This is a genomic window from Brachybacterium halotolerans subsp. kimchii (genome assembly GCF_020792675.1).
GTDB lineage: Bacteria > Actinomycetota > Actinomycetes > Actinomycetales > Dermabacteraceae > Brachybacterium > Brachybacterium halotolerans.
Window position 1 is genome coordinate 3,683,975 of sequence record NZ_CP086254.1, and the last position, 114,725, is coordinate 3,798,699.

Below are 114,725 nucleotides of genomic sequence, written 5' to 3' on the forward strand. Positions count from 1 at the left end.
CGAGCTCGGATCACCCGCGCGTGAGCAGGCGCTCGAGCGGGATGGAGTCGTCCTGCCAGGGCAGCAGCAGCCAGGCGACGACGTACGCCGCGAAGCCGACGAACGGCAGCAGGAACGCGATGAGCAGCAGCAGGCGCACCAGCCACACGTTCAGACCGGTCCTCGCGGCGATGCCGCCCGCGATGCCTGCGAGCAGGCGGCGCGGACCGCGACGGAAGCCGAGGGAGCGCACGGTGTCGAAGAGGGGGCTCATGCCCCGAACGCTACGCACCGCGTCTCCGCGGGTCACGGGGGATAGCCCCCGCGCGTAGAATCCGCGCACCCTCGGCTGCACGCGCCGAGGGGCGATCGAAGACGATTCGCATCACGGGCGGCGCCGACGGCGCACCGTGGAGAGGCGCTCATCATGGGGACACTCACCTACACCGCCACGATGTCGCTCGACGGCTATGCGGCCGACGCCGACGGGGACTTCCAGTGGTCAGCGCCCGGCGACGATGTGTTCGCCGTCCACGTCGAGCGCCTGGCCGAGGTCAGCACCGAGGTCATGGGCCGGCGCACCTTCGAGCTCATGGAGTACTGGGAGGCGGATCCGGAGACCGGGCCCGAGGGCGAGGAGTGGGACGAGGCCGAGCGCGAGTTCGCCCGCCGCTGGCAGCGCATCGAGCGCATCGTCGCCTCCTCGACGCTCGACGAGAGCCGCGTCGATCCGGCGCGCGCCCGACTGATCCGGCACCTGGACCTCGCCGGTCTGCAGCGGATCGTCGACGAGGCTCCCGGGCAGGTCGAGATCTTCGGGCCGACGACGGCGGCCGACGCGATCCGCGCCGGAATGGTCACGGACTTCCACCTGTTCGTGGTCCCGATGATCGTGGGCGGGGGCCTGCGAGCTCTGCCCGACGGGGTACGTCTCGATCTCGAGCGCGTCCACGAGCGGGCGTTCGCCAGCGGTGCGGTGCACCTGCACTATCGCGCCCGCGGCGCAGGTGGGACCCACGGGATGGGCGCGCCGGGCGGGCAGGCGGTCGCGGAGCCGCAGGAGCGCGCCTAGAGACCCCGCCGGAGCACGAGGACGTTGTCGGTGACCTCGGCGGTGCTCGCGCCGTCGGGAGCGGTCGCGGTGCGACGTCGGGGCTCGACGACCAGGCGGTCCCAGTCCCCGGTGAGCGCGAAGGCCTCGAGCGTCTGCTCGGGCGAGGGGAACTCCATGTCCTGGTCCCAGGACCAGGGTGCGACCGAGGCGTGGTCGATGACGAGTAGCAGCCCGCCCGGGGCGACCTGTCGGGAGGCCCGGGCGATGATCGCGTCCCGGTCGATCTCCACCGGCGACTGGAAGTGGCAGGCGAAGACCAGATCGAAGGACCCTTCGGGGATGTCCCGGGCGAGATCCGCCTGAACGGCGCTCACGCGATCCGTCAGGCCCTCGGCGCGGGCGGTCTCCTCGATCCGTCGTGCCGCCGTGGTCGAGGCGTCGGCGGCGGTGACGGTCCATCCGCCTCGGGCGAGCCAGAGGGCGTCACCGCCCTGACCGGCCCCGAGCTCGAGCGCCGCGCCGGGCTGCCGCGCGAACTCGCCGATCAGGTCGACCAGCATGGGGCGGGGGGATGGAGCGTTCGTGGGAACACCGCGCTCGGCGTAGTGCGCCTCCCAGAATCGCTCGCTCTCGGTGGAGTGGTCCGCGTCCATGCGGACCTCATGGGCGAGCAGGGCGCGGCGGGCCAAAACGGCACCGCGGGCGGCCTTGCTGTGGGCACGGCGGTCCACCATCATCACGGGATGGGGAGCGACGACGCGAGCGGGCACGATGGCACGACGAGCACCTGGGAGGACTGGTCCGATCCGTCCCGCGAGAGCGGCCTGGCGGTGATGCTCCCGGGTGGCGGGTACACCTGCGAGATGCCGCTGCTGAGCTTCGCCGGACGCGTCGCCGCCCACCACGGGTGGCGCGTGCGCGCCGTCAGCTGGCATCCCACCGCCGAGTGGGGTGAAGAGCGCGTCGGAGATGAGCTCGAGGCGGCCATCGGTGGATTTCCGGGTCCTGTGCGCGTGATCGCGAAGTCCCTCGGGACCCACGCGGCGCCCTTCGCCGCCGAACGCGGGATCGACGCCGTCTGGCTCACCCCTCTCCTGCATCGACGCGAGGTCGTCGACGCCATGGCACGTCACCGGGGCAGGCAGCTGCTGATCGGCGGGACCTCCGACGAGGGCAGGTGGGATTCCTCGGTCGCCGCCTCGCTCGCGGCAGGCGACGGCGGCGCCGAGCTCCTCGAGATCGCCGGGGCGGACCATTCGCTGGGTGTCGAGGATCCGCTGCGGACGGCCGAGATCCATGTGGAGGTCGTCCGCGTGATCGATCGTTGGTTCTCCGGCGCCTGATCGACCACTGGGGCTTGGTCCGGCGCCCCTGCCGTCCCCGACGTTGACGCTCCGTCCGCGATGGCTGGAGGGATTACTCCCGATCCGGCCGGCGGCGCGTCGCCTTGGTCTGCGACCGCTGCCTCTTCGCCTCGAGCCGGCGACGCTGGGAGCCGCGGGTGCGGCGCGTCGGCCGACGGGGGACGGGAGGGGCGACGGCCTCGCGCAGCAGCTGGGAGAGGCGCTCCCGCGCGGCGACGCGGTTGCGCCGCTGCGCACGGTGCTCCGCGGCGACGACCGTGAGCACCGTGCCGGTGAGCCGGGGCGCGAGGTGCTCCAGTGCGCGCTCGCGCTGCGCCCCGTCGAGCGCGGAGGTCGTGGCGAGGTCGATGCTCAGCTGCACACGGGAGTCGGCGGTGTTCACGCCCTGCCCGCCCGGGCCGGAGGCATGGGAGAACAGCTCGACCAGATCGGAGGCGGGCACCACGAGCCCTCGCGGGGCGCCGGGCCCCGGCGGGACCCGCAGATCATCCACGGGGCGCGTCCCCGTCGAGTCCCTCGCTCTCCTCCGCGAGCCGCGGCTCGACGCGGCGCTCGGGCCGGACTCCCGACTTGTCGGCGTAGAACGTCCTGATCACGTCCATGTCCGCGGCGACATCGCCCGTGAGGTCGATCGTCGGCCCGAGTCCCGCCGTCATCGTCGTGCGATCCACGAAGCCGAGCGTGACCGGCATCCCGGTGCGCCGGGCGATCCGGTAGAAGCCCGACTTCCAGTGCGTGTTCCCTCCGCGGGTGCCGTCGGGCGTGATGACCAGGCCGAACACGGAGCCGCCGTGGACCCGCTCGACGACCTCGGCGACCACGCTCCGAGGGTCGGAGCGGTCCACGGGGATCCCGCCGAGCGCGCGCATGAGCGGTCCCCGCCAGGAGCGGAACAGCGTGTGCTTGCCCAGCCAGTGCACCTCGATGCCCAGGCGCCAGGCGATCGCGAGCATGAGCACGAAGTCCCAGTTGGAGGTGTGCGGGGCGCCGAGCAGCACCGTCGGTCGCGTCGGCGCCGGCCGGGCCACGAGGCGCCAGCGGCTGATCGCCCAGAAGGCGCGGGCGAGGAGTCGGCGGATCATGCGCTCACCGTAGAGGATCCGCATCCGCGTTCCTGTGCCTCCCACGACACCGAGGCGCCGGGGGAGTGCGCTCGGGTCGACGAGACCCCTACTCTGAGCGGCAATGGTCTCCGACGCACGCCCCACTCCCGAGGATCCTCTGGCATCACGCCTCGGGACGTCCGGGACGGCGCGCGCGACGACCCCCCGCACGGGTCGCGGGCTGCGGCTGTGGCGCCGCCTGACCTCGGTGCCCGTGCTCGCACTCGCCCTCCTCGCGACGACGATCGCCGCGGCCGGCCCGATCCAGGGGCTCGACGGCATGCTCGACCGTCACTGGCTCTACCACCTCGCGCCCCAGCTGCTGCCGTTCGTCCAGGGCGTGCTGGACCGGATCGCGGGGCAGGCCGTGTGCCTCCCCGTCCTCGCCGCGGTCGCGATCGTCCTCGCGGTGCGACGCCGCACCTGGCGACCGCTGCTGGTCGCCCTCGCGGCCGAGCTCGCCTTCCTCGTGGGCATCGGCGGCCTCAAGCTGCTCATCGCCCGCCCCTCGCCGACCCTCGACGACGCGGACCTGCTGGCCGGCGGCATCCAGGAGTTCGGCGAGAAGGGCATCAGCTTCCCCTCGGGGCACGCCTCCGAGGCCGTGCTCATCTACGGCGTCGTCGCGTACCTCATCGCCCGCTACGCGCACGTCGCGCCGCGCACGCTGCGCCTCGTGCGCATCGGCGTCGTCCTCCTCGTGCTGAACTCCGTGGTCACCTCGCTGCTGCTGGGCTGGCACTGGGCGAGCGACCTGCTGGGCGGCGTGCTCGCCGGGGCGCTGTGCCTGCGGCTCGTGATCCTCGGTGATCAGCGCTGGGGACGACGGGACGACGCCGGCGACGCCGACGCGCCGGATGCGCCGCAGGGCGCGCAGGAGTAGGTTCTCAGCACACGCGCGCCCCACGCCGGCGGTCTGAAGTCGGTGGCCTGACACCGGCTGCCTCACGCCGGCTGCCTGACGCCGACAGCCCCACGTCGACACCCTCGCGCGCCGAATCGAGGAGGCCGCGATGAACGGTCCCGACACGCAGCCCACCCGCACCGAGCAGTCCCTCACCGTGGACCTGATCCTCTCCCTCGACGGCTGCGCCGCGGGGAAGGGCTGGCCCGGATGGTGGGGCCTCGAGAGCCCCGAGTACCTCGACTGGCTCGCCCAGCAGCCCGACTCCCTCACCCTCATGGGCGCGAACACGTACCGGGTGATGGAGGAGATGTCCGAGCAGGCCCAGCAGATCGACGTCTCCGAGGACGAGAAGGCGAGCTTCGCCCAGCTCGCCGACGCCGACCAGATCGTCTTCTCCGCGACCCTCAGCGCGCCCCTCGCCTGGCCTGGCACGCGACTGATCAGCACCGACGCCGTCGAAGCGGTGCGGGACCTCAAGCGCACGTCCGCCAAGCCCCTGGTCACCATGGGCAGCATCGACCTGGGCTGCTCCCTGCTGCGCGCCGGAGTCGTGGACCGCTTCCGGGTGGTCCTGTTCCCGGTCATCACCGGACGCACGGGGCTCGAGCGGATCTGGGAGCGGTACCAGGACGTGGCGCTCAACCTCGTCGAGGCGCGCACCTTCGAGGGCGGTCTGCAGCTCCTCGAATACGTGCCCACGCCGCTGGACGCGCCGCCCGGCACCGCCTGGGAGCGCTGAGCCGGTCTCTGTCCCCGGGCCGCGCGGATCATCACCGTCGGCCGCGCCACGATGACCGCCGCAGGATCGGACATTCCCCCGCGCGGGCGTCGGCGTAGCGTCTGGCGCATATCCGGCCCCGCGACGAGGGGCCGGAGACCTCGCGGGCTGTCGGCGACCGGCACACGGCGCCCCGGTCCGCGAGGTCCTGCGAAGGAGGCTCGAGGATGAGCAGCACAGCGGAGAGCAGCAGCACGGCGACGGGGCGCGCACTGCCGCCTGTCGTCGACATGGACACCTGGCAGGCCCGGCGCGACGAGCTGCTGGTGCGGGAGAAGGCGCACACCCACGAGGGCGACGCGATCGCCGCGGCGCGTCGGCGCCTGCCGATGGTCGAGGTCGACGGGACCACGCCGGTGGTCGGGGCCGACGGTCCGGTGCCCTTCCTCGACCTCTTCGAGGGCCGCGACCGGCTCGTCGTGTACCAGCACATGTGGCACGACGGCGCCCCGCACCAGGGGCAGTGCGAGGGCTGCACGGTCTCCGCCTGGCACTTGCAGGACGCGACCTACCTGCACCAGAACGGCGTCTCGCTAGCGATCCTCACCGTGGGCGCATAGGACGAGGTCGCCCCGTTCACCGAGTTCATGGGCTACGACACCGTGCCCTGGTACTCGGTGCGCGAGGCGCCCGCGCCGATCGGCGGCGACATGGGGTACGTCGCGAGCTTCGTGCGCGAGGGCGACCGCGTGTTCCTCACCTATCGGACGACGGGCCGCGGCGTCGAACGGGCGAACCCCACCATGGGGCTGCTGGACATGACGGTCTGGGGACGGCGCGAGGACTGGGAGGACAGCCCCGAGGGCTGGCCCGGGCAGAACCCCGCGTGCTGGAGCTGGCGCAGCGACGAGAACGGCACCCCCACCTGGGGAGAGGACAGCCGTCCCACGCCGCAGTGGACCCGCCCCGGCGCCGGGCCGGTCACGACCCTCGGGCGCCGCGGCGGGCACTGAGCACAGGGCTCGATCAGTCGACCTGCAGCTCGCCCATCGGGCCCCAGTCCTCCACGTCGACCTGCTGGGAGACGATCTGCGGGGTCGCGCTGAGGTACTGCGGGAAATCGCCCTGCATCTTCTTGAAGTGCGGGGAGGTCACGTGCGGTCCCGCGCCCTCATCGGTGAAGGCCTCGATGAGCACGTAGGTGTTCGGATCCTTCACGCTGCGGGACCACTCGAACCACTTGTTGCCCTCTTCGGCGAGAGTGGCCTCGGTGAACTCGCTCGCGATCTCGGGCCACTGATCGGCGAACTCGGGCTTCACCGGGAACTTGACGTTGATGAGGATCATGACGGTCCTTCCGCTCGATCGGGTGCGGGCCGGGGACGGTCCGCTCGCGTCCCAGCATGATGCCCGATCGGCCGACGGGGAACCGCGCTTCTTGCAGGGCGAGAAGCGCGGTTCCGCGTCGGGAGGCTGAGGGCGGGGCCCTGCCGAGCAGCGGTCTGCTCCGACGGGTCCGACGCCGCCGACCGCTCAGCGCTTGACGGTGCCTGAGGTCGCCCCGGTGCGGGTGGCCGTTTTGGGGTAGGTGAAGCGGTACTGCTTCTTGGCGCTCGAGGTGACCTTCACGGTCGCCTTCCCCTTCGAGAGCTTGACCCTCTTCACCGTCTTCCAGGTCTTACCGGACTTCACCTGCAGCTTCGCGCTCGCGGGGTTGTAGGCGCGGTACTCGTCCCAGTCGAGGTTGAGGCTCGTGGCCTTGGCCGAGAGGGTCACGGTGCGGCCCTTGCGGCTGGAGCTGAGCGAGGCCTTCGACTTCGCCCGCACGTAGAAGGACTTCTTGGTGTGGTCGGTGTAGTACCTGTAGTCGGTGTACGTGCCCCACGTGTCGCGCTTGGTGTATCCCGCGTCGACGTCGGCCGGGCCCACCGTGTACTTGCCCAGGCCATCGAGCCACGGGCAGATCTGCGGACGACTGAGGGTCTTGCCGTTGGAGGACGACGCCCAACTGACGAGGTCGCGCCCGCGCGTGATGTCGACGTCGATCCGGGACTCCTTGTAGTCCTTCTGCTTCTTGGTGGTCATCGTGACGGTCACCTTGCGGCAGTAGCTCGACATGATCACCTGGTCGGAGACCTTGTAGCTGGTGATGTCGATCGGGTGCGTGCTCGCGCTCGCCGCGGGGGCGAGGGCGACGGACGCGAGAAGTGCGATCAGGACGGCGACCACCGGCGCCATCAGTCGCTGGATTCTGGACACAGGACCTCCAAGGGAAAAGGGCAGCAGGATAAGGGGGGTGATGCAGGTGGGGCAGGAAAAACTGCGAAGGAGGATGTCGTGCGGCGCCCGCCAGCGGACGCGGCATCCAGGGCTCCCTCCGACCCTCGATGGCAGGAAGATAACCCGAGACGGCGACATTCGAGAAGAGTCCGACCGATGTGACGTGACGCGACCCGTCGTGACCGCACGGGTCGCCCGTCGTGAGCATCGTGGATCCGGCGCGTTCACGCTCTCCCGGCCCCTGCGGGGCGAGCTCCGGCGAGCGCTCAGGACGCAGCTCCCGGGAGGCACCGCCCGCGGGTGCGGTCGACGCTCCCGGTATGACAGTGGCGAGCGGACCTGAGAGGATGGGCTCGTGACGACGGTGTTCAACCAGAAGCGGGGCGATGAAGCCCCGGAAGGTCGGAGCGAAGCTCCGGACCGACTGGGCGAGGACGCCTCGCTGGACCCCCACGAGGACGCTCCCGCAGGTCAGATCCCCCGCGCGTTCGCCGTGCTCGAGGCCGTGGCGGCCGGCGGCAGCAGCACGGCACGCGCGATCGCGGATGCCACGGGCATCCCCCTGCCCACCGTGTACCGCCTCGCCCAGGAGCTCATCCGCGCCGGCTACCTGGTGCACCTGAAGGACGAGAAGCGCTTCGCGCTCGGGTACCAGCTGCACCGCCTCGCCGTCGGCCTCCACGAGGACCTCGGGATCCCGCGCGCCGTGCGCAACGAGGTGTGCGCGATGCACCGCGACCTCGGCATGGCCTCCTACCTCGCGATCCACCGCGGCACAGACTTCGTGGTGGTGTTCGTGGCCGATTCCCCGCAGGCCCCGCGCCTGAGCCCCATGGGCTTCGGATTCCACGAGAGCCCCCACGCGACGGCCTTCGGCAAGGTGGGGCTCGCGGCCCTCAGCATCGAGGAGCGCGACGACTACCTCGCCGGCCGCACCCTCCTCGCGCACACCGATCGCACCCTCACCGATCCCGTGGTCCTGCGCCGACAGCTCGACGAGATCTCCGAACGCGGCGTGGCCTGGGAGCACCAGGAGTTCCAGAGCGGCACCGATTGCCTGGCCGCGTCCTTCAAGGCCGACGACGGCATGCTCATCGGCACCGTCGCCGTCTCCGCGCCGGTCCGCGCCTACGAGGGCCGCACGCGCCACATCGAGGACCGCGTGCGCGCCTGCGCCTCGCGTGCGGGCCGCGCCTACCGCCTGGGCGGTCACCAGGGCTGAGGGCGGGTCCCCGCCGTCCGCACTCGAGGATCTGGGCCCGACGCACTCGCCCGTCGGCCACCGTTCTCGCCCGACGAGAACGCCCGTGGCCCGGGGTCATGCCGTCTTCCTAGTGTGTGTCTCGGATCACCGACGATCACCGGCGACGACGCCGGAGGAAGGACACGTCATGAGCACATCGGACTGCGGCGAAGCGGTCAACGACGTCGAGGGGACCGCGGAGGCCCATCGCACGCTCGTGGCCCTCATCAAGGCCGCCTTCCCCCACCAGAAGACGGTGCCCGACTCGGCGTACGAACGGGTCGCCGACACGGTCCTCTCCCAGGCCGAGGAGAGCGCGTGGCTGCGAGCGAAGGTCGCCCAGGGCCTGGACTCCCTGCAGGGCCTCGCCGACGGGCGCTTCCACGAGCTGCCCCAGGAGCAGGCATACCTGATCCTGCTGCGCATCCAGCACACGACGTTCTTCGGCTTCATCCGCCAGACGGTCGTCGTGAACCTCTACGAGGACGAGGAGCTCTGGGAGGCCGTCGGCTACGAGGGGCCCTCGTTCGAGAAGGGCGGGTACATCGACCGCGGCTTCGACGATCTCGACTGGCTGCCCGACCCGCGCATCGAGGAGTACGACGGCGAGCCCCTGCAGGAGGTCGTCTCCGACCTGCCGACGGCGGCGTCCACCCGCAGCACGCGCGGTGCGGCCGTCCCCGCAGGACAGAGCAAGGCGCGCTCGACGCGCGTGGGATCCGGGAGGAAGAACTGATGACCAGCATCGACCACGACGCGAAGCCCGTCGTCATCGTCGGCTCCGGCGCCGGCGGCGGCACCCTCGCCTACGAGCTCACCAAGCAGGGCATCGAGTGCGTGCTCCTGGAGGCCGGCCCCTACCTGCGCAACGAGGACTACATGAACCTCGAGTGGGAGGCCTTCAACCAGATGGCCTGGACCGACACCCGGACCACCTCGGGCTCCTGGCGGGTGGCGACGGACTTCCCGAACCTCCCCGCCTGGATCGTCAAGGCCGTCGGCGGCACCACCACCCACTGGTCGGGCGCGACCCCTCGCTTCAAGGCGCACGAGTTCTCACCCCGCAGCACCTACGGCCGCATCGATGGCGCGAACCTGCTGGACTGGCCGATCACCCTCGAGGAGCTCGAGCCGTACTACACACGGGCCGAGGACGCGATCGGCTCCACCCACCGCGGCGGACGCAAGGCCCTGCCCGCGAACAACAACTACAAAGTGCTCGCGGCCGGAGCCGAGAAGCTCGGCATGAGGCACTACGCGACCGGCCCCTACGGCACCAACGCCGAGCCCTACGACGGCCGTCCCGCCTCCATCCAGGACGGCTTCAACTTCCAGGGCGACAAGAACCGCTCGAAGTGGTCGACGATGGTGCGGGAGATCCCACGGGCCCTGGAGACCGGGAAGCTCGACCTGCGGCCCGACTCGCACGTCGCGCAGATCCTCCACGACCGCAGCGGACGCGTGGACGCGGTGCTCTACCTCGACTCCGAGGGCAAGCTGCATCGCCAGTGCGCCTCCGTGGTGTGCGTGGCGGGCAATTCGATCGAGACCCCGCGCCTGCTGCACATGAGCTCGTCCTCGATGTTCCCCGACGGGCTCGCGAACTCCTCCGGGCAGGTGGGGCGCAACTACATGCGCCACCTCACCGGCAGCGTGTACGCGCAGTTCGACAAGCCCGTGCACATGTACCGCGGGGAGACCATGGCCGGGCTCATCGCCGACCAGTCGGTGCACAACCCGGCCCGCGGCTTCGCGGGCGGCTACTACATCGAGACCATCTCCCTGGGGCCCGCCTTCATGGCGAGCTTCGTGGAGCCGGGGGCCTGGGGCCCGGAGTTCACCTCTCTGCTGGACGGGTACGAGAACACGGCCGGCTGCTGGATCGTGGGGGAGGACATGCCCCAGGAGTCCAACGCGATCACGCTGAACTCGACGGTCACCGATCAGCACGGCCTGCCGGTCGCGGACGTCCACTACGACGACCACGCCAACGACCTGGCCATGCGCGAGCACGCGTACTCCACGTCGCAGAAGCTCTACGACGCGGTGGGCGCGGTCTCCAGCCACCGCACCCCGCCCTATCCCTCGACGCACAACCTGGGCACCTGCCGCATGAGCGAGCGCCCCGAGGACGGCGTCGTGGACGAGTGGGGCAGGGCGCACGACGTGCCGAACCTGTTCATCTCCGACGGCTCGCAGTTCACGAGCGGCGCGGCGGCGAACCCGACGCTCACGATCGTCGCGCTCGCGATCCGACAGGCCGAGTACCTCGCCGACGCCCTGAAGAAGGGCGAGGTCTGAGGGTGAGGCCGCGTGGCCACCTGGCCGCGTGGGCACGTGGCCACCGGGCCGCGTGGCCGACGAGAACGGTCGACGTGAGCCTCTGACCAGAGCGAGCGACGGGCCCGCGCCCCGGGAGGAATCCCGGGGCGCGGGCCCGTCGCTCGCTCTCCGTTCCCCGTGGCCGCTCGTCCGCGCCGAGGTCACCGGCCCAGCATCAGCGGGACCAGGTAGGCGAGCGAGAACGCCTCGTAGAGGGCGCCGATCACGAGCAGGACGAGCGCCGGGAGCAGGAGCATGCCGAGGGTGCGCAGCCCGCGCAGGTAGCCGTCGCGCCGGCGCTCGGCCCCGACGCTCGCGGGGCGCAGCCATGCCCTGCCCAGCACGAAGGCGCCCAGCATGACCAGCACGTAGGCCTGCACCTCGAGGAGCAGTGTCAGCGAGTGCGGTACGAGAGTCGTGCGCACGGTGGGGTCGACAGGAGCGAGGGAGGTGCCGATGGTCAGCGCGCGCACGGCGAAGATCGCGATGCCCGCGAAGGGCACGATGAGGGAGGGCACGGAGATCGAGGCGACGACCACCGTCCCCACGTTGATCGCGAAGATGACCAGGGCGAACAGCAGGGGAGTGGCCATCAGCGAGCTCGCGAGGGCCGTCGATCCGTTGGAGTCCATGTCGGCCAGGCTCGCGGCGTTCAGCCCGGGGAAGAGCGCGCCGGCCGCCATGCCGGCGAGCACGAGGCCGTAGGCCAGGAGATTCAGCAGCAGGTAGGCGCGCCGGTTCTCGCGGATGATGCCGAGGACGGGTACGAGGGGGCTGTGCAGGGACCGCATGGTGCTTCCTCCTGGGGTGAGGGGGCCGGCTTCCGGCTCGGTCCCCTCACCCCAGACCGTGTGGTCACCACATGGTCAAGGGGGTGCGCCCCAGACGTCGGACGTGCTCAGCTGAACTGGATGCCGCCGTCGACCAGGATCGTCTGACCGGTGACGTAGTCCGAGTCCTCGCCGGAGAGGTAGGAGACCAGGCGCGCGATGTCGTCGGGCTCCGAGACGCGACCCAGATGGATGGTCTTCGCGTTCTCCGCGAGCGCCTCGCCGCGCTGCTGTCCGTTCTTCGCCGCGAGCTTCTCGTCGATGAGGTCCCACATGGCGGTGCCCACGATGCCGGGGCCGTAGGCGTTCACGGTGATGCCGTGCTCGGCCCACTCCATGGCCGCCGCCTGGGTGAGGCCGCGCACGGCCCACTTGGTGAGCGAGTAGGGGCCGAGGAACGCGAACGGGCGGAAGGCCACGATCGAGGCGGCGCCGATGATCTTGCCGCCGTGGCCCTGGGCGACCATCTGCTTCGCGGCCTGGCGGTAGGAGTTGAAGACGCCCGTGATGTTCACGTCGAGGATCTTCTGGAAGTCCGCGGCATCGTAGTCCAGGAGCTCCTTGACCTGCGCGATGCCGGCGTTGGCGACGAACACGTCGAGGTGTCCGCCGGCGGAGACCGCGGTCTGCACGAGCGCGGCCACCGAGTCCTCGTCGGAGACGTCCACGGTGGCGCCGGTCGCGGTGCCGCCGGCCTCGGTGATCGCGGCGACGGTCGCGTCGATGCCCTCCTGCATGCTCGGCAGGTCGGCGACGACGACGTGCAGGCCGTCGCGCCCGAGGCGCTTCGCGATGCCCTCGCCGATGCCGCGGGCCGAGCCGGTCACGACGGCCACCTTCTGCCCGTCCGGGGCCTTCGCACGGGCCTTCTCCACGGTCGAGAGTTCCTGGGATCCGGTGCTGCTCATGGCGTCTCCTCATCGAGTCGTTCTGGGGGTCGGAGTCCGGGAGTCGGGTGCGGCGCGATCGGCCGGTCGACGGGGGCTCCTCGTGGCCTGCGACTCAGGTCACGCTCACAGCACACCAAGCGCGCGGACCGACCGGCAACGCGGGTTCTCGCGCCGCGAGAAGCGGGCGCGAGGCGGTGGGAGAGGCAGGGAGAGAGGCGGGCGAGAAGCAGGCGAGACGCCGTCTCCGACCGGCCGACGGGTCGACGGGCCGAGGGGAGTGTCAGGGCAGCAGCGGCACGACCCCGGGCCCCGCCATCGCGGGAACGCTCGCGAGCACCATCTCGTGCATCGCCGCGGCCGCCGCGCTCGCCTGCGCGTCACGACGCAGCGCGAGGTTGACCGTCCGCTCGAGTGCCGGGCGGACCAGCCGGGCCGAGCGCAGGCCCGCGCGCCCGCGCACCACCATCGCGGGCACGACGGCGACACCGATCCCGCGCTCGACGAAGCGCAGCACGGCGTCCATCTCCGCGCCCTCGACGGCGATCCGCGGGGTCAGGCCGTGGGCGGCGAAGGCCGCGTCGGTCGAGGCCCGCAGCTCGTAGGAGCGGTTGAAGGCGACCTGAGGGAGCGCGGCGAGCTCGGCGAGGGTGACCTCGTCCGGCAGCGTCGTCCCGTCGTGCGGGCGCTGTGCGCTCGCGACCACCACGAGCTCCTCGCGCAGCAGCGGGACCAGCCGCGCCTCGTCGGCCACGAGCCGGGCTCCGTCGGCCCCCGGGCGGTCCTCGCGGGTCACGGTGAGGGCGAGGTCGAGGTCGCCCGCCTCGAGGGCCTCGGCGAGGGTGTGCGCGCCGGCCTCGAGCACGTGCAGCTCGATCTCGGGATGGCGCGCGTGGAAGGCGGCGAGCACGTCCGCCACGAGCGAGACGCACAGCGTGGGCGGGGCGCCGATCCGCACGAGCCCGCGGCGCAGGCCGGCGAGCTCGTCGAGGGTCCGACGGGCGGAGCGCTCGTCGGCCAGGATCCGGCGGGCGATCGGCAGCAGCGCCTCGCCCGCCGCCGTGAGCGCGGCCCCGCCGCGGCCGCGGTCGAAGAGCGCCGCCCCGAGCTCCGCCTCGAGACCCGCGATCTTCCGGGAGAACGAGGGCTGGGTGAGGAAGAGCTCCTCGGCAGCGCGCGTGAAGGTGCCCTGCCGCGCGGCGGCATCGAAGGCCTGCAGGTGATCGATCCTCATGGTGCCCACGGTATATGCGACTCACGTATCGAAGACAGGCCAGAGTTGCATTAGCGCTATGGAATCTGCGTCCGTAGCGTCGGCCGCATGAGCGATGACGCGACCACCCCGAAGACCAGGCGCAGAGCGCGAACCCCACGGCACCTCCCACCCGACTGCTCTCGACCTCGGTCCTCGTGATCGGCACCGGCGGCGCCGGACTGCGCGCCTCCATCGAGCTCGCCGAGCGCGGGGTCGAGGTCCTCGCCGTCGGCAAGCGGCGCACCCACGACGCGCACACGACGCTCGCCGCCGGCGGCATCAACGCGGCACTGGGCACCATGGACCCCGAGGACTCCTGGCGCCAGCACGCCGCCGACACCCTGCGCGAGTCCTACTTCCTCGCCGACCCCGAGATCGTCGAGACCGTCACCCGCAGCGCCGCCCGCGGCATCGAGGACCTCGAGCGCTGGGGCATGCCCTTCGCCCGCGAGGCCGACGGCCGGCTCTCCCAGCGCTTCTTCGGCGCCCACACCTATCGCCGCACCTGCTACGCCGGCGACTACACGGGCCTCGAGATCCAGCGCACCCTCATGCGCCGCGCACGCGAGCTCGACGTGCCGATCATCGACACCGTCTACATCACCCGCCTGCTGGTCGCGGACGGCGCCGTGTTCGGCGCCTACGGCTTCGACATCGTCACCGGCCAGGAGGTGCAGATCGACGCCGACGCCGTGATCCTCGCGGCCGGCGGCCACACCCGCATCTGGCGGTACACCTCCTCGCGCCGCGACGAGAACACGGGCGACTCCTTCCGCCTCGCCGCGCTCGCCGGCGCCCGCATCCGCGACGCCGAGCTGGTCCAGTTCCATCCCTCCGGGCTGCTGTCCCCCGAGGACGCCGCGGGCACCCTCGTCTCCGAGGCGGCGCGCGGCGAGGGCGGTGTGCTGCGCAACGTGCGCGGCGAGCGCTTCATGGAGCGCTACGACCCGGCGCGGAAGGAGCTCTCCACCCGCGACCGGGTCGCGCTCGCGAACTTCACCGAGATCGCCGAGGGCCGGGGCACGGAGAACGGCGGCGTGCTCCTGGACGTCTCGCACCTGCCGCGCGAGCAGATCCTCGAGCGGCTCCCGCGCGTCTACCGGACCCTCATCGACCTGCAGATGCTCGACATCACCACCACACCCATCGAGGTCGCGCCCACCGCCCACTACTCGATGGGTGGGGTCTGGGTGCGCCCCGAGGACCACGGCACCGGGGTCGACGGGCTGTACGCGATCGGGGAGGCCTCCTCGGGGCTGCACGGCGCGAACCGCCTGGGCGGGAACTCGCTCATCGAGCTGCTCGTCTACGGGAGGATCACCGGTGCCGAGGCCGCCCGGTACGCCCGGGCGCGCACGCGCATCGAGCGCGATCCGCGGGCCGTCGAGATCGCCCACGAGGAGATCCGCGCCTTCCTCACCGGAGACGGCATCGAGGTCCCGCGGCGCCTGCAGCGCGAGGTGCGCGACGTGATGAGCGCCCACGCGGGCGTGGTGCGCACCGAGGACGGGCTGCGCGAGGGCCTCGAGCGGATCCAGGAGCTCGAGACGCGGGCCCTCGGGGTCACCGCCCACCCCGACATCGCCGGCTTCGACGACCTCGCCCACGCCTTCGACCTGCTCGGCTCCCTGCTCGCCGCCCGCGCGACGCTCGAGTCCGCGATCGAGAGGCGCGAGACCCGCGGCTGCCACAACCGTGCGGACTTCCCGGAGCAGGATCCGCAGTTGCGCGGGAACATGGTGTGGAGCCCCGACAGCGGGGTGGTGTTCGAGCCGCTGCCCGAGGTGTCCGAGGATCTGCGCGATCTGGTCGAGGCTCCGGCCGACGACTCCTCGGAGGGCAGGCTCGTCGAGTGAGGTCGGGCTGCGGTGTGGTCCCGTGGACCCTCGGGCCCGCACCGCTGCTCAGGCGCCCCGCAGGTTCCGGCGCAGGATCTTGCCGCTCGAGGACTTCGGGATCGCATCGATCATCACGACCTGCCGGACCTTCTTGTAGGGCGCGACGCGGCCCGCGACGAAGTCCATGACGTCCTGCTCCGTGAGCTCGGCGCCCTCCTGGAGGACGACGAAGGCCTTGGGGATCTCCTCGCCGGCCTCGTCCCGGCCGCCGACGACGGCGGCGTCGGCGATCTGCGGGTGGGCGAGCAGGGTCGGCTCGAGCTCGGCCGGCGCGACCTGGTAGCCCTTGTACTTGATGAGCTCCTTGAGGCGGTCGATGAGGGAGACGACGCCCTCCGCGCTCACGGTCGCGATGTCGCCGGTGTGCAGCCAGCCGTCCTCGTCGATCGTCAGCGACGTTGCCTGCTCGTTGTTGAGGTAGCCGACCATGACGTTGGGCCCCTTGCAGCACAGCTCCCCGGGCTCGCTCACGCCCGTGGCGGGCACCGGGATCTCCTCGCGCGTGGCCGGGTCCTGCAGCACGCACTCCATGTTCGGGACGGTGATCCCGACGCTGCTGAGCGGCAGGTCGTCCCGCCCGGCGGGGATCAGCTGCGAGACGGGGCTCATCTCGGTCATCCCGTAGCCCTGGCGCACCGAGCAGCCCAGGCGGCGGGCGACGGCGCCGCCGACCTCCCCGTCCAGCGGCGCGGCGCCGGAGAACACCGTGGTGACGGCCGAGAGGTCGAACTCGTCGACGAGCGGATGCTTGGCCAGGGCCACCGCGATCGGCGGGGCGATGAACACGAACGTGCAGCGCTGGTCCTGCACGATCCGCAGGAACTCCGGCAGGTCGAACCGCGGCATCGTCACCAGGGTCGCGCGCTGCAGAAGGGCGAGGTCCAGGAGCACCGTCATCCCGTAGATGTGGAAGAAGGGCAGCACGGCCAGGACGCGGTCCTCGGGCCCGACCCCCACGAGGTCGGCCGACTGCGCGACGTTGGCGACGAGGTTGCGGTGGGTGAGCATCACGCCCTTGGGACGTCCCGTCGTGCCCGAGGAATAGGGGAGCACCGCGAGATGCGTCGACGGGTCCACGGACACCTCGGGGGCGGGGGCGCCCGAGGCGAGAAGGTCGGCGAGAGCCTCATGGCCCTCGGCGCCGTCGAGCACGATCACCCGCTCGGAGGCGATGCCCGCCGCGGCGGCGCCCTCCGTCGCGGCGGACAGCAGCGGGGAGACGGTCAGCAGCGTCCTCGCCCCCGAGTCCTCGAGCTGGGCGGCGACCTCATGGCCCGTGGCCAGGGCGTTCACCGTGGTCGCCGTGGCGCCGGCGCGCAGGATCCCGTGGAAGACGGCGACGAAGGCGGGGGAGTTCGGCGAGTGCAGGGCCACCACGTCCCCGACGCCGACGCCGCGCGCCGCGAGCGCGCCGGCGATCGCATCGACCTGGTCCCGCAGGGCGGCGTAGGTGGTCTCGGCCCCCGAGGCGCCGTCGACGACGGCGACCTTCTCGAGGTCCTCCGGGGAGAGGGAGGTGAACAGCAGGTCGTACAGCGTCAGATCGGGGATCTCGACGTCGGGGCGGGGGCTGCGGAACGGCATGGTGTCTCCTTCGACGACTCATCGCACGGACGGTGCGAGGAGTCTATGGGCGCACCTCCGCGCCCGGTGGGAGATCCCGGGGACGAGCCGCCGTCACGACCACTCGGAGGTGCGCCCCTTGAGATCCCGGTAGGCGTCCATGACCTGGGGCGTGGGCTCCGCCGTGAGAGTGCGGCCGCCGGCGATCTCCCAGGCCGGCGGCTCCTCGTCGCCCGTGAGCGCCCATGCCGCCTGCCGGGCCGCGCCCAGCGCCACGTACTCGCCCTCCGGGGCGATCGTCACCTCGCGGCCGAAGACCGCCGGCGCGAGGCGGCGCACCGCCTCGTTCTGCGCGGCGCCGCCGATCAGCACGATCCTGCGGGCCCGGCCGCCCGGCAGCGAATCGCCCAGGAGGTCCTCGAGCGCCGAGATCCCGTCGGCCAGGGAGCACAGCAGTCCCTCGACCGCGGCGCGGGCGATGTCCGCGCGCGTGGTCGCGGTCGACATGCCCTGGAGGGTGGCGCGGGCCGTCGGGCGGTTGGGCGTGCGCTCGCCGTCGAAGTACGGCAGCAGGGTGACGCCGCCCGCTCCGGGCTCCGAGGCCAGCGCCAGATCCGCGAGCCCCGCGAAGTCGACCTGCAGCAGCTCGCGGGCGAAGTCGAGGATGCGGGCCGCATTGATCGTCGTGGCCATCGGCAGGAAGCGGCCCGTGGCATCGGCGAAGCCCGTGACGGTGCCCGAGGCGTCCGCGGGTCGAGCGTCGCTCACCATCGCGCACACCCCGGAGGTGCCGATCGAGACCGAGACGTCGCCGGGGCCGAGCGAGAGCCCGAGGGCCGCGGCCATGTTGTCGCCGGTGCCCGCGGCGATCGCCGCGCCGGAGGCGGTGCGGGCCATGACCTGCTGGGGCGCGGCCGGCAGCTCGGGGAGCGCGAGGTCGCGCCCGCCGGTCGCCAGGCGCAGGAGCTCATGGTCCCAGCCCTCCTCGCGGGTCGAGTAGTAGCCGGTCCCGGAGGCGTCCCCGCGGTCGGTGAAGAAGGCGTCGCCTCCCGCGGAGAGACGGCGGGAGACGAAGTCGTGAGGCAGGAGCACGCGCTCGGCCCGGTCCAGGGACGCAGGCTCGTTCTCGGCGATCCAGCGCAGCTTGGTCGCGGTGAGGGAGGCGACGGGCAGGGACCCGATGCGGTCGACGGTCGCGGCGGCGCTCCCGATGTCCTCGATCAGGGCGGCGGCCTGCGGGGCGGAGCGGGTGTCGTTCCACAGCAGCGCCGGGCGCACCACCTCGCCGGCCTCGTCGAGGAGCACCATGCCGTGCTGCTGGCCGCCCACGGAGACGGCGTCGGCCCGTTCGAGGAGGCCCTTGCAGGCCGTCCCGAGGGCGTCGATCCACGCGCGAGGATCGACCTCGGTGCCGCCGGGATGGGGCGCGCGCTGCTCGGCGAGGACCTCGCCGTTCTCCGCGTCGACGAGGACGGCCTTGGTCGCCTGGGTCGAGGAATCGATGCCGAGCACGGCGGTGGGCATGGGGCCTCCAGGAGCACTGGTCGGGGAGCGGCATGGGGTCGAGCCACAGCTTACGGGGCGTGATGTCGCCCGCATCACGGCGCGGACGGGGAACGCAGGGCCAGTGTGGAGCGTTGCTCCAGCAGACCCCCGCCGTGCCTCCGGGGGACGCACATAGTGTGGCGGGACCGGACAGCACCTCAGCACCGCACCTGAGCACAGCGCCTCAGCCCAGCACACCTCTCGAGGCCGACGAAGGAGAAGCCGTGGGACGCAGCGTCATGAACATCGTGAAGACAGCACTGCTGTTCGGCGTACTCTGGGGCGTCCTGCTCGCCGTCGGCTACATGCTCGGCGGGAACTTCATCTGGATCTTCGCGCTGATCGGTCTGGTCGGCACGTTCATCAGCTTCTGGAACTCCGACACCATCGCGATCCGCTCGATGCGCGCCCGCGAGGTCTCGCCGCAGGAGGCGCCCGGGCTGCACCGCATCGTGCAGGACCTCGCGGACCAGGCCGGGCAGCCCATGCCGCGCCTGTACATCTCGCCCACGCAGCAGCCCAACGCCTTCGCGACCGGGCGCAGCCCGAAGCGCGCGGCCGTGTGCTGCACCGAGGGCATCCTGCAGCTGCTCGACGAGCGCGAGCTGCGCGGCGTGCTCGGCCACGAGCTCATGCACGTGTACAACCGCGACATCCTCACCAGCTCCGTCGCCGCGGGCGTCGCGGGTGTGATCACCTCGCTCGCGCAGATGGCGCTGTGGTTCGGCGGCGGGCGCGACCGCCAGGGCGGCGGCGGGATCATCGGCGCCCTGCTCGCGATGATCCTCGCGCCTCTCGCCGCGACCCTCATCCAGCTCGCGATCTCCCGCACGCGCGAGTACTCGGCGGACCACGACGGCGCCGAGCTCACCGGCGATCCGCTCGCCCTCGCCTCCGCGCTGCAGAAGATCTCCGGCGGCGTCGCCGCGCACCCGCTCCCACAGGAGCAGGAGCTGCAGGACGCTGCGCACATGATGATCGCGAATCCCTTCCGCGGCGGAGGCATGGGCCAGCTGTTCTCGACCCACCCGCCCACGGAGCAGCGCATCGCCCGCCTCCAGCGCCTCGCCCAGGAGATGGGCCGGGCCTGACGTGGAGTGCGGGCGTGCGGCACGCCCCGCCCTCACCCCTCGGGGACGGCCTCGCTCATCGCGCTGATCTGGAAGGTCGCGCCGTCCGGGTCGGCCACGGTCGCGATGCGGCCGAAGGGGGAGTCGACGGGGCCGTCGAGCAGGCTCCCGCCGAGCTCCTGCACCCGGGCGACCGCGGCGTCGGCCGCTTCGACGCCGAGGTAGATCCGCCAGCCGGTCGCCTCCTTCGGCATCACGCCCGTGGCGTCGCAGATGCCCCACCCGTTCTTCCCCTCCGGGCCGTTGGTGACGTACCGGAAGGCATCGTCGTCCATCGACTCGCTCATCGGGACGAGGTCCGCGTCGACCACGCTGCGGTAGAACGCGCAGGCGCCGTCGAAGTCGTGCGTCATCAGCTCGAACCAGACGGGCGAGCCCGGCGAGCCGGTGAAGTCGAAGCCCTCGAGCGTGCCCGCCTGCCAGAGGCCGACGCCCGCCTGCGTCGAGTCGAGGACCACGGCCATGCTGCCCTGGTCGCCCACGGGGTGGGGGCCGGAGACGATGATCCCGCCGTTCTCGGTGACGCGGCGGGCGCGGGCGTCGATGTCGTCGACGAGGAGGTACACGCTCCATGCCGCGGGCAGCGGGTCGCCCGCCGGGCAGGTCATGCCCGTGACGTCCATGAGCCCGCCGACGAGAGCGCCGTCGTTGCGGATCAGGTGGTAGTGGTTGAAGTCCTCGCCCATGTCCTCGAACTCCCAGCCGAACAGGCCGGAGTAGAACGCGATGGCGGCCGGGACGTCGTGGACGCTGACGTCGAGCCAGGTGGTGCTTCCGATGCTGCGTGTCATGGTCTGCTCCTTCGTCCGAGTGGCAGGGGACGGGGCCGTTCCCTGCGCGAGCGCCCTGCCAGGGCGATCGGTGCGCTCACCACGCTAGATGCCCGCGCGCGGCGCGGTATGTCCGTTCCTGCGCGGTGCCGGTATCGTCCTGGCCATGGCCGACTGGTTCCGCAGCACCACATGGACGCCCGAGGATGCCGAGCATTTCGAGCTGCGACTGGGCAGGGCCAGGCCCCACAACCGCGCCCAGTACCTGCGGATCCAAGGGGTGCATCTCGAGCGGGAGGGCCTGCGGACGCCCGCTCGCGAGCTCTGGCGGCGGGCCCTCGCGCAGGGTGAGCCGGGCTCGCAGCGATCGACGGCGATGGAGCACCTCGCAGGCTCCCTGCACGAGGACGATCCCGAGGAGGCCGAGCGCCTGCTGCGCGCGCTCCTCGAGGAGAATCCGCCTCTGCAGGGCACCCGCCAGCTCGCGCACGTGGAGCTCGCGGACCTGCTCGCCCAGCGCGGCACGCGCGCGGCGCTGCGTGAGGCGCGCTCCCTTCTGCGCGCCTCCGAGAGCATGGGGTCCAGCGTGCCGATCCAGGACTTCCGACGCGAGCTCGTGCGCGCCCGGGTCCATCACGCCGGGGGTCAGCGGCGCCGCGCCGCGCAGGCGGCTCGCAGCGCGCTCGCGGCCGCCGGGCGGGAGACTCCTGCGGCGTCCGCGCCGGGCCTGGCGGTCCAGGACCTCGCTCCGGAGCTCGAGGCGTGGCTGCGGTCGGTCGCGGAGACCGGCCGCTCTGCCGGGCCTGCGGCCGACGAGCGAGCGCGCGGTGTCCGGTGGCGCCGGGGCTGACCGACCCCGCGCTCATGCGCGGCGGAGCGAGGGCAGCGCCGAGAGCAGAGGCACGGGGCTCGACCCGTCCTGCGGGCCGAACCGCAGCGTGACGGCGCCCGCCGCCAGGAGCGGCGCGGGGTGCACGGCGACGACGGGGGCCGCGGGCACCAGCTGCTCCTCGACGCTCGCGTGCGCCGGCACCGCGAAGCCGAGCAGGAACGGTGCGCCCGCGCAGAGGGGCAGGCGCGCATCGAGTCGTCCGCGCAGCAGCATCCCGGCGCGCGGGAGCCCGATCGGCGCGGGATGCGGATACCAGCCCACCCACACCGAGGGATCCCCGCGCGGGCTGAAGCCCACCGGCAGGTCGAGCCCGACCTCGATCGCGCCCGCGCCGCCGCCCGTGATCGCGAAGGGACGCACGGGGCGGCCGGCGACCTGGTCCGCGAGGCGCCGCAGCGATGCCGGCGGCAGGCCGACGCCCGCCCGGAAGCGCCGGGAGAAGCTCGAGAGGGAGTCGAAGCCGACCTCCGTGGCGACGTCGACCACGGGGAGCGTCTCATCGGCCAGGAGCATGCGCTTGGCGGCGTCGATCCGCAGCGCGGTGAGGTAGCGGCCGGGGGAGACGCGGTAGCGCGTCGTGAACAGCCGGGAGAAGTGGAAGGGGCTGTAGCCGGCCTGCTCGGCGAGGTCCTCGACGCCGAGCTCCGCCGAGCGGCCGCGCGCCAGGTCGAGCACGGAGGCCCAGCGGGCCGCCGTGCGCGCATCGTCGGCCGGAGCCGAAGCCGGAGTCTGGGCAGAGGCCGCCGGAGCCGGGGCGGAGCCGGCACTCGGGGGCGTGATCGCGGTCACGCCGGAGAGTATACGAAGGGGCCCCGACATCGACCCGTGGGTCAATACCGGGGCCCCGAGGGGAGCGCCGCGTCAGTAGCCGATCGAGCGCAGGTACTCGCGGGAGTCGCGGATCGCGTCGATCGGGTCGCGGCCGTAGGTGTCGTCCTGCTCGATGAGGAAGTACTCGGCACCGGCCTTCTCGGCGGCGGGCAGCAGATCGGGCCAGTTCATGTTGCCCTGGCCCACCTCCGCGAACTGGGCGAGGTTCAGGAAGTGCTCCTGGAACTCCTTCATCGAGATCTTGTCCGTGGAGAACTGCTCGTACAGCTCCTTGCTCAGCGGCGCGATGCGGAAGTCCTTGACGTGGATCAGCTTGCAGGCGCCGGCGTAGGCCTCGAGCATGTCCAGCGGGGCCATGCCGCCGCGCTGGACCCAGTGCAGATCCACCTCGAACAGCAGGGACGGCGCGACCCGGCGCACGATGTCGAAGATGCGCTCGCCGTCGAACTGGATGAGGTCCACGTGGTGGTTGTGGTAGCACAGCGTGACGCCCTGCTCCGCGAGGCGGGCCGCGTAGGGCTCGACCTCGGCCGCCCACGCCTCGCAGGCCTCCTTCGAGACCATCGCGGAGAACGGCATCATGCCGATGCGCATGAAGCGCGAGCCCGTGCGCCTGCACGCCTCCACGGCGCGGTCGAACTCGGTCTCCAGGGCGAAGCCGTTGCCGCCGGGGGCGATCGAGGCGCTCATGGCGGCGGTCTCGACGCCGAAGTCCTCCTTGCCGCGCACGAGGTCGTCGATGAGCTGGTCGGTCATCTCGACCTGGGACACCTCGACGGCGTCGATGTCGAGGTCGCGCACGCTGCGCAGCACCTCGTACATCCCCTTCTCGTTGATCTGGTCCTTGAGCATCATCAGCTGCAGTCCGAGGACGGGCATGGTGGTCTTCTCCTTCGAAATCCGGTGGTGGTGGGCGCGGGACGCCGGAGGCGCCGCGGGGGAGGGACCCGGACACCGCGACCAGCGCGGGCGCCCGGGTCCAGGGCTCAGGAGCGCGTGGGGAACTGGCCCTCGGCCTCGATGCGCTTGTTGAGCTCGGTGAGGTACTCGTCGGCCGGGTACTCCACGAGGTCGATCTCGCGGCCGGTCCAGGCCGAGAGCTGCATGCCGGAGGCGAGGCGGACGCCGTTGATGCCCTCGGCCCCGTCGGCGATCAGCGGGGTGCCGTCGTTGATGTGGGCCGCGAAGTTGGTCAGGACGCTGATGTGCTGCTGGCCCCAGGCCGACTCGTACTCCTTGACCTCGGTCTCGTAGAGGTCGGCGGTGTCGATCTTGCCCATGAACAGCTTGCCCACGTCCTCGGCGGACATGCCGTCGGACAGCGAGCGCTCGTCCTGCTTCAGGCGGGTGATCGTCACCTTCTTGGAGGCGTCCACGACGATCTTCCCCTTGTCGAACAGCATCTCGAGGCGGTCGGTGCCGATGATGTCGTTCGTCGAGGTGATGAAGCTGCCGGTGGCCCCGTCGCCGAAGTCGACGACGGCGTTCACCTCGTCCTCGGTGGCGATGTCGCGCTGGAAGCCGAAGGCGAGCTTCGCGAACACCTTCTGCGGGACGCCGCACAGCCACTGCCAGAGGTCCAGCTGGTGGGGGGCCTGGTTCACGAGGACGCCGCCGCCCTCGCCGCCCCAGGTGGCGCGCCATGCGGACTGGTCGTAGTAGGCCTGGGGGCGCCACCAGGTGGTGATGATCCACGAGGTGTGGCGCAGCCGCCCGAGCTCCCCGGAGCCGATGAGGGCCTTGAGGTCGGTGTACACGGGGTTGGTGCGCTGGTTGAACATGATCGCGAAGGTGGTCTCGGGGTGCGCGGCCGCGAAGGCGTTCATCTCCTCGACCTGCTTCGTGTACACGCCGGCCGGCTTCTCCGTGAGCGTGTGGATGCCCTTGCCGATCGCGGTGATCGTCATCTCGGGGTGCAGGTAGTGGGGGACCGTGGTGACCACCGCGTCGACATCGCCCGAGTCGAGCATCGCGACGTAGTCGTCGTAGAACGGCACTCCCGCGTGCTTCTGCGCGGCGAGGTCCTTCTTGGCCGGGTCCGTGTCGGCGATCGCGCCGAGGGTCATGCCCTCGATCTTCCCGTCGGCCAGGAGCCCGGCGTACATGCCGCCCTGGGCCCCGAGTCCGATGATGCCGAGCCGTACGTTCTTTTCCGACATGGTGTCTCCTGTCTGCGGTGGGTGACTGTCTGCGGTGGGTGACGGGTGGCCCGCGATGCGGGCCGGATGGGGCGGGCCGGCTCCTCGAGCTCCCCGCGTCGATGGAGTCGGCGGCCCCCGCGAGGAGCCGCCGACGGTCGGATCAGGCCTGCGTCCCCTCGGCCTCGTGCTTGGCCTCCAGGGCGGCGACGTTCTCGTGCACGCGCTTCTTCGACAGCGGGTACCAGAAGGCGAAGACGAGGGCGGTGGCCGCGAAGAGCAGGCCCGGCAGGAGGGTGGTCAGGCTGTAGACGCCGCCCAGCACGCCCTCGGTCTGCTGGACGCCTCCCTCCTTGTAGCCGATCCAGGCCAGCGCCCAGCCGGCGAGTCCTCCGGCGAAGGCCTGGCCGAGCTTACGGGCCCACGAGTAGATCGAGTACACGGTCGCGTCGTTCCGCTCGCCGGTGCGGATCTCCTGGAAGTCGATCACGTCGGTGATGAACGCCCAGATCAGCAGGTTGATGCAGCCGATGCCGAGCATCATCAGCATGTAGCCGATCATGAAGACGATCGGGCTGTCGGTGCGGATCACGCACAGGATCAGAGCGGCGACGAAGGCGAGTCCCATGCCGAAGATGCCGAACTCCTTCTTGCCGAACCGCTTGCCCAGCGCGGTCGCGAAGGGGACGAGCAGCAGGGTCGGGATCAGGCCCACGAGGTTCACGAGCGAGAGCAGCGAGCCGTGGTTGTAGACGTCGTTGTAGACGTACGGCAGCAGCGCCATCAGGGACATCTGGCCGATGAGCATCAGCAGCGCGCCCACGACGATGCCGGTCAGCGCGCGGTTCGTGAGGAGCGTGCCCATCACGGCCCCGAAGCCCATGCGCTCGGCCTTGGGCTTGGGCGGGGTCTCGATGCGCTCCTCGACGTTGACGTAGCAGAGCACGTAGCAGACGACCGCGAGGATCGCGCAGGCCAGCGCAGCGAGCATCATGCGGGTGCCGGAGAGCTCGGAGCGGCCGTCGATCTGCACGTAGACGACCAGGGGGAGCACCACGGGGACCGCGAGATTCGCGAGGGTGCCGCCGAGCGAGCGGAACACGGACAGCGACGAGCGCTCTCCCACCTTGTTCGAGATGACCGAGGCCATCGAGCCGTAGGGGATGTTGATCAGCGTGTAGAAGACCGAGCCCCACAGCATGTAGGTGACGATCATCCAGGCGAGGCGCGCCCCGTAGGTGCCGTCCTGCACGAACGGGCTGAACATCAGCACGGCCATCACAGCGACGGGGATCATGATCCGCAGGGGCCAGGGCTTGAAGCGGCCCGACCGGCCGGGCTTCAGCACGTCGATCAGGCGTCCCGCGCCCACGTCGGTGAAGGCGTCGACGATGCGGGCCGCGAACAGCAGGGTGCCCACGTGGGCCGGGTTGATGCCCATGACGTTCGTGTAGAAGATCAGGAAGAACGAGGACTGCAGCAGGAACGTGAAGTCGTTCCCGAAGTCGCCGAACATGTACCCGAACTTGTCGCGCCATCCGAAGGGGCGAACCCGGTGGGGTGTCGGGGCCGCCGTGGTCCTGGGGGCCTGAATCGTGCTCATGCACATCTCCGTGTCTCGTCCTTGAGAGGCAGAAGTGGGGAGGGAGCACGCGGGGGCTCGATTCTCACTGCTTCGCCGTGGTGTCCGGCGGGGACCAGGGTCCGCTGCGCCGGTACTCCGATTCTGGACGGCGCCGCGCGCATGGCAACGTTGTTGCCGCGCTTTGCTCCGGCACTCGGGATGCGCCGCACCCGGGCGACGCGGCACCCGGGCGACGCGACATCCTCGAGACGCACGGCGCCGGCGGAGGATGCCCTGGAGCATCCGCCGCCGGCGCGGTGGAGAGGTGTCGGGGACTCGACCTCAGAGGTTGATGGTCACGTCCGCGTCCTTGCGCAGGTCCTGGGCGATCTTCGTGGCCGCTTCGCCCTCCTGCTGGGTCTTCGCCTGCTGGGCGAGCTGGTCCTTGACGTCCTTGTAGGCGGGCACCTGCGTGGAGCCCCCGCTGTCGCTCGCGCCGGAGGAGCCGCCGGACTGGCTCTGGGCCTGGCCGGCCTGCTCGTATTGCTTCTTCAGCTGCGCGTACTGCTGCTTGAGCTCCTTCTCGCTGGGATCGGAGATCTTCGCCTTCTTGTCGATGTACGCGGTCAGCTCGAACTGGGAGGCGGCGTCCTGGCGGACCTGCTTCTCGCTCGAGCCCTGCTGCTCGAGAGCCTTGACGACCTCGTCGCCGGACTTCATGCCGTTCTGCTGGGCGATGGTGTCCAGGGTCTTGTCGATGTCGTCGTCCCCGGCCTTGATGCCGGCCTTGTCGGCGGCCTGGGTGAGCAGCTGGTTGTCCACCAGCTGGTCCGCGACCTGCTTCTTGAGCGAGTCCTCGTCGGGCGCCTGCCCGCCGGACTGCTGCGACATGGTGGCCTGCTGGTACTGGGACTCGTAGGCCTGGCTGAACTCGTCCTTGCTGATCTTCGTGCCGCTGACCTCGGCGACGGGATCGGGAACGCCGGAGAGGTCGGGCTTGCCCTGCTCTCCCTGCTGGGACTGCAGACCCTGCTGGCCTCCGTCGCTCGCGGACTGCTGGGAGCCCTGCTGCTGACCGGAGCCGGACTGGTCGGCCCCCTGCCCGCCGCCGCATGCGGCGAGGGCGAGGACGGCGGTGAGGGAGACGGCGCCGAGGGCGCGTCGGGCGGTGGTCCTGATGGTGGTCATGGATCCTCCTGGGGTGGACGGCCCGGGCGACGGTACAGGTCGAACCCTGGGGCCGTGTTCGTGGAGTGTTCAGTGCCCGCCCAGCCCCGGATGGGAGGGGCCGACGGCGGGTCGACGCCGAGCGGGAGTCGGGCTGGCATCGGGAGCGCGGGGCGCCCTTGCTGCGGGGCGCCCGGACTGCGGGGCGCCGGGACTGCGGGGAACGCAGAAGACCGCGGCGGCGAGGCACGAGTGCTTCGCCGCCGCGGTCTTCGGATCCGCGGAGTGCGGGAGGGACTCCCGAGTCCGGATCAGTACAGGTTCAGGAACGCCTGCAGGGTCTTGACGCTGCCCGAGTCCAGCTGGTCGCCGCCGTTCTGGCTGGCGCCGACGTGGTGCTCGATGCCCTTGACGGTCGCCGAGCCGAGCTCGCCGTCCTGGGTGTTGCCGGTCCAGGCCTGGACGGCCTTGACGGTCTGCGCGTCCATCTTGCCGGTCTGGTCGATGTTCAGCCAGTCCTGCAGAGCCGAGACGGTCTTCGGGCCCATCTTGCCGTCGACGTCCAGGGTGCCCGCCACGGAGATGCCGGGGGCCGAGGAGTTCGAGGGGGACTGCGAGGTGCTCTTCTTCGCGGTCTCCTTGGTGAAGCCGTTCTCGGTGCAGTTGTTCGCGATGCCGTCGCCGTCGCAGCTCCAGTCGCCCTGCTTCTCGCTGGACTTCTTGGTGCCGGAGGTGGACTGCGAGGTGCTCTGCTTCTTCTCGGTCTTCTTGGTGAAGCCGTTCTCGGTGCAGTTGTTGGCGATGCCGTCGCCGTCGCAGCTCCAGTCGCCCTGGGGCTTGCTGGACTGCTTCGAGCTGGTGCTCTTGGAGGAGTTCGAGGACGAGGAGTTCGAGGAGGAGCTCTTCTGGCTCGAGCTCGAGGAGCCGCCGCTGGGGATGGAGGCGTTGGAATCGCCCGAGCCGGAGAGGCCCTTGCCGCAGACGGGCCATGCGCCCTTGCCCTGGCCGGCGAGCACGCGCTCGGCGACGGCCTTCTGCTGCGCCTTGGAGGCGTTCTGCGGGCTGCCGGTGCCGCCGTACGCCTTCCAGGTGGAGTCGGTGAACTGCAGTCCGCCCTTGAAGCCGTTGCCGGTGTTGGTGGACCAGTTGCCGCCGGACTCGCACTGAGCGACGGTGTCCCACTGATCGGCGTGGGCGTCGGTGCTGGTGGTCGCCATCATGCCGGTGGCGACGAGGGCGCCGCCGGCGATCGCGATGGCGCCGCGGCGGAGGTATGCGTTGAGCGTCGAGGTGCTCTCATGGGTCGACATGGGAGATGGCTCCTTCGAGAGTCGTCGATAAGGGGGAAGTCCTGGAGCAGCTGCCGTACCGCCGGGGGTGCAAGCGAACCGGGGTGCATCTGCGTCGGCCACCGTACGGGCGGGGCGGGGGCGCGCCTCAAGGCTGGTGAAGAAGAGTTGGCAGAGCTTTGACCTTGAATGCTCGGTGGCTCACACGACACGCCGTTACCTGCGCGTGACCTGAATGTTGGGGGAACGAAGTCTGGTCGTCGCGCCAAGGATCCGGGGGCCAGCACGTGACGTGGCGCGCTCCCCGTGGTGTCGACGCAGGTCATGCCCGTAAAGAATCGCCGCTTCAGGTAAAAGTGCATGGTGCGACCGTGTGGGGGCCATGGTGCGGCCGCGCGCGAGTCCGGGCGAGCTCCCGCCACGCGGGCAGGACGCGCGGAGCACGGCCGTGCCGCGCTAGGGTGTCGGCTCCTCCCTCTCCGGCGCGGACCCTGTGCGGTCCGGACCGGGCCCGCTCGGCATCGCCGCCGCGCACCTCCTCACGGTGGCGCGATGCCCCCGTCCCAGGAGTCCCATGCCCCCCGAAGAACCACCGAACGACCAGCCGCCGGCATCGCCACCGGCACCGGATCCGGCCCCGCCGCGCCGGACGGCCCTGAAGGCGCTGGGCGGCATCGTCGCCGCGGGCGCCATCGGCACCGCCACCTACGGGTCGATCGCCTCCGCCTCCGGCGGCGAGGACCTGCGCGCCTCCCTCACGATCATCGCCCCCGCCGCCGCCGGCGGCGGATGGGACACTGCGGCGCGCTCGATGCAGCAGGCGCAGCGCGCCGGCGGCATCGTGAACAACACGCAGGTCGTGAACATCCCCGGCGCGGGCGGCACCATCGCACTGTCCAGCCTCGCCAGCCAGCGCGGTCACGCCGAGACCCTCATGATCGGCGGCACCGGCCTGCTCGCGGCGACCATCCAGTACGGGTCCTCGACCACCCTCGAGGACGTCACGAACCTCGGCGTCGTCGTCGAGGAGAACGACGTGATCGTGGTGCCCGGCGAATCCGAGTTCGAGAGCCTCGACGACCTCGTCGAGGCATGGACGAACGACGTGGGCGGCATCCCGTGGACGGGCGGCGGCTCCTTCGACCAGCTCGTGGTCACCCAGCTCGCCGTGGCCGCCGGCGTCACGGGCTCCGACGTCAACTACATCTCCTCCGACGGCGGGGGAGAGGCCACCCAGGCCCTGCTGAACGGCACCGCGAAGGCCGCCTCGAGCGGCTACCCCGACTCCGTGGACATGATCGAGTCCGGGAGGCTGAAGGCCCTCGCCGTCGTCGCCGAGAAGCCGATCGACGGCATCGACCTGCCCACCACCGTGGACCTCGGTTACGACGTCACTCTCACCAACTGGCGCTCCATGCACGCCCCGGCGGGGATCAGCGAGGACGAGATCTCCCAGCTGCTGGCGATCATCGAGGAGACGATCGCGACGCCGGACTGGAAGGAATCGGTCCGCCACTACCACTGGGCGGAGAACATCGTGGACCGCGACGAGGTCCAGCACTACCTGGACGAGCAGGCCAAGCTGATCCGCTCGCTGTACGAGGAGCTCGGCGTATGACCACCGCACCGCAGACCCCTGACACCCCGTCGGCCGACGGGCCGGCCCTCGACGCGGCCGACGGCACTGCCCTCGACGCGAACGGCGGCACGACACTCGTTCCGGCCGACGGCACGACGCCCGGCACCGACCTCGACCCCGACGCCTCGTCGGCCGAGCCGGAGACCGGTCTCCTCGCCGAGCTGTCCGTCCCCATAGTCATGGCCGCCTTCGCGATCTACCTGTTCGTGGGCCTCGTGACCATGAAGCTGCCCGAGGGGACCTCGTTCCCCGGTCCGCGATTCGTCCCCGAGATCCTCGCCGCGGGCATCGCGGTGCTCGTGGTCGTGCAGGTCATCAGCGTTGTGCGCCGTCACAGCCCGCTCGCGCCCGACCGCACCCGCCCCGCCGGGCGCGACGAGACCGAGGGCATCGCGGGTACCGTCACGCGTCGCCTCGGCATCGCGTGGGGCCCCTTCGCCTGGGCGGTGGGCGGCTTCGCCGTGTTCGCGGTGACCCTGCCCTACCTCGGCTGGATCCTCGGCGGCGGACTGCTGTTCTGGTGCGTCTCGCGGTCCTTCGGGTCCCGCCGCCCGCTCATGGACGTGGTGGTCGCGCTCGCGGTCTCCTCCGTCGCCTACATCTGCTTCGACATGGCGCTCGGGCTCGCGCTGCCCTCGGGCCTGCTGGGAGGGGGATTCTGAGATGGATTCGATCAGCATGCTGCTGGGAGGGCTCGGCGACGCCCTCAGCGTCACGAACCTGCTGTGGGTGCTCATCGGGTGCCTGCTGGGCACCGCGGTGGGCGTCATGCCCGGACTGGGGTCCTCGATGGCGGTCGCGCTGCTGCTGCCCGTCACCTTCGCCCTGGATCCGACGGCGGCGTTCATCATGTTCTCCGGCATCTACTTCGGCGGTCTCTTCGGGGACTCGACGATGGCGATCCTCATGAACACCCCGGGCCAGGCCTCCGCGATCGCCTCGACCTTCGAGGGCCACGCGATGGCCCGCGCGGGACGCGCGCCGCAGGCCCTCGCGACCGCCGCGATCGGCGCCTTCGTGGGCGGCATGGCGGCATCGGTGCTCGTGGTGTTCTTCGCGCCGTGGCTCGCGGCCTTCTCCACGAGCTTCGGTCCCGCGGAGTTCTTCGCGCTCGCCGTGTTCGCCTTCTTCGCGACCAGCTCGGTGCTCGCCGACTCCGCGATCAAGGGCCTGCTGGCCCTGCTGCTGGGCATCGGCATCTCGGTGATCGGCATCGACGGCGTCAGCGGCGCCCCGCGCTTCACCGCGGGCTCGCCGCTGCTGTTCGACGGGATCTCGCTGGTCACCGTCACGGTGGGGATGCTCGCGCTCGCCGAGGTCATCTACGTGGCCTGCCGCGAGCGCTTCGACCCCACGCGCGCACCGATGAAGGCCTCCGGCCGTCCGTGGCTGAACCGCGCAGAGCTCAAGGAGGCGGCCCCCGCCTGGGCGCGCGGCACCATCATCGGTCTGCCCTTCGGCGTGGTCCCCGCCGGCGGGTCCGAGCTGCCCACCTTCCTCGCCTTCGGCCTCGAGCGCCGCCTGGACGCGCGGCGCAGGAACCCGCGCTTCGGCAAGGGCGCGATCCGGGGCCTGGCCGCACCGGAGGCCGCGGGCAACGCGACCACCGGCATGGCGATGGGCGCTCTGCTGGCCCTCGGTCTGCCGGTTTCCGCGACCGCCGCGATGATGCTCGCCGCCTTCCGCCAGTACGGGCTGCAGCCCGGTCCGCTGCTGTTCGACCGCTCCGCGGATCTGGTCTGGACGCTGCTGGCGAGCTTCTTCCTCGCGATGATCGTGCTGCTGGTGATCAACATGCCCTTCGCCCAGCTCTGGGCGAAGCTGCTGCTGATCCCCAAGCCGTACCTGTACGCGGGGATCGCGATGTTCTGCGGGCTGGGCATCTACGCGACCAGTCCGTCGGTCGCCGATCTGCTGATCCTGCTGGTGATCGGGCTCATCGGCTTCCTGATGCGGCTGGCCGACTACCCCCTGGCCCCGCTGATCATCGGCATGGTGCTCGGACCGCTCGCGGAGACCAATCTGCGCGATGCGCTCATGAGCTCGGACGGAAACGCCCTCGCGCTCCTGGACGGGCCCATCGTCTGGCTCATCTATGCGCTGCTGCTGGGGGCGATCGTGCTGACGGTCGTCTCCGCGGTGCGGCGCAGCGCGGCGGCCAGGCGGGCCGCGCGGGACGCGCCGACGGACGTCATCGTCTGAGCGGTGGACGGCCGCGACCCTCCGCCGAGGGGCGCGGACGGAGCGCGAGGACGTGAGGGGCACTGGCAGGGTCTGGCACCCTGCCGGTGCCCCCGTAGTCTTCGAGCATGGATCCGATCACCGAGCTGCGGGAGTTCCTCGCCTCGCGCCGTGCCCGCGTGCGCCCCGAGGATGCGGGCCTGCCCGCCTTCGGCAGCCACCGCCGGGTCGAGGGGCTGCGCCGCGAGGAGGTCGCCCTGCTCGCGGGGATCAGCGTCGAGTACTACACCCGCATGGAGCGCGGGCGCGTCGGGTCCGTCTCCGAGGAGGTCCTGCGCGGCATCGCCCGCGCCCTGCTGCTCGACGACATCGAGTCCGAGCACCTGGGGCGGCTGGTGCGGGCCGCGGGTGCGCGCCGCGGGCCCGCGGCCCGCTCTCCGAGACCGGTCGGCGCTGCTCCCTCGCGGGTCTCGGACACCGTCCACCGGATGCTCGACATGCTTCCTGCGCCCGCCTTCGTGCGCAACGGCCGCTTCGACGTGCTCGCCGCGAACGCGATGGGCAGGGCGCTGTACAGCCCTGTGATCGAGTCAATGAGCGAGCCGAACACGGCGCGCTTCGCCTTCCTGGTGCCCTCCGCCCAGCAGTTCTTCGTCGACTTCCCCGGCGCGCAGCGCGACGTGGTCGCCTTCCTGCACGCGGAGGCCGGTCGCGACCCCTTCAGCAAGGACCTCCAGGACCTCGTCGGCGAGCTCTCCACGCGCTCCGACCGCTTCCGCGAGCTGTGGGCCGAGCAGGACGTGAAGCTCCACCGCGCCGGCACCAAGCATCTCCGCCACCCGCTCGTGGGGGAGATGGTGCTGGACTACGAGGCCTTCGAGATCTCCGCCAGCCCGGGCCTGCGGCTGAACGTGTACACGGCCGCACCCGGCTCGAGCGCGGCCGACGCGCTCGCGGTGCTCGGCAGCTGGGCGGCGAGCACTGCGGACGGGGCCGACGGGGCCGACGGACGGGATGCGGCCTCGGACGAGGATCCGAGCGCGGGCGCCTCGCCCCGGAGCCTCCGCCGCGAGTCCTGACGGACGGGTCCTGACGGCCAGGACCCGACCGACGGTGGGTCGCGACCTCAGACCGGCTCGGTGAAGGCGACGGGCGTGCCCGTCGCCCGCGCATGCGCGATCTCCCGGCGCGTGGACTCGCCGAGGTACCCGTCGGGGTTCACCACGAGGACACGATCGGCGAGGTCGATCTTGCCCAGGTGCAGACGATCTCGGGACGATCTGACGGAGCCATGGCGTCCGCGAGCCCGTCCCGGACCATATGCCCCCGCCGGTCCATCTCAGGACTCGACCGCGTCGCGGAACCAGGTGGTGAGGGTCGTGGGGTGAGTGATCGCGGTGCCGACGACCACGGCGAACGCCCCGGCATCCGCGCAGGCCGCGGCCTGCGCGGGCGTGTGCACACGGCCCTCGGCCACGAGCACGGAGGTCGCGGGCAGCGCTCTTGCGAGCTCGCCCAGGAGCTCGAGGTCGGGGCCCTCGGTGCGGGGACGCGCATCGGTGTAGCCGGCCAGCGTGGTGCCGATGACGTCGGCTCCCGCCTCTGCCGCCGCGAGTGCCGACTCCACGCTGTCGCAGTCGGCCATGATCGGACCGGAGAAGCGCTCGCGGACGGCGGCGACGGTCTCGGCGAAGGAGCGGCCGTCGGGCCGGGGGCGCGTGGTTCCATCGAGGGCCAGGACGTCCGCGCCGGCATCGAGGACGGCGAGGCAGTGATCGAGGGTGGGCGTGATGAAGACGCCCTCCGTGCCGTCCTTCCAGATCCCGATCACGGGGACGTCCACGGCCTCCTTCACCTGCCGGATGTCCTCGAGACCCTGGGCGCGCACCGCGGCCGCGCCGCCGCGCTCGACGGAGGCCGCGATCTGCGCCATGGTGCCGGGGTCGCGCATCGGCTCTCCGGGATAGGCCTGGCAGGACACGATGAGACGGCCCTCGAGGGCGGAGACCAGGGGATGCATGGCGGGATCCTTCCGGGAGCGGGAGCGGGGACTGAGGCTGCGCGTCGGGGACTGGAGGACAGGCGGACCAGACGGGCGCCGGGGCGCAGGATGCCGGGTCAGGAGATCGCCCAGGCCGCCGCCCCCAGCAGTGCCGCGCGCGAACCGGCCCGCGCGCGGACCACGGGGGTGGCCGCGACGACGTCCATCGCCTCGCGCGCGACGCCCTGCCTGAGGGCATCGTCCCAGACCTTGCTCGCGCCGACCACGCCGCCCGCGAGGGCCACGGTCTCGGCGTCCAGCACGTTCAGGAGCGAGCCGATGACGCGGCCCGTGGCCAGACCGGCCAGGCGATAGGCCTCGCGGGCCGGGCCGTCTGCGGCGCGCGCGGCGGCGGCCAGGGCGGGGCCGTCGGCGCACTGCGCCGCGTCGGCGCCGAGGCGTCGGGCGAGGTCGAGGATCCCGGGCCCGGAGGCGAGTCCCTCGAGATGCCCGACGCGACCGCACGTGCATGGGACGGACGCGGCCTCGGGGACGGTCACGTGGCCCACGTGGCCCGCGGCGCCGCGCACGCCCACGACCGGCCTGCCGTCGACCACCTGGGCGCCGCCGATGCCCGTGCCCACGGCCACGAGCAGCAGGGAGGACGCGTCCCGTCCGGTGCCGAACAGGGCCTCGCCGAGTCCGTGCGCGTGGACGTCGTTGAGCGCTCGCGCGGGGAGCGCGAAGCGTTCCGTGAAGGCGGCGGCCACGCGCGTGCCCGGCCACCCCGGCAGCGAGGAGGTCGCGTGCGTGATCTCCCCGCGCGCGACGTCGACGACGCCGGCGGTCGAGATGCCGACGGCGGAAAGCCGGTCATCCGCTACTCCGGCCCTGCTCGCAACACCGGTCCTGCTCGCACCGCCGGCCCTGCTCCCACTGCCGCTCGGGTCGCCTGTCACGTGCGATGCGGCATCGAGGGCCGCCTCGAGCACGGCCCGGGCCCCTTCGCGCGCGGGGGTCGGGACGGTCGCCTCCTCGAGCACCTCGGCGCGGGAGCGGTCCGGGGCGATCCTCACCCGTGCGGCCGTGATCTTGGTGCCGCCGATGTCGAGCGCGAGCACCGTGAGCGCAGCGCCGCCGGCCGCGGCGGCGTCCGAGCCATGGTCCGTCGCCGTGGGCTCCGTGGGCTCCGTGCGCTCCGCGTGCTCAGCGGACGGCATCCAGCAGCCCCGCCTGGTCGAGGATGGCGCGGATGCGGTCGACCGCCTCACCCTCGATGGAGGTCATGGGCAGCGACATCGCGTTGGTCGAGATGACGCCCAGCTCGCGCAGCGCGGTCTTGAAGGCACCCACGCCGGCGGCGGGGCCTACCTTGTCGGTGGGCTGGAAGACGATCTCGAACAGCGCCGCGAGGCGATCCTGCTCGGCGCGCACGGTGTCCCAGTCGCCCGCGCGGGCCGCGCGGTCCATGCGCACGTATCCGGCGGGATCGACGTTGCCGAGCCCCGGCACCGAGCCGTCGGCCCCCGAGAGGTAGGCGCCGTCGACGACGACCTCGTGGCCGGTCAGCAGCGTCAGCGGGGACCCTGCCGCGCGGTTCATTTCGGCGAGGCGGCGGAAGGCCACGTCGTCGCCGCTGGAGTCCTTGACCCCGGCGATCGCGCCGTCGGCCGCGAGCTCCATGAGCTGGGCGGGGGCGAGCTTGACGTGCACGCAGACGGGGATGTCGTAGGCCCACACGGGCACGGAGGAGGCCGCGCCGATCGCCCGGAAGTGGGCGCCGATCTCGTCGGGACCGGTGATCGCGTAGAACGGCGCGGTCGCGACGACACCGGCGACGCCGTGCTTCTCGGCGGCCCGCACGTGGGAGATCACCCGGTGGGCCTGCATGTCGATGACGCCCGCGAGCACCGGCACCTGACCGGCGACCTCGCCCACGACGGCGTCGAGCACGCGGTCGCGCATGGCGTCGTCGTGGTAGGCGACCTCGCCGCTCGAGCCGAGCGCGAAGATGCCGTCGACCCCGGCCTCGAGGAGTCGGCCGACGAGGCGGCTCAGGCTCGCCCGGTCGAGGTCGCCCTCGGCGGTCAGCGGGGTCAGCAGCGGCGGGACGACGCCCCGCAGCGCGGTCGATCCGTCGGTGGTCTCGGGTGCGGTGGTGGTCATGGTGTCTCCTCCGAGAAGTTCGTGTGCAGTTTCGATGATCCCTGTGCTCAGAGCAGCGTGGGAGCCGCGGCGAGCAGGGAGCGGGTGTAGGGGTCCTCGGCGTCGGCGAAGACCTGTGCGGCGGGGCCGTGCTCGACGGCGCGTCCGCGGTTCATCACCAGGATCTCGTCGGAGACGAAGCGGACCGTCGAGATGTCGTGGGAGATGAAGACGAGACCCAGGCCGAGCTCGGCCTTGAGGTCCATGAGCAGGTTGAGCACCTGGGCGCGGACCGAGACGTCCAGGGCGCTCGTGGGCTCGTCGGCCACGATCACGTCCGGTTCCAGGGTGAGGGCCCGCGCGATCGCGACGCGCTGGCGCTGGCCGCCGGAGATCTGGCGGGGGAGAACGTCGAGCGCGGAGACGGGCAGGCCGACCTGGTGGACGAGCTCGGTGACCCGATCGAGGCGCTCCTTCTCGGTGCCGATGCCGTGGACCCGCAGGGGGTCCATGAGCGCCTCGCGGACGACGAGTCGCGGATTGAGGGCCGTCGCCGGGTCCTGGAAGACGACCGAGATGGTGCGGCCGAGGTCCCTGCGGGCGGCGCGGGAGCGTCCCAGCGCCGAGCCGTGGAAGAGGACCTCGCCGCTGGTGACCTTCTGCAGTCCGGTCATCACGCGCGCCAGGGTCGACTTGCCCGAGCCGGATTCGCCGACGATGCCGAGCACCTGTCCGCGGTCCACGCCCAGGCTGATGCCGTCGACCGCGCGGATGGTGTCGGGGTGCAGGAGCGAGCCGGTGCGCAGGCGGTGCACCACGTGCACGTCGCGCAGCTCGATCACCGGGCCGTCGCTCCGGTCGTCGCGTGCGGCGCCTGTGGGGCGGGCATCCTGGGCGCTCATGAGCGGACTCCTCGGTCGTCGGTCTGCGATGCGGGGCGAGGGGACCCGCCGGTGGTCGGGGCCGTGCGCTGCGCGGACGGATCCGGGGCGCCGTCGAAGGACAGCGCGGCGGGGACCCGGTCGATCGTCGCCACCAGGTGCTCGCCGGCCCGGGGCCCGGCGGAGGCACCTGCGAGCTCGCGCTCCTCGATCGCGACGAGCCGCGGGCGCACGTCGGGGCGGGCCGACGGATCCTGCGAGCGCGGGGCGAAGCGGTCCCCGGTCGCGAACTCCCGCGGCGAGGGCACGGTCCCGGGCACCTGCAGCAGGCGCTCGGCACGGGCCTCGATCGAGAGCACGGAGCCCAGCAGGCCCCGCGTGTACTCGTGGCGGGGATCGGTGAGGATCTGGGCGGTGCTGCCCTGCTCCACGACCTGGCCCGCGTACATCACGGTGATCCGGTGGGCGAGCTGGGAGACCAGGGCGAGGTCGTGGCTGACGAAGACCATCGCGAAGCCCAGCTCCTCGCGCAGCCGCTCGAGCAGCTCCACGACCTGCCTCTGCATGGTCACGTCGAGTGCCGTCGTGGGCTCGTCGGCGATCACCAGGCGGGGGTCGCGGGTCAGCGCCATCGCGATCAGCACGCGCTGGCGCTGCCCGCCCGAGAGCTCATGCGGGTAGGAGGAGAGCGTGCGCGCGGGCTCGAGGCCCACGAGCTCGAGCAGCTCCTCCGCGCTGCGGGTGCCGCCGCGAGAGGTCAGCTGCTTCATCTGCGAGCGGATCAGCATCGAGGGGTTCAGCGAGCTGAGCGCGTCCTGGTAGATCATCGCGACGTCGTGGCCGCGCAGCGCGTTGAGCTGCTTCGATCCCAGGTCCAGGACGTTCCTCCCGTCCAGGAGCACCTCACCGCTCACCCGCGCCGTGCGGGGGAGCAGTCCCATGATCGCGAGGCTCGTGACGGACTTGCCGGACCCCGACTCGCCCACCAGTCCCATGGTCTCGCCGGGGCGCACCGAGAACGAGACGTCGTCGACGATGTCGACGTCGCCGTGCGCTTCGGGGAAGGCGACCCGCAGGTTGCGCACCTGGAGGATCGGGGCGCCGCTCGCGGGCTCGGGACGCTCGCCCCGCGCCTGCTCGGCCTCGCGGAGCCTGCGCAGCGAGTCGTGCAGGACCTGTCGGGCGGTGTCGGCGTCGGTCGCGCCGAGCACGTCCTCCGCAGGCACTGCGCCCTCGTCGACCGACGGCTCGGCCTCGGAGCGCTCGACGACTGCGCCTCCGGCCCGCTCCGACCCGGCCCGCTCCGCCCCGGCCCTCTCCGCCCCGGGCTGCTCGTCCGCGGCGGGGCGCGCGACGGCTCGGGCGTCCTCGACCACGGGGCTCTGCTCGGCCTCCTCCAGGATCTTCTCCTGCGCGCGCTCGTCGGCGTCGACGTCGACCGACGCCTTGATGCGGGGGCTCGCGAGGGTGTCGGTGAGGCCCTCGGAGAGGATGTTCAGGGCGAGGACGGTGAGCAGGATGGCGACGCCCGGGAAGAACGTCGGCCACCAGTAGCCCGCCAGGAGCACGGCCTTGCCCTCGCTCATGATGTTGCCCCAGGAGGGCGAGGGCGGCTGCACGCCCGCGTTGATGAACGAGAGCGAGGCCTCGAAGACGATCGCGTCGGCCACGAGCACGGTCGCGAAGACCATGATCGGCGCGAGGCAGTTGCGCGCCACGTGCTTGAACAGGATCCACGCCGTCGAGGCGCCCATGACCTGCGATGCCGCGACGTAGTCCTCGCCGAACTGGGCGAGCACGTTCGCGCGGACCACGCGCGCCAGCTGCGGCACGTACAGGAAGGCGATCGCGAAGATGATCACCGGCAGCGAGGTGCCGAAGACCGCCACGAAGACGGCCGCGAGCGCGATGCCGGGGAACGCCATGATCACGTCGAGGATGCGCATGACGACCTCGGAGGGCAGCTTCGCCGCGGTCGCGGCGAAGGATCCCAGGACGGCGGCGACCACGAGCGCTGCGGCCGTGGCGCACAGACCGATCAGCAGCGAGGAGCGGGCGCCGTGCAGCAGTCGCGAGAACACGTCGCGGCCCACGCTGTCGGTGCCCATCCAGTGCTCCGCGCTCGGTGGCTGCACGGGGGAGCCGGTCGCGAGCGGGTCGAAGGGGCTGATGACGGACGCGAGTGCGGCGGCCAGGATCAGCACGGCGAGGAAGCCCAGGGCGATCTTCGAGGGCAGGGGGAGGGAGCGCAGCGCGCCCGGGCGGGCGCCGCTGACGGAGGCGAGGCGGGAGCCGAGTCGTCGTCGCATGTCAGATGCTCCTGATCCGGGGGTTGACGAGCACGTAGAGCAGGTCCACGAGGATGTTCACGACGATGAAGGCGATCGCCACGGTGAGCGTCACGCCCTGGACGAGGAACACGTCGTTGCGCTTCACGCCGTCGAGGATGAGCTGGCCCATCGCCTGGATGTTGAAGATGATCTCGATGATCACCGCGCCGCCCATCAGATAGCCCACGCGCAGGCCGAGCACCGTGATCGGGGTGATGAGCGCGTTGCGCAGCACGTTGCGCGCGACCACGACCGGGTAGGGGACTCCCGCGCCGACCGCCGTGCGCACGTAGTCGCGGTCCAACTCCTCGACCATCGCCGTGCGCACTACGCGGGTGAGGGAGCCCGCGACCGGCACTCCCAGGGCGATGGCGGGGAGAGCCACGTTGTGGGACCAGGCGGCCGGGTCCGTGAGCGGACCGACCCACTGGCTGACCAGGGCGGGGAAGGCGCCCCAGCCGCCCGGGACCTCGCCGAGCCACTGGATCAGCAGGATCGCGAGCCAGAACGACGGCGTCGCGAGGGCGGCGACGGACAGCACGCGGATGAGCTGGTCGGGCCAGCGGTCGCGGAAGAGGGCGGCGAGCACGCCCAGGATCGCGGCCAGGACGATCGCGAAGGCGAGGCCCAGGAAGGTCAGCTGCAGCGTGATGGGGAAGGCCTTGGCGACCACGTCGGTGACGGGAGTGTTGCCACTCGTGGTGCCGAGGTCGCCGTGGAGCATGCCGCCGAGGAACCGCAGGTAGCGGATGACCAGCGGGTCGTTCAGCCCGTTCGCCTCGCGGTACTGGGCGAGGGCGGCGGGCGAGGCGGACTCGCCGAGTGCGAGGCGCGCCGGGTCCGACGGCGAGAACGACATCACGACGAACACCAGCAGGGTGACGCCGAGGATCATGAGCGGCAGCGAGACGAGTCGCCTGCCGATCAGACGGACGAGTGAGGACACGGATCCCTCCAGGCGGGCCGGGGGCGGACGGGCGGTGCGGGGCGGCGGGGGTCGGGCCGATGGACGGCGCCGCGGTGCGCGAGATGCTCGCGCACCGCGGCGGGCGTCACTGGGTGCTGCCGACCCCGACGAAGCTCAGGCCGGTCAGCGACGTGGGCTCGAAGCCGACGAGAGTGCTCGGGTCCCAGGCCGAGGGGGCGTTGCGGTGGAAGAGCGGGTAGAGCGGGACGTCGTCCGAGATGGCGTCGAAGGTCTGCTGCCACAGGGCCTTCTGCTTGTCCTCGTCGGTCTCCGACATGGCCTCCTTGAGCAGGTCGGTGACCTTCGTGTAACCCTCGGAGCCCTTCCAGTGCATGCGGGTGTCGGTCCAGGTGTCGGCGAAGTACCACCAGCGCATGAGCAGATCGGGGTCGTCTCCGAACACCGAGGGATCGCCGGGCGCGATCACCACGTCGTAGGCATCGGGCTTGCCGTCGATCGAGTTGTAGACGTCCGCGGACTGCTTCTCGGTGAACTCGACCTTCACACCGGCCGCCTCGAGGGACTGCTGGATGATCGGCGTGCACTGCTTGACCCAGTCGTGGTCCGTCGCCATCAGTCGGAAGCTCGTGAGGCCGGTCTCCTGGAACAGGGACTTCGCCTTGTCGAGGTCGAGCGAGTAGACCGTGGACGCCTCCTTGTAGTCCGGGTGGTCCTTCTGGACGAAGCAGGTGGCCGCCTCTGCCTGGCCGGACAGCCCGTCCTCGATGACCTTCTCCATGTCGATCGCGTACAGGAGCGCCTGACGGTTCTTGAGGTCGTGGAAGGGGTTGTCCTCGCTGTTGTTGAACATCGCGAACAGCAGCCCGAACCCGAGCGGGGACTCGACGGTCGCCGAGCCCTTGAGCTGGTCGATCGAGAGGTAGGGCACGGAGTCGATCGCCTGGGCGGTCTTGGACTGCATGGCGTTGGTGCGCGTGGAGGCGTCGGGGATGATCTGCCAGGTCATCTTCGCGGCCTTCGCGGGCTGGGGGCCGTTGTACTTCTCGAAGCGCTCGAACTCGACCTTCTTCGAGGCGGCCCCGTTGTCCGTCATGGAGTACGGGCCGGAGCCGACGGGCTTCGCGTCGAAGGCCTTGGGGTCCTTCTCGACCGCGGCCTCCGGCACGATCTTCACGACGCTCAGGCGCTCGGCGAGGATCGCGACGGGGTGGGCGAGGGTGAACGTCACCGTGGTGTCGTCCTTCTTCTCGACCTTCTCGATGAAGTCGATGAAGCTCGCGTACAGCGAGGCGTTGTCGGGGTCGAGCACGCGCTCGAAGGAGAAGACGACGTCATCGGGGGTCACCGCGCTGCCGTCGTGGAAGGTCGCGCCGTCGCGGAGGGCGACGTCGACGCTGGTGCCGTCGCTCGAGGGGATCTCGGAGGCGAGAGCGGCGTAGACCTTGCGGGTCACGGGGTGGAGCTCGGTGAGGCCCTCGAGCGTGTGCCAGTTGACGGCGACCGTGAGCGCGGCGCTCGTGGTCATGGGGTCGTAGCCGTTGGTGCCGAGCTCGTAGGAGATCGCGGCGGAGATGGCGCCGTCCTCCTTGGCCTGCGTCGCCGCGGCGCCGCCGGAGTCCGAGGAGGCGTCCTCGCCGTCGCGCGGAGCGCAGGCGGCGACGGCGCCGACGATGCCTGCGGCGGCGGTGAGGAGCCCTGCGTTCCTGAGCAGACTGCGGCGGGTGGTCTTCGTGGTCATGATCGGTGCGTCCCTTCGGGTGGGAGTGCTCGGCCGGACCGGATCGGTCCGAGGCCCAGGGCTCCGGGTGCGTGCAGACGGCTGCGTCCTCGCCTCCGGCGTCCCGCGCATCGAGCGGAATCTTTATCAGACGTCTGATGTCCGATGTTCTAGCGGTACTCTAGACCCCGATGCCAGTGGATCGACGCGGGTTACCGAACCGTGACCCGGATCGCATCATGGATGCAGGACCGCGATCGCGCGGTCCTCGTGAGGGAGGAGAGCGCATGCGCCGGAACGACGCGGGCGGGGACGTGGTGGCCCGGATCAAGGATCTGATCCTGCGCTCAGGGCTGCATCCGGGGGATCCGATGCCCACCGAGGCGCGGCTCGTCGAGGAGCTGGGCGTCGCGCGCTCCTCGGTGCGCGAGGCGATGCGCACCCTGTCGTCCCTGGACATCGTGGAGGTGCGCCACGGCCACGGAACGTTCGTGGGCAGGATGTCGCTCGCCCCGCTCGTGGACGGACTGCTCTTCCGCGCCCGCCTCAACGACGGCAACGACCTGCGCACCCTGCGCGAGGTCGTCCAGGCGCGGATCGCCCTGGACCTCTCGATCGGGCAGCGGCTCGTCGAGGCATGGCGCGACGAGGACCTCGCTCCCGCCCGTGCCGAGGTGGAGCGGATGCGGGCCGCGCACGCCGCCGGCCGCTCCTTCGCCGACGCGGACCAGGCGTTCCACGCGGCCGTGCTCTCGAAGCTCGGCAACGAGCTGATGATGCAGCTGGGCGATGCGTTCTGGCAGGTGCACACCTCGGCGCTCCCGCTTCTGGACGTGCCTCCCGCCACGGACATCCGCCTCACCATCGAGGCGCACGACGCGATCGTCGATGCCCTCGAGGCGGGCGACACGACGGCGTACGAGAAGGCGGTGCGCGCGCATTACAGCCCGCTCGAGCGGAACCTCACCGCCTCCGAGTGAGGTCCGCCCGACGGACTTGCATGAGTGCGCGGTCGACGCGACCAGCCGCGGTCGACGCGACCAGCCGCGGTCGCCGCGACCTGCCGCGATCGCGGCGCTCAGCTCGGGCTCGACCCCTCGTGCGCTCCTTCGCGCCGCGCATCGCCGCTCATGCTGCCGATGCTCGCCGCGGGGGTCGCCTCGTCGTGCCAGCGCAGGAGCGCGCCGATCCCGTCGACGAGGACGTCGGAGCCCGCGGTGTCCTCGCGCAGCGCGCTGATGCCGGCGTCGGTGCGGATGGCGCTGAGCAGCAGGCGCTCGACGTCCGGGCAGGGGCGTCCCGAGACCAGCAGCAGCTCGTCGACCTGGCCGCGATCGAGCACCTGGGCGACGTCGTCCGCGCTGGTGGCGGCGGCGCCGTCCCGGCCGCTGGCCTCACGGAACCGTGCGAGCAGGTCCTCCTCGTGGCGGGCGATGAAGTCCCGCGTCACGCGGACGACCTCCTCGCGGAAGGCGGGACGGTCCAGGCTCTTGCCGCGGGTGCCGCCGGGCACCTCGTACAGGCGCTCGAGGGCCTCCTGGCCGAGCTCCGCCTTCAGCAGTGCGCTCGAGCGCACGTCGCCGGTCAGCAGCACCATGTCGGGCCGCTGCTCGCGCACGATCCGCTCCACGGTGCGCGCGACCGCCTCGGCGTTGCGCTCCCAGGAGTCCTCGACACGGGCCTCCAGGTTGCTCGCGCGCCAGCCGTGCTGGGCCCCGCCGCCGAGGCTCGCCTTGTGCAGCTCGTCGTGGCCGCCGTCGACGCTCGCGTCCTCACCCAGGCCCTCGCCGTGCCTGCTCAGGGACGGGGCGTCGGGCGCGCGCAGGCGCAGATCGGCGCCGGCCCGATCCACCTCGATGAGGAGCTGGGTCACGGCGAACGGCGTGAGCTCGAGGAGGGGCAGCAGCTCGGGCTCGTCGCCGAAGTGCGCGGACTCGTGCAGCGGCGGCACGGGCAGCACGCGGTCGACGACGATCTCGTCGCCCGCGGCGATCACGGTGCGTCCGTGGCGCCCCCCGAGTGCCGACGGGGTCAGCAGGGTCTCGCCGATCCGGTCGAGCAGCGGGGCAGGGGCGCCGGCCGCGGCGAGCTGGTCGCGCAGACGGGCCCAGCGGGCCTCGATCTCGGTGACGGCCTGCGGATCGAGCCGCGTGGTGTCGAGGTGGACGGAGACGTAGGGACCCTCGTTCTCCAGTGCGGACCTGAGCCAGGGAAGCTTCACGTGTACCTCCTGCATCGGCGGTGACGGCGCCCGGAGCCTGACGGCTTCAGCGCCGTGCGGGTGCCGCCACCTTTCCACGGCGCGCAGGGTGCCGCAACCGGTTCCCGCGAACTGCGCGGGAGCGCGCCCCACGGCGCTGTGCGCTGGGATGTTGAGATGTCCGGATGTTCCGGAACGGCGGCGCGGCACCGCGGTGCGCGGCCGGCGCGGGACTCGGGGACGTGTCTGCGGGACATGTCTGCGGTCCCGGCGGTCCCGGCGGGTCGGGACCGCGTCAGTCGCGGTCCTCGACGGCGTCCTCGAGCTCGTCCTTGGTCATCGAGGACCTGCCCTCGACGCCCTGTCGCCGGGCGTCCTCGTAGAGCTGGTCGCGGGTGCGCCCCTGCGGACCCTCGTGGGAGTGCCTGCCGCCGCGCTCGGATGGGGACTCGTCCTCCGTCGAGGTCGTCGAGGACTCGTCCGCCTCGCCCTCCTGGGCGCGGGTCTTGTTGACCGTGCGGGCGGCGATCTCCTCCGCGGTCTCCTCGGAGCGGCCCTGCTCCCGGACGCTGTCCTTCACGTGCTGGTACTGGCGCTCGCGCTTCTCGCTCCATGCCTCGGGCATGACGGCCTCCTCGTCGGTGCGGATCGTCCGCGCCCGATCGCCCGACCGGGCGCGGACCACACTACGCCCGAGGATTCTGCGTGAGCGCCCTCGCGGCTTCCGCGTCAGCGCGCGGCCGGCGTCCCGCGGCGCTCGGAGCGGGACGCCCCGCTCTTGCGCATGCTCAGGGTGAACAGGGCGATCACGGCGACGAGGATCAGCAGGCCCACGACCACGTGCAGCCAGACCACGCCCATCTCCGCGATGCCGATCTGGATGAGGGCGAGCACGGCGACGGAGATCGCGTGCATCATCAGCCCCTTGTTGCCGCTGCGGCGCGACCACAGCACGGCGCAGACCGCGGCGGCGAGGGTGTCGAGGAAGAGCACGTAGCCGAGCGTCTGGTGGAGCGGGAACACGCCACCGATGCTGCCCAGGATCCCCAGGCCCAGCAGGGTCTGCACGATCGCGATCAGAGCGCTGCTGCCGGCGGTCAGGCGCAGGGCGTTCAGCACGGGATCGGTGGGTGCGGACGGCGCAGGGGCGGAGGGCGAGGACGCGTTATTCGACATGGTGTCAGCATAACTGCGGCGAGCGTCCTGCGGACCGCCCGTGCACGCTCAGCGGGTGCTGTCCCACACCTCGCGCCAGTCACGGGCGAGGGTGTCGATGTTGGCGTGGGCGTTGAGCCCGCTCGGCTGCGGCACCACCCACAGCAGCGAGTCCTCGGGCCAGTCCTCGACGTCGGCCGGATCCTGCAGTCCCAGCTTCGCCCGGGGCAGGCGGAAGGCGGTGCGGTAGGCGGTGATGCCCGCGATCGCGACGGAGCGCGGTCGCATCTCGCGCACCCGTTCGACGAGCCGTCGCCCGCCCTCGTGCAGCTCCTCGCGCGCGAGCTGGTCGGCGCGGACCGTGGCGCGGCCGACGAGGTTCGTCAGGCCGATGCCTCGGCCGAGCAGCTGCTGCTCGTCCTCCTCGGTGAGTCCCGCGGCGCAGTCGACCTGGTGGTCGGTGAGGCCAGCGCGGTGCAGGGACGGCCAGAACCTGTTCCCGGGGCGCGCGAACGGGGCGTTGACCGCGGCGGTCCAGAGCCCGGGGTTGATGCCGACGATGAGCATGCGCGGCGGCAACGGGTCGCCCGGGCCGGGCAGGATGTCGTCGACGCCGTGAGGGTCCGTGGTGGAGACCTGCGCGAGATCGTCCTTGGTGGGACGTCGGCCTCCGAGTGGCGAGGGGCGGCGGGAAGTCATCCTGGCACTGTATCGATCCGAGGCGGATCGCCCGGATCGGACGACGGCTCGTCCGTCGGGACGTCGTCGGCCCGCAGCCCGTCGGCCCGCAGCCCGTCGGCCCGGATCCCGACGGAATGGGCCTCGACTGCTCGGACCCTGCCGGCCTCGACCGGGTCCGACAGTCCCGCCCGGCGGCCCAGCAGCGCCCAGGGCAGGGTCATGAGGGCCCAGACCACCGCGATCGCGATCGCCTCGACGAGGAGGTACGAGGGCCACGGGCCCATCACGTCCAGCAGGCTCGGTCCCGCGGGCGCGTGGCTCAGGTACCCGTAGTTCGCGCCGGTCAGCGCATTGCCGATCATCGCGATCAGCGCCCACAGCACGGCCGCCCCGTAGGCGAAGCCGAATCCTCGCCAGGTGGGGCGCATGCGCAGGCCCCACACCAGGACCACGGGGATCAGCACTCCCGCGCCGTGGGCGATCCAGTATTCGGCGAACTCGAGAGGCGGCCACACGAAATAGTTGACGTCCGGTGTGAGCACGGACTGCATGTTCAGGGTAAGGCCCCAGTAGTAGGTGATGACCACGAGCCGCCGCGCGCGGGTGATCAGGGCGAGCGGCCCGATGAAGCGCAGCACGTCGGAGAGGTGCAGGGGGAGCGACTCGTCGATGTCCCACGCCCATGGCATGAAGCCCCACAGCGTCCACAGGATCGAGTTGGCCAGCAGCGCCCAGCCGAGGATCCGCAGCCGGCGCTCGACGACGGGTGCGTCACCGCGGCGCACGACGATCGCTGCGAGGACGCAGAGCACCGCGATGACCGCGAGCATCGTGAGGTGCTGGGCGCCGTAAGGCGTCATGTGCCCCAGCAGGGGCGCGTCCGCGCTGTCCACACCCGCAGGGTAGACCGGCGCGGACGCGGGGCAGTGGATGCCGTGGGCGGCGCCGCCTCAGGCGGCTGCGGGCGCCCCGGCCTCAGGCGGCCGCGGCCTCGCGGCGCACGCGCCGGGCGTGCTGCTCCTTCAGCACGGTGACCAGGGCCGCCGCGAGGAGCGTGCCGATCACGATCGCGAGCACGTACCCCCACACCGGGCTGATCGCGAAGAACACGAAGATGCCGCCGTGGGGAGCCTGGGAGCCCACTCCGAACGCCATGGAGAGCGCGCCGGTGACCGCACCGCCGGCCATCATCGAGGGGATGACGCGCAGCGGGTCGGCCGCGGCGAAGGGGATCGCGCCCTCGGAGATGAAGGAGGCTCCCAGAAGCCAGGCCGTGGTGCCGTTCTCGCGCTCCACCTGCGTGTACAGCGAGCGCCGCACCGCCGTGGACAGCGCCATCGCCAGCGGCGGCACCATCCCGGCGGCCATCACCGCGGCCATGATGTGGAAGGACGCCTCGGTCCCCTGGGAGAGCCCCGCGGTCGCGAACAGGTAGGCCGCCTTGTTGATGGGGCCGCCCAGGTCCACGCACATCATCAGCCCCAGGATCACGCCCAGCAGGATCGCGGAGGTGCCGCTCATGCCGGTCAGCGCGTTCTGCAGGGCCTCCATCACCCAGGCCAGCGGGCGACCGAGCACGAGCAGCATCGCTCCGGCGACGATCCCCGAGGTCACCAGTGGGATGATCACCACGGGCATCAGCCCGGCGAGCCAGCGCGGCGGGCGCAGCGAGGCGAGGCCCAGGGCGATGAGCCCGGCGAGCAGGCCCGTCACCAGTCCGCCCAGGAAGCCCGCGCCGACCGTCACCGAGATCGCCCCGCCGATGAAGCCGGGGGCGATGCCGGGGCGTCCGGCGAGGCCGAAGGCGATGAAGCCCGAGAGCGCCGCGACCAGGAAGCCCATTCCGGCGCTGCCGATCGCGAAGGCGACGGCGCCCAGGTACAGCAGCAGCCCGGCGCGCGAGGTCATCTCCTGTCCGCTCGCGCCGTCGTAGCTCAGGTGCCCCGGCAGGTTCGTCAGCGAGTTCCCGGTCGCGACGTCCTGCGCGACGTAGGAGACGTCGAACCCGCCCAGCAGGAAGCCGAGGGCCATCAGCAGGCCGCCCGCGGCGACGAACGGGATCATGTACGACACGCCCGTCATCACGGCGGCCTGGATCCGCTTGGGCCAGGAGACCGCGGCGGCGGAGCTCGCCCCGGCACCGCCCGAGCCGCTCGAGGCCTCCGCGCCCCCGTCGTCGGCCCCGGCGGGGACCTTCCGTGCGCGGGGATCGCGGGCGGCCGCGACGGCCTCGTCGACCATCTCGGAGCCGTGGGAGATCGCGCGCTTGACCGGGTGCTCGATGACCGGCATCCCGGCGAAGCGCTCGCGTCCCGAGATGTTGACGTCGGCCGCGACGATGAGCGCGGAGGCCTCCGCGATCTGCTCGGAGGTGAACGGCGTGATGCCGCCCGAGCCCTGCGTCTCCACGTGCAGGCGCACGCCCTTCTCCGCGGCGGCCGTCTCGAGGGACTCGGCGGCCATGTAGGTGTGGGCGATGCCGGTCGGGCACGAGGTGATCGCGAGCAGCACGGGGGAGTCCTCGGCAGCCGCGGACGGGTTCGGGGAGGCGGCGCGCTCCGGCGCGTCGGCCGCCGTCCCGTCCGAGGGCGCGGATGAGGGCGCGGGCGCGGGTGCGGAGTCTCCGGCCGACGACGACGCTGCGGATGCGGGCTCGGGTTCGGGCTCGATCACCCCCATCACCAGGTCGGCGGCCTCCTGGGACGTCGCGGCGGAGCGCAGCGAGGCGAGGAACTCCGGGCGCACCAGGGCGCGCGAGAGCTGTGCGAGCAGCCGGAGGTGCTGGTCGTCGGTCCCGGCGGGCGCCGAGATGCCGATCACGAGATCGGCCGGCCCGTCGGCGGATCCGAAGTCGACCGGCTCGGTGAGCCGCAGCAGGCCGAGCGCGGCCTCGTGGACGGCCTCCGTGCGGCAGTGGGGGATCGCGAAGCCGCCGGGCATGCCGGTCGCGAAGGACTCCTCGCGGGCCAGCAGCCCGGCCTCGAGACCGTCGCGGTCCGAGCGTCCGGTCGCGGCGATCAGGTCGGCCATCTGGCCGATCACCGCGGACTTGTCTCCCGCGGGCTCGACGTCCAGGTGGACGAGGTCCGCGGTCATGAGGGGTTCTGACATGGCCAGCTCCTTCTTCGGAGGGCCCGGCATCGCGCCGGGCGGGGGTCATCGGTCGTCGGCGGTGGGCCGACGTGACGTCGGGACGGGTGTCCGGTGGCGTCGTGCGGATCAGAGGGCCCGCACGGCATCGGGCCGGGCGACGACCTGATCCGGGCGGGGGATGGTGGTGCCGGGCAGGGCGACGGCGGCGCTGCCGTAGGCGACGGCGCGGGCGAGCGCCGTGGGGGCGTCCTCCCCGCGGCTGCGGGCGAGCAGGAACCCGGCGGTCGCGCAGTCTCCCGCGCCCACCGTGGAGACCACGCGGGTGGGGCCCGCGGGGCAGAACCAGGTGCCCTGGGAGCTCGCGAGCAGGGCGCCCGCACCGCCGAGGGTCACCAGGACTTCCCTGACGCCCTGTGCGCGCAGGTCCTGGGCGGCCTCGCCCACGGGGCCCAGCTCGGCGGCGTCCAGATCCGTGCCCGCGCCCTCGAGGGCGTCGAGGGCGGCGGCATCCAGGCCCGTGAGCTGCGCGAGCTCGAGCGCATTGGGCTTGAGCAGGTCCGGGGCGCACGTCGGGTCCTCGCCCCAGGCGGCGGCGAGTGCGCGCAGCGGGCCGTCGGAGGTATCGACGCCCGCCCATGCCCCGTGCTCGTGCAGCGCCCGGACCATCCGCGCGTACCAGTCCTCCGGGAAGCCGGGCGCGAGGGACCCCGAGAGCATCACCGTGTGCGCGAGCGACCGCTCGCCGGTGGGCGCGCTCTGGCCGCGCGGACCACGGGGTGCGCCATCGCCGATCCCGGTGAGCAGGGCGGACTCGAGGGCCTCCAGCTCGGTGGGGGAGATGCGGGCGCCCGGTTCGTTGAGCTTCGTGGTGACGGTGCCGGAGGTGGTGCCGAGCGCGTCGGGGCTCTCCGCGGACCAGGCGCCATCGGCGCCGCGGGCGGTGCCTGTGGTGCCCGTGCTGCCGGTGGTCCCCGTCTCCTCGAGCGGTGAGAGCACCGTGAGATTGGTGCGCACGGCGCCGTCGACGGGGGAGGTGCGCAGCGGTGCGTCGGCGGCCTCGAGAAGTGCCCGATAGGGGTCATCGGCCCCGACCGGCACGAGCGCCTCGACCTCGGCGCCGGCGAGGTGCAGGGCGCGGGCGACGTTCACGCCCTTGCCCCCGACCTGCGTGGACTCCCGGACGATGCGGTGCACGCCGCCCGCGGAGAGCGGAGAACCCAGGAGGACCGTGCGGTCCAGCGAGGGGTTCGCGGTGAGCGTGCGGATCATGCGACCACCACCTCGGTGCCGGCGTCCTCGAGCACGGAGCGCAGTGCCTCCGGCAGGTCGGAATCGGTGACCAGGGCGTCGATGTCGCCCGTGCGGGCGAAGGCGACGAGCTGGCGGACCTGTGCCTTCGAGGAGTCCGCCAGCAGCACGCGCAGGCCCGCGCGCTCGACGATGGCGCTCTTCACAGCGCCCTCCTCGGGATCGGGGGTGAACAGCTCCGCGCCGTCGAAGCCGTTGCATCCCAGGAACGCGACCTCGGGGCGCAGCCGCGCGAGAGCGGAGACGGTCTCCGCGCCGACGCCCGCACCGGTGCCGGGACGCAGACGCCCGGGGAGCACGTGGACGGGCGGACCCGCGAGCCCCAGCGCCGCCTGCGCGACGTCGAGCGCGTGGGTGAGCACGGGCCCGGTGCGCTCGGCGAGATGGGGGACCAGCGAGAGGGTCGTGGTGCCGGCGTCCAGCAGTACGGAGGCCTCGGGATCCGTGGGGAGCAGCGCTCGCGCCGCATCGGCGATCCGTCGCTTGGCCTGGGTGTTCGTGGTCCGACGGGTATCGAGGTCCGGCTCCGCGTCGCGGGTGCGGCGGGCGATGGCGCCGCCGTGCACGCGAGCCAGCAGGCCTCGCCGCTCGAGGTCGTCGAGGTCGCGCCTCACGGTCTCGGTGGTCACGTCGAAGCGCTCGGCGAGGTCCGAGACCGTCACGCGGCCGGACTGCTCGAGCGCGTCGAGGGCCTGGCGCTGTCGCTCCTGGGCGTACATCACATCACCTGCGTCGTCGGAGGGCGGGACACCGGGAGCTCGGGACTGCTCCTGGAGGTGAGCCACACACTAGAACATGAACCCAAGGAAAACAACATTGAAGTGTGTGGGTTGCTGTGGTGGGCGCGCAGTCGCCGCCCTCGGCCCTTCCGGCGCGGGCGGTAGCATCGGGGCACCCCCGCACGATCCGTCCCAGGAGCCCAGATGTCGCAGGCCTACCACGCCGATTCCTCCGATCTCGTGACGAAGGAGGTCCTCGACTGGGAGCTGTTCGGGACCGCGTCCCGCGAGCTCGCGCAGACCATCGCCGACTCGGGCTTCGATCCCGAGATCGTGATCGCGGTCGCGCGCGGAGGCCTGCTGCCCGCCGGCTCGCTCTCCTACGCGCTCGGCCTCAAGCTGGCCGACGCGATCAACGTCGAGTTCTACACCGACGTCCACGAGACCCTGCCGGATCCGGTCCTGCTCGCCCCGATGCTCGACACCGAGTCGATCCAGGGCAAGCGCCTGCTGGTGGTCGACGACGTGGCGGATTCCGGGCGCACCCTCGCGCTCGTGCTCCAGCTCCTGCGCGAGCAGGGCGCGGACGCCCGCAGCGCGGTGCTCTACGCGAAGTCCGCCTCGGTGGTCGCGCCCGACTTCGTGTGGCGGCGCACCGACGAGTGGATCGTCTTCCCGTGGTCGGCCGAGCCGCCGGTCACGCCCGCGACGCAGGCCTGATCACCCGCGCGCCCGTCCCGGGTCGCGGGTCCCGCGGGGCTGCGGGTCCCGCCGGGGCGTCAGCCCCGCGGGCGCCGCACCGTCGAGGGGCCGCTCTGGCGCCAGGTGCGGTCGAGCGCCGTCACCGCGTACCAGCCGCGTGCGTCCGCGCCCGCGTGCGTGAACTGCTGTGCGCTCTCGTCCTCGCCGGCCCGCACCACGGCGACGAGGCTGCGTGCGTCCTCGAGGTCCCGGCTCGTCACGTGCGGTGAGCGCAGGCGCCAGATCGCGAAGCTGGTCGCCTCCCCGCTGAAGCGCAGCGTGACGCCCTTGCGCGAGGCGCGCACGGACTGCAGGTAGGGCGCGGCGGGCGCCGTCCCCTCGACGCTCTCGATGGCGGGGACGATGGCCGGGTGCGCGAAGCGCTCGCGCACGAGCTGCTTCACCGCTCCGGTCTCGTCATCGCGCATGCTCGTCGCGCTGAAGTACACATAGCCCTGGACGGACCCCAGGTCACGGCCCAGCCCCACGTGCTCGGAGAGCTCGCCGGGGTCCTCGAAGGTGCCGTCGACCGCCTTGTAGGCCGCTTCGCCCACGAACAGCGCCACGTCGGAGTCCTCCGCGAGGTCCGCCCACCAGCGCACCAGGGTGTCGTAGTCGGCGAGCTCGTGGCCGATCTGCCAGTAGATCTGCGGGTTGATGTAATCGACCCAGCCCTGCTGGACCCAGCGTCGGGAGTCGGCGGAGATGATCTCGTACGACTCCGATCCCGCGGTGTCCGACCCCGCGGGATCGCTCGTGGAGTTCCGCCAGATGCCGAACGGGCTGATGCCGTAGCGCACGTGCGGCTTCTCCGCGCGGATCCTCTCGTGCATCTCGCTCACCAGCAGGTCGACGTTCTCCCGCCGCCAGTCCTCGATCGAGGAGGCGCCGTCGCCATGGCGCTCGAAGGTCCCGGCGTCCGGGAGCTCCTCGCCCTCGACCGGATACGGGTAGAAGTAGTCGTCGAAGTGCACGCCGTCGACGTCGTAGCGGGAGACGGCGTCCATCATCGCGTCCTGCACGAAGGCGCGGACCGCGGGGACGCCCGGGTCGTAGTACAGCTTGCCGCCGTAGGCGAAGGACCAGTCCTCGTGGGTGCGCGCCGGATGGTCCTCGACGAGGTCGGCGGGGTCGTCGCTGGTCATGGAGACCCGGTAGGGGTTGAACCAGGCGTGGTACTCGAGGCCCCGGGCGTGGGCGGCGTCGATCTGGAAGGCGAGCGGGTCGTAGCCGGGGTCCTCGCCCTGAGTGCCCGTGAGCCACTGCGACCAGGGCTCGAAGGGGGAGGGCCAGAAGGCGTCGGCGGTGGGGCGCACCTGGGAGATGACGGCGTTCATACCGAGCTCCTGCGCCAGGTCGAGCCAGTCGAGGTACTCGCGCTTCTGCTCGTGCTCGCTCAGCCCCGCCTTCGAGGGCCAGTCGATGTTGTCGACCGACGCGATCCACAGGGCGCGGAACTCGCGCACCGGGGCGGTGCTCCGCCCCTGGCCGTGTCCGTGACCCGGACCGGTGCCGTGCCCCGTGCCGTGGTGGCCCGCGCCGCGTCCGACGGGGGCTGCGGAGCCCTCGGCCTGCGCGGATCCCGCGCCGAGGGCGAATGCCGCACCACCGGCGGCGCCGGTGGATGCGCGGAGCAGAGAGCGGCGGGCGAGGGGTTCCACGGGGCCTCCTGGGGCGGGAGAGGGGAGCGCGAGCCCGTGCGCGGACCGGCGGGCCGATCGCGCGCAGGGGACGGGTCTCGAGCGCGCCCCACGCTTCCATGTCCGCGTCTCCGTGGCAAGCGTCACACGCGGCACGCCGTCGGCCACGCGTTCCGCCACGAGCGCACGGGGCTTCCCCCGGCGCCCGCCAGGTGCCAGTGTGGGACGCATGAAGATCACACTCATCGGAGGACATGGCAAGGTCGCGCAGCTCGCCGAGCCGCTGCTCGTCGAGGCGGGGCACGAGGTGCGCGCGGTCATCCGCAACCCGGACCAGGTGGCCGACATCGAGGCGACCGGAGCGGGAGCCGTCGTCATCGACATCCAGCGCCTGGACGAGGAGGGCTGGAAGGATCTCATCGCGGATTCCGACGCCGTCGTCTGGACGGCCGGCGCCGGCGGCGGCGATCCCGAGCGCACGTACGCGGTGGACCGCGACGGCGCGATCGCCTCGATGGACGCCGCCGCCCGTGCGGGCGCCCGCCGGTACGTCATGGTCAGCTACTTCGGCGCCGGCCCGGACCACGGGGTCGATCCCGACAACGGCTTCTTCGCCTACGCGGAGTCCAAGGCCGCGGCCGACGAGCACCTGCGCGGCACCGACCTGGACTGGACGATCCTCGGCCCCAGCGGCCTCACCCTCGAGGAGCCCAGCGGCCGGATCGACGTCGAGGCCACCGAGAGCGGCACAGTCAGCCGCGCGAACGTGGCGCAGGTGATCGCCGAGGTCATCGACCGCCCCGAGACCTTCGGCCGGTTCGTGACGTTCAACGACGGGCAGACCCCGATCGCCGAGGCCGTCGCGGGGCTCTGACCTCCACCACGACGAGAACCCGTCGGGACCCGAGCGGCCCGTGGACCCCAGCGGTCCACGGGCCGCTCTCGTCGTCGTGCGGGCCCTCTCCGACCGGAGCTCAGGCCGTGGTCCGGCGAGACCCGCGCAGACGGGCGACGGCCCGGACGACGAGAAGCACCACGGCGCCGACGACGAGCCCGAGGACCATCGAGCACAGGGTCGCGCCGAGCCAGCCGACCGCGCCGCCGATGCCCGGGATGTGCCCGAGGTGCTCCTCGAGGTGATGCACCCAGGCATAGGGGACCGCGGCACCGAGCTCGTGCGTGCCCTCGAGGATGATGTGCCCGCCCACCCAGAGCATCGCGGCCATCCCCACGTAGCTGATCACCGTCATCACGTGCGGCATCGCCGTGACCAGACCTCGGCCGACGCGCTGCGAGGCGGGGGAGTCGCGCCGGGACATCGCCAGGCCCATGTCGTCCATCTTCACGAGGATCCCGACGGCCCCGTAGACGAGCGCCGTCAGACCGATGCCGACGACGATCAGCACCGCGGTGCGCATCAGGAACGGCTGGTCGGCGACGGTGTTCAGCGAGATCACCATGATCTCGGCCGAGAGGATCAGATCCGTGCGCACGGCGCCCTTGACGACCGTGTCCTCGGCGTCGGCGCCCCGCTCGGCGGAGGGCGCATCGACGGAATCACCTGCGGACGCGTTCTCATCGCGGTGCCCGTGCGGGTGGACGAGCTCCCAGATCTTCTCGGCGCCCTCGAAGCACAGGAAGGCACCGCCGAGCATGAGGATCGGCGTGAGCGCCCAGGGTGCGAGCCAGGAGAGCAGCAGGGCGATCGGCAGGATGATCAGCAGCTTGTTGACCAGGGATCCGCGGGCGATGCGCCAGATGATCGGCAGTTCGCGCGTGGGCTCCAGCCCGCGCACGTACTGCGGGGTGACGGCGGCGTCATCCACGACGACCCCGACGGCCTTGGCGCTCGTGCGCGCGGAGGCCGCTGCGACGTCGTCCGCGCTCGCGGCCGCCATCTTCGCCATCGCGGCGACGTCGTCCAGGAGTGCTGCGAGTCCGCCGGCCATGGGTGTCCCTCTCGCTCATGGGCAGTAGCGCGCTCACACTACCGGCAGCACGGGGCGCCGGTCGCCGGACGAAGGCCGCCCGCCGTTCCTCGGCGCGACGGCCGTAGGCTGGTGAGGTCTGTGCCGTGACGTCCGAGGCACAGGTCAGTGACGTGATCAGCGACGTGAGAAGGAGGGGCCGATGACGTCGGCACGCCAGTGGTCCGCGACGATCGCTCTCGCAGTGGGCATCTTCATCCTCATCACGATCGAGGAGCTCCCGATCGGCGTGCTCAGCGTGATGGCGCCCGACCTCGGGGTGAGCGAGGGCGTCGCCGGTCTCGCGGTGACGGTGCCCGGCGTGCTCGCGGGCGTCGTCGCGATCTTCACGCCCGTGATCGCGGGATCCCTCGACCGCCGGCTCGTCCTCGTGCTCGCGCTGGCCAGCGTGGTCGTCTCCTGCGTGCTGAGCGTCATCGCCCCCACGTTCGCGGTGCTCCTGCTCGCACGGCTCTTCGCGGGCGTCTCGATCGGGCTGTACTGGGCGGTCCTCGCGATCGTCGCCGTCGCCCAGATGCCGCCCCAGCGTGCTCCGCGCGCCCTGACCGTCGCCTTCAGCGGCGCCGGTGCGGCACTCGTGCTCGGCGTGCCCGTGGCCTCGTGGATCGGCACGCACCTGGGCTGGCGCACCGCGTTCGCGGTCGTCGGCTGCGCGGCACTGCTCGTGGCGATCCTGATCGCCGCCGTGGTCGCACCGGTGCGCACGAGCGCCCCCGTCTCGATGCGGATGATGGGGCGCGCCGCGGCCGACCGCGGGGTCCGCCATGCCCTCGTGCTGACAGCGCTCATGATCACGGCGCAGTTCATCACCTACAGCTACGTGAGCCCGCTCCTGCACTCCCGAGCCGGTGTGCCCTTCACGAGCATCGGCGGGATGCTGCTGCTGTTCGGCGTCGCCGGGATGATCGGGAACTTCGCGGTCGGCATGGTGCTGCGCCGCAGCGCGCCCCTCGGGGTCCTGGTGATCGCCGCGGGGCTCGCCCTCGCGATCCTGGTGCTCCTGCTGGCCGTGAGGTCCCCGGTCTCGGCGTTCGTGGTGATGCCGCTCTGGGGTCTGTTCGCGGGCGCGGCCTCGGTGACGGTCCAGGCGTTCGTGAGCTCGGAGGGGCGCGAGGTCGTGGAGGAGGGCACGGCGCTGAACAGCGCCATCTTCAACGTCTCGATCGCACTGGGCGCGCTCATCGGCGGGCGGATCCTCGACCTCGCCGGCCAGGAGGCGCTGATGATCGCCTCCGTGGTGATGCTCGGCGTCGCCCTCGTGGTCGTCGCCCGCTACCTGCGCACGACCCCGACGCACGTGTGATCGGCCCGCGCGGAGGCTCCCGGACAGTGCGGCCGTGCTCGCCCCGCGCGGCGGCGCTCACGCCGCGATGCGGCGCTCAGCCCGCGATGCGGAAGCCTGACGTCCCGCGCGGCTGCTCCTCGCGCACCTCGGTCCCGCTCACCCGCGCGCTCGTCGGGCCCTCCTCGAGCCAGGCGAGCATCTGACGGACCGCGTCCTCGGGGCCCTCGACATCGGCCTCCACGGTGCCGTCCAGCAGGTTGCGCACGGTTCCGCTCACGCCGAGCGCCTCGGCGCGGTCGGCGGCGGCCCAGCGGAACCCGACGCCCTGCACGCTGCCGCTGACGCGGACGATCCTGCGGATGCTCGACGTGGACATGTCTCCTCCTGCCTCGGATGCTGCCGCCGATTCTGCCCGTTCCCGCGTCCGCGCTCCAGTTCCCGGTGCCGGTCCCGGTGTCGGTGCCGGTGCTGGCGTCGATGCCGGTGCCCGGGCCGCGCTGAGCCGAGCATTGCGCGGACGACGGCCGCGCACGCCGGAGGGCGGGCATCCGCGGCCCTCGCGGCCGCGGATGCCCGCCCTCGTCGGCGTCCCCGATGGGGATGGGTCAGGCGCGCTCGCCCTCTCCGTCGCCCTCGACGGGACGCCCGTCGGCGTCGGTGATGTCGACCTCCTCGCGGCCCACCTCGCCGCTGACGGTCTCGGTGTCCTGGACGGTGCGGGTGCCGATGTTGACCTGCTCGGTCGCCACGGTCTCCTTGTTCACCACGGGGCGCTCCTCGGTGAGGGTCACCTCGGCCTCGGTCTCGCCGTCGGCGATCTCGCCCCCGGTCTCCTCGCCGGCGGGCACCCGCTCGACGACGACCTCCTCGCGCTCCACGGGGACCTCGACCTGCTGGGTCTCGGAGACCGTGTACTTGCGCAGGCGCACGCGGCCGGTCTCGACCTTCTCGGTGCCGACGTTCAGACGCTCCTCGTGGAGCGTCACGGACTGCTTGCCGTCCACGTCCGCCTGGTCGTCGGCCGCTCCGGGCGCGCCGGGCGCGTCGGCTCCCGTGGCCGTCCCGGCCTCCCCGCTCGCCGTCACGCCGTCCTGAGCGGCGCGCCGCTGCTCGTCCTCGAGCGCTCCGTCCCCGGTCTGCGCGTCGGCCCCGGTCCCGCGCCCGGCCAGACCCGCGGCTCCGACGCCGGCACCCGCGGCGCTGACCCCGGCACCCGCCCCGGCTCCGGCCTGGCCATCGGCGACGGGGGCCTGCTGCTGAACCTGCTGCCCCTGCACGGCCGGATCCTGCTGCGCCGTGCCGGTGCGATCCTGCGCGGTGCCGCGGCCCTGCGCGTCGGCCTCGCGGTCCTGGCCGTCGCCGGAAGCGGCGTCGGGATCGCTCACCCCGTAGTAGCGGTAGAGCTCGGACTCCTCCTGGCGGGAGATCTCTCCGTCCTCGTCGATGTTCGGGGCGTCCTTGATGAACGACTTCTCGTAGGGGACGGTGATGGCGCCCTCGGCGTACTTCGCCTCGGCCAGCGGGATGAAGGTCTCGCGCGAGCCGAAGAGGCCGATGTTGACGGTGACCCACGAGGGATCCTGCGAGTCCTTGGTCAGGTACACCTGCCCGACCTTGCCCACCTTCTCGCCCGTGGAATCGAGGACCTCGGCGGTCTGGAGATCCGTGATGCTGCCCTGGAACGTCATGCTGTTCTCCTTCTGTGCGGTCCGCTCGTGCGGATGTCGATCGACGTCGCACCGGACCGGTCGACGGCGTCGCGCTCGGGGAGCGTTCTTCGACCGTACCGACCGTTGTGATCTGTGCCATATCCGTCACCGAGAATTCGTCGGCAGGTCACTCGGGCTCGTGCGGCGCGGAGCCGGCGCATGCGCGACCGGAGATCTCAGCCGTTGTCGCCGCCGGTGTCGGCGGTGATCGTGCCCTTCGACGCCTCGGACTCGTCGGCGTTGTCGTCCCACTGCCACGCGGCGACGTCGGGATGGTCCGTGCCATGGGTGTACGCGTACTCGCGAGCGCGGATGCGGGAGTCGACCATCCGCTGGCGCAGACCGGCGAAGCGGGTCCCCAGGCCGTCGACCCGGTCGATCGTGTCGATCACCAGGTGGTAGCGGTCCATGTCGTTGCGCATGAGCATGTCGAAGGGCGTCGTGGTCGTGCCCTCCTCCTTGTAGCCGCGCGCGTGGATCCGTGAGGCGCGATCGTGGCGGTAGGCCAGACGGTGGATCAGCCACGGGTAGCCGTGGTAGGCGAAGACGACGGGGGAGGACTCGCCGAAGATCCCGTCGAACTCCTTCTCCGAGAGACCGTGCGGGTGCTCCGACTCGTGCTGCAGGCGCATCAGGTCCACCACGTTGACCACCCGCACGCGCAGGTCGGGGATCTGCTCGCGCAGGATCTTCGCCGCCGCGAGCACCTCGATCGTCGGGATGTCCCCGGCGCAGGCGAGGACGACGTCGGGCTCCTCGCCCTCGACCTCGGTCCCTGCCCACTCCCAGATGCCCAGGCCGCGCGTGCAGTGGACGATCGCCTCGTCCATGCTCAGCCACTGCGGTCCCGGCTGCTTGCCCGCGACGACCACGTTCACGTACTGGCGCGAGCGGAGGCAGTGGTCGTAGGTGGACAGCAGCGTGTTGGCGTCCGGCGGCAGGTAGACCCGCACGATCTCGGCCTTCTTGTTGACCATGTGATCGATGAAGCCCGGATCCTGATGGGAGAAGCCGTTGTGGTCCTGACGCCACACGTGCGAGCTCAGCAGGTAGTTGAGCGATGCCAGCGGCCGGCGCCACTCGAGCTCGTTCGTCACCTTCAACCACTTCGCGTGCTGGTTCACCATCGAGTCGACGATGTGGATGAAGGCCTCGTAGGAGTTGAACAGCCCGTGCCTGCCGGTGAGGAGGTAGCCCTCGAGCCAGCCCTGGCACTGGTGCTCGCTGAGCACCTCCATGACGCGGCCGCGCGGAGCCAGGTGCTCCTCGTCGTCGTCCGGGACGAACTGCGCGTTCCACTGCTTGTCCGTGGCCTCGTAGACGGACTGCAGGCGGTTGGACGCGGTCTCGTCGGGCCCGAAGATGCGGAAGTTGTCGGGGTTGGCCTCGATGACGTCTCTCAGCCAGTCGCCCAGCACGCGCGTGGCCTCCGAGGTGGCCGCCCCGGGGCGCGGGACGTCGACCGCATGCCTGCGGAAGTCGGGCAGGCGCAGTGCCCGCAGCACGGAGCCGCCGTTGGTCACGGGGTTCGCCGACATCCGTCGGGTCCCGGCGGGCGCGGTCTCCGCGTACTCCTCGCGCAGCCGCCCCTCCTCGTCGAACAGCTCCTCGGGTCGGTAGGAGCGCAGCCACGAGTCCAGGACCGCGAGATGCTCGTCGGTGTCGCGGGCGTTGGACAGCGGCACCTGGTGGGCCCGCCATGATCCCTCGGACTTCTTGCCGTCGATCTCCGCGGGCCCGGTCCATCCCTTCGGCGTGCGGAAGACGATCATCGGCCAGGTGGGCCTCTCCGGCTCCCGTCCGGCGACGTCGTCCTCGGCCGCCTTCGCCTTGATCTCCGCGATGCGGTCCAGGGCCGTATCGAGCACCTCGGCGAAGCGCGCGTGCGCCGCGAGCGGGTCCTCGTCGTCGAAGCCGCCGGTGAAGAACAGCGGCTCGTGGCCGTACCCGCGCATGAGGTCGGCGAGCTCGTCCTCGCCGATGCGCGCCAGCACCGTGGGGTTCGCGATCTTGTACCCGTTGAGGTGGAGCACGGGGAGCACCACGCCGTCGGTCAGGGGATTGATGAACTTGTTGCTGTGCCAGGACGTGGCCAGAGGGCCGGTCTCGGCCTCGCCGTCGCCGACCACGGTGAACGCGAGGAGCCCCGGGTTGTCGAGGACGGCCCCGTAGGCGTGGGAGAGCGAGTAGCCGAGCTCGCCTCCTTCGTGGATCGAGCCCGGGGTCTCCGGCGCCGCATGGGACGGGATCCCGCCGGGGAACGAGAACTGGGTGAACAGGCGGCGCATGCCGGCCTCGTCCTCGGTGACCGAAGGGTAGGTCTCGGTGTACGTGTGCTCGAGGTACCCCGCGGCGACCGCGCCGGGCCCGCCGTGGCCGGGGCCGGTCACGTACATCGCGTCGAGATCGCGCTGGCGGATCGCCCGGTTCATGTGCGCGTACAGGAACGTGAGCCCGGGGGTCGTGCCCCAGTGGCCGAGCAGGCGGGGCTTCACGTGCTCGCGCGCGAGCGGCGTGCGCAGCAGCGGATTGTCCATCAGATAGATCTGGCCGACGGAGAGGTAGTTCGCGGCCCGCCACCAGCCGTGCAGGCGGAGCAGCTTCTCCTGGTCGGGGGCGGTGCCTTCGGCTGCGGGCCAGACTGCGGGCCGGACCGGCTGGGTCGGTGCCTCGTCCATGGGACTCTCCTCGTTCCTCGGGGGACCGGGCGGATGCGTCGTGTGCCCCACGCTAGGGCTGCGTGCGCTCCCGCGGAACCCCTCGGGCCCGGTCCGCGCCGCGGCGCGCGGATCCGGCTACGCTCCGTGCATGGCACAGGCGAAGAAGCAGCAGAGCCCTCGTCCGACGAAGAGCACGAAGCAGGGCGGCGGCGCGAAGTCGGCGAAGCCGGCAAGATCGGCGAAGGTGGCGACGAAGTCGTCACGCGATCTCCGACCCGTCGTCCTCGCACCCGGCTCCCTGCCGGACGACGTCCCGAGCGGCTTCCCGGTCCCGCCGGGCTGGACGGGCGACGTCCATGAGTTCGACCCCCACGCGACCCCCGGCTTCGACGGCGGCAAGAAGAAGGGCGAGAAGCGCCTTCTGGCCTGCGACGACTCCCTTGCTGATCTGCAGGAGCGGCTCTTCGCCGCCCACCACGGGGCGACGTCCGGCGGGCGCAGCGTGCTGCTGGTCGTCCAGGGCATGGACACCTCCGGCAAGGGCGGGATCATGCGGCACGTCGTCGGCGCAGTGGACCCGCAGGGCATCTCGATCACGGCCTTCAAGGCCCCGACGGAGGAGGAGAAGGAGCACGACTTCCTGTGGAGGATCCGCCCGCACGTGCCCGCGGCCGGGCAGATCGGCGTCTTCGACCGCTCGCACTACGAGGACGTGCTGATCCACCGGGTCCACGGCTGGGCCGACACCGAGGAGATCGAGCGGCGCTGCGCCGCGATCAACGACTTCGAGAAGGAGCTCACCGACTCCGGGGTCACGATCGTGAAGGTCATGCTCCACCTCTCGTACGCCGAGCAGGGGGAGCGGCTGATGGAGCGCCTCGAGCGACCGGACAAGCACTGGAAGTTCAACCCGGGGGACATCGACGAGCGCGGGTACTGGAGCGCCTACATGGACGCCTACTCGAAGGCTCTCAGCGCGACCTCGACCCCGCACGCACCATGGGTCGTGGTGCCCGCCGACCGCAAGTGGTACGCCCGGATCGCCGTGCAGCAGCTGCTGCTGCACGCCCTGGGGGAGATCGACCCGCAGTGGCCCGCCGCCGACTTCGATGTCGCCGAGCAGACCGCGCGCCTGCGGGAGACCTTCGCCTCGCAGCGATGAGTCGGGGCCGACGGGGCACAATGGACGGACCAGCGCACATCGAGCAGAAGGATGCATGACATGGCCACCACCGCCTTCAAGGGCACACCCGTCACCACCGTCGGCGAGCTCCCCGCCGTCGGCTCCGCCGCCCCCGCGTTCGAGCTCGTCGGACAGGACCTCGGTGCCGTCGCCACGGGCGACTTCTCCGGCCGCCGGATCGTGCTGAACATCTTCCCGTCCCTGGACACCGGCACCTGCGCGATGAGCGTGCGCCGCTTCAACGAGATCGCGAGCGGCCTGGAGAACACGGTCGTCGTGTGCGCCTCGAAGGACCTCCCGTTCGCGCAGGCCCGTTTCTGCGGTGCGGAGGGGCTCACGAACGTCGTCACCGGCTCCGCCTTCCGGTCGAGCTTCGGGGAGGACTTCGGGGTCACGCAGACCGACGGCCCCCTGCAGGGTCTCCTCGCCCGCGCGGTCGTGGTGATCGACACGGACGGCACCGTGCTCCACAGCCAGCTGGTCCCGGAGATCTCCGAGGAACCCGACTACGACGCCGCCGTGGCGGCGCTCGGCTGACACGGATCGCCGTCGGACGACCGACGTCCTGAGCGAGGCCCCGGGCAGTCATGCCCGGGGCCTCGCGCGTGCTCACGGCATGTGCGTCCGACGCGTGAGGCGCGGTCCAGGGCGACCCGCGGCCGGGTCTAGGGTTGCAGGTCGGACCGCATCCGCCGAGCGGTCCGACGCACACGCCCCTCGGGCCCCGAGGGACGGCGAAGGAGGAGAGGGCGCGTGGATCCGCAGTCGCTCGTGGTGCTGCTCGTGATGGGTGCCCTCGCGGGCGCGATCAACTCCGCGGTGGGCAGCGGATCCCTGCTCACGCTCCCCGTGCTCCTCGCCCTCGGGCTCGATCCCGGCACCGCCGTGCGCACCAACACCATGGGCATGGTGTTCTCGACCGTCGGCTCGTTCTTCGGTTACCGGCGCGAGATCTCCGCCGAATGGCGCGATGTGCGCCCGCTCGCCGCCATCGTGGTCGTGACCGCGACCGTCGGGTCCTGCCTGCTGCTGATCTCACCGCCCGGGGCGCTCCAGGTCGTCGTCCCCGTCCTCATCGTGGTCGCGCTGCTGCTCGTGGTCTTCCAGAAGCGACTGGCCACCTGGATCCCTCGTCGGGGGAACAGCCAGGGCGACGCGGACGCCGGCAGCAGCGCGGCCGCCTACCGCTCGCCGGGCCTCATGGTCTCCATGGGAGCCGCCTCGATGTACGGGGGCTACTTCACGGCCGCGCAGGGAATCCTCTACCTCGGCCTGCTCGGTGCCTTCACCGGCCGCTCGATGAAGAGTGTCAACGCCGTGAAGAACCTGTTCAGCCTGCTGGTGAACGTGATGGCGGCGCTCGTCTACCTGGTGGCCCACTTCGCCTTCGGCGCCGATGTGCGGTGGGAGGGCGTGATCGCGATCGCGCTCGGCGCCCTGCTCGGCGGCTACTTCGGCTCCCACCTCACCAAGCGGCTTCCCGAATGGGTGTTGCGCGGCACCATCGTCGTGATTGCGCTCCTCGCCCTCGTGCGTCAGATCCTGGGCTGAGCGGCCCGCTCCGCTCCCACGCCCCTCGACGCGGGCGGAGCGTGCGGAGAATTCGTTCGACGCCGCCGCCGTCCCCTCGATAGCGTCCCGCCCATGGGAACCCTTCTCCGTGCGGTCCTCGCGGACCGCGCACTCACCTTCCGCGACCGCCGCGCCTGACGGCGCGCCGTCGCATGATGCGCGCCGTCCCGTCGAGAGCCCTCGCACCCGGACGCGCGAACCTCGCCTCCCCCTGCCGCCGGCACGGGTGAGATGCCGGGTGCTCCGACCCGACAGCACGGAGATCACCCATGCCCCGCTCCCTCCACGGCGGACGCCATGAGCTCGGCCAGAACTTCCTCGTCCACCGACCCACTCTCGAGCAGATCGCCGGCCTCGTCCCCCGGGACAGCACGAGCGTGCTCGAGCTCGGCGCCGGCGACGGTGCCCTCACCCGTGTGCTCGCCGCACGGGGCGTGCCGCTCACAGCCCTCGAGATCGACGAGCACCGCGCCCGGGCGCTGCGCCGCAAGCTGCCCGGTGCCCGCGTGATCGCCGCCGATGCGCTCACCCATCCGCTCGAGGCGGCGACGATCGTCGGCAACATCCCCTTCCACCTGAGCACACCCATCCTGCGGCGCCTGCTGCGGGAGCGCAGCTGGCGTCGCGCCGTCCTGCTCACGCAGTGGGAAGTGGCCCGCAAGCGCGCCGGGGTGGGCGGATCCACCCTGCTGACCGTCCAGGCCGCGCCATGGATCCGCGCGAGGCTCGAGGGGCGCGTGCCGTCGCGTGCCTTCCGTCCCGCACCGTCGGTCGACGGCGGGATCCTCGTGCTCGAGCGCCGCGAGCACCCCCTCGTCCCGCTCCGGGAACGCGCCGCGTACGAGCGCTTCGCGCGCCGCGTGTTCGCGGGCGGGGGAGGGACCCTCGAGCGGATCCTTCCGAGGGCCCTGCCTCCTCGCGGGGCGTCGGGCCGGCGCCGGATCGACGACGCACTGCGGGCGGCCGGCGTCGCGCGCCGGGACCGGCCCCGGGACCTCGCGCCTCGCCAGTGGGCGCTGCTCTGGAAGCGACTCGGCCGCGCGCCCCGCGACTGAGCGCGTGCCGGGCGCTCGTCGTCCGACGACCTCGTGGTCCGACGACGAAGGGCCCGGATGCCGAAGCATCCGGGCCCTTCCGGTGGTCGACCGCCCTCGGGAGGTGCGGTCGACCCTCAGCGCGTCAGCGCATCAGCGGTCACAGCGCGGAGCTGATCTCCTCGACGATCGCGTTGAGCGTGGTCGAGGGACGCATGACGCTCGCGGCCTTCGCCTCGTCGGGACGGTAGTAGCCGCCGATGTCGGCCGGCTTCCCCTGCACGGCGAGCAGCTCGCCGTCGATGGCCTCCGCCTTGCCCGCGAACTCCTGGGCGATGGGGGCGAACGCCTCGGCGAGCTCCGCGTCGTCGGACTGCGCCGCCAGCTCCTGCGCCCAGTACAGGGCGAGGTAGAAGTGGCTGCCGCGGTTGTCGATCGTGCCCAGCTTGCGCTGCGGGGACTTGCCGTTGTTCAGCAGGGTCTCCGTCGCGCGGTCCAGGGCGTCGGCGATCACGCGGGCGCGCTCGTTGTCCTCGGTGCGCGCGAGGTGGCGCAGGGACTCGGCGAGGGCCAGGAACTCCCCGAGGGAGTCCCAGCGCAGGTAGTCCTCCTCGACGAGCTGCTGGACGTGCTTGGGGGCGGAGCCTCCCGCACCCGTCTCGAACAGTCCGCCGCCGTTCATGAGCGGCACCACCGAGAGCATCTTGGCGCTCGTGCCCAGCTCCATGATCGGGAACAGGTCGGTGAGGTAGTCGCGCAGCACGTTGCCGGTCACGGAGATCGTGTCCTCGCCGCAGCGCACGCGCTCCAGGGTGTGCTTCGTCGCCTCGACGGGGGAGAGGATCCGGAGGTCCAGGCCCTCGGTGTCCTCCTCGGCGAGGTAGGCCTCGACCTTGGCGATGAGGTTGCGGTCATGGGCGCGGGACTCGTCCAGCCAGAACACGGCGGGCATCCCGGACTCGCGCGAGCGGCGCACGGCGAGCTGCACCCAGTCGCGGATCGGGGCGTCCTTGGCCTGGCAGGCGCGGAAGATGTCGCCGGCCTCGACCTGCTGGGCCATCAGCGCCGCGCCCGAGGAGTCGCGCACCTCGACGCGGCCGTCGGCCTCGATCTCGAATGTCTTGTCGTGGCTGCCGTACTCCTCGGCCTTCTGCGCCATCAGGCCGACGTTCGGCACGGTGCCCATGGTGGTCGGGTCGAAGGCGCCGTTCGCCTTGCAGTCCTCGATCGTCGCCGCGTAGACGCCCGCGTAGGAGGAGTCGGGGATGACGGCCAGGGTGTCCTGCTCCGCATCGTCCTTGTTCCACATGTGGCCGGAGGTGCGGATCATCGCGGGCATCGAGGCGTCGATGATGACGTCGCTGGGCACGTGCAGGTTGCTGATGCCCTTGTGGGAGTTCACCATGGCGATCGCCGGGCCCTCGGCGAGGCCCTTGGTGATCTCCTCGCGCACGCCCGCGGCGACCTCGGGGTCCAGGGCGTCGGCCCCGGCGAGGATGCCGCCCAGGCCGTTGTTCGGGGACAGGCCCGCCGCGGCGAGCTGCTCGCCGTACGCCGAGAAGAGGGCGGGGAAGAAGGCGCGGACGGCGTGGCCGAAGAGGATCGGGTCGGAGACCTTCATCATCGTGGCCTTGAGGTGCACGGAGAACAGGACGCCCTGCTCCTTCGCGGCCCGGACCTGCGCGGCGAGGAAGGCGTCCAGCGCGCGGGCGCTCATGACGGTCGAGTCGACGACCTCGCCCTCGAGCACGGGGATCGAGGGCTTCAGCACGGTCTCGGCGCCGTCGGCGGCGACGTGGACGATCGAGAGCTCGTCGTCCTTCTCGAGGACGACGGACTGCTCGTTCGCCCGGAAGTCGTCGGCGTCCATGGTCGCCACGGTGGTCTTCGAGTCGGCGGACCATGCGCCCATGCGGTGCGGGTGCTTCTTCGCGAAGTTCTTCACGGCCTGGGGCGCGCGGCGGTCGGAGTTGCCCTCGCGCAGCACGGGGTTCACGGCCGAGCCCTTGACCGCGTCGTAGCGGGCGCGCACGTCCTTCTCCGCGTCGGTCGAGGGGGACTCGGGGTAGTCGGGCAGGTCGATCCCGGCGGCCTGCAGCTCGGCGATCGCGGCCTTGAGCTGCGGGACCGAGGCCGAGATGTTCGGCAGCTTGATGATGTTCGCCTCGGGGGTCTTCGCGAGCTCGCCGAGCTCCGCGAGCGCGTCGGCCTCGCGCTGGTCCTCGGGCAGGAGGTCGGAGAAGGCCGCGACGATGCGGCCCGCGAGCGAGATGTCCCGCGTCTCCACATCGATCCCGGCAGTGCGCGAGAACGCCTCCAGGATCGGCAGGAACGACACGGTGGCGAGCATCGGCGCTTCGTCGGTGTGGGTGTAGATGATCCGCGACATGATCGGTGGGGCTCCCTCGGGTCGGGGTGATGTCTCGACGTCAAGACTATCCGAGGGCGCGCGCAGCGTCCTCAGGGAAGGGCGGGCCGTGCGACCCCGGCCGCACTCTGCCCGCACGCCGCCCGCACGTCGCCCGCGCCCCGCCGGCAGCCCGCCCGCGCCGCGGCCGCGAGGGCTCGCCCTCCCCGTCCCAGGCGTCGGGCCGAGGGGGCCGGTGCGCGGGCATCCTCCTAGACTTCCCCCATGTCCTTCCTCTGCGTGACCGACCTGCGCGGGACCCGTCCCGGCCCCGCCGAGCTCGCCGCCTCCCTGCCCCGTCCCGAGGTCGACGTCGCCGCGGCGGCCGAGGCCGTCGCCCCGGTGATCGAGGACGTCGCGACGCGCGGCGCGGCCGCCGTCCTCGAGGCCTCCGAGCGCTTCGACGGCGTGCGGCCCGAGCACCTGCGCGTCCCGCCCGAGGAGATCGCGCGTGCGCTCGCCGAGCTCGACCCTGCGGTGCGCGCGGCCCTGGAGACCGCGATCTCGCGGGTCCGCGCCGTCGACGCCGCCCAGGTGCGCGAGCCCGACAGCGTCGAGGTGGTCCCCGGCGGACGCGTCACCCAGCGCTGGGTGCCCGTGCGCCGCGTGGGCCTGTACGTCCCGGGCGGCCGCGCCGTCCTGCCCAGCTCCGTGGTGATGAACGCCGTGCCCGCGCAGACCGCCGGTGTGGGAACGATCGTGCTCGCCTCCCCGCCGCAGAAGGAGTTCGGCGGCCTGCCGCACCCCACGATCCTCGCGGCCTGCGCCCTGCTGGGGATCGAGGAGGTCCTGGCCGTCGGCGGCGCGCAGGCGATCGCCCTGCTCGCCCACGGCGCCGACGATCTCGGCGACGGCCGTGCGCTCGAGGGCATGGACCTCGTGACCGGCCCCGGGAACGTCTACGTCGCGGCGGCGAAGCGTCTGGTGCGCGGCATCGTCGGGATCGACGCGGAGGCCGGGCCGACGGAGATCGCGATCCTCGCGGACGCCTCCGCCGCGCCCCGCCTGGTCGCCGCCGACCTCATCTCGCAGGCCGAGCACGACCCGATGGCCGCCGCCGTGCTGGTCACGGACGACGAGTCCCTCGTCGGCCGCGTCGAGACGGAGCTGGAGGCCCAGGTCCCCGCGGCCGAGCACCACGAGCGGATCGCCGAGGCGCTGCGCGGGCGCCAGAGCGGCGCGATCCTCGTGGACGACATCGAGCAGGGCCTCGCGGTCGTCGACGCCTACGGCGCGGAGCACCTCGAGATCCAGACGGCCGACGCGGCCGGCGTCGCCGCGCGCGTCACCAACGCCGGCGCGGTGTTCGTCGGCCCCTTCAGCCCGGTGAGCCTGGGCGACTACGCGGCCGGCTCCAACCACGTGCTGCCGACGGGCGGCACCTCGCGCTTCGCCGGAGGGCTCGGCGTGCAGTCGTTCCTGCGCGGCATCCACGTCGTCGAGTACGACGAGGACGCGCTCGCCGCGTCACGGGAGGCGGCGACGACGCTCGCCCGCTCCGAGGGCCTGCCGGCCCACGGCACCGCGGTGGACGTGAGGTTCGCGCCCGACGCGTGAGGGTCGGGCGCGTCGACCGGAGAGCGGGGAAGTGCTTCCGCCGGGGCTCGCCCCGGGTCCTCAGGAGTTGTCGGCCTTCTCGGCGACGGTCCTGGCCTCGGCGGCCTTCTCGTCCTCGGACCCGGTGGTGTCCGTGGACCCGGCCCCCGTCTCGAGATCTGCCTCGTCCACGACCTCGACGACCCTGCGCTCGCCGCGCGTGAGGAAGGTCGCGATCGCGCGCCAGCCGAGCATGAGCACGCCGAGGACGATCGAGGTGACGATCACGAAGGACACCTCGGTGCCGGCCTGCATGAGGGTGCGCACGGCCATGGCGCCGACGATCGTGATCGCCCACACGAACACGCCCTGCGGCCAGATGCGGAAGGGCGCGCGCCAGGTCTGCGCGGCCAGATGGCCGACGAGGAGGGCGGCCGCGAAGGGCCAGCCCACCAGCACGAGATTCTGCGTCGAGATGTCGTAGCCGTGCTGGAGCAGGCCGATCGCGACGAAGAGGACCACGGCGAGGACGTCGCCGATCAGGGCACCGAGGAAGCGAAGCACCGCGCCAGGGTACCGACCCGCGGGTGGTCGGGCGCTGGGAGCGTGGCGGGACGCACGTGCGCGGGGCGGGGAGCGCCCGGCGACGAGGTGCCCGAGCAGGACCGACGGCGGTCGGTTCCGCGCACCGGGCGGCGCGGATCCCACCAGGTCCGGACCTCTACGATGGGGCCATGCCCACCTCGAGCCGACCCGACCCCGCCGCGCCCGGCGCCGATCCCGCAGATCCCATCGCGCGCCCGGGGATCCCGCCGCGCCGCGAGGACCTCGCGGGCGTCGAGCCGTACGGGGCCCCGCAGATCGACGTGCCGCACCTGCTGAACGTCAACGAGAACCCCTTCGGCCCGTCCGCCGAGCTCGCCGCCGATCTGGGACGCGCGGTGCAGGAGGCGTCGGCCGGCCTGAACCGCTATCCCGACCGCGAGTTCACGGCCCTGCGCGCCGATCTCGCCGAGTACCTCGCCGCGGAGTCCGGGGTCCCTGCGCCCGCGGTCGAGGCGGTCTGGGCGGCGAACGGCTCGAACGAGGTCATGCACCAGCTGATGCTCGCCTTCGGCGGGCCCGGCCGGACGGCGCTCGGCTTCGCGCCGCACTACTCGATGTACCCGGAGTATGCGCGCGACACCTTCACCCGCTGGGTCGTCGCCGACCGGGGCCCCGCCCCGGACTTCGCGCTCGACGCGGACGACGTGCGCGAGGCGATCTCCGCGCACCGTCCGCACATCGTCGTCCTCACCAGCCCGAACAACCCGACGGGAACGGCGCTCGACCCGGAGGTCGTGCGCGCCGCCGCCGAGGCGCTGCTGCCCAGCTCGGGGATGCTCGTGGTCGACGAGGCCTACGGCGAGTTCCGGCGCGACGGCGTGCCCAGCGCCCTCGAGCTGCTCGGCGAGTTCCCGAACCTCGTGGTCACGCGCACGATGTCCAAGGCCTTCGCGCTCGCCGGCGGGCGCCTGGGGTATCTGGTCGCGGACCCGCGGATCGTCGACGCGGTCCGCGTGGTGCGCCTGCCCTACCACCTCTCGGCCGTCACGCAGGCCGTCGCCCGCACCGCCCTCGCGCACCGTGAGGAGCTGCTGGGGCAGGTCGAGCGGCTGCGCGCCGAGCGCGACGCGCTCTTCGATCACCTCGTCGAGCGCGGTCACGTCGTCGCCCCCTCGGACGCGAACTTCGTGTACTTCGAACCGCTCCTGCACCGGGCCGCGAGCCGCCACGAGGTGTGGGAGGCTCTGCTCGAGCGCGGCGTGCTCATCCGCGAGGTCGGGCCCGAGCCCTGGATGCGGGTCTCCGTCGGCACGCCCCAGGACAACGCCGCATTCCGCACCGCCCTCGAGGAGGCCGACCCCCGATGACACAGATCCCCGACGCGCCCCGCGCGCACCGCACCGCGAGCATCTCGCGCACCACTCGCGAGTCCGGCGTCGAGGTGTTCCTCGACCTCGACGGCAGCGGCCAGGTGGACGTCTCGACGACCGTGCCGTTCTACGACCACATGCTCACGGCGCTGGGCACCCACGCGCGCTTCGACCTCACCGTGCGCGCGAGCGGCGACACCGACATCGACGTCCACCACACGGTGGAGGACACCGCGATCGTGCTCGGCCAGTGCCTGCGCGAGGCCCTCGGCGACAAGCGCGGCATCACCCGCTTCGGCGAGGCCACCATCCCGCTCGACGAGGCGCTCGCCCACGCCGTGGTCGACGTCTCCGGCCGCCCCTACTGCGTGCACACCGGCGAGAGCGAGGCGCAGGCCCTGCATCTCATCGGGGGGCACTTCACGGGGTCGCTGACCCGGCACGTCCTGGAGTCGCTGTCCTTCCACGCGGCCATCTGCCTGCATATGCGCGTGCTCGCCGGTCGGGACCCGCACCACATCGTCGAAGCCCAGTTCAAGGCCCTCGCCCGGGCCCTGCGCGCCGCATGCGCGCCCGATCCGCGCGTCGCCGACATCCCCTCCACGAAGGGAGCACTGTGAGCACCGCAGAACCGCCCCGCCCCTCCGGCGGCGACGACGACATCGACGCCGAGTTCGCGCGCCTCACCCAGGGCCTCGACCTCGGAGGCGACGTCGAGGACGCCGCAGAGGAGTCCGAGCCCTTCACCGTCGAGGACATCATCGGCGGCGGGGACGACGAGGAGCCCGCGATCGCCGTGGTCGCCACCTCCGTCGCCTCCGCGAAGGCACTCGCCGGCGCGATCCGCCTGGGCCGCGAGGCCCGCACCGACGGCGCCGACATTCCCGCCGGCGCCCGCGTCCACGACACCGGCATGGGCGCCATCGCCGTCGGCGCCCTCCAGGAGGACGCCGCCCACGAGCTCGCCGCCGTCACCTCGACCGCCCTGCAGCGCAACGGCGTCGTCCTGTTCTGGCGCAAGGGCGACCGCATGACCGCCACCCGCTACAAGGCGGGGGAGCGCGGGGACGACGTGTCGCCCGCGATCGTCATGGGAGCGATGGACGAGGTCGTGGAGCAGCTCATGCTCGGCTCGGCCGACGTCGCCACCCTCGGCGAGGGCTACGACCCCGCCGTCCTCACCCGTGACGAGGCGCTCGCCTGGATCGCGAAGGGACGCAAGGGTCGATGAGCGGGAGCGAGAACAGCCCCTCCCCGCAGAGCGACGTCCCTGCGCCGCGCGTCGTCGTCCTGGACCACGGCAGCGGGAACGTCCGCTCCGCCGTGCGCGCCCTCGAGGCCGCCGGCGCTGACGTCGAGCTGACCGCCGATCGGGATAGCGCACTCGGAGCCGACGGGCTCGTCGTCCCCGGTGTCGGCGCCTTCGCCGCGACCGCCGCGCAGATCCGCGCCGTGGGCGGCGACCGCATCATCGAGCGCCGCCTGGCCGGCGGGCTCCCGGTGCTCGGCATCTGCGTGGGCCTGCAGGTCATGTTCGCGGCCGGCACCGAGCACGGAGAGCGCGCGGCGGGCCTCGATCAGTGGCCCGGCGAGATCACCCGCCTCGAGGCCGACGTCGTCCCGCACATGGGCTGGAACACGGTCGAGGTCCCCCAGGGCAGTCGGCTGTTCGCGGGCATCGAGGACGAGCGCTTCTACTTCGTCCACTCCTACGCCGCCCGCTCCTGGGAGCTCGAGTCGCAGCCGCCCATGCCCGACCCGCTGGTCACCTGGTCCGATCACGGCGGCGACCGCTTCGTCGCCGCCGTCGAGAACGGCGCGCTGAGCGCCACCCAGTTCCACCCGGAGAAGTCCGGCGGGGCCGGGACGCGTCTGCTGCGCAACTGGCTCGCGGGACTGCCGCGCCTCGCGACGAGGTCGGCCGCCTCATGATCCTCGCCTTCGTCATGCTCTTCGCCGGCGGGATGCTGCTCGGCGGCGCGTGGTCCTTCCACCGTTCGGGCAAGCCCTGGTGGCTGCGGATCCTGCTCCTCGTCCTCGGTCTCGTCTGCGTGGCCGTCTGCATCTGGCGCATCCAGACCTGACGCGCGATCCCGCCGGCCCTCGGGCCCTGTCCGCAGCCTCGACCGGCCCTTCCTCTCACCTCTCCCACCGTCCGTTCTCGGAGGACCCCATGACCAGCCCCGTTCTCGAACTCCTGCCCGCCGTCGACGTCCAGGACGGCCAGGCCGTCCGCCTCGTCCAGGGCGAGGCCGGCACCGAGACCAGCTACGGATCGCCTCTCGAGGCCGCCCGCACCTTCGAGCACGGCGGGGCGAGCTGGCTGCATCTCGTGGACCTCGACGCCGCCTTCGGACGCGGCAGCAATGCGAACCTGCTCGCCGAGGTCGTCGCGGCCGTCGACCTGCAGGTCGAGCTCTCCGGCGGCATCCGCGACGACGCGAGCCTCACGGCCGCGCTCGCGACCGGGTGCCGCCGCGTGAACCTCGGCACCGCCGCCCTCGAGAACCCGGAGTGGACGGCCGAGGTCATCGCCGAGCACGGCGACCGCATCGCCGTGGGCCTCGACGTGCGCGGCTCGACGCTCGCCGCCCGCGGCTGGACCAAGGAGGGCGGCGACCTCTGGGAGGCGATCGAGCGCCTCGACGCCGCCGGCTGCGCCCGCTACGTCATCACCGACGTCACGAAGGACGGCATGATGAGCGGCCCCAACGTGGACCTGCTGCGCCGCGTGTGCGAGAGCACCGACGCGAAGGTCGTGGCCTCCGGCGGCATCTCCTCGCTCGACGACCTCGCGGCGCTGCGGACCCTCGTCCCCGAGGGCGTCGAGGGCGCGATCGTCGGCAAGGCCCTCTACGCCGGCGCGTTCACCCTGCCCGAGGCCCTCGAGGTGGCGGGGCGCCCGTGACGCCCGCGGGAGAGGTGCCCGATCCATCGAGCCGAGAGGCGCCCGGCCCGTCGAGCCGAGAGGCGCCGGATCCGGCCGGTGGAGCCGCGCCGGACCCGGAGAGCACCATGGGCGGGCGCACCCTGCCCGCGCACTTCCGCGAGAAGTCGCGCTTCACCGACACCGCGGGCACCAGCTGGGCGGGCCGTGACTACACCACGAGTCCCTTCCCCGAGGACGACGGCACCACGCCGCGCCCCGTCGCCGAGGCGCTCGACGCGCTCACTGCGGGGCGCGACCCCTCCCGGCGGCACCTGGTCGCCGCGCTCGCGGGCAGCCGCGTGCTCGTGCCGATCATGGCCGTCGCCACCGAGGAAGGCACGACAGCCCACGGCCTGACCGGCGACAACGGGGCCGACATGGCGATGGTCTCCATCACCGCGCCCGACGGCTCGCGTGTGCTGCCCGTGTTCACCTCGGTCGTCCAGCTGCAGCGCTGGCAGCAGCGGGCCCGGCCCGTTCCCACGCCCACCGCGCAGGCCGCCCAGGCGGCCGTGCAGGAGGGCATCACCCAGCTCGTGCTCAACCCCGCCGCGCAGGCGGAAGGGGGCGGGGTCGACGGGACGGGAAGCCCGGGCCCGGCAGGGGCGGACCCTGCGGCCGACGCGTGCGGACCCGTCCTCCTGCAGCGCTCCGTGCTGTGGGCCCTCGCACAGGGTCGGGACTGGGTTCCCCCGCACGAGGACCCCGACGTCGCTGCGGAGCTCGCGCGCATCGCCGACACCCTGCCGGAGGTGCTCGCGCTCGCGCCGCGCCCCGGCGAGCGCGCCGAGGTGGACCTGCTGGTGCGCCTGCGTCCGGGTCTCGACGCGGCCGACGTGCAGAGGGTCGTCGGGGCGCTCGGGGAGCACCTCGGCGCCTCGATGCTCGTCGCGGACCGGGTGAGCTCGCTCAAGCTGACGCTGGGCCGGTGAGCACGCCCGGGTGGACGCCCGGAGAGTGGTGGCGGTCGCGTCGGCCGCTTCGGTCACGTCGGCCGCGTCGTTCGACGAGCCGACGGGGAGTCAGCTGACGCGGCCGGTCCACTTCTCGCCCGGCGCCCGTCCCGGCTCGTCGGGGAATGGCAGGGCCTCCGCGAAGGCGAGCTGCAGGGTGCGCAGGCCGTCGCGCAGCGAGCGCGCGTGCTCGTTGCCGACCTCGGGGGAGGCGGCCGTGACGAGCCCGGCGAGCGAGGCGATGAGCTTCCGCGCCTCATCGAGGTCCTGGTAGTGGCCCGTCGCCTCGTCCTCGGCGAGCCCGATCTTCACGGCGGCGGCGCTCATCAGGTGCACGGCCGCGCTCGAGATGATCTCGACGGCCGCGACGTCGGCGATGTCGCGCGCAGCGTCGGAGGCGATCCCGATCTCGGCATCCTGCGGAGCGTGGGCCGCGTGGTCATGACCCGCGTGCTCGTGCGCGCCGCCGTCGGAGGAGCCGTGCGCCCCCTCGAAGCGGAAGGACTGGGGGACCTCGGGGGCGCCGGCGGTCCCGGGGGAGTACGCGTCGTCGGCGGGGCTGGCGGGGGTGCCGAGGTCGGGCATGTCGTTCACAGGGTCCTTCACGAGGTCGAGGGGAGGGGCGACGCATGTCACGGGGCGCGGCGTCGTCCTCCTGGTAGCATAGGGGACCGGAACATGACGTTCCCCTTTGCAAGTGGAGCCTCTCCCACCTCGCGGCGTGCAGTCGTCGGGGTCGTGTCGCAGCCTGACGTCCGCGTCGGCGGCGCGCCCGTGCGGCGCGTGCACTCGAGGCCTCCACATCCGTGTGGGGGCCTTCGTCATGTCGTCGGACACCGAGGTGAGGAGACACCCATCAGCGAACAGCGCATCAATGGCCAGATCAGGGTCCCGAAGGTCCTGCTGGTCGGACCCAATGGCGAACAGGTCGGCACCGTGCGTGTCGAGGACGCCCTGCGGCTCGCCGCGGAGGCCGACCTCGATCTCGTCGAGGTCGCCCCGGGCGCGAACCCGCCCGTGTGCCGTCTCATGGACTATGGCAAGTACAAGTACGAAGCCAACATGAAGGCGCGCGAGTCCCGCAAGAACCAGACCAATACGCTCCAGAAGGAGATTCGTATGGGTCTGAAGATCGATACCCACGACTACGAGACCAAGCGTCGCAACGTGGAGAAGTTCCTCGCCGGCGGTGACAAGGTCAAGGTCATGGTGCGCTTCCGCGGCCGCGAGCAGGCTCGTCCCGAGCGCGGCATCCAGCTGCTGGGCCGGATGGCGGAGGACGTCTCCGAGCTCGGCTTCGTCGAGTCCCACCCGCGCCAGGACGGCCGCACCATGGTGATGGTCCTGGGCCCGGTGAAGAAGAAGTCCCAGGCGCGCGCGGAGGCCCGCAAGCGCCGCACCGACGCCGAGAAGGCCGCCGCCAAGGAGCCCGCCTCCGAGGACGCCGCGACCGCCTCGTCCGAGGACTCCGGCAGCACGCCGGACCCCCAGTCCTGATCGCTCGCCCGCACCCCGCGTGCGGGCCCACGATCCCATTCAGAAGGAGAACAGGCTGATGCCGAAGAACAAGACCCACTCGGGCACCAAGAAGCGCGTCCGGGTGACCGGCTCCGGCAAGCTCATGCGCGAGAAGGCGAACGCTCGCCACCTGCTCGAGCACAAGAGCTCCACCCGCAAGCGCCGTCTGGGCAGCGACACGAACGTCGCGAAGTCCGACGCCAAGCGCGTGAAGAAGCTTCTGGGCCGCTGAGCCCCCTCGCGGGATTCCTGAGTTCCCGCACCATCGAACTCGAACACCAGCGAAGGAGAATCACGTGGCACGCGTGAAGCGGGCGGTCAACGCCCAGAAGAAGCGTCGGGAGATCCTCGAGCAGGCCAGCGGCTACCGCGGGCAGCGCTCGCGTCTGTACCGCAAGGCGAAGGAGCAGGTGCTCCACTCGCAGACCTACAACTACCGCGACCGCAAGGTCCGCAAGAGCGACTTCCGTCGTCTGTGGATCCAGCGCATCAACGCTGCGGCGCGCGCGAACGGCATGACCTACAACCGCCTCATCCAGGGCCTCGGGCTCGCGGGTGTCGAGGTCGACCGTCGCATGCTCGCCGAGCTCGCGGTGAACGACGCGCCGGCCTTCGCCGCGCTCGTGCAGACCGCCAAGAGCGCCCTGCCGAAGGACGTCAACGCCCCCGCGGCCTGACCCTCGACAGTCGGCTCGCACGATGAGCACCACGGAACGCCCGGACAGCTGGGCGATCACCTCCCCGAGATCAGATCGGGTGAAGAGGATCGCCGCGCTGTCCGGGCGTTCTGCTCGTCGTAAGCAGGGGCGGTTCCGCGTCGAGGGCCCGCAGGCCGTCCGCTCGCTCCTGCAGCATTCCGCCCCGCTCGTGCGGGAGCTGTACGTCACCGCCGACGGTGCCTCGGCGCATCCCGACATCCTGGAGCTCGCGGACGCGCACGCGATCCGCCCCCGCGACGTCGACCCCTCGATCCTGCGGGCGATGACTCGCGGCGAGGAGGACGGCGCCGCCGCATCCATGGCAGCACCGCAGGGCGTCCTCGCCGTCGCTGACCTCCCCTCGCCGTCGCTCCGGGCAGTGCTCGACGCCCTCCCCGACGGGCCGGTCACGGCCCTCGTCCTCCACGGCATCCAGGACCCCGGGAACGCGGGCACCCTGATCCGCGCGGCCGACGCCTCGGGGGCGCGCGTGGTCCTCGCGACCACGGGCACCGTGGACCTGTACTCCCCGAAGGTGGTCCGCTCGGCGACCGGCAGCCTCTTCCATCTGCCCGTGGTCGCCGGGATCGCCCCGGAGGAGCTTGCGCCCGCCCTGCACGGTGCGGGCATCTCCGTGCTGGCGACCAGCGGGTACGCCGATCACGACCTCTTCGCGACAGAGCTCCCCGAGCGTGCGGCATGGGTCATGGGCAACGAGGCCCACGGTCTGCCGCAGGAGGTGCTCGATGCGGCCGACCTCGCCGTGCGGATCCCGCTCGCGGGAGACGCGGAGTCCCTCAACGTCGCGATCGCCGCGACCGTCTGCCTCTTCGAGACCCTGCGCCGACGCTGAGCGCGCGACTACGCCACGGCGCCGTGCTCCTCGAAGGGGTCGACCGTGCCGGCGATATGGTCCGCGAACTCGATGAGTCGCGCACTGCTGATCGGATCCAGCTCGATCATCCGTTCCACATCACCCTCCTGCTCATCGACCGGGAACTCGTCCGGAGCGAAGGCAGGGAGCATGAACACGCTCGCGGGCGGGGTCCGGTGCGGGACGACGTCCCGAGAAGGGTCGACGTCCCTGTGGGAGTCGCCGTCCCCGCGCAGGGCACGGCGCAGCGGGGGAGCACTGCTCGCATAGCTGCGTCCCATCGGGGTCGTGATCTCGTAGGCGCGGGACGGAGCCCGGGCCGGCGGCGCGTGCGGAGGTCCGGATCCGCACTGCTCGGCGTCCTCGAGGGTGCCGCTCCAGCCGGGCAGCTCCATGAGGTAGTTGCACCCTTCGCAGCGGGCGACGCCGTTGGCGACGACGGTCTCACCGCCGTCCGCATGCCGCACGACGTGGTCGATGTGGCGGGCGCGGGCGTCGCAGAACGGCGTGCGGCAGTGCTGATCGGCCATCTCCACGAAGCGCCGCTCGCTGCCGGTGAATCGTCGTCGGCCGGCATCGGCGTCCCGCAGGCGCCCGGAGACCGGATCGGTGTACAGGCGGCGGATGAAGCGCGCAGGGTCTGCGGGGAGCTGCGGGTCGGGCGACTCCGGATCCTTCGCATTCCCTGACCCCTGCGTCGCTGCGAGCGCGAGCCGGCGGGCGATCGCCGCGGGCATGGGGTGCCCTTCGACCCACGCGGTGTCCTCGCCGCCGGCGAGCAGCGAGCCGTCGGTCATCAGCAGCTGGATCTCCACGTCAACGTCCTCGGGGCGCTCGAGTCCCGTGGTCCGTCGGAAGAGCGCATCGGCCATGTGCTGGCCCCTCGTGCCTTCGACGCCGGCGGCCCGCGCGCTCGAGGCGGCGTCGTCGAGCGCTTTGTACACGGCCACGCCCTGGACGAGGGGGAGCAGCGCGCTCACACGCACCACCGCGTCGGAGACGGGACGGATCGAGACGTGCCGTTCACCGACCTCGCGCTCATGGCGGGCGAGCGCGGCCCGCTGGTCGATCTCGTCGGCGCGGGCCCTGGCCATCCCGCCCGCGCGGCGCGGTGAGACCTCCGGCAGGTGCTCGGCCACGGAGTCGTCGACGCGCGCGCGGTCCTCGTCGTCGAGGCAGAGCACGGCCTTGGCGACCTCGTCGGCCGACCAGCGCGAGATCTCGCCCCGCGCGAGCAGCCCCAAGGTCCGCGGGAGGGTCTCCACGATCACCCGGTCCAGGGCGAGCTGGTTGCCGGTGCGCGCAGGCGAGGCGTGCCGGGCGAGGGCGAGCTCGTGCGCGAGCCCCTTGCCGATCGCCTCACGCGGGATCCCGTCGTCCCGCTGCTGGGCGATGCGCGCATCGCGGAACGCGACGGAGGCTCGCATGTGCACCGCATCGGTGCGCGAGCGCAGCCGCTCGCTGACGGCGACCGCGTCGAGGAGCGCCTCGGGGAGGGACAGGGCCGACGTCCCGGCGGGGGTGGGGACATCATCGGTGAACGATCCCTCGGACTCCGACGCATCTGCATCGACCTCAGAGAGGATCTCCTCGGCGCGCTCGACGAGGCTCGCGGCGGATTCCAGGAGGGCGAGCGCGTGCGCCGCGCGGGCCGCGTGCTGCGGCAGGGGCGTGGCCGTGTGCGTCATCGACGTCACCTCCCGTCCGCGTCATCGCTGGTCATCCGGGTCACCGGGCGGACCGTCGGCGGAAGCCGATGCCGTCATCCGATGCTGTCCTCAGACTCTACGAGGACGCACCGACATTCGACGCCGCGGGACGCGGGATGTGGAGAACGCGCGCTGGGGAGGAACCGTGCGAGGCGGCCCGCCGCCCCGCGATCCGTCCCTCATCGACGGTCGCCGACCACCCGCGTCGCAGCGATCCGGTCGTGGATCCCCCGGCCGGAGCCCAGCATCACGGTGCCCACGAGCGCGATGACCACGCCGTAGAGCAGCACCGTGGCGACCATCGTCCCCGCCGCCCCGGTGTCGAAGTCGCCGTAGACCGCGCCGACGGCGACCACATGTCCCAGCTGCCACGGGATCGCGATCTTCACGAGATTCCGGACGAAAGCGCGGGCGAAGGGGACGCGTGCCCCATCGGGCCCATCCGCCCCGTCCGGCCCGCCCGGCCCACCTCGCATCGTCTCGAGGCGCAGGCCCTCGCGCCGCTTCCCCCACGTCGATGCTCGCGGGCCGGACTCGGCGCGGGCCGCCCACAGCGCCGCGAGCAGGGGCGGGATCGCGCTCGAGACGAGGGCGACGGCGCGTGCGGTGCCGGCGTCCCCGATGTGCATCGCGAGCGGAATCCCGATCGGGAGCATCGCCGCAGGCAGCACGAGGTATCCCACGCAGTCGCGCGCGTAGGCCCGTGCACGGCGGACGAGGAGCGGGGCGAGCAGACGGCCCATCGGGCCGCGCCGCTCGCCGCGATGCCGCGCATCCTCGCGCTCCTCGTCGCCCATGTGCTCACCTCACAGCCAGTCGCCCCGCGCGGCCTCGATCTCGGCGCCGATCGTCGTGTCCGGGCCGTGCCCGGTGTGGACGATGGTCTCCGGAGGAAGCGCGAACAGGCGCTCGCGGATCGATTCCTCGATCGTGGGCCGGTCGCTGAAGGAGCGGCCGGTCGCGCCGGGGCCGCCCTGGAAGAGCGTGTCCCCGGTCAGCACGCAGTCGAGCGCCGGGACGCGGTAGCAGACGGAGCCGGGGGAATGGCCGGGTGTGGAGATCGCCTCGATGTCGGTCCCGGCGACGGTGAACTCGTCGCCGTCGGCCACGTCCCCGTCCCAGGGCAGGTCGCCGTGGGTGAGCTTCCAGACCTCGGCGTCCGCAGGGTTCAGCAGCACGGGAGCCTCGAGCGCCGTCGCCAGCTCAGGAGCGAAGCGCACGTGGTCGTCGTGCGCATGGGTGAGCAGGATGCCCACGCACTCGCGATCGCCGACGAGCGCCCGGATCGCGTCGACGTCGTGCGGGGCGTCGAAGACGACGCACTGCTCGTCGTCGCCCAGGACCCACACGTTGTTCTCGACGTCGAAGGTCTCGCCGTCCAGCGTGAAGGTGCCGGAGGTCGTCGTGTGATCCAGCCGCGCCGTCATCGGTTCACCACCACGGTGCGCAGCACGTCGCCGTGATGCAGCGAGTTCAGCGCGTCCTCGACGCCGCCCAGATCGGTGGTGCCGGTGACGAAGCGCTCGAGCGGGAGGCGCCCCTGCAGGTAGAGGTCCGTGAGGTAGGGGAAGTCGCGCTCGGGCAGGCAGTCCCCGTACCAGGCGGACTTGAGGGACCCGCCGCGGCTGAACACGTCGGCCAGCGGGATCGTGAGCTCCGCATCGGGGTGCGGCACGCCCACGAGCACGACGCGACCGGCGAGGTCGCGCGCGTAGAACGCGGTCTCGTAGGTGGAGGGGATGCCCACGGCGTCGATCACGACGTCGGCCCCGAATCCGCCGGTGAGCTCCTGGACCCTCTCGACGATCTGGTCCCGGTCGAGGTCCTTGGTGTTGATGGTGTGGGTCGCGCCGAGGTCGGACGCGGCCTGCAGCTTCTCCTCGACGATGTCGAGGCCGATCACGGTGGTCGCGCCCGCGAGCACGGCACCGGCGATCGCGGCGCTGCCCACGCCGCCCAGGCCGATGACGGCCACGGTCTCGCCGCGCTGCACGTCGCCGGTGTTCAGGGCCGCGCCGAGGCCTGCCATCACGCCGCAGCCGAGCAGGCCTGCGACCTCGGGGCGGGCCTCCTCGGAGACCTTCGTGCACTGCTTCTCGTGGACGAGGGTCTTGTCGGCGAAGGCGCCGATGCCGAGCGCGGCCTCGAGCTCGGTGCCGTCGGCGAGCGTCATCCGCTGCGAGGCGTTGTGGGTGGCGAAGCAGTACTTCGGCTGGCCCCTGCGGCAGGCCCGGCAGTCGCCGCACACCGCGCGCCAGTTCAGGACGACGAAGTCTCCGACGGCGACGTGCGTGACCTCGTCGCCGATCGCCGAGACGCGCCCGGCGGCCTCGTGGCCGAGCAGGAACGGGAAGTCGTCGGTGATCGCGCCGTCGCGGTAGGCGAGGTCGGTGTGGCAGACACCGCAGGCCTCGATGTCGACCACGACGTCGTGCGCCCCGGGATCGGGGATGACGATGTCGGTGAGCTCCGCCGGCTCGTTCGGATGGCGAGCGATGACGCCCTTGACGGTCGTGGGCATGGTGGGGCTCCTTCCGCTGGTGGTGGTTCCCGGCCAGCCTATCGGCCGGGTCCGCCCGACGAGCCCTCCTGCGGGCGGGTCGGCGCGGTGCGCGCAGCCCTCCTAGAATGGTCCGCGGTGCGGCGGGGCCGACGGGCGATCCCCCGCGGCGCGCCACCCGCACATCAGCCCACCGGACGAAAGCGATACCCGTGTCCGAGACACCTCCCAGCCCCGACCCCGCGGCCGTCACGATCGACGAGCCGACGATCGGCGCCGCCGTCGACGCCGCGCTCGCCGCGATCGCGTCGGCGGGCAGCACCGCCGAGCTCAAGCAGGTCCGCATCGACCACGTCGGCGACGCGAGCGTGCTCTCGCGCGCGAACGCCTCGATCCGGGACCTGCCCAAGGACCAGAAGGCCTTCGCCGGCAAGCTCGTCGGCCAGTCGAAGGGCCGCGTCCAGCAGGCGCTCGCGGCCCGCCAGGCCGAGCTCGCCGAGGCCGAGGAGGAGGCCGCGCTCGCGCGCGAGACGGTCGACGTCACGGTGCCCGTGAATCGTCGTCCGCGCGGCGCCCGTCACCCCATGCGCACCCTCCAGGACCGCATCGAGGACTTCTTCGTCGGCATCGGCTGGGAGATCGCCGAGGGCCCGGAGATCGAGACCGGCTGGTTCAACTTCGACGCCCTGAACGCCGACCCGAACCACCCCTCGCGCTCGCTGCAGGACACCCTGTACGTCGCACCCGAGGACTCGGGCCTGCTGCTGCGCACGCAGACCTCCCCGGTGCAGATCCGCGCCATGCTCGAGCGCGGCGCCCCGCTGTACATCGCCTGCCCGGGCACCGTGTACCGGGCGGACGAGTTCGACGCGACCCACTCGCCGATGTTCAACCAGGTCGAGGGCCTCGCGATCGACAAGGACCTGACCATGGCGAACCTCGTCGGCACGCTCGACGCCTTCGCCGCCGCGATCTTCGGCGGGCGCCCGATCACGCGCCTGCGCCCGAACCACTTCCCGTTCACCGAGCCCAGCGCGGAGATGGACTTCCGCTGCTTCAGCTGCGAGGCGCGACTGGGTCTGGACCACGACGCCGACCCGGCCTGCCGCGTGTGCGGCGGCACCGGCTGGATCGAGATGGGCGGGTGCGGCATGGTCCACCCGAACGTGCTGCGCTCGGCGGGCGTGGACCCCGAGGAGTACCAGGGCTTCGCCTTCGGCCTCGGCATCGAGCGCATCCTCATGCTGCGCAACGGCGCGGACATGCGAGACATCGTGGAGGGCGACGTCCGCTTCTCCCAGCACTACGGGACGGAGATCTGAGATGCCCCGCATTCCGCTCACCTGGCTCGCCCAGCACGTGACCCTTCCCGAGGGCGCGAGCGCCCTGCAGGTCGCGACCGACCTCTCGCGCGTCGGCCTCGAGGAGGAGGCGATCTTCGGCACCCAGGTCACCGGGCCGCTGGTCGTCGGCCGCGTCCTGGACCTGGTCAAGGAGCCCCAGAAGAACGGCAAGACCATCAACTGGTGCCGTGTCGACGTGGGCCCCGAGCACAACGAGGCGCAGGACGACCCGAAGGATCCCCAGCCCGGCGAGGAGCGCCCGAGCCGCGGCATCATCTGCGGCGCCCACAACTTCGTCGAGGGCGACCTCGTGGTCGTCTCTCTGCCCGGCACCGTGCTGCCCGGGCCGTTCGAGATCGCCGCCCGCAAGACCTACGGCCACGTCTCCGACGGCATGATCTGCTCGGGCGACGAGCTGGGCCTGGGCCCGGATCCCGACGGCGAGGACGGCATCATCGTGCTGGGCCGCGGCCACGCCCGCGGCCTCACCGGCGAGCCCGGGGACGACGCGATCGCGCTGCTGGGCCTCGGCGAGGAGGTCGTCGAGATCAACGTGACGCCCGACCGCGGCTACGCCTTCTCGATGCGCGGGGTGGCCCGCGAGTACGCCCACGCCACCGGCGAGGCCTTCACCGATCCCGCCCTCGAGGTCGAGGTCCCCGCGGCCGACGGGCCGGGCGTCGAGGTGCGCCTGTCCGACGAGGCACCGATCGACGGCCGCCCCGGCTGCACCCGCTTCGTCGCGCAGGAGGTCACGGGCATCGACCCGACCGCCCATGCGCCGCGGTGGATGCAGCAGCGCCTGGTGCTCGCGGGCATGCGCCCGATCTCGCTCATCGTGGACGTCACGAACTACGTGATGCTGGATCTGGGCCAGCCCCTGCACGCCTACGACGCCGCCGAGCTCGTCGCGCCCATCACGGTGCGGCGCGCGCACGCGGGCGAGAAGCTCGGGACCCTCGACGACAAGCCCCGGGCACTGGATCCCGAGGACCTCGTGATCGCCGACGCGGGCGCGGGCGACCGCGCGATCGGCATCGCGGGCGTCATGGGCGGGGCCTCGACCGAGGTCTCGGCCGCGACCACGGACGTCGTCCTCGAGGCCGCGAGCTTCGACCCGGTCACGGTGGCCCGCTCCGCGCGCCGCCACCGCCTGCCCAGCGAGGCCTCCAAGCGCTTCGAGCGCGGCGTGGATCCGCAGCTGCCCGCGATCGCCGTCACCCGGGCAGCGCAGCTGCTCGCCGAGCACGGCGGCGGGATGGTCTCCGCCGCCCGCACCGACGTCGGCGCGGAGTCCGCGCAGGGGGCGGCCGCGATCGTCCTCGAGGTCGGCGCGCCCACGCGGCTCGTGGGCGTCGAGTACACGAGCGCGCAGGTCCGCGAGGCGCTCGAGAAGATCGGCTGCACGGTCGAGGACGGCCCGGTGGGCGACGGCTCCGCCGAGGGGTCGGCGGACGGCGGGCCGAGCTTCCTCGTCACCCCGCCCAGCTGGCGCCCCGACCTCAGGATCCGCGAGGACCTCATCGAGGAGATCGCGCGTCTCCTCGGCTACGAGCAGATCCCCTCGGTGCTGCCGCAGGCACCCGGCGGAGCGGGCCTCACCCGCGCGCAGAAGAGCCGCCGCTTCGCGGCCCGCGCGCTCGCCGAGGCCGGTCTCGCCGAGGTCCTCTCCTTCCCGTTCGTGCCGCAGGGCGTGTTCGACGAGCTCGGCTACGGGGCCGATGACCCGCGCCGCGACGCGGTGCGCCTGCTGAACCCCCTGGCCGACGACGAGCCGCTGCTGCGCACCGAGCTGCTGCAGACCCTGCTTCCCGTGGCACGGCGGAACCTGGGCCGTGGCCAGGAGTCGCTCGCCCTCTTCGAGGTCGACGCCGTCTCCCGCGCGGGATCGGGCCCGATCGCGCCGCTGCCGGCCGCGCAGCGCCCCACGGACGCACAGCTCGAGGCCGTGCAGGCGGCCATGCCCGTGCAGGCGCGCCACCTCGCCGCGATCCTCGGCGGAGCCAGCGGGCCGGACTCGTGGTGGGGGAGCGGCAGGCCCTGGGACTGGGCCGATGCGATCGACCTCGCCCACCGTGCGGCGGCCGCCGTCGGCGCCCGTCTCGAGGTGCGCGGCCGCGAGCACGCGCCCTTCCATCCGGGCCGCTGCGCCGAGCTGCGCACGGTCGACGGCACCGTGGTCGGGTACGCGGGCGAGCTGCACCCGAAGGTCGTGAAGGGCTTCGACCTGCCCGCACGCACCTGCGCGATCGAGCTCGACCTCGAGCAGGTCATCGCCGCGGCCCCCGCGGTCGTGTCCGCGGAGCCCGTCTCGACCTACCCGCTCGCGAAGGAGGACTTCGCGTTCGTCGTCGAGGACTCCGTCCCCGCGAGCGCCGTCGAGGCCGCGATTATCGCCGGCATCGGCGACGTCCTCGAGAGCGTGCACCTGTTCGACGTCTTCACGGGCGACCAGGTCGGCGAGGGCAGGAAGTCGCTGGCCTTCGCGGTGCGGCTGCGCTCGCAGGAGGGCACGCTGTCCGCGAAGGAGATCGGGGCGGCGCGCGAGCGCTGCGTGCAGGCCGTCGCGAACGCCGTGGGCGGCGTGCTGAGGGCGTGAGCACAGCGTGAGGCCGCTCGGAAGGTGCTGTTGAGCGGTGAACGGAGGCGGAGCGCGACCCCAAGGTCGCGCTCCGCTTCTGCGTTCGGTCGCTGCAGGAGTTCCCGGTGGCGCCGTGTCGGCGTCGACCCCACGCGGCCCCACCCTCCCCGGAACCACCCCGCCCGGAACCACCCCGCCCGGGACCGCCCCACCCTCACCCCGATGTGCGTGACTATGCATCCTTCTGTATAGTTCTGCGTATGACGTCCTCCGCAGCCCTCGACGCGCCCGCACCGCACACCCCGCACGCCCCTGCGCGTCTGCGCGCCGCGGTCGTCGGCGCCTCCGGGTACGCGGGCGGCGAGACCCTGCGGATCCTCGCGGACCATCCGCGGATCGACGTCACCACCGTGACCGCGCACTCGAGCGTCGGCAAGCGCCTCAGCGAGGTCGCGCCCCACGTGCACCTGGACGAGGATCTCGAGCTCGTCGACACCACCGTCGAGAACCTCTCGGGCCACGACGTGGTCGTGCTGGCCCTGCCGCACGGCCAGTCCGGGCAGATCGCCGCCCAGCTGCGCGCGAGCGATCCCGAGGTGCTCGTCGTCGACCTCGGCGCGGACCACCGGCTCGAGAGCGCCCAGGACTGGGCCGACTACTACGCGGGGGAGCACTCGGGGACGTGGACCTACGGCATGCCCGAGCTGCCGCTGGTCGCCGAGGGATCGGAGGAATCGGCCGACGCCGCTCCCCGCCAGCGCGACCTGCTGCGCACCGCCCGTGAGATCGCCGTGCCCGGCTGCAACGCGACCGCGGTGACCTTCGCCCTCGCGCCGCTCGTGCGCGCGGGCCTCGTCGACCATCGCGCACTGAGCGCCGTCCTCCCGGTCGGCTACTCGGGCGCGGGCCGCAGCCCCAAGCAGCACCTGCTGTTCGCGGAGGCCGCTGGCGGCGCCGCGGCATACGGCGTCGGCGGCACGCACCGGCACATCCCCGAGATCCTGCAGAACCTGCGCCGCACCTCCGGCACCGCCGATGCGCGCCTCACGTTCACCCCCGTGCTCGTGCCCATGACGCGCGGCATCCTCGCCGTGGTGACCGCGCCCGCGGGCGACGGCGTCACCGAGCAGGCGCTCCTGGACGCTCTCGGCGCGGACTTCGCGGACGAGCCGTTCGTGCACGTCCTGCCCGCCGGGGCCGTCCCCAGCACCCAGCAGGTGGTCGGGGCGAACACGGTGCGCATCGGCGCGACCGTGGACCGACGAAGCGGGCAGGTCACGGTGATCTCCGCGATCGACAACCTCGTCAAGGGCACCGCCGGCGCCGCCGTGCAGTCCATGAACATCGCCCTCGACCTCCCGGAGACCCTGGGCCTGCCGCGCACCGCCCTCGCGCCCTGAGCGCCCGCGCCCCTCGGCGCCCCTCCATCGTCCGCCTCTCATGCACCACGGGAGACACACCATGTCCGTCACCTTCCCCGAGGGATTCCTCGCCGCCGGGATCTCCGCCGGCATCAAGGCGTCCGCCGCCGCGGATCTCGCCCTCGTCCTCAACCAGGGGCCGCTCGACGTCGCGGCCGCCGTCTTCACCTCCAACCGCGTGCAGGCCGCGCCGGTCCAGTGGTCCCGCCAGGCCGTGGCCGACGGCCGTGCCCGCGCCGTGATCCTGAACTCGGGCGGAGCCAACGCCTGCACCGGCCCCGAGGGGTTCGCCGACACCCACCGCACCGCGGAGCACGTCGGGGCGCTCCTCGAGATCTCCGCCCAGGACGTCCTGGTCTGCTCGACGGGGCTGATCGGCGAGCGCCTGCCGATGGATGCGGTCCTCGGGGGCGCGATGAGCGCCCGCGACGCCCTGGATCCGGGGGCCGACGCCGGGGCCGACGCCTCGCGCGCGATCATGACCACGGACACCGTGCCGAAGGCCGTCGAGATCACGACGCCCTCGGGCGCCCGCATCGGCGGGATGGCCAAGGGGGCGGGGATGCTCGCCCCGCAGCTCGCGACGATGCTCGTGGTCCTCACCACGGACGCCGTCGTCACCGCAGACGTCGCCGACTCCGCCCTGCGCGAGGCCGCCCGCACCACCTTCGACCGGGTCGACTCGGACGCCTGCATGTCCACGAACGACACCGTGATCCTGCTGGCCTCGGGCGCGAGCGGCATCGAGGTCGGCGCCGCCGAGCTCGCCGAGTCCCTGCGGGAGGCATCGGCCTCCCTCGCCCGCATGCTCGTCGCCGACGCCGAGGGCGCGAGCCACGACGTGCACGTGGTCGTCACCGGCGCCACCAGCGAGCACGCCGCGCTCGCCGTCGCCCGAGAGATCGCCCGCTCGAACCTCGTGAAGGCAGCGGTCTTCGGCAACGACCCGAACTGGGGGCGGATCGTCTCGGCCGCGGGCTGCGTGCCCGAGGAGGTCGCGCCCTTCGACCCCGATGCCCTGTCCGTGCACGTGAACGGCGTGCAGGTCTGCCGCGAGGGCGGCGCCCACGAGGACCGCTCCCTGGTGGACATGACCCCGCGCGAGACCCTCCTCGAGGTGGACCTCGGAGCGGGGGAGGCCGACGCCGACATCTGGACGAACGACCTCACCCACGACTACGTCGAAGAGAACAGCGCCTACTCCTCATGACCGAGACGACCTCCACTCCGTCCGGCGCGCCCGGTGCTGCCGGCTCCACCGGGCCCGCCGCGCCCGGATCCACCAGCTCGACCGGGCCCGCCGCGCCGCTCGCGGACTCCAAGAACCCCCTCGGGGACCTCACGCCCGCGCAGGCCGACGCCCGCGCGAAGTCCGAGATCCTCATCGAGGCCCTGCCCTGGATGCAGCGCTTCATGGGCAAGATCGTCGTCGTCAAGTACGGCGGGAACGCCATGATCGACGACGAGCTGCGCCGCGCCTTCGCGGCCGACATGGTCTTCATGCGCCATGCCGGCATCCACGTCGTCGTCGTCCACGGCGGCGGCCCGCAGATCAACGCGATGCTCGAGCGGGTCGGCGTCGAGAGCGCCTTCCGCGCGGGTCTGCGGGTGACCGACGAGGAGACCATGCAGATCGTGCGGATGGTGCTCGTGGGCCAGGTGGGCCGCGAGCTCGTCGGCCTCATCAACGAGCACGGGCCCTATGCGATCGGCATGTCCGGCGAGGACGCCCGCCTGTTCTCCGCGCGCCGCCGCGGCGCCCTGGTCGACGGCGAGGAGCTCGACCTCGGGCACGTCGGCGCGGTCACCCAGGTGCGGCCGGAGTCGATCCAGGACCTGCTGGATGCGGGACGGATCCCCGTGGTCTCCTCGATCGCCCCGGAGATCGACGCCGGCGGGCGGCCGACGGGAGCGGTGCTGAACATCAACGCCGATCTCGCGGCGGCCGCCCTGGCCGCGGGGCTCGACGCCGAGAAGCTCGTCGTCCTCACGGATGTCGAGGGGCTGTACCGGGACTGGCCCGATCGCGACTCCCTGATCCCCGAGATCAGCGCGAGCGCCCTGCGCGAGATGCTGCCCTCGCTGACGGCGGGCATGATCCCGAAGGCGGAGTCGCTGCTGGACGCCGTGGACGCCGGAGTGCGCACCGCGGCCATGACCGATGGCAGGATCGCGCACGCGGTGCTGCTCGAGGTGTTCACCGCCAAGGGCGTGGGCACGATGGTGAGGAGGGACGACTATGTCTGAGCGGATCGCAGAGGAGCAGGCGGCCGACGGCGAGGACCTCGCCGCGCGCTACTCCCGCTCGATGCTCGGCGTCTTCGGCACGCCGCAGCGGGTGCTCGTGCGCGGAGAGGGCGCGCTCGTGTGGGACGCCCAGGGCAGGGAGTACCTGGACCTGCTGGGCGGGATCGCCGTGAACGCGCTCGGCCACGCGCATCCTTCGCTGGTCGCCGCGATGACCAAGCAGGTCGAGTCGCTCGCGCACGTCTCGAACTTCTTCGCGACGCCCACCCAGATCGAGCTCGCCGAGACGCTGCTGCGCCTCGCGCGGGCCCCCGAGGGCTCGGGCGTGTTCTTCACGAACTCGGGCACCGAGTCCAACGAGGCGGCCTTCAAGCTCGCGCGGCGCACCGAGCGCCCGCGGATCCTCGCCCTCGAGAACGCCTTCCACGGCCGCACCATGGGGGCCCTCGCGCTCACCCACAAGGAGGCCTACCGCGCCCCCTTCGAGCCCCTGCCCGGGGGCGTCGAGTTCGTGCCCCCGAACGACACCGACGCGCTCGCCCGCGCCCTCGCCCCGGGCGACGTCGGGGCCCTGTTCCTCGAGCCCATCCAGGGCGAGGCGGGCGTGGTCCCGCTGGACCCCGAGTACCTCCGGGCGGCCCGGGAGCTGACCACGCAGCACGGCACCCTCCTGATCCTCGACGAGGTGCAGACCGGCATCGCCCGCACCGGGCACTGGTTCGCCCACCAGGGGGTCGACGGGGTCGTGCCCGATGTCATGACCCTCGCCAAGGGACTGGGCGGCGGCTTCCCGATCGGAGCCGTGATCGCCTACGGCCCTCGGGCGCGCGCCCTCCTGCAGCCCGGCCAGCACGGCACGACCTTCGGCGGCAACCCGCTCGGCGCGGCGGTCGCCCTCAGCGTGCTGGGCACCATCGCCGAGGACGATCTCCTGGGCAGCGCCTGGCGCACGGGCGGGCACCTCGCGGACCGCATCCGCGAGCTCGCAGCGACCGATCCGCGCGTGCTCGGCATCCGCGGCGAGGGCCTGCTGCGGGGGATCGCGCTCGCCGACCCCATCGCTCCGCAGGTCGTCAGCGCGGCGCTCGAGGCCGGGTTCATCATCAACGCCGCGAACCCGCGCACGCTGCGCCTGGCCCCGCCGCTCATCATCACGAGCGACCAGCTCGACGCCTTCGTCGACGCCCTGCCCGGGCTGCTCGACGCGGCGAGCGCACCCGCCGACACCGAGACCACCGAGACCGCGACCACCGAGAAGAGGTCCTGAGATGCCCCGTCACTTCCTGCGCGACGACGACCTGAGCCCGCGCGAGCAGAAGCAGGTGCTGCAGCTCGCCCAGGCGCTCAGCGAGGACCGCTTCGCCCGTCGGCCCCTCGAGGGGCCGCGCACGGTCGCCGTCATCTTCGACAAGTCCTCGACCCGCACCCGCGTGTCCTTCGCGACCGGCGTCGCCGAGCTCGGCGGCAGTCCGCTCGTGCTCGACGCGGCGACGAGCCAGATGGGCCGCGGCGAGTCGATCGCCGACACCACCCGCGTGCTGACCCGGCAGGTCTCGGCGATCGTCTGGCGCACCTTCGGCCAGTCCCGCATCGAGGAGATGGCGCACTATGCGACCGTCCCGGTGATCAACGCGCTGACCGATGAGTTCCACCCCTGTCAGATCCTCGCGGACCTGCTCACGATCGCCCAGCACACGGGTGGTCTCGGAGCCGATGACGCGGCGCTCGAGGGGCGCTCGATGGCCTATCTCGGCGACGGCTCGAACAACATGGCGCACTCCTACCTGCTGGGCGGGGTCACCGCCGGCATGGACGTGCGCATCGCGGCGCCGGCGAGCCACCTGCCCGCCGCCCCCGTCGTCCGCGACGCCGAGGCCATCGCACGCGAGACCGGAGGGAGGGTCACCATCACCGACGATCCCGCGCAGGCGGTCGAGAAGGCCGACGCCGTCATCACCGACACCTGGGTCTCGATGGGCCAGGAGGGCGAGGGCGGTCGCGGCGAGGAGACCTTCGCCCCGTACGCGGTGACCGAGTCGCTGATGGCCCGCTCGGGCGGGATCTTCCTGCACTGCCTGCCGGCGTACCGGGGCAAGGAGGTCGAGGCCTCCGTGATCGACGGGCCCCGCTCGGTGGTCTGGGACGAGGCGGAGAACCGCCTGCACGCCCAGAAGGCGCTGCTGACGTGGCTTCTCGAGCATCCCGACGAGGCCTCCGCGGCGCACGCGCGACCCCTGGGGCAGCGATGAGCACCACGGACCACCCGCGCACGCTCGCGCAGACGAAGACCGCCCGCCAGGAGCGCATCGTCGAGCTGCTCACCACCCGCGAGGTCTCCTCGCAGGCGCAGCTCGCTGACCTGCTCGGCGAATGCGGCATCGACGTCACCCAGGCGACTCTCTCGCGCGACCTCGTCGAGCTGCGCGCCGAGAAGGTCCGCGGCAGCGGCGGCGGGCTCGTCTACCAGGTGCCGGCCGACGGGGGAGACCCCGGGAGCACGCGCCGGGTGTCGAGCACCGAGCTGATCGGGGCCCGGCTGCGCCGGCTGATCGAGGAGCTCCTCGCCTCGGCCGACGTCGCGCAGAACATCATCGTGCTGCGCACCCCGCCGGGCGCCGCCCAGTTCCTCGCCTCCGCGATCGACCGCTCGGTGCTGCCCGAGCTCGTCGGCTCGATCGGCGGCGACGACACGGTGCTGCTCGTGGCCCGCGACAACGAGGCGGCCGACGCCATCGCCGCCCGCCTCCTGGCCCTCGCCGAGGGCCGACGGGGCGAGGGCGAGCCGCCCGACGCCGACGTCGACACCACGCGGACCGCGCCCTGAGCCGAGCCCGCGCCGGGGGACAATGACTCCGGACCTCCGTCGGCAGGGACGCACCCGTCGCAGCACCGGCCCCGCCCCGACCCGACCGCCGTCGGCCCCGCGCCGACGCACCCACCCGCTTCCACCCCTCACGAAGGAGCATCACCCGTGACCGAACGCATCGTCCTCGCCTACTCCGGCGGCCTCGACACCTCCGTGGCCATCGGCTGGATCCACGACGCCACCGGCGCCGAGGTCGTCGCCTGCGCGGTCGACGTCGGCCAGGGCGGAGAGGACCTCGAGGTCGTCCGCCAGCGAGCCCTGGACTGCGGTGCCGTCGAGGCCTACGTGGCCGACGCCCGTGACGAGTTCGCCGACGAGTACTGCATGCCCGCCCTCAAGGCGAACGCGCTGTACATGGACGCCTACCCCGTCGTCTCCGCGATCTCCCGCCCCGTGATCACCAAGCACCTGGTGAAGGCCGCGAAGAAGTTCGGCGCCTCGACCGTCGCCCACGGCTGCACCGGCAAGGGCAACGACCAGGTGCGCTTCGAGGTCTCCATCACCTCGCTCGCGCCCGAGCTCAAGTGCATCGCCCCGGTGCGCGACCTCGCGCTGACCCGCGACCGCGCGATCGAGTACGCCGAGCGCAAGAACCTGCCGATCGCGACCACGAAGCACAACCCGTTCTCGATCGATCAGAACGTCTGGGGCCGGGCCATCGAGACCGGCTTCCTCGAGGACATCTGGAACGAGCCCACCAAGGACGTCTTCAACTACACCGACGACCCGGCCTTCCCGCCGGTCCCCGACGAGGTCGTGATCTCCTTCGAGCAGGGCGTCCCGGTTGCGATCGACGGCCGCCGCGTGAGCGCGCTCGAGGCCATCCAGGAGCTCAACACCCGCGCCGGCGCGCAGGGCATCGGCCGCATCGACATCGTCGAGGACCGCCTGGTGGGCATCAAGTCCCGCGAGGTCTACGAGGCCCCCGGCGCGATGGCGCTGATCACCGCGCACCAGGAGCTCGAGCGCGTGACCCTCGAGCGCGAGCAGGCCCGCTTCAAGCGCAGCGTCGGCGACCGCTGGACCGAGATGGTCTACGACGGCCAGTGGTTCTCCCCGCTCAAGCGCTCGCTGGACGCCTTCATCGACGACACCCAGCGCTACGTCACCGGGGACATCCGGATGACCCTGCACGGCGGCCGCGCGACGGTCACCGGCCGCCGCTCGGAGTCCTCGCTCTACGACTTCTCGATGGCGACCTACGACGAGGGCGACCAGTTCGACCAGTCGCAGGCCAAGGGCTTCATCGAGATCTACGGCCTCGCCGCCAAGCAGGCCGCGGCCCGCGACGTCGCCTTCGGCAACGGCGAGGACGTCGACGCCGCCGACGAGGGATCGAAGTGACGGGCTCCGCCTCGTCCTCCGCAGGTCCGGCGGCCGACGGCCAGGGCGTGCCCGACGGCGCGCCCTCGTCCGCCGGTGCCGCGCTCTGGGGCGGGCGCTTCGGCTCCGGCCCCGCGGCGGCGCTCGCGGCGCTCTCGAAGTCCACGCACTTCGACTGGAAGCTCGCGCAGTACGACCTGCGGGGCTCGAAGGCCCATGCGAAGGTCCTGTACGCGGCGGGCCTGCTGAGCGATGACGAGCTCGCACGGATGCACGATGCCCTGGACCGGCTCTCGGCCGACGTGGCCTCGGGCGCGTTCGCCGCGGCCGAGGACGACGAGGACGTGCACACCGCGCTCGAGCGCGGGCTCATCGAGCGCGCGGGCGACGAGCTCGGCGGCAAGCTGCGCGCGGGCCGCTCCCGCAACGACCAGATCGCGACGCTCATCCGGCTGTTCATCCGCGACAGCGCGCGCATCGTCGGTGACCAGGTCCTCGACCTGGTGGGTGTGCTGCTGGAGCGCGCGCGGGAGGTGCACGGCGCGGCGATGCCGGGCCGCACGCACCTGCAGCACGCGCAGCCGGTGCTGCTGAGCCACCATCTGCTCGCCCACGCCTGGCCCCTGCTGCGCGACGTCGAGCGCCTGCGCGATCTCGACGCCCGCGCCGCGGTCTCGCCCTACGGCTCGGGTGCTCTCGCCGGTTCGAGCCTCGGACTGGACCCGCAGGCCGTGGCGGCGGACCTGGGGTTCGAGGACTCGGTGTGGAACTCGATCGACGGCACCGCCTCGCGCGACCTCACGGCCGAGTTCTCCTTCGTGCTGACGATGGTCGGGATCGACCTCTCGCGTCTCGCGGAGGAGGTGATCCTGTGGAACACGAAGGAGTTCTCCTTCCTGACCCTGGACGACTCCTTCTCGACGGGGTCCTCGATCATGCCGCAGAAGAAGAACCCGGACATCGCCGAGCTCGCGCGCGGCAAGGCGGGGCGGATCCTCGGGGACCACACGGGTCTGCTCGCGACGCTCAAGGCGCTGCCGCTCGCGTACAACCGGGATCTGCAGGAGGACAAGGAGCCAGTCTTCGACCAGGTCGACTCCCTGGGCCTCGTGCTCCCTGCGTTCACCGGGATGATGGCGACGCTGGTGTTCCACACCGAGCGCATGGAGCAGCTGGCCCCGCAGGGCTTCTCGCTCGCGACCGACATCGCCGATCACCTGGTGCGCCGCGGCGTCCCCTTCCGGGTGGCGCACGAGATCTCGGGCGCCTGCGTGAAGACCGCGGAGGAGCAGGACAAGGAGCTGTGGGACCTCACGGACGAGGAGTTCGCGAGCATCTCGGAGCACCTGGATCCGTCCGTCCGCGCGGTGCTGAGCGTGGAGGGCTCGATCGGCTCGCGCGATGCGAAGGGCGGGACCGCCCCCGCGCGCGTCGCCGAGCAGGAGGACGCGCTGGACGCGGCGGTCGAGGGCCTGCGCGCCTTCACCCGCGGCGCCTGAGAGCGGGTTCCTGGGTCGGCGCTCGGGCCGACGCCCGGGGCGGCACCCGGGGGCGGCACCCGAGAACTCCGTCGCGCCCGGCGCGGTCGGTGGGGGAGAATGACCGCGGCGCCCGCCCGGGCGCCGCGAACGGACCGATCGAGAGGACCTGATCGATGCAGACCATCCTGGACGAGCTCACCTGGCGTGGGCTCGTGGTGCAGACCAGCGGGCGCGAGGCGCTCGGGACAGCACTCGCGGATGGACCGATCAGCCTGTATTGCGGTTTCGACCCCACCGCCGCCTCGCTCCACGTCGGCCACCTCACCCAGGTGCTGACCATGCGCCGCTTCCAGCTCGCCGGTCACCGGCCCTACGCGCTGGTCGGCGGCGCCACCGGACTGATCGGCGATCCGCGGATGTCGGGGGAGCGGGTGCTGAACGACGAGAGCGTCGTCGCCGGCTGGGTGGACTCCCTGCGCGGCCAGATCTCGCGGTTCCTCGACCTCGAGGGGCCCTCCGGCGTGCAGATGGTCAACAACCTCGACTGGATCGGGCAGATGAGCGCCCTGCAGTTCCTGCGGGACGTGGGCAAGCACTACCGCATGGGGACGATGCTCGCGAAGGAGACTGTCGCGCGGCGTCTCGCGAGCGACGAGGGCATCAGCTACACCGAGTTCAGCTACCAGGTGCTGCAGGGCATCGACTTCCTGGAGCTGTACCGGCGCCACGGGGTCAGCCTCCAGTTCGGCGGGAACGACCAGTGGGGCAACCTCATCTCCGGGGTCGACCTCATCCACAAGGTCGAGGGGAAGGACGCCCACGCCCTCACCACGCCCCTGGTCACGAAGGCCGACGGCACGAAGTTCGGCAAGAGCGAGGGCGGCGCCGTCTGGCTCGATCCCGAGCTCACGAGCCCGTACGCGTTCCATCAGTTCTGGCTCAATGCGGCCGACGCGGACGTTGTGAACTACCTGCGCTACTTCACCTTCCGCGGCCAGGAGGACATCGCCGAGCTCGAGCAGGCGACGCAGGACGAGCCGCATCGGCGCCGGGCCCAGAAGGCCCTCGCCGACGACCTCACGACCCTCGTGCACGGAGCCGAAGCCGCGCGCCAGGCGGAGGCCGCAGCGGCCGTGCTGTTCGGCAGGGGAGAGGTGCGCGATCTCGAGGAGCCGACGCTCGATGCCATCGCCCGAGAGCTCACCACGGTCGAGCTGCCCGGCACGACCGCCCTCGTGGACGCGTTCACGGCGGTGGGCATCATGACCTCGAAGTCCCAGGTCCGACGGGCCGCAGCCGAAGGGTCGCTCACCGTGAACGGCGAGAAGGTCGACGCAGAGGGCGTCGAGCGCGCCCTCTCCGAGGCGGTGACGCCCCTGCCCGGCGGGTACGTGCTGGTGCGTCGCGGTCGGAAGGCTGCGGCGATGGTGCGGCTGAACGGCTGAACGGCTGAACGGCTGAACGGCGACAGGGCTCGACGACTCGACCGCTGAACGGCGCGACGGCCGACGGCCCGCGCCGGCGCAGCCCGCAGGGTTCCTGCCACAGCCGGGCCATCACGAGGGCCGGGTCCCGACACATGTCGGGGCCCGGCCCTTCCGCATACCGGGTCGCGCAGCACCGGGAGCACCGATGTGATGCCGTGCCCACTCGCAGCTCACACGCCCCGGCACAGGGGCGGCATGGGCGTTCACAAACGCCCGTCACCTGCGAGGACACGCGGTCACGGGGTCACAGCGGGACCCTCGCCCCGAATTGACCGGCCACCTCGCGGCCGCCTAATGTCTTCCTTGTCGCCGCAACGAGGACAACGACGGAGGACCGGCCCCCAGGGGCTCGGGACGACGCCGGTACCGAGGAGCGGGGACGAGCTGGACCGGACCTCCCGGGACCCGCACCACGATGTGGCGCAGATCCCTCTGGAGGACTTGCGGAAGGCGAGGAGCTTCGACTACAGTTGAGCCTCGCGCCTCCCCGACGGAGAGTCGGGCCGCACCGCGGACGGCGCATCGAGCCCCTGACACAACCCAGGATCTGGGTTGCCACGGTGTGCGCGTGTTGTTTGAGATCTCAATAGCGTGTCTGTTTGTTGATGCCAAATTTTTTGTTTTGGCATGACGGATGATGTAGCAGATTTATATGAATGTGCTAGTCGTTTGTTTTGTCGGGATTATAGTTTTTCATTTTTTGATGGAGAGTTTGATCCTGGCTCAGGACGAACGCTGGCGGCGTGCTTAACACATGCAAGTCGAACGATGATGGCCGTGCTTGCACGGCTGGATTAGTGGCGAACGGGTGAGTAACACGTGAGTAACCTGCCCTCCACTTCGGGATAACCTCGGGAAATCGGGGCTAATACCGGATATGAGCACCTACTGCATGGTGGGTGTTGGAAAGTTTTTCGGTGGGGGATGGACTCGCGGCCTATCAGCTTGTTGGTGAGGTAGTGGCTCACCAAGGCGTTGACGGGTAGCCGGCCTGAGAGGGCGACCGGCCACACTGGGACTGAGACACGGCCCAGACTCCTACGGGAGGCAGCAGTGGGGAATATTGCACAATGGGCGAAAGCCTGATGCAGCGACGCCGCGTGAGGGATGACGGCCTTCGGGTTGTAAACCTCTTTCAGCAGGGAAGAAGCGAGAGTGACGGTACCTGCAGAAGAAGCGCCGGCTAACTACGTGCCAGCAGCCGCGGTAATACGTAGGGCGCAAGCGTTGTCCGGAATTATTGGGCGTAAAGAGCTTGTAGGTGGCTTGTCGCGTCTGCCGTGAAAACCCGAGGCTCAACCTCGGGCGTGCGGTGGGTACGGGCAGGCTAGAGTGTGGTAGGGGAGACTGGAACTCCTGGTGTAGCGGTGAAATGCGCAGATATCAGGAAGAACACCGATGGCGAAGGCAGGTCTCTGGGCCATTACTGACACTGAGAAGCGAAAGCATGGGGAGCGAACAGGATTAGATACCCTGGTAGTCCATGCCGTAAACGTTGGGCACTAGGTGTGGGGGACATTCCACGTTTTCCGCGCCGTAGCTAACGCATTAAGTGCCCCGCCTGGGGAGTACGGCCGCAAGGCTAAAACTCAAAGGAATTGACGGGGGCCCGCACAAGCGGCGGAGCATGCGGATTAATTCGATGCAACGCGAAGAACCTTACCAAGGCTTGACATGCACTGGACAGCTGCAGAGATGTGGCCTTCTTTGGACTGGTGCACAGGTGGTGCATGGTTGTCGTCAGCTCGTGTCGTGAGATGTTGGGTTAAGTCCCGCAACGAGCGCAACCCTCGTTCCATGTTGCCAGCACGTGATGGTGGGGACTCATGGGAGACTGCCGGGGTCAACTCGGAGGAAGGTGGGGACGACGTCAAATCATCATGCCCCTTATGTCTTGGGCTTCACGCATGCTACAATGGCCGGTACAATGGGTTGCGATACTGTGAGGTGGAGCGAATCCCAAAAAGCCGGTCTCAGTTCGGATTGGGGTCTGCAACTCGACCCCATGAAGTCGGAGTCGCTAGTAATCGCAGATCAGCAACGCTGCGGTGAATACGTTCCCGGGCCTTGTACACACCGCCCGTCAAGTCACGAAAGTCGGTAACACCCGAAGCCGGTGGCCCATCCCTTGTGGGGGGAGCCGTCGAAGGTGGGATCGGTGATTGGGACTAAGTCGTAACAAGGTAGCCGTACCGGAAGGTGCGGCTGGATCACCTCCTTTCTAAGGAGCATCACCAGTATTGGTGGCCGCTTGCCTGCCCGTTCGTGGTGGGGGTGGTTGCTCATGGGTGGAACATCAACGGATGGGCGCTTCGCTCGCTGGTCGTGTGGCTGTCGTAGTACTCCTCTTCGGGGGATGGAACGGATGGTCTGGCTGGTGGGTTTGAGGTGGAGGCACGCTATTGGGTTTTGAGGCTGCACGCAGCCCTGCCCCTCTTGTGGGGGGTGTGGGTGTGTGGCTGGTCCTCCCCGTCATGATCTGCCGGTTGGTGGGTTGTGGTGGTGTGGGGTTGTTTTTTGAGAACTGCATAGTGGACGCGAGCATCTTGTAAGCAATTTTTAGTGTCTTTGTGATATTTTTTTGTGTTGCCTAAGTCTTCAAGGGCGCACGGTGAATGCCTGGGCACGAGGAGCCGATGAAGGACGTAGGAGTCTGCGATAAGCCTCGGGGAGGTGACAACCGACCTGTGATCCGGGGATGTCCGAATGGGGAAACCCACCAGGGGTCATGCTCTGGTACCCGCCACTGAATGTATAGGTGGTGTGGAGGGAACGTGGGGAAGTGAAACATCTCAGTACCCACAGGAAGAGAAAACAATAGTGATTCCGTGAGTAGTGGCGAGCGAAAGCGGAGGTGGCTAAACCGGATCTGTGTGATACCCGGCAGGGGTTGCAGGTTCGGGGTTGTTGGGACGTGTCTGATTCTTCTGCCGGAGGGTCGACGTTTGGCATGCTGCTAGTCGAAGCCGTGGTGAGTGCGGTGGCGTAGAGGGTGTGACTCCCGTAGACGAAAGTGGTGTGTGGCGTGACGCTGTTCCCGAGTAGCACCGGGCCCGTGAAATCCGGTGTGAATCTGCCAGGACCACCTGGTAAGCCTGAATACTACCTCGTGACCGATAGCGGACAAGTACCGTGAGGGAAAGGTGAAAAGTACCCCGGGAGGGGAGTGAAATAGTACCTGAAACCGTGTGCTTACAATCCGTCGGAGCCTTACGGGGTGACGGCGTGCCTTTTGAAGAATGAGCCTGCGAGTTAGTGGTCGGTGGCGAGGTTAACCCGTGTGGGGTAGCCGTAGCGAAAGCGAGTCTGAACGGGGCGTTCAGTCGCCGGCTCTAGACCCGAAGCGAAGTGATCTATCCATGGGCAGTGTGAAGCGCGGGTAAGACCGCGTGGAGGCGCGAACCCACTTCAGTTGAAAATGGAGGGGATGACCTGTGGATAGGGGTGAAAGGCCAATCAAACTTCGTGATAGCTGGTTCTCCCCGAAATGCATTTAGGTGCAGCGTTGCGTGTTTCGTGCCGGAGGTAGAGCACTGGATAGGCGATGGGCCCCACCGGGTTACTGACCTTAACCAAACTCCGAATGCCGGTACGTGAGAGCGCAGCAGTGAGACGGTGGGGGATAAGCTTCATCGTCGAGAGGGAAACAGCCCAGAACATCAGCTAAGGCCCCTAAGCGTGTGCTAAGTGGAAAAGGATGTGGAGTTGCTGAGACAACCAGGAGGTTGGCTTAGAAGCAGCCACCCTTGAAAGAGTGCGTAATAGCTCACTGGTCAAGTGATTCTGCGCCGACAATGTAGCGGGGCTCAAGTACACCGCCGAAGCTGTGTCACTCCGGTTTTTGCCGGGGTGGGTAGGGGAGCGTCGTGCAGACTGTGAAGCTGCGGGGTAACCCAGTGGTGGAGGCTGCACGAGTGAGAATGCAGGCATGAGTAGCGAAAGACGGGTGAGAAACCCGTCCGCCGATTGATCAAGGGTTCCAGGGCCAGGTTAATCCGCCCTGGGTTAGTCGGGACCTAAGGCGAGGCCGACAGGCGTAGTCGATGGACATCGGGTTGATATTCCCGAACCGATCGTAGGAGGACCCATACCGAGGCGTGTGATGCTAACCACCCGAGTCTCCTCCATGTCCTTCGGGATGTGGGTGGGGGTGAGGCTGGGAACCAAGCATGTAGTAGGTCAGCGCATGGGATGACGCAGTGAGGTAGCTTCCGCGGACTTAATGGAATAGTCCGTCTAAGCGTGCAGCCCGCGCACCGGTAATGCGGTGCCGTATGGGGTGAGACGTGATGGGGATCCCGTATGGGCGTAGGTGAGTGATCCTGTACTGCCGAGAAAAGTTCCGGCGTGACGAATACGGTCGCCCGTACCCGAAACCGACTCAGGTGATCAGGTAGAGAATACCGAGGCGTTCGAGAGAATCGTGGTTAAGGAACTCGGCAAAATGCCCCCGTAACTTCGGGAGAAGGGGGGCCTGAGCAGTGAGAGCTGTGAGGGCCGCAGAGACCAGGGAGAAGCGACTGTTTACTAAAAACACAGGTCCGTGCGAAGTCGTAAGACGCTGTATACGGACTGACGCCTGCCCGGTGCTGGAAGGTTAAGAGGACTGGTTAGCGCCCTTGTGGTGCGAAGCTGAGAATTTAAGCCCCAGTAAACGGCGGTGGTAACTATAACCATCCTAAGGTAGCGAAATTCCTTGTCGGGTAAGTTCCGACCTGCACGAATGGCGTAACGACTTCTCCACTGTCTCAACCGCGAACTCGGCGAAATTGCATTACGAGTAAAGATGCTCGTTACGCGCAGCAGGACGGAAAGACCCCGGGACCTTTACTATAGTTTGGTATTGGTGTTCGGGACGGCTTGTGTAGGATAGGTGGGAGACTGGGAAGCATGGACGCTAGTTCGTGTGGAGTCGTTGTTGAAATACCACTCTGGTCGTTCTGGATTCCTAACCTCGGTCCGTGATCCGGATCAGGGACAGTGCCTGATGGGTAGTTTAACTGGGGCGGTTGCCTCCTAAAGAGTAACGGAGGCGCTCAAAGGTTCCCTCATCCTGGTTGGCAATCAGGTGTTGAGTGTAAGTGCACAAGGGAGCTTGACTGCGAGACAGACATGTCGGGCAGGTGCGAAAGCAGGAACTAGTGATCCGGCACCTCATTGTGGAATGGGTGTCGCTCAACGGATAAAAGGTACCCCGGGGATAACAGGCTGATCTTGCCCAAGAGCTCATATCGACGGCATGGTTTGGCACCTCGATGTCGGCTCGTCGCATCCTGGGGCTGGAGTTGGTCCCAAGGGTTAGGCTGTTCGCCTATTAAAGCGGTACGCGAGCTGGGTTTAGAACGTCGTGAGACAGTTCGGTCCCTATCCGCTGCGCGCGTTGGATATTTGAGAAGACCTGTCCCTAGTACGAGAGGACCGGGATGGACTGACCTCTGGTGTGCCAGTTGTTCTGCCAAGGGCATGGCTGGTTGGCTACGTCGGGAAGGGATAACCGCTGAAAGCATCTAAGCGGGAAGCCTGCTTCAAGATGAGATATCCGTGCACCCTTGTGGTGTGGGAGGCCCCCAGGAGATGACTGGGTTGATAGGCCAGATGTGGAAGCACAGTAATGTGTGGAGCTGACTGGTACTAATGGCCGATGACTTATCAACACAAAAATTGAGAGTTGTGTGCTGTGCTCGCGTCTACTGTGTGGTTCTCGGGAAACAACCCCGCGCATCCCTCGAAGTGAGGGGTGTGGTGGGCTGGTGTTGTCTCGTGGTGTTACGGCGGTCATAGCGTTGGGGAAACGCCCGGTTCCATTCCGAACCCGGTAGCTAAGCCCTTCTGCGCCGATGGTACTGCACCCGGGAGGGTGTGGGAGAGTAGGACGCCGCCGGACATTCCTTTGTGAATGAGGGTTGTGGCTCGTCACGAGCAGCTCCCCGAACCTATGTTGTGGGTTCGGGTGGAGCGCGGTGACGAGCCACAACCCTTTTCTGCAGCCATACGTTTCCATGTCTCCGGCTGGTTCCCGTCTCTCCGTGTGCCACCGATGCGTCTGATCCGGAGTCGGCGGCTCCACAGCGGACTGGACGCCCTGGCGCAGCCCCATCCTGTTCTCGAGCCGGGGTGAGGCCCGCGTTGAGAACTGGCAGGCGAGTCCCGTCGTGTGCGTGTGGTGTGGTGCATGCCGGGAGGCTGAAGGTGGTTGCTCTGATGCCCCCGGGGCTAGAATCGTGAGGGTCCTCGCGAGCGTGGGGACCCGTGGCCGTGACCCCGTGCGAGAGGACGAATCGTGGAATCTGCCCTCTCGTCACTCCCTGACGTCGACGACGAACTCGCAGGAGCGGTGCTCTCCGGCCTCGCGCGCGTTGAGAAGAGGCTGACGGACACCGTCGCGGTCTCCGACGACATGATGTCCTGGACGTCCCGTCACCTCATGGACGCCGGCGGCAAGCGACTGCGCCCCCTGGTGGTGCTCCTGGCTGCCTCGATGGGCGACATCGAGGATGACGCCGTGATCGACGCCGGCACCCTCGTCGAACTGACGCACCTGGCCTCGCTCTATCACGATGACGTCATGGACTCGGCGCCCACGCGGAGAGGAACCGCGAGCGCCCACGAGGTCTGGGGCAACTCGGTCGCCATCCTCACCGGGGATTTCCTGTTCGCCCGTGCGAGCGCCCTGAGTGCAAAGCTCGGCGCCGATATCGTCGCCCTTCACGCCCACACCTTCGAGCGCCTGTGCCTGGGCCAGCTGCACGAGACCGTCGGTCCCGCGGACGATGCCGACCCCTTCGAGCACTACCTCTCCGTCCTCTCTGACAAGACCGCATCGCTGCTCTCCGTCGCCGGGGAGATCGGTGCGCTCACCTCAGGCGCTGGGGACGAGGTCGCCTCGATCATGCGTGCGTACGGGGAGAAGGCGGGCGTCGCCTTCCAGCTCGCCGACGACGTCCTCGATCTCCGCAGCGACTCCCAGACCTCCGGGAAGAACCCGGGCACGGATCTGCGTGAGGGCGTCCCCACGATGCCGACGCTGCTGATCCGAAGGCGCCTGCAGGAGAATCCGGACGCGCGGACGCGCGACATCGTCGACCGGCTCGACGGGGACCTGAGCGATGACGATGACCTCGCCGCGCTCGTCGGCCTCCTCCGCGAGGACCCTTCCCTCGAGACGACCCTCGACATGGCCCATGCGCTCGTCGGCGAGGCCATCGAGATCCTGGGCGCACTGCCGGACCTCCCCGCTCGCCGTGCTTTGATCGACTTCACACGAGGACTCGTCGACCGCGATACCTGAGCGACCTCTGAGGTCAGCTCGTGCTGCGTCGCGGGGACGTCAGGGTCCGGGCGCATCGTCGCCCGTTCGCCACTCCACATTCATGCCCGGGCATTGGCCTCAGTCCGACCTGCCGGTAGCATCACTCCGGGCACTCCACGCCGAAGGACGCCGGCACCGCCGCGTCCGCACGGCGACCCGACCGATCGACGCCGGGAGCTGAGCGCCCTCGTACCGACGGGTCTTGCAGGGGGCTGTCGCGCTCCGGGACCACCTCGGGCAGCGCGGCATGAGGGGCAGGGGAGCTGCACGTGGCATTCGCGATGACGGGCCGACGACGCCGGCGCACCCTCATCTCCAGCGCCGTCCTGGCCGTTCTCGCGCTCGTCGTCACCATCTGCGCCGTGCGCTTCGACGGACTCGCCTCCGCCGAGGTCACCGTCAACAACGGTGCCGTGTGGGTGACCAACTCCCAGAAGCACCTCCTGGGGCGCCTCAACGTCGATGCCCGGGAGTTCGACGGCCGCGAAGCCATCGACGGCGACGACCTCGACGTCCTGCAGGACGGATACCACGTGATGGTCACCGGTCCCAAGGGCATCATCCCCATCGACACCGCCACCGTGGAGCGCACCGGCAACATCGACCTCGGCCTCGACCCCGAGGTGGATCTCGGATCCGACCGCGTCGGCATCATCGGCACCGGGGGACGCGTCTGGGTCGCCGACGCAGCCCAGATCTCCTCCTTCTCCGCGACGGGGCAGAAGCCGCTGCTCACCGCGGAGGACGAGAGCGCGCAGATCGCCGTCACCGACTCCGGGACCGTCTTCGTGCTCGACGGGAAGCAGCTGTACAAGATCCCGCGCACCCTCGACGTGGGTGCGGAGAAGCCCGAGAAGATCGGGACCATCGACGACCTCTCGAGCAGCGAGGACGCGGTCTCCCTCACCACCGTCGGCGAGACGCCCGTCGTGCTCGACACCGAGACCGGCCACGGCCGACTGCACATCGGCGAGGACGCGAAGACGACGGTCGCGCTCGAGGACCTCGGGGCATCCACCGCGAGCGTCCAGGGCGCCGAGCTCCAGCAGCCGGGCCCCGAGTCCGACGACGTCGTCCTCGCCACCACGGATACGCTCTACCAGATCCCGCTCAGCGGCTCGGCCGGGAAGGCGCAGCACCACCCGTCCGGCGGGAACGGGGAGCCCGTGGCGCCCGCGCAGGTCGCCGGCTGCGCCTACGGGGCGTGGAACGGGTCCCTGCGCTACGTGCGCGTCTGCGGCGGGGAGGTGAAGGCCGACACGATCGAGGACGCCCGCGACGAGAGCGACCTCGCCCTGCGCGTCAACGGGGACCTCGTCGTCCTCAACGACCAGGAGAGCGGGCTGTCCTGGATGATCTCCCAGGACATGACGCTGGTCGACGACTGGGTGGTCACCCAGGACATCAAGAAGGACGACCGCAAGCAGGAGGAGAAGGAGACCAAGACCTCCACGGTCGCGAACCTCGACTACGACCGCAAGGAGGACAACCGCGACCCGGTGGCGAACCCCGACGAGATGGGCGTGCGACCCGGATCCAGCACCGTGCTGGACGTGCTGCGCAACGACACCGACCCTGACGGCGACGTCCTCACCGCGAAGCCCAAGAAGGCCGAGAGCGACCTGGGGCGCGTGACCCCGATCCGGGGCGGCACCCAACTGCAGATCGACGTCCCCGAGGACGCGAAGCCCGGGACGAAGAAGGAGATCGTCTACACGGTCTCCGACGGCCGGGGCGGCACCGCGGAGTCCGTCGCGACCCTCACGGTCCGGGGAGAGCAGGACGACGCCCCGCCCGAGCTCGCCCAGGACGAGACGCCGAAGATGAAGATCCGGTCCGGGCGCAGCTTCAGCTTCAACATCCTGCCCTACTACCGTGATCCCGACGGCGACGACTTCTACCTCGCCGGAGCCAGCGTCGAGCCGCAGGACAGCGTCACCTTCACCCCGGACGGCGTTGTCAGCTACACCGACGCGGGCCTCGAGGACGGGGAGAAGTCCATCTCCCTCACCCTGCGCGACGACAAGGGCCAGGAGTTCGAGAGCGAACTCAAGGTGGAAGTCGTCCAGGACGAGGACCTCGCACCGATCACCACGGCCGACCACACCCAGGTCGTCGCCGGCAGCACCGTCGACCTCGAACCGCTCGAGAACGACCTGAGCCCCTCGGGCGACAAGCTCGAGCTCGCAGAGGTCTCCCTCGAGGGCGGCGGGGACGGTCTCGACATCGAGAAGGACCTCGACGCCGGCACCGTCTCCGTCACCGGCAGGACGGCCGGCACCTACTACCTCGACTACACGATCGTCGGCGGCACGCAGAGCGCCGACGGGCTCATCCGCGTGGACGTCGCCGACCCGAGCGCCGAGGCCGAGAAGCCCGTCGCCGTGGACGACCTCGGCATGGTCACCGCCGGCGGGTCCACCCTCGTCGACCCGCTCGAGAACGACGTCGACCCGACCGGGGGAGTGCTGGTCGTCGACTCCGTGTCGGTGCCCGACGGCAGCGGCGTCGATGCGCGCGTGCTCGACCACCACCTGATCAAGATCTCCGCGGATCCCGATGCTGAGACCGACGGCGAGCCCGTCCCGATCTCCTACACCGTCGCCAACCAGGCCGGCGAGGTCGAGGGCACCGTCCAGACCATGGTCGTGAAGACCGACAGCCAGTTCGCCGAGCCGAAGACCGTCAACGACGAGGTGACCGTGCGGGCGGGAGACCTGGTGACGGCCGACGTCCTCGCCAACGACACCTCCCCGATCGACTCCGACCTCGCGCTCGGCGGCGACTTCCGCGACGCCGACGACGCGGAGGACATGGGGACGCTCGAGACCTATCAGGACAAGATCCGCTTCACCGCGAAGCCCGATGCCAAGGGCGAGACCTCCCTGTCCTACACCGCCACCGACGAGACCGGGCGCTCGGCCTCCGCGCGCCTGCGGATCACCGTGGTCCCGGACGACGCCAGCAACGAGCGCCCCGCGCCGCAGAACCTCACCGCGCGCACCGTCGCCGGGAGCACGGTGCGCATCCCCGTGAGCCTCAGCGGCGTCGATCCCGACGGCGACTCCGTGATCCTCACGGGAGTCACCGGCGACGCCCCGAGCAAGGGACGCGTGACCTCCGCGTCCGGGGAGTGGATCGACTACGTGGCCGATGACGACGCCTCGGGCACGGACACCTTCCGCTACCAGGTCATGGACCGCCAGGGCGCCGTCGGCACGGCCGAGGTGAAGATCGGCATCGCCGCCCGCACCGAGACCAATCAGTACCCCATCGCCGAGGACGACACGGTCGAGGCCAAGCCGGGCCGCAAGCTGCAGGTCTTCCCGCTGGAGAACGACACCGACCCCGAGGGGGCGCCGCTCAGCATCGACCGGGACCTCGTGAAGTCCGAGGACGGATCCGTCGACCTCGACCAGGACCAGGCGAAGGGGTCGGCCTCCGTCGACATGGTGACGCCGGAGGAGCCCGGCACGTACACCATCAGGTACGGCGCGAGCGACGGATCCCTCTCCGACGAGGCCAGCATCCTGCTGACCGTCAAGGAGGACGCCGAGGAGCGCGCTCCGATCGTCACCGACGACTTCGTCCCCGCCGCGGAGGTGCTCGACGAGAGCAGCGACCACGTGGACGTCGACGCCCTCGCGAACGACGTCGACCCCGACGGCAGCGTGAAGGACCTCGAGCTCGCGATCGACGGCAGCCCCGAGGGCGTGCAGATCGTCGACGAGGACCGCGGGATCGTGCGCGTCACCCCGCGGGAGGAGCCCTTCCGGATCCGCTACACCGCCACCGACCTCGACGACCATTCCGCGGCCGGCTACATCTGGGTGCCGGGCACCTCGAAGCAGGCCCCCACCTGGGTCGGCGAGCCCATCACCGTCCAGGCCGGGACGGAGGCGAAGATCCCGCTCGACGACACGGACAACGTGCGCGTGCGACCGGGCGGCCAGGCACCCGTCATCACCGATACCGCCACCGTGAAGGCGAAGCACGCGAACGGCGACAGCCTCGTCGCGGACGAGCACACCCTTGTGTACCGCGCGGCCGACGACTACTCCGGCGAGGACACGATCACCGCCGAGGTCACCGACGGGCCGCGCGGCGACGACACCGCGGCCGTGGGCATGCTGTCGATCCCGGTCACGGTCGAGTCCAAGGACAACAAGCCGCCGTCGATCCAGGGGACCGACCTCGAGGTCGAGCAGGGCGGCGACGCCCGCCAGGTCGACCTCGCCCGGACCGCAGACGACCCCGAGGGCGACGACCTCACGTTCGAGTCCACCGGCGAGACCGGAGTGGACGGCATCAGCGTCGAGGTCAGCCCCGAGGGAGTGGTGAGCGCCCAGGCCGATGCCGACGTCGCCAAGGGCACGAAGTTCTCGGTGCCCGTCTCCGTCTCCGACGGCACCAACGACCCCGTGAAGGCCGAGATCAGCGGCACGGTCACCGGCTCCCGGGAGCCGCTCCCGTCCGCCCAGGAGGACACCTACGACATCGACGCGGGGGACACGAAGACCGTGCGCCCCACCGCGAACGACACCGAGCCCCTGGGCAAGCCCGTCACCATCGTCGACGCGAAGGCGAAGGCCGGCACGATCGACGTGGACCACACGGACGACGCGGTGACGCTGGCGCCCGGCGCCGACTTCCACGGCGTCGCCACCGTCAGCTACACCATCCAGGACGCCACCAAGGATCCCGACCGGCAGGACACGGGCACCATCCGCGTCAACGTGCGCGGCAAGCCGGATTCCCCCTCGGCGCCTCGCATCGAGGAGACCGGCGACGGGTACGTGGTGCTCGGATTCGAGCCGGGGAACGACAACGGCGCCCCGATCACGGGGTACACGGTGAAGCCCGCCGGCGGTGGGAAGTCCACGCAGTGCGAGAGCACGACCTGCAAGATCAGCGGACTCACCAACGACACCGAGTACACCTTCACCGTCGCCGCGACGAACGACGTGGGGACGTCGGAGCCGTCGGCCGCCTCGGCGAAGGCCCGTCCCGACGTGAAGCCGGAGAAGCCCGACGCTCCGCGCGTGAAGCGCGGCGACGGGAAGCTCCAGGTGTCCTGGACGAAGCCCGTCAACCACGGCTCGCCCATCATCGAGTACGTGCTGCAGATGATCGGCGCGGACGGTTCCACGAGGTCGATCCCGGTCGAGGGCGGGAGCACCAGCACCACCGTGGACGGGCTGACCAACGGCGTCGACTACACCTTCAGCGTCCGCGCGAAGAACAAGGCCGACGAGCCCTCCGACTGGTCCGAGCGGTCGTCGGCGGAGCACCCGGCAGGCAAGCCCAAGAAACCGTCAGGGAAGATCACCGCGACGCGCTTCGAAGACGAACTGGGCGGCACTGTCCTGGTGAAGTGGCCGGCGATGACCGAGGACGAGCAGAACGGCGAGAAGGTCACCTCGTACACCGTCACCGCCCATCCCGGGAAGGGCGGCGGTGCCGAGAAGACCATCACCACGAAGGACGGGAAGACCTCCGGTCGCTTCGACGACCTGGACCGCAACACGGAGTACACGTTCACCTACACGGGCACGAATTCCGTGGGCAAGGGGACAGGGGCCTCGGCGGCCTCGAACCCGGTCACGGCGTACGCGAAGGCGAAGGCCCCCACGGGCGTGACGGCCTCCCTCCCCGACGCCCACACGGGCAGCGGGCCCAACGGCCGCGTCACGGTCTCCTGGAAGAAGGCGGACGGGCGCGGCACGCCGATCGACCACTACATGGTGCGCTGGCCCGGCGGCGAGCCGCGGACCGTGGACGCCTCGAAGGACTCCGTGACGATCGACGGGCTGGAGAACGGGAAGGACTATACGTTCACCGTGCAGGCGTACAACCGCTTCGCGGGCGGCGAGAGCGAGCTCTCGAAGGCCTCGAGCGCCGTGCGCCCGTACACGAAGCCGGATGCGCCGTCGGTGACGATGAGCGCAGCGAACTGCAGCGGCACCTCCTGCCCCGTGACCGCGAAGATCAGGGCCAACGGCGGCGGCGGGGTCGGCGTGAGCACAGTCCAGTACCGCGTGAACGGCGGCGGCTGGAAGGACCTCGGCGCCGGCGGCGGCGATCCGCAGGTCGGAGCGAAGGGCGGCACGAAGTACACCGTCGATGCGCGCGTCGTGAACAGCGAGAAGCTCGTCAGCGGCACCACCTCCGACTCCGCGACCGCGAAGTCCCCCACCCCGAAACAGTCGGGGGAAGCCGACTGGGAGGGCGAGGGCGGAGCCTCAGGAGAGACCGGCTGCGAGAACGGCAGCTGCCGCTGGTTCAGCTTCAGCCTCGAGAACATGGAGCCGGGGAAGACGTACCAGCTCGACTTCTACGAGTACGAGACTGATAGCAAGTGGTCCGAGGGGGCGAGCTCCCTTCCGAAGGAGATCACTGCTGACGGTCAGGGGCGGTTCACCAGCACCCATCAGTACTTCCACGGCTACCCGGGCAAGAAGTTCGACGTCCTGCTCGACGGGAAGAAGGTCGCGACGATCACGGAGCCCAAGAAGTGACGCACGACCTCCGCCCGGCAGCCCCCATCCCATCCCGCACCATCGGAGACCCCACGTGAGCATGACCCCCGAACAGGCGAGCTGGTTCGCCGAGACCTTCGACAAGCTCGTCCAGAGCGTCGGCCAGGCCGTCCTGGGCAAGAGCGAGGTGGTGCGCCTCGTGCTCACCTCGATGCTCGCCCCCGGGCACGTGCTGCTCGAGGACGCGCCGGGCACGGGGAAGACCTCTCTCGCCCGCGCGCTCGCCGCGACCGTGCAGGGCACGTCGACGCGCATCCAGTTCACGCCCGACCTTCTGCCCTCAGACGTCACCGGCGTGACGATCTACGACCAGGCCACCAAGCAGTTCGAGTTCCACAAGGGCCCAGTCTTCGCGAACATCGTCCTGGCCGACGAAATCAACCGCGCCTCCCCGAAGACCCAGTCCTCGATGCTCGAGGTGATGGAGGAGGGGCGGGTCACCGTCGACGGCGTCACCCATGAGGTCGGCTCCCCGTTCCTGGTGATCGCCACCCAGAACCCCATCGAGCAGGCGGGCACCTACCGCCTGCCCGAGGCGCAGTTGGACCGCTTCCTCATGAAGACGTCCCTGGGGTATCCCGACCACGCCTCGAGCGTGCAGATCCTCCAGGGATCCGCGATCCGCGACCGCAGCCGGCAGCTGAGCCCGAAGATCTCCCTGCAGGCAGTCGACGACATGACCGCCCTCGCCTCCACCGTGCACGTGGACCCCGCGGTCCTCGAGTACGTCTCCCGGCTCATGGAGGAGACGCGGCTGGCGGATGAGGTCCGCGTGGGCGTCTCCATCCGCGGCGCCCTCGCCCTCATGCGCGCCGTGAAGGTCTGGGCCGCGGCCGACGGCCGCCACTACGTCGTCCCCGATGACGTCAAGGAGCTCATCGCGCCCGTCTGGCTGCACCGGTTCGTCCTGGACCCCGAGGCCGAGTTCGCCGGCGCCTCCGCCGCGAGCGTCATGGGCAGGATCCTCTCCGAGGTCGCCCCGCCGCAGGCCCGCCGAGAGAGCGCGTGAGCCTCCCGAACGCATGAGCATCCCTCCCCGCATCTCCTCGACGCCCCCGCCGGCCGCGTCGTCCGTCGCACCCCCGGGTGACCCCTCGGGGCCGTCGCCCGCGCCCGGGCCGTCGTCGGCGCCTGGGCCGTCGTCGGCGACCGCCGAGGTCACGGACACCGACGCTCCCGCGCCGGGTCTCCTCGAACGTGCACGGCGCACGGCGCAGCGCGCGTGGAAGCGTGCGAAGCCCGCGCTCGCCGTGGTCTCGCCCGTGGGCTGGACCCTGCTCGCGGCAGTGCTGGTGACCGGGGTCCTCGGGCTCCAGCTGCACATCACCGAACTCAACGTGCTCGCGCTCGCCCTGCTCGTGCCGCTCGTGATCGCGGCCGTGTTCGTGCTGGGCCGCACCTCCTACGCGATCACCCTGGACCTGCAGTCCCATCGCGTGGTCGTGGGCACCCGTGCCGTCGGCCGGGTCGAGGTCCGCAATCCGACCGAGAAGACGATCCTGCCCTCGCGGATCGAGCTCTCCGTGGGCGGCGCGAGCGCCCAGTTCCTGGTGCCGCGCCTGGGCGCCTCGGCCGCTCACGAGGAGCTGTTCGCCGTGCCCACCCGCCGTCGTGCCGTGCTCGTGGTCGGCCCCGTGCGCTCCGTGCGCGACGATCCGCTCTCGCTCATGCGGCGCCAGGTGACCTGGGCGAAGGCGCAGGAGCTCTTCGTGCACCCGCGCACCGTCCGCCTCGACGAGGCCGCGAGCGGTTTCCTGCGGGACCTCGAGGGCACGCCCTCGTCGGACCTCTCGAGCTCCGACATCGCCTTCCACGCCCTGCGCGACTACACGCCGGGGGACGACCGCCGGCACGTCCACTGGCGCACGACCGCCCGCACCGGCAGGCTCATGGTCCGCCAGTTCGAGGAGACCCGACGCTCCCACGTGGTCGTCGCGCTCGCCGACCGCGCCGCCGATTTCGAGGACGAGGACGAGTTCGAGCTCGCCGTCTCGGCCGCGGCCTCCGTCTCCGTGCAGACGATGCGGGAGGAGAAGGAGCTCACGGCCCTCACCACCGCCGGGCGCCAGCGCACCGCCACGCTGCGCCGACTGCTGGACGACTACACGGTGCTCGAGGCGCAGCGCGGCCGGCGCCCCCTGCGGGATATCGGCCAGGCCTGCGCGGACAAGGCTCCGAACGCGTCGGCCGTCGTCCTCGTCGTCGGCTCCCAGGCGACCCCGACCGAGCTCAACCAGGCCGCGACCCGCTTCCCGCCCGGCGTGCTGCCCATCGCGGTGCGCTGCGCACGCGGCGCGGAGGTGCGGCGCTCGCGCCTGGGCGGTCTCGAGCTCGTGACCCTGGGGCGCATCGAGGACCTGCCGATGGCGATGAGGACGGTGGGCCGATGAGCGCCGCGCACCTGCCCGGTCCCGGAGGTCGGCGGTCCTCGTCGCCGGGCACGAACCCGGAGTCGGGCACGGACCCGGCGCCGGAGGCATCTGCCACGACCACGGCCCCGCCACCGCCGCGACCGTCGACCGGAGGGGTCGAGGAGACCCTGGGCGAGCAGCGCCCGCTGCGCGCGAGCGTCGTGGACGTGGTCGTGCTGGGCGCGCTGTTCCTGCTCGCGCTGCTGGGGTTCCACTCGGTCTTCGGAGGCCCCTGGTACCTCGTGACCGGCGTGATGGCGCTCGTCCTCTCGCTGGTGATCGCCCTGCTGGGCGCCCGCTGGTCCCTCGGGCCGCTGCTGCTGACCCTCGCGATCGCGATCGTGCACTTCGCGCTGGGTGCGGCGTTCGTGGTGCCGGACCGCGCGCTCCTCGGTGCGCTGCCCACTCCGTCGGCCCTTCTCGAGCTGCTGCGCATGCCCGTGACGACCTGGAAGAGCGCGCTCACCATCAGCCCGCCCATCGGCATCGGGAACGGCGTGCTGGGCGTCGTCTGGCTGCCCATGCTGCTGTTGGGCGTCGCGGGCTTCTCCGTGCTGCTGCGCACCCGCCGCTGCGTGATCGCGTGGCTCTTCCCCTGCGCGATGCTGCTGTGCTCGGTCGTGTTCGGCACGGCGGAGGCCACCCTCCCGCTGCTGCGCGGGCTGCTGTTCGCGATGCTCTCCCTCGCCTGGCTGAGCTGGCGCTTCGAGAGCGCGCGCCTGCGCACTTCGCGCTCCACCATCATCTCCGACACCGTGCGCGCGGGCTCCTGGGGCAACCCCGTACTGCGGCGGCGCGTGATCGGCGGGGGAGTGATCCTGCTGCTCGCCGCCGCGATCACCGGCGCCGCGAGCCCCGCCCTGGACCCGCCCTCGGGCACGGCACGCTTCGCCCTGCGCGACAGCCTCACCCCGCAGTTCGACCCGGCCGAGTACGTCTCCCCGCTCTCCGACTTCCGCGGCTACGTCAAGAACCGCCGCAAGGAGGAGCTCTTCACCGTCACGAACGTGAAGGACGGGGAGCAGATCCGTCTGGCGACCCTCGACGACTACAACCGCGAGGTGTACGACGTCGCCGGCTCGAGCCGCGCGGACTCGCCCTCGGGCGCGTTCCTCAAGATCGCCGGCGCCGTGGATCTTGCGCAGTCGGGAGAGGACACGCGCACCTCGACGGTCACG

The 114,725-nt window shown here is 71.3% G+C and carries 95 protein-coding genes, 3 rRNA genes and 1 pseudogene (1 of these 99 cut by a window edge); 54 read left to right on the forward strand and 45 right to left on the reverse strand.

All coding sequences use genetic code 11. The annotated features are described in order from the left end of the window. Positions 1–10: 10 nt before the first annotated feature. Complete coding sequence (locus Bra3105_RS16470) at positions 11–253, reverse strand: PspC domain-containing protein (RefSeq protein ID WP_228357754.1); 243 nt, start codon at positions 251–253, stop codon at positions 11–13. A gap of 153 nt (positions 254–406) precedes the next feature. On the opposite strand from Bra3105_RS16470, the gene Bra3105_RS16475 reads away from it, so the two are divergent. Then, positions 407–1,051, forward strand: coding sequence for a dihydrofolate reductase family protein (locus tag Bra3105_RS16475; RefSeq protein ID WP_228357755.1), 645 nt, complete (start codon positions 407–409; stop codon positions 1,049–1,051). Here the strand turns inward: Bra3105_RS16475 and Bra3105_RS16480 are convergent. After that, on the reverse strand, positions 1,048–1,803 hold the full coding sequence (locus Bra3105_RS16480) for an SAM-dependent methyltransferase (protein WP_228357756.1): 756 nt from the start codon (positions 1,801–1,803) through the stop codon (positions 1,048–1,050). The genes Bra3105_RS16475 and Bra3105_RS16480 overlap by 4 nt on opposite strands. On the opposite strand from Bra3105_RS16480, the gene Bra3105_RS16485 reads away from it, so the two are divergent. Beyond that, positions 1,777–2,376 carry a hypothetical protein gene (locus Bra3105_RS16485; RefSeq protein WP_228357757.1) on the forward strand — a complete coding sequence of 200 codons (600 nt, stop codon included), beginning with the start codon at positions 1,777–1,779 and terminating at the stop codon, positions 2,374–2,376. The genes Bra3105_RS16480 and Bra3105_RS16485 overlap by 27 nt on opposite strands. Positions 2,377–2,449: 73 nt before the next feature. Here the strand turns inward: Bra3105_RS16485 and arfB are convergent, their stop codons facing one another. Continuing rightward, positions 2,450–2,890, reverse strand: coding sequence for an alternative ribosome rescue aminoacyl-tRNA hydrolase ArfB (gene arfB / locus Bra3105_RS16490; RefSeq protein WP_228357758.1), 441 nt, complete (start codon positions 2,888–2,890; stop codon positions 2,450–2,452). Further along, on the reverse strand, positions 2,883–3,479 hold the full coding sequence (locus Bra3105_RS16495; protein ID WP_228357760.1) for a 1-acyl-sn-glycerol-3-phosphate acyltransferase: 597 nt from the start codon (positions 3,477–3,479) through the stop codon (positions 2,883–2,885). Before Bra3105_RS16495 ends, arfB begins: the two co-directional genes overlap by 8 nt. 103 nt (positions 3,480–3,582) lie before the next feature. Here Bra3105_RS16495 and Bra3105_RS16500 point away from each other — a divergent pair, with 103 nt between their 5' ends. The 3 genes and pseudogenes from Bra3105_RS16500 to Bra3105_RS16510 all read left to right on the forward strand — a co-directional run bounded on the left by Bra3105_RS16500 (position 3,583) and on the right by Bra3105_RS16510 (position 6,138). Next, entirely contained in the window at positions 3,583–4,383 is an 801-nt protein-coding gene (locus Bra3105_RS16500; protein WP_228357762.1) for a phosphatase PAP2 family protein, read from the forward strand. Positions 4,384–4,513: 130 nt separating this feature from the next. Then, a complete protein-coding gene (locus Bra3105_RS16505) occupies positions 4,514–5,146 on the forward strand; it encodes a dihydrofolate reductase family protein (protein WP_228357763.1) in 633 nt (210 codons plus the stop codon). Positions 5,147–5,352: 206 nt separating this feature from the next. Further along, positions 5,353–6,138, forward strand: a pseudogene (locus Bra3105_RS16510) (DUF899 family protein). A 13-nt stretch (positions 6,139–6,151) separates the two neighbouring features. Here Bra3105_RS16510 and Bra3105_RS16515 read toward each other — a convergent pair. Together Bra3105_RS16515 and Bra3105_RS16520 are read right to left on the reverse strand one after the other, a co-directional pair. After that, the gene (locus Bra3105_RS16515; protein WP_228357765.1) at positions 6,152–6,472 is read right to left on the reverse strand and encodes a putative quinol monooxygenase; all 321 of its coding nucleotides are present in this window, start codon (positions 6,470–6,472) and stop codon (positions 6,152–6,154) included. A 186-nt stretch (positions 6,473–6,658) separates the two neighbouring features. Then, a complete protein-coding gene (locus Bra3105_RS16520; protein WP_228357767.1) occupies positions 6,659–7,384 on the reverse strand; it encodes a hypothetical protein in 726 nt (241 codons plus the stop codon). Between the two features lie 376 nt (positions 7,385–7,760). On the opposite strand from Bra3105_RS16520, the gene Bra3105_RS16525 reads away from it, so the two are divergent. From Bra3105_RS16525 to Bra3105_RS16535, 3 genes are all read left to right on the forward strand, one after another. Further along, positions 7,761–8,627: an IclR family transcriptional regulator gene (locus tag Bra3105_RS16525; RefSeq protein WP_228357768.1), complete on the forward strand. Its 867-nt coding sequence runs from the start codon at positions 7,761–7,763 to the stop codon at positions 8,625–8,627. 169 nt (positions 8,628–8,796) lie between these two features. Continuing rightward, positions 8,797–9,384, forward strand: a complete 588-nt coding sequence (locus Bra3105_RS16530) for a hypothetical protein (RefSeq protein WP_152351889.1) — start codon at positions 8,797–8,799, stop codon at positions 9,382–9,384. After that, the gene (locus Bra3105_RS16535; RefSeq protein ID WP_228357769.1) at positions 9,384–10,949 is read left to right on the forward strand and encodes a GMC family oxidoreductase; all 1,566 of its coding nucleotides are present in this window, start codon (positions 9,384–9,386) and stop codon (positions 10,947–10,949) included. The genes Bra3105_RS16530 and Bra3105_RS16535 overlap by 1 nt, the downstream gene beginning before the upstream one ends. A gap of 182 nt (positions 10,950–11,131) precedes the next feature. Here the strand turns inward: Bra3105_RS16535 and Bra3105_RS16540 are convergent, their stop codons facing one another. From Bra3105_RS16540 to Bra3105_RS16550, 3 genes are all read right to left on the reverse strand, one after another. Next, the gene (locus Bra3105_RS16540; protein ID WP_228357771.1) at positions 11,132–11,761 is read right to left on the reverse strand and encodes a stage II sporulation protein M; all 630 of its coding nucleotides are present in this window, start codon (positions 11,759–11,761) and stop codon (positions 11,132–11,134) included. Between the two features lie 107 nt (positions 11,762–11,868). Beyond that, the gene (locus tag Bra3105_RS16545; protein WP_228357773.1) at positions 11,869–12,708 is read right to left on the reverse strand and encodes an SDR family oxidoreductase; all 840 of its coding nucleotides are present in this window, start codon (positions 12,706–12,708) and stop codon (positions 11,869–11,871) included. Positions 12,709–12,970: 262 nt separating this feature from the next. Continuing rightward, on the reverse strand, positions 12,971–13,921 hold the full coding sequence (locus tag Bra3105_RS16550) for a LysR family transcriptional regulator (RefSeq protein WP_228357775.1): 951 nt from the start codon (positions 13,919–13,921) through the stop codon (positions 12,971–12,973). A 176-nt stretch (positions 13,922–14,097) separates the two neighbouring features. Between Bra3105_RS16550 and Bra3105_RS16555 the strand changes: the two genes are divergently transcribed. After that, positions 14,098–15,798, forward strand: a complete 1,701-nt coding sequence (locus Bra3105_RS16555; RefSeq protein WP_228357777.1) for an L-aspartate oxidase — start codon at positions 14,098–14,100, stop codon at positions 15,796–15,798. Between the two features lie 48 nt (positions 15,799–15,846). On the opposite strand, the gene Bra3105_RS16560 is transcribed toward Bra3105_RS16555, so the two are convergent. Together Bra3105_RS16560 and xylB are read right to left on the reverse strand one after the other, a co-directional pair. Then, the gene (locus Bra3105_RS16560) at positions 15,847–17,424 is read right to left on the reverse strand and encodes an AMP-binding protein (protein WP_228357780.1); all 1,578 of its coding nucleotides are present in this window, start codon (positions 17,422–17,424) and stop codon (positions 15,847–15,849) included. Positions 17,425–17,517: 93 nt separating this feature from the next. Further along, the gene (gene xylB / locus Bra3105_RS16565) at positions 17,518–18,927 is read right to left on the reverse strand and encodes a xylulokinase (RefSeq protein WP_228357781.1); all 1,410 of its coding nucleotides are present in this window, start codon (positions 18,925–18,927) and stop codon (positions 17,518–17,520) included. Between the two features lie 260 nt (positions 18,928–19,187). On the opposite strand from xylB, the gene htpX reads away from it, so the two are divergent. Continuing rightward, complete coding sequence (gene htpX, locus Bra3105_RS16570; RefSeq protein ID WP_228359682.1) at positions 19,188–20,039, forward strand: zinc metalloprotease HtpX; 852 nt, start codon at positions 19,188–19,190, stop codon at positions 20,037–20,039. A gap of 32 nt (positions 20,040–20,071) precedes the next feature. Here htpX and Bra3105_RS16575 read toward each other — a convergent pair whose 3' ends face one another. After that, a complete protein-coding gene (locus Bra3105_RS16575; RefSeq protein WP_228357782.1) occupies positions 20,072–20,869 on the reverse strand; it encodes a VOC family protein in 798 nt (265 codons plus the stop codon). A gap of 145 nt (positions 20,870–21,014) precedes the next feature. Here Bra3105_RS16575 and Bra3105_RS16580 point away from each other — a divergent pair, with 145 nt between their 5' ends. Continuing rightward, the gene (locus tag Bra3105_RS16580) at positions 21,015–21,698 is read left to right on the forward strand and encodes a tetratricopeptide repeat protein (RefSeq protein WP_228357783.1); all 684 of its coding nucleotides are present in this window, start codon (positions 21,015–21,017) and stop codon (positions 21,696–21,698) included. Between the two features lie 12 nt (positions 21,699–21,710). Here Bra3105_RS16580 and Bra3105_RS16585 read toward each other — a convergent pair whose 3' ends face one another. From Bra3105_RS16585 to Bra3105_RS18595, 6 genes are all read right to left on the reverse strand, one after another. Continuing rightward, on the reverse strand, positions 21,711–22,529 hold the full coding sequence (locus Bra3105_RS16585; RefSeq protein WP_228357785.1) for a helix-turn-helix transcriptional regulator: 819 nt from the start codon (positions 22,527–22,529) through the stop codon (positions 21,711–21,713). A 72-nt stretch (positions 22,530–22,601) separates the two neighbouring features. Further along, positions 22,602–23,450, reverse strand: a complete 849-nt coding sequence (locus tag Bra3105_RS16590) for a sugar phosphate isomerase/epimerase family protein (protein WP_228357789.1) — start codon at positions 23,448–23,450, stop codon at positions 22,602–22,604. Between the two features lie 107 nt (positions 23,451–23,557). Further along, positions 23,558–24,730 (reverse strand): Gfo/Idh/MocA family protein, encoded by a 1,173-nt coding sequence (locus Bra3105_RS16595; RefSeq protein ID WP_228357790.1) that lies wholly within the window; start codon positions 24,728–24,730, stop codon positions 23,558–23,560. 142 nt (positions 24,731–24,872) lie between these two features. Next, a complete protein-coding gene (locus Bra3105_RS16600; protein ID WP_228357793.1) occupies positions 24,873–26,312 on the reverse strand; it encodes an MFS transporter in 1,440 nt (479 codons plus the stop codon). A 303-nt stretch (positions 26,313–26,615) separates the two neighbouring features. Further along, the gene (locus Bra3105_RS16605) at positions 26,616–27,461 is read right to left on the reverse strand and encodes a SurA N-terminal domain-containing protein (RefSeq protein ID WP_228357794.1); all 846 of its coding nucleotides are present in this window, start codon (positions 27,459–27,461) and stop codon (positions 26,616–26,618) included. A 290-nt stretch (positions 27,462–27,751) separates the two neighbouring features. Further along, positions 27,752–28,750 (reverse strand): transglycosylase family protein, encoded by a 999-nt coding sequence (locus Bra3105_RS18595; RefSeq protein WP_323188831.1) that lies wholly within the window; start codon positions 28,748–28,750, stop codon positions 27,752–27,754. A 553-nt stretch (positions 28,751–29,303) separates the two neighbouring features. On the opposite strand from Bra3105_RS18595, the gene Bra3105_RS16615 reads away from it, so the two are divergent. From Bra3105_RS16615 to Bra3105_RS16630, 4 genes are all read left to right on the forward strand, one after another. After that, positions 29,304–30,347, forward strand: coding sequence for a tripartite tricarboxylate transporter substrate binding protein (locus Bra3105_RS16615; protein WP_228357795.1), 1,044 nt, complete (start codon positions 29,304–29,306; stop codon positions 30,345–30,347). Next, positions 30,344–31,030 (forward strand): tripartite tricarboxylate transporter TctB family protein, encoded by a 687-nt coding sequence (locus Bra3105_RS16620; RefSeq protein ID WP_228357796.1) that lies wholly within the window; start codon positions 30,344–30,346, stop codon positions 31,028–31,030. Before Bra3105_RS16615 ends, Bra3105_RS16620 begins: the two co-directional genes overlap by 4 nt. 1 nt (position 31,031) lies before the next feature. Next, positions 31,032–32,570: a tripartite tricarboxylate transporter permease gene (locus Bra3105_RS16625; RefSeq protein ID WP_200501766.1), complete on the forward strand. Its 1,539-nt coding sequence runs from the start codon at positions 31,032–31,034 to the stop codon at positions 32,568–32,570. 107 nt (positions 32,571–32,677) lie between these two features. Continuing rightward, positions 32,678–33,628 carry a helix-turn-helix transcriptional regulator gene (locus Bra3105_RS16630; protein WP_200501765.1) on the forward strand — a complete coding sequence of 317 codons (951 nt, stop codon included), beginning with the start codon at positions 32,678–32,680 and terminating at the stop codon, positions 33,626–33,628. 260 nt (positions 33,629–33,888) lie between these two features. Here the strand turns inward: Bra3105_RS16630 and Bra3105_RS16635 are convergent, their stop codons facing one another. The 7 genes from Bra3105_RS16635 to Bra3105_RS16665 form a co-directional block, all read right to left on the reverse strand. Then, positions 33,889–34,569, reverse strand: a complete 681-nt coding sequence (locus Bra3105_RS16635) for an N-acetylmannosamine-6-phosphate 2-epimerase (RefSeq protein ID WP_228357797.1) — start codon at positions 34,567–34,569, stop codon at positions 33,889–33,891. 98 nt (positions 34,570–34,667) lie between these two features. After that, positions 34,668–35,750, reverse strand: a complete 1,083-nt coding sequence (locus Bra3105_RS16640) for an ROK family protein (RefSeq protein WP_228357799.1) — start codon at positions 35,748–35,750, stop codon at positions 34,668–34,670. Beyond that, the gene (locus Bra3105_RS16645) at positions 35,737–36,696 is read right to left on the reverse strand and encodes a dihydrodipicolinate synthase family protein (protein WP_228357800.1); all 960 of its coding nucleotides are present in this window, start codon (positions 36,694–36,696) and stop codon (positions 35,737–35,739) included. Before Bra3105_RS16645 ends, Bra3105_RS16640 begins: the two co-directional genes overlap by 14 nt. A gap of 47 nt (positions 36,697–36,743) precedes the next feature. Beyond that, positions 36,744–37,577: an ABC transporter ATP-binding protein gene (locus Bra3105_RS16650; protein ID WP_228357801.1), complete on the reverse strand. Its 834-nt coding sequence runs from the start codon at positions 37,575–37,577 to the stop codon at positions 36,744–36,746. Continuing rightward, positions 37,574–39,865 (reverse strand): dipeptide/oligopeptide/nickel ABC transporter permease/ATP-binding protein, encoded by a 2,292-nt coding sequence (locus Bra3105_RS16655; RefSeq protein ID WP_228357803.1) that lies wholly within the window; start codon positions 39,863–39,865, stop codon positions 37,574–37,576. The genes Bra3105_RS16650 and Bra3105_RS16655 overlap by 4 nt, the downstream gene beginning before the upstream one ends. 1 nt (position 39,866) lies before the next feature. Beyond that, complete coding sequence (locus Bra3105_RS16660; RefSeq protein WP_200501759.1) at positions 39,867–40,832, reverse strand: ABC transporter permease; 966 nt, start codon at positions 40,830–40,832, stop codon at positions 39,867–39,869. A 106-nt stretch (positions 40,833–40,938) separates the two neighbouring features. Next, positions 40,939–42,552 (reverse strand): ABC transporter substrate-binding protein, encoded by a 1,614-nt coding sequence (locus Bra3105_RS16665; protein ID WP_228357804.1) that lies wholly within the window; start codon positions 42,550–42,552, stop codon positions 40,939–40,941. Positions 42,553–42,818: 266 nt separating this feature from the next. Between Bra3105_RS16665 and Bra3105_RS16670 the strand changes: the two genes are divergently transcribed. Next, complete coding sequence (locus Bra3105_RS16670) at positions 42,819–43,511, forward strand: FadR/GntR family transcriptional regulator (protein WP_228357805.1); 693 nt, start codon at positions 42,819–42,821, stop codon at positions 43,509–43,511. A gap of 98 nt (positions 43,512–43,609) precedes the next feature. Here Bra3105_RS16670 and Bra3105_RS16675 read toward each other — a convergent pair whose 3' ends face one another. From Bra3105_RS16675 to Bra3105_RS16710, 8 genes are all read right to left on the reverse strand, one after another. Next, positions 43,610–44,752, reverse strand: a complete 1,143-nt coding sequence (locus tag Bra3105_RS16675) for a baeRF2 domain-containing protein (RefSeq protein WP_228357806.1) — start codon at positions 44,750–44,752, stop codon at positions 43,610–43,612. 274 nt (positions 44,753–45,026) lie between these two features. Next, the gene (locus tag Bra3105_RS16680; protein WP_200501755.1) at positions 45,027–45,356 is read right to left on the reverse strand and encodes a plasmid stabilization protein; all 330 of its coding nucleotides are present in this window, start codon (positions 45,354–45,356) and stop codon (positions 45,027–45,029) included. 104 nt (positions 45,357–45,460) lie between these two features. Continuing rightward, entirely contained in the window at positions 45,461–45,907 is a 447-nt protein-coding gene (locus tag Bra3105_RS16685; protein ID WP_228357807.1) for a hypothetical protein, read from the reverse strand. A gap of 48 nt (positions 45,908–45,955) precedes the next feature. Next, entirely contained in the window at positions 45,956–46,585 is a 630-nt protein-coding gene (locus Bra3105_RS16690; protein ID WP_228357808.1) for a mismatch-specific DNA-glycosylase, read from the reverse strand. After that, positions 46,582–47,460 carry a YwaF family protein gene (locus Bra3105_RS16695; protein WP_228357810.1) on the reverse strand — a complete coding sequence of 293 codons (879 nt, stop codon included), beginning with the start codon at positions 47,458–47,460 and terminating at the stop codon, positions 46,582–46,584. Before Bra3105_RS16695 ends, Bra3105_RS16690 begins: the two co-directional genes overlap by 4 nt. 82 nt (positions 47,461–47,542) lie before the next feature. Then, positions 47,543–49,678, reverse strand: a complete 2,136-nt coding sequence (locus Bra3105_RS16700) for a PTS fructose transporter subunit IIABC (RefSeq protein ID WP_228357815.1) — start codon at positions 49,676–49,678, stop codon at positions 47,543–47,545. A 108-nt stretch (positions 49,679–49,786) separates the two neighbouring features. Further along, complete coding sequence (locus Bra3105_RS16705) at positions 49,787–50,929, reverse strand: 1-phosphofructokinase family hexose kinase (protein WP_228357816.1); 1,143 nt, start codon at positions 50,927–50,929, stop codon at positions 49,787–49,789. Next, on the reverse strand, positions 50,926–51,687 hold the full coding sequence (locus Bra3105_RS16710) for a DeoR/GlpR family DNA-binding transcription regulator (protein WP_228357817.1): 762 nt from the start codon (positions 51,685–51,687) through the stop codon (positions 50,926–50,928). Before Bra3105_RS16710 ends, Bra3105_RS16705 begins: the two co-directional genes overlap by 4 nt. 204 nt (positions 51,688–51,891) lie before the next feature. Here Bra3105_RS16710 and Bra3105_RS16715 point away from each other — a divergent pair, with 204 nt between their 5' ends. Next, positions 51,892–52,407 (forward strand): phosphoribosyltransferase, encoded by a 516-nt coding sequence (locus Bra3105_RS16715; protein ID WP_200501749.1) that lies wholly within the window; start codon positions 51,892–51,894, stop codon positions 52,405–52,407. A gap of 59 nt (positions 52,408–52,466) precedes the next feature. Here the strand turns inward: Bra3105_RS16715 and Bra3105_RS16720 are convergent, their stop codons facing one another. Further along, on the reverse strand, positions 52,467–54,089 hold the full coding sequence (locus Bra3105_RS16720; RefSeq protein WP_228357818.1) for a glycoside hydrolase family 10-like protein: 1,623 nt from the start codon (positions 54,087–54,089) through the stop codon (positions 52,467–52,469). 208 nt (positions 54,090–54,297) lie between these two features. Between Bra3105_RS16720 and Bra3105_RS16725 the strand changes: the two genes are divergently transcribed. Beyond that, positions 54,298–54,942, forward strand: coding sequence for an NAD(P)-dependent oxidoreductase (locus Bra3105_RS16725; RefSeq protein WP_228357819.1), 645 nt, complete (start codon positions 54,298–54,300; stop codon positions 54,940–54,942). 100 nt (positions 54,943–55,042) lie between these two features. Here the strand turns inward: Bra3105_RS16725 and Bra3105_RS16730 are convergent, their stop codons facing one another. Further along, positions 55,043–56,017 (reverse strand): DUF808 domain-containing protein, encoded by a 975-nt coding sequence (locus tag Bra3105_RS16730; RefSeq protein WP_228357820.1) that lies wholly within the window; start codon positions 56,015–56,017, stop codon positions 55,043–55,045. Positions 56,018–56,198: 181 nt separating this feature from the next. Here Bra3105_RS16730 and Bra3105_RS16735 point away from each other — a divergent pair, with 181 nt between their 5' ends. Next, the gene (locus Bra3105_RS16735; RefSeq protein ID WP_228357821.1) at positions 56,199–57,359 is read left to right on the forward strand and encodes an MFS transporter; all 1,161 of its coding nucleotides are present in this window, start codon (positions 56,199–56,201) and stop codon (positions 57,357–57,359) included. A gap of 76 nt (positions 57,360–57,435) precedes the next feature. Here the strand turns inward: Bra3105_RS16735 and Bra3105_RS16740 are convergent, their stop codons facing one another. The 3 genes from Bra3105_RS16740 to Bra3105_RS16750 all read right to left on the reverse strand — a co-directional run bounded on the left by Bra3105_RS16740 (position 57,436) and on the right by Bra3105_RS16750 (position 61,728). Beyond that, positions 57,436–57,717, reverse strand: a complete 282-nt coding sequence (locus Bra3105_RS16740; RefSeq protein WP_200501744.1) for an acylphosphatase — start codon at positions 57,715–57,717, stop codon at positions 57,436–57,438. 229 nt (positions 57,718–57,946) lie between these two features. After that, positions 57,947–59,029 carry a DUF2382 domain-containing protein gene (locus Bra3105_RS16745; RefSeq protein WP_228357822.1) on the reverse strand — a complete coding sequence of 361 codons (1,083 nt, stop codon included), beginning with the start codon at positions 59,027–59,029 and terminating at the stop codon, positions 57,947–57,949. A 197-nt stretch (positions 59,030–59,226) separates the two neighbouring features. Further along, complete coding sequence (locus Bra3105_RS16750) at positions 59,227–61,728, reverse strand: phosphoketolase family protein (protein WP_228357823.1); 2,502 nt, start codon at positions 61,726–61,728, stop codon at positions 59,227–59,229. A 130-nt stretch (positions 61,729–61,858) separates the two neighbouring features. Here Bra3105_RS16750 and Bra3105_RS16755 point away from each other — a divergent pair, with 130 nt between their 5' ends. The 4 genes from Bra3105_RS16755 to erm all read left to right on the forward strand — a co-directional run bounded on the left by Bra3105_RS16755 (position 61,859) and on the right by erm (position 65,520). Continuing rightward, complete coding sequence (locus Bra3105_RS16755) at positions 61,859–62,872, forward strand: polyphosphate kinase 2 family protein (protein WP_228357824.1); 1,014 nt, start codon at positions 61,859–61,861, stop codon at positions 62,870–62,872. A gap of 60 nt (positions 62,873–62,932) precedes the next feature. Beyond that, positions 62,933–63,430, forward strand: coding sequence for a thiol peroxidase (gene tpx, locus Bra3105_RS16760; RefSeq protein WP_228357825.1), 498 nt, complete (start codon positions 62,933–62,935; stop codon positions 63,428–63,430). Between the two features lie 216 nt (positions 63,431–63,646). Next, complete coding sequence (locus Bra3105_RS16765) at positions 63,647–64,444, forward strand: sulfite exporter TauE/SafE family protein (RefSeq protein WP_228357826.1); 798 nt, start codon at positions 63,647–63,649, stop codon at positions 64,442–64,444. Positions 64,445–64,734: 290 nt separating this feature from the next. After that, entirely contained in the window at positions 64,735–65,520 is a 786-nt protein-coding gene (erm, locus tag Bra3105_RS16770) for a 23S ribosomal RNA methyltransferase Erm (protein ID WP_228357827.1), read from the forward strand. Positions 65,521–65,659: 139 nt separating this feature from the next. On the opposite strand, the gene Bra3105_RS16775 is transcribed toward erm, so the two are convergent. Next, positions 65,660–67,888 carry an NADP-dependent isocitrate dehydrogenase gene (locus Bra3105_RS16775; RefSeq protein WP_228357828.1) on the reverse strand — a complete coding sequence of 743 codons (2,229 nt, stop codon included), beginning with the start codon at positions 67,886–67,888 and terminating at the stop codon, positions 65,660–65,662. A gap of 243 nt (positions 67,889–68,131) precedes the next feature. On the opposite strand from Bra3105_RS16775, the gene hisD reads away from it, so the two are divergent. After that, complete coding sequence (gene hisD / locus Bra3105_RS16780) at positions 68,132–69,463, forward strand: histidinol dehydrogenase (protein ID WP_228357829.1); 1,332 nt, start codon at positions 68,132–68,134, stop codon at positions 69,461–69,463. A 60-nt stretch (positions 69,464–69,523) separates the two neighbouring features. Here the strand turns inward: hisD and Bra3105_RS16785 are convergent, their stop codons facing one another. Further along, positions 69,524–70,006 (reverse strand): DUF3054 domain-containing protein, encoded by a 483-nt coding sequence (locus Bra3105_RS16785; RefSeq protein WP_228357830.1) that lies wholly within the window; start codon positions 70,004–70,006, stop codon positions 69,524–69,526. Positions 70,007–70,176: 170 nt separating this feature from the next. Between Bra3105_RS16785 and Bra3105_RS16790 the strand changes: the two genes are divergently transcribed. From Bra3105_RS16790 to Bra3105_RS16820, 7 genes are all read left to right on the forward strand, one after another. Then, the gene (locus Bra3105_RS16790; RefSeq protein WP_228357831.1) at positions 70,177–71,355 is read left to right on the forward strand and encodes a histidinol-phosphate transaminase; all 1,179 of its coding nucleotides are present in this window, start codon (positions 70,177–70,179) and stop codon (positions 71,353–71,355) included. After that, positions 71,352–71,978, forward strand: coding sequence for an imidazoleglycerol-phosphate dehydratase HisB (hisB, locus tag Bra3105_RS16795; protein ID WP_228357832.1), 627 nt, complete (start codon positions 71,352–71,354; stop codon positions 71,976–71,978). The genes Bra3105_RS16790 and hisB overlap by 4 nt, the downstream gene beginning before the upstream one ends. After that, positions 71,975–72,589 carry a hypothetical protein gene (locus Bra3105_RS16800; RefSeq protein WP_200501732.1) on the forward strand — a complete coding sequence of 205 codons (615 nt, stop codon included), beginning with the start codon at positions 71,975–71,977 and terminating at the stop codon, positions 72,587–72,589. The genes hisB and Bra3105_RS16800 overlap by 4 nt, the downstream gene beginning before the upstream one ends. After that, on the forward strand, positions 72,586–73,290 hold the full coding sequence (gene hisH, locus Bra3105_RS16805) for an imidazole glycerol phosphate synthase subunit HisH (RefSeq protein ID WP_228357833.1): 705 nt from the start codon (positions 72,586–72,588) through the stop codon (positions 73,288–73,290). The genes Bra3105_RS16800 and hisH overlap by 4 nt, the downstream gene beginning before the upstream one ends. Further along, a complete protein-coding gene (locus Bra3105_RS16810) occupies positions 73,287–73,442 on the forward strand; it encodes a hypothetical protein (protein ID WP_193636179.1) in 156 nt (51 codons plus the stop codon). The genes hisH and Bra3105_RS16810 overlap by 4 nt, the downstream gene beginning before the upstream one ends. Positions 73,443–73,531: 89 nt before the next feature. After that, positions 73,532–74,266 carry a bifunctional 1-(5-phosphoribosyl)-5-((5-phosphoribosylamino)methylideneamino)imidazole-4-carboxamide isomerase/phosphoribosylanthranilate isomerase PriA gene (gene priA, locus Bra3105_RS16815; RefSeq protein WP_200501729.1) on the forward strand — a complete coding sequence of 245 codons (735 nt, stop codon included), beginning with the start codon at positions 73,532–73,534 and terminating at the stop codon, positions 74,264–74,266. Between the two features lie 107 nt (positions 74,267–74,373). Beyond that, a complete protein-coding gene (locus Bra3105_RS16820) occupies positions 74,374–75,219 on the forward strand; it encodes an SseB family protein (protein WP_228357834.1) in 846 nt (281 codons plus the stop codon). 90 nt (positions 75,220–75,309) lie between these two features. Here Bra3105_RS16820 and Bra3105_RS16825 read toward each other — a convergent pair whose 3' ends face one another. Further along, positions 75,310–75,648, reverse strand: coding sequence for a DUF1844 domain-containing protein (locus Bra3105_RS16825; RefSeq protein ID WP_200502059.1), 339 nt, complete (start codon positions 75,646–75,648; stop codon positions 75,310–75,312). A gap of 375 nt (positions 75,649–76,023) precedes the next feature. Between Bra3105_RS16825 and infC the strand changes: the two genes are divergently transcribed. The 4 genes from infC (at position 76,024) to Bra3105_RS16845 (ending at position 78,309) form a co-directional block, all read left to right on the forward strand. Then, positions 76,024–76,737 carry a translation initiation factor IF-3 gene (infC, locus tag Bra3105_RS16830; RefSeq protein ID WP_228359683.1) on the forward strand — a complete coding sequence of 238 codons (714 nt, stop codon included), beginning with the start codon at positions 76,024–76,026 and terminating at the stop codon, positions 76,735–76,737. Between the two features lie 58 nt (positions 76,738–76,795). Continuing rightward, positions 76,796–76,990 (forward strand): 50S ribosomal protein L35, encoded by a 195-nt coding sequence (gene rpmI, locus Bra3105_RS16835; RefSeq protein ID WP_152351945.1) that lies wholly within the window; start codon positions 76,796–76,798, stop codon positions 76,988–76,990. A gap of 64 nt (positions 76,991–77,054) precedes the next feature. After that, on the forward strand, positions 77,055–77,435 hold the full coding sequence (gene rplT / locus Bra3105_RS16840; protein WP_152351946.1) for a 50S ribosomal protein L20: 381 nt from the start codon (positions 77,055–77,057) through the stop codon (positions 77,433–77,435). A gap of 22 nt (positions 77,436–77,457) precedes the next feature. After that, positions 77,458–78,309, forward strand: a complete 852-nt coding sequence (locus Bra3105_RS16845; protein ID WP_228357835.1) for a TrmH family RNA methyltransferase — start codon at positions 77,458–77,460, stop codon at positions 78,307–78,309. Between the two features lie 8 nt (positions 78,310–78,317). Here Bra3105_RS16845 and Bra3105_RS16850 read toward each other — a convergent pair whose 3' ends face one another. The 4 genes from Bra3105_RS16850 to Bra3105_RS16865 form a co-directional block, all read right to left on the reverse strand. Then, entirely contained in the window at positions 78,318–80,018 is a 1,701-nt protein-coding gene (locus tag Bra3105_RS16850) for an HNH endonuclease (protein WP_228357836.1), read from the reverse strand. Between the two features lie 200 nt (positions 80,019–80,218). Further along, positions 80,219–80,836 (reverse strand): hypothetical protein, encoded by a 618-nt coding sequence (locus Bra3105_RS16855; RefSeq protein ID WP_228357837.1) that lies wholly within the window; start codon positions 80,834–80,836, stop codon positions 80,219–80,221. Positions 80,837–80,845: 9 nt separating this feature from the next. Continuing rightward, positions 80,846–81,466, reverse strand: a complete 621-nt coding sequence (locus Bra3105_RS16860) for an MBL fold metallo-hydrolase (RefSeq protein WP_228357838.1) — start codon at positions 81,464–81,466, stop codon at positions 80,846–80,848. Next, positions 81,463–82,560, reverse strand: coding sequence for an S-(hydroxymethyl)mycothiol dehydrogenase (locus tag Bra3105_RS16865; protein ID WP_200501722.1), 1,098 nt, complete (start codon positions 82,558–82,560; stop codon positions 81,463–81,465). Before Bra3105_RS16865 ends, Bra3105_RS16860 begins: the two co-directional genes overlap by 4 nt. 191 nt (positions 82,561–82,751) lie before the next feature. On the opposite strand from Bra3105_RS16865, the gene pheS reads away from it, so the two are divergent. The 19 genes from pheS to Bra3105_RS16960 form a co-directional block, all read left to right on the forward strand. Next, positions 82,752–83,861 (forward strand): phenylalanine--tRNA ligase subunit alpha, encoded by a 1,110-nt coding sequence (gene pheS / locus Bra3105_RS16870; RefSeq protein WP_228357839.1) that lies wholly within the window; start codon positions 82,752–82,754, stop codon positions 83,859–83,861. Position 83,862: 1 nt separating this feature from the next. Further along, positions 83,863–86,481 carry a phenylalanine--tRNA ligase subunit beta gene (gene pheT / locus Bra3105_RS16875; RefSeq protein WP_228357840.1) on the forward strand — a complete coding sequence of 873 codons (2,619 nt, stop codon included), beginning with the start codon at positions 83,863–83,865 and terminating at the stop codon, positions 86,479–86,481. Between the two features lie 242 nt (positions 86,482–86,723). After that, entirely contained in the window at positions 86,724–87,863 is a 1,140-nt protein-coding gene (gene argC / locus Bra3105_RS16880) for an N-acetyl-gamma-glutamyl-phosphate reductase (RefSeq protein WP_228357841.1), read from the forward strand. Positions 87,864–87,924: 61 nt separating this feature from the next. Next, on the forward strand, positions 87,925–89,094 hold the full coding sequence (argJ, locus tag Bra3105_RS16885) for a bifunctional glutamate N-acetyltransferase/amino-acid acetyltransferase ArgJ (protein WP_228357842.1): 1,170 nt from the start codon (positions 87,925–87,927) through the stop codon (positions 89,092–89,094). Next, positions 89,091–90,131, forward strand: a complete 1,041-nt coding sequence (gene argB, locus Bra3105_RS16890; RefSeq protein WP_228357843.1) for an acetylglutamate kinase — start codon at positions 89,091–89,093, stop codon at positions 90,129–90,131. Before argJ ends, argB begins: the two co-directional genes overlap by 4 nt. Continuing rightward, positions 90,124–91,398, forward strand: coding sequence for an acetylornithine transaminase (locus Bra3105_RS16895; RefSeq protein ID WP_200501717.1), 1,275 nt, complete (start codon positions 90,124–90,126; stop codon positions 91,396–91,398). Before argB ends, Bra3105_RS16895 begins: the two co-directional genes overlap by 8 nt. 1 nt (position 91,399) lies before the next feature. After that, positions 91,400–92,380, forward strand: a complete 981-nt coding sequence (gene argF, locus Bra3105_RS16900) for an ornithine carbamoyltransferase (protein WP_228357844.1) — start codon at positions 91,400–91,402, stop codon at positions 92,378–92,380. Beyond that, on the forward strand, positions 92,377–92,955 hold the full coding sequence (locus Bra3105_RS16905; protein WP_200501715.1) for an arginine repressor: 579 nt from the start codon (positions 92,377–92,379) through the stop codon (positions 92,953–92,955). Before argF ends, Bra3105_RS16905 begins: the two co-directional genes overlap by 4 nt. A 147-nt stretch (positions 92,956–93,102) precedes the next feature. Further along, positions 93,103–94,341 (forward strand): argininosuccinate synthase, encoded by a 1,239-nt coding sequence (locus tag Bra3105_RS16910; protein WP_228357845.1) that lies wholly within the window; start codon positions 93,103–93,105, stop codon positions 94,339–94,341. Further along, positions 94,338–95,819 carry an argininosuccinate lyase gene (gene argH / locus Bra3105_RS16915; protein ID WP_407650886.1) on the forward strand — a complete coding sequence of 494 codons (1,482 nt, stop codon included), beginning with the start codon at positions 94,338–94,340 and terminating at the stop codon, positions 95,817–95,819. Before Bra3105_RS16910 ends, argH begins: the two co-directional genes overlap by 4 nt. A 155-nt stretch (positions 95,820–95,974) precedes the next feature. Further along, on the forward strand, positions 95,975–97,246 hold the full coding sequence (gene tyrS / locus Bra3105_RS16920) for a tyrosine--tRNA ligase (protein ID WP_228357846.1): 1,272 nt from the start codon (positions 95,975–95,977) through the stop codon (positions 97,244–97,246). 742 nt (positions 97,247–97,988) lie between these two features. Next, positions 97,989–99,509: ribosomal RNA gene (locus Bra3105_RS16925) — 16S ribosomal RNA — on the forward strand. 366 nt (positions 99,510–99,875) lie between these two features. Then, positions 99,876–102,942: ribosomal RNA gene (locus Bra3105_RS16930) — 23S ribosomal RNA — on the forward strand. 113 nt (positions 102,943–103,055) lie between these two features. After that, positions 103,056–103,172 (forward strand): 5S ribosomal RNA (rrf, locus tag Bra3105_RS16935). Together the 16S, 23S and 5S rRNA genes form the textbook arrangement of a ribosomal RNA operon. A gap of 396 nt (positions 103,173–103,568) precedes the next feature. Continuing rightward, the gene (locus tag Bra3105_RS16940; RefSeq protein ID WP_228357847.1) at positions 103,569–104,576 is read left to right on the forward strand and encodes a polyprenyl synthetase family protein; all 1,008 of its coding nucleotides are present in this window, start codon (positions 103,569–103,571) and stop codon (positions 104,574–104,576) included. Between the two features lie 290 nt (positions 104,577–104,866). After that, the gene (locus Bra3105_RS16945; RefSeq protein ID WP_228357848.1) at positions 104,867–111,115 is read left to right on the forward strand and encodes an Ig-like domain-containing protein; all 6,249 of its coding nucleotides are present in this window, start codon (positions 104,867–104,869) and stop codon (positions 111,113–111,115) included. A gap of 55 nt (positions 111,116–111,170) precedes the next feature. Further along, positions 111,171–112,145, forward strand: a complete 975-nt coding sequence (locus Bra3105_RS16950; protein WP_228357849.1) for an AAA family ATPase — start codon at positions 111,171–111,173, stop codon at positions 112,143–112,145. A 13-nt stretch (positions 112,146–112,158) separates the two neighbouring features. Further along, positions 112,159–113,526, forward strand: a complete 1,368-nt coding sequence (locus Bra3105_RS16955; protein WP_228357850.1) for a DUF58 domain-containing protein — start codon at positions 112,159–112,161, stop codon at positions 113,524–113,526. Then, positions 113,523–114,725 carry the 5' end (the start) of a transglutaminase TgpA family protein gene (locus Bra3105_RS16960; protein ID WP_228357851.1) on the forward strand. 1,566 nt of this gene lie beyond the right edge of the window, so 1,203 of the gene's 2,769 nt are visible here — the first part of the coding sequence; it begins with the start codon at positions 113,523–113,525; its stop codon lies off the right edge, out of view. Before Bra3105_RS16955 ends, Bra3105_RS16960 begins: the two co-directional genes overlap by 4 nt.

What these genes read in the sequence shown, in the direction of transcription:
- Bra3105_RS16895 (WP_200501717.1), top strand. Translation starts at nt 90,124, where the DNA reads ATGTCTGAGCGGATCGCAGAGGAGCAGGCGGCCGACGGCGAGGACCTC.
- Bra3105_RS16905 (WP_200501715.1), top strand. Translation starts at nt 92,377, where the DNA reads ATGAGCACCACGGACCACCCGCGCACGCTCGCGCAGACGAAGACCGCC.
- Bra3105_RS16810 (WP_193636179.1), top strand. Translation starts at nt 73,287, where the DNA reads ATGATCCTCGCCTTCGTCATGCTCTTCGCCGGCGGGATGCTGCTCGGC.
- Bra3105_RS16580 (WP_228357783.1), top strand. Translation starts at nt 21,015, where the DNA reads ATGGCCGACTGGTTCCGCAGCACCACATGGACGCCCGAGGATGCCGAG.
- Bra3105_RS16470 (WP_228357754.1), bottom strand. Translation starts at nt 253, where the DNA reads ATGAGCCCCCTCTTCGACACCGTGCGCTCCCTCGGCTTCCGTCGCGGT.
- Bra3105_RS16725 (WP_228357819.1), top strand. Translation starts at nt 54,298, where the DNA reads ATGAAGATCACACTCATCGGAGGACATGGCAAGGTCGCGCAGCTCGCC.
- Bra3105_RS16775 (WP_228357828.1), bottom strand. Translation starts at nt 67,888, where the DNA reads ATGTCGCGGATCATCTACACCCACACCGACGAAGCGCCGATGCTCGCC.
- Bra3105_RS16735 (WP_228357821.1), top strand. Translation starts at nt 56,199, where the DNA reads ATGACGTCGGCACGCCAGTGGTCCGCGACGATCGCTCTCGCAGTGGGC.
- Bra3105_RS16645 (WP_228357800.1), bottom strand. Translation starts at nt 36,696, where the DNA reads ATGACCACCACCGCACCCGAGACCACCGACGGATCGACCGCGCTGCGG.
- Bra3105_RS16845 (WP_228357835.1), top strand. Translation starts at nt 77,458, where the DNA reads ATGAGCACCACGGAACGCCCGGACAGCTGGGCGATCACCTCCCCGAGA.
- Bra3105_RS16865 (WP_200501722.1), bottom strand. Translation starts at nt 82,560, where the DNA reads ATGCCCACGACCGTCAAGGGCGTCATCGCTCGCCATCCGAACGAGCCG.
- hisH (WP_228357833.1), top strand. Translation starts at nt 72,586, where the DNA reads ATGAGCGGGAGCGAGAACAGCCCCTCCCCGCAGAGCGACGTCCCTGCG.
- Bra3105_RS18595 (WP_323188831.1), bottom strand. Translation starts at nt 28,750, where the DNA reads ATGTCGACCCATGAGAGCACCTCGACGCTCAACGCATACCTCCGCCGC.
- erm (WP_228357827.1), top strand. Translation starts at nt 64,735, where the DNA reads ATGCCCCGCTCCCTCCACGGCGGACGCCATGAGCTCGGCCAGAACTTC.
- Bra3105_RS16710 (WP_228357817.1), bottom strand. Translation starts at nt 51,687, where the DNA reads ATGTACGCCCAGGAGCGACAGCGCCAGGCCCTCGACGCGCTCGAGCAG.
- Bra3105_RS16475 (WP_228357755.1), top strand. Translation starts at nt 407, where the DNA reads ATGGGGACACTCACCTACACCGCCACGATGTCGCTCGACGGCTATGCG.
- argF (WP_228357844.1), top strand. Translation starts at nt 91,400, where the DNA reads ATGCCCCGTCACTTCCTGCGCGACGACGACCTGAGCCCGCGCGAGCAG.
- Bra3105_RS16640 (WP_228357799.1), bottom strand. Translation starts at nt 35,750, where the DNA reads ATGCCGTCCGCTGAGCACGCGGAGCGCACGGAGCCCACGGAGCCCACG.
- Bra3105_RS16685 (WP_228357807.1), bottom strand. Translation starts at nt 45,907, where the DNA reads ATGTCGAATAACGCGTCCTCGCCCTCCGCCCCTGCGCCGTCCGCACCC.
- rpmI (WP_152351945.1), top strand. Translation starts at nt 76,796, where the DNA reads ATGCCGAAGAACAAGACCCACTCGGGCACCAAGAAGCGCGTCCGGGTG.
- Bra3105_RS16605 (WP_228357794.1), bottom strand. Translation starts at nt 27,461, where the DNA reads ATGACCACCATCAGGACCACCGCCCGACGCGCCCTCGGCGCCGTCTCC.
- Bra3105_RS16505 (WP_228357763.1), top strand. Translation starts at nt 4,514, where the DNA reads ATGAACGGTCCCGACACGCAGCCCACCCGCACCGAGCAGTCCCTCACC.
- tpx (WP_228357825.1), top strand. Translation starts at nt 62,933, where the DNA reads ATGGCCACCACCGCCTTCAAGGGCACACCCGTCACCACCGTCGGCGAG.
- argJ (WP_228357842.1), top strand. Translation starts at nt 87,925, where the DNA reads ATGTCCGTCACCTTCCCCGAGGGATTCCTCGCCGCCGGGATCTCCGCC.
- Bra3105_RS16750 (WP_228357823.1), bottom strand. Translation starts at nt 61,728, where the DNA reads ATGGACGAGGCACCGACCCAGCCGGTCCGGCCCGCAGTCTGGCCCGCA.
- Bra3105_RS16560 (WP_228357780.1), bottom strand. Translation starts at nt 17,424, where the DNA reads ATGCCGTTCCGCAGCCCCCGCCCCGACGTCGAGATCCCCGATCTGACG.
- priA (WP_200501729.1), top strand. Translation starts at nt 73,532, where the DNA reads ATGACCAGCCCCGTTCTCGAACTCCTGCCCGCCGTCGACGTCCAGGAC.
- Bra3105_RS16575 (WP_228357782.1), bottom strand. Translation starts at nt 20,869, where the DNA reads ATGACACGCAGCATCGGAAGCACCACCTGGCTCGACGTCAGCGTCCAC.
- Bra3105_RS16705 (WP_228357816.1), bottom strand. Translation starts at nt 50,929, where the DNA reads ATGATCCGCACGCTCACCGCGAACCCCTCGCTGGACCGCACGGTCCTC.
- Bra3105_RS16615 (WP_228357795.1), top strand. Translation starts at nt 29,304, where the DNA reads ATGCCCCCCGAAGAACCACCGAACGACCAGCCGCCGGCATCGCCACCG.
- Bra3105_RS16715 (WP_200501749.1), top strand. Translation starts at nt 51,892, where the DNA reads ATGTCGCAGGCCTACCACGCCGATTCCTCCGATCTCGTGACGAAGGAG.
- Bra3105_RS16680 (WP_200501755.1), bottom strand. Translation starts at nt 45,356, where the DNA reads ATGCCCGAGGCATGGAGCGAGAAGCGCGAGCGCCAGTACCAGCACGTG.
- Bra3105_RS16620 (WP_228357796.1), top strand. Translation starts at nt 30,344, where the DNA reads ATGACCACCGCACCGCAGACCCCTGACACCCCGTCGGCCGACGGGCCG.
- argB (WP_228357843.1), top strand. Translation starts at nt 89,091, where the DNA reads ATGACCGAGACGACCTCCACTCCGTCCGGCGCGCCCGGTGCTGCCGGC.
- pheT (WP_228357840.1), top strand. Translation starts at nt 83,863, where the DNA reads ATGCCCCGCATTCCGCTCACCTGGCTCGCCCAGCACGTGACCCTTCCC.
- Bra3105_RS16485 (WP_228357757.1), top strand. Translation starts at nt 1,777, where the DNA reads ATGGGGAGCGACGACGCGAGCGGGCACGATGGCACGACGAGCACCTGG.
- Bra3105_RS16755 (WP_228357824.1), top strand. Translation starts at nt 61,859, where the DNA reads ATGGCACAGGCGAAGAAGCAGCAGAGCCCTCGTCCGACGAAGAGCACG.
- Bra3105_RS16730 (WP_228357820.1), bottom strand. Translation starts at nt 56,017, where the DNA reads ATGGCCGGCGGACTCGCAGCACTCCTGGACGACGTCGCCGCGATGGCG.
- Bra3105_RS16500 (WP_228357762.1), top strand. Translation starts at nt 3,583, where the DNA reads ATGGTCTCCGACGCACGCCCCACTCCCGAGGATCCTCTGGCATCACGC.
- Bra3105_RS16700 (WP_228357815.1), bottom strand. Translation starts at nt 49,678, where the DNA reads ATGTCAGAACCCCTCATGACCGCGGACCTCGTCCACCTGGACGTCGAG.
- Bra3105_RS16790 (WP_228357831.1), top strand. Translation starts at nt 70,177, where the DNA reads ATGCCCACCTCGAGCCGACCCGACCCCGCCGCGCCCGGCGCCGATCCC.
- Bra3105_RS16590 (WP_228357789.1), bottom strand. Translation starts at nt 23,450, where the DNA reads ATGCCCGTCCTCGGACTGCAGCTGATGATGCTCAAGGACCAGATCAAC.
- xylB (WP_228357781.1), bottom strand. Translation starts at nt 18,927, where the DNA reads ATGCCCACCGCCGTGCTCGGCATCGATTCCTCGACCCAGGCGACCAAG.
- Bra3105_RS16745 (WP_228357822.1), bottom strand. Translation starts at nt 59,029, where the DNA reads ATGACGTTCCAGGGCAGCATCACGGATCTCCAGACCGCCGAGGTCCTC.
- Bra3105_RS16820 (WP_228357834.1), top strand. Translation starts at nt 74,374, where the DNA reads ATGGGCGGGCGCACCCTGCCCGCGCACTTCCGCGAGAAGTCGCGCTTC.
- Bra3105_RS16515 (WP_228357765.1), bottom strand. Translation starts at nt 6,472, where the DNA reads ATGATCCTCATCAACGTCAAGTTCCCGGTGAAGCCCGAGTTCGCCGAT.
- Bra3105_RS16665 (WP_228357804.1), bottom strand. Translation starts at nt 42,552, where the DNA reads ATGACCACGAAGACCACCCGCCGCAGTCTGCTCAGGAACGCAGGGCTC.
- Bra3105_RS16535 (WP_228357769.1), top strand. Translation starts at nt 9,384, where the DNA reads ATGACCAGCATCGACCACGACGCGAAGCCCGTCGTCATCGTCGGCTCC.
- Bra3105_RS16545 (WP_228357773.1), bottom strand. Translation starts at nt 12,708, where the DNA reads ATGAGCAGCACCGGATCCCAGGAACTCTCGACCGTGGAGAAGGCCCGT.
- tyrS (WP_228357846.1), top strand. Translation starts at nt 95,975, where the DNA reads ATGCAGACCATCCTGGACGAGCTCACCTGGCGTGGGCTCGTGGTGCAG.
- Bra3105_RS16650 (WP_228357801.1), bottom strand. Translation starts at nt 37,577, where the DNA reads ATGAGCGCCCAGGATGCCCGCCCCACAGGCGCCGCACGCGACGACCGG.
- Bra3105_RS16595 (WP_228357790.1), bottom strand. Translation starts at nt 24,730, where the DNA reads ATGTCGGAAAAGAACGTACGGCTCGGCATCATCGGACTCGGGGCCCAG.
- hisD (WP_228357829.1), top strand. Translation starts at nt 68,132, where the DNA reads ATGTCCTTCCTCTGCGTGACCGACCTGCGCGGGACCCGTCCCGGCCCC.
- Bra3105_RS16850 (WP_228357836.1), bottom strand. Translation starts at nt 80,018, where the DNA reads ATGACGCACACGGCCACGCCCCTGCCGCAGCACGCGGCCCGCGCGGCG.
- Bra3105_RS16855 (WP_228357837.1), bottom strand. Translation starts at nt 80,836, where the DNA reads ATGGGCGACGAGGAGCGCGAGGATGCGCGGCATCGCGGCGAGCGGCGC.
- argC (WP_228357841.1), top strand. Translation starts at nt 86,724, where the DNA reads ATGACGTCCTCCGCAGCCCTCGACGCGCCCGCACCGCACACCCCGCAC.
- Bra3105_RS16600 (WP_228357793.1), bottom strand. Translation starts at nt 26,312, where the DNA reads ATGAGCACGATTCAGGCCCCCAGGACCACGGCGGCCCCGACACCCCAC.
- Bra3105_RS16630 (WP_200501765.1), top strand. Translation starts at nt 32,678, where the DNA reads ATGGATCCGATCACCGAGCTGCGGGAGTTCCTCGCCTCGCGCCGTGCC.
- Bra3105_RS16860 (WP_228357838.1), bottom strand. Translation starts at nt 81,466, where the DNA reads ATGACGGCGCGGCTGGATCACACGACGACCTCCGGCACCTTCACGCTG.
- Bra3105_RS16690 (WP_228357808.1), bottom strand. Translation starts at nt 46,585, where the DNA reads ATGACTTCCCGCCGCCCCTCGCCACTCGGAGGCCGACGTCCCACCAAG.
- Bra3105_RS16670 (WP_228357805.1), top strand. Translation starts at nt 42,819, where the DNA reads ATGCGCCGGAACGACGCGGGCGGGGACGTGGTGGCCCGGATCAAGGAT.
- Bra3105_RS16530 (WP_152351889.1), top strand. Translation starts at nt 8,797, where the DNA reads ATGAGCACATCGGACTGCGGCGAAGCGGTCAACGACGTCGAGGGGACC.
- Bra3105_RS16550 (WP_228357775.1), bottom strand. Translation starts at nt 13,921, where the DNA reads ATGAGGATCGATCACCTGCAGGCCTTCGATGCCGCCGCGCGGCAGGGC.
- Bra3105_RS16655 (WP_228357803.1), bottom strand. Translation starts at nt 39,865, where the DNA reads ATGCGACGACGACTCGGCTCCCGCCTCGCCTCCGTCAGCGGCGCCCGC.
- Bra3105_RS16625 (WP_200501766.1), top strand. Translation starts at nt 31,032, where the DNA reads ATGGATTCGATCAGCATGCTGCTGGGAGGGCTCGGCGACGCCCTCAGC.
- Bra3105_RS16635 (WP_228357797.1), bottom strand. Translation starts at nt 34,569, where the DNA reads ATGCATCCCCTGGTCTCCGCCCTCGAGGGCCGTCTCATCGTGTCCTGC.
- hisB (WP_228357832.1), top strand. Translation starts at nt 71,352, where the DNA reads ATGACACAGATCCCCGACGCGCCCCGCGCGCACCGCACCGCGAGCATC.
- Bra3105_RS16540 (WP_228357771.1), bottom strand. Translation starts at nt 11,761, where the DNA reads ATGCGGTCCCTGCACAGCCCCCTCGTACCCGTCCTCGGCATCATCCGC.
- Bra3105_RS16740 (WP_200501744.1), bottom strand. Translation starts at nt 57,717, where the DNA reads ATGTCCACGTCGAGCATCCGCAGGATCGTCCGCGTCAGCGGCAGCGTG.
- Bra3105_RS16955 (WP_228357850.1), top strand. Translation starts at nt 112,159, where the DNA reads ATGAGCATCCCTCCCCGCATCTCCTCGACGCCCCCGCCGGCCGCGTCG.
- htpX (WP_228359682.1), top strand. Translation starts at nt 19,188, where the DNA reads ATGAACATCGTGAAGACAGCACTGCTGTTCGGCGTACTCTGGGGCGTC.
- Bra3105_RS16495 (WP_228357760.1), bottom strand. Translation starts at nt 3,479, where the DNA reads ATGATCCGCCGACTCCTCGCCCGCGCCTTCTGGGCGATCAGCCGCTGG.